The sequence below is a fragment of the Dyadobacter sp. BE31 genome (assembly GCF_031457695.1).
Lineage (GTDB): Bacteria > Bacteroidota > Bacteroidia > Cytophagales > Spirosomataceae > Dyadobacter.
The window spans coordinates 1,557,128-1,672,470 of the sequence record NZ_JAVDXA010000002.1 but is presented as its reverse complement, the minus strand read 5'-3'; the positions used below and the strand labels follow the sequence as shown (position 1 = coordinate 1,672,470).

Annotated in this window: 80 protein-coding genes (1 of these 80 cut by a window edge); 41 read left to right on the top strand and 39 right to left on the bottom strand. The window is 51.7% G+C overall.

Features of this window, described 5'->3' with window-relative positions; all coding sequences use genetic code 11:
• The 3 genes from J2Y43_RS15550 to J2Y43_RS15540 form a co-directional block, all read right to left on the bottom strand.
• Nucleotides 1-471, bottom strand: the start of a protein-coding gene (locus J2Y43_RS15550; protein ID WP_309984209.1) for an efflux RND transporter permease subunit. The gene continues 2,736 nt to the left of window position 1, outside the view; only the first 471 of its 3,207 coding nucleotides appear in the window; it begins with the start codon at nt 469-471; its stop codon lies off the left edge, out of view.
• Between the two features lie 21 nt (nt 472-492).
• Nucleotides 493-1,578, bottom strand: coding sequence for an efflux RND transporter periplasmic adaptor subunit (locus tag J2Y43_RS15545; protein WP_309984207.1), 1,086 nt, complete (start codon nt 1,576-1,578; stop codon nt 493-495).
• Nucleotides 1,579-1,734: 156 nt separating this feature from the next.
• Nucleotides 1,735-2,157, bottom strand: a complete 423-nt coding sequence (locus J2Y43_RS15540) for a hypothetical protein (RefSeq protein WP_309984205.1) — start codon at nt 2,155-2,157, stop codon at nt 1,735-1,737.
• A 484-nt stretch (nt 2,158-2,641) separates the two neighbouring features.
• Here J2Y43_RS15540 and J2Y43_RS15535 point away from each other — a divergent pair, with 484 nt between their 5' ends.
• Nucleotides 2,642-4,057 (top strand): DUF4932 domain-containing protein, encoded by a 1,416-nt coding sequence (locus J2Y43_RS15535; protein ID WP_309984202.1) that lies wholly within the window; start codon nt 2,642-2,644, stop codon nt 4,055-4,057.
• A gap of 134 nt (nt 4,058-4,191) precedes the next feature.
• Here the strand turns inward: J2Y43_RS15535 and J2Y43_RS15530 are convergent, their stop codons facing one another.
• From J2Y43_RS15530 to J2Y43_RS15510, 5 genes are all read right to left on the bottom strand, one after another.
• Nucleotides 4,192-4,986 carry a TspO/MBR family protein gene (locus J2Y43_RS15530; RefSeq protein WP_309984199.1) on the bottom strand — a complete coding sequence of 265 codons (795 nt, stop codon included), beginning with the start codon at nt 4,984-4,986 and terminating at the stop codon, nt 4,192-4,194.
• A gap of 162 nt (nt 4,987-5,148) precedes the next feature.
• Nucleotides 5,149-8,307: a carboxypeptidase regulatory-like domain-containing protein gene (locus tag J2Y43_RS15525; RefSeq protein WP_309984197.1), complete on the bottom strand. Its 3,159-nt coding sequence runs from the start codon at nt 8,305-8,307 to the stop codon at nt 5,149-5,151.
• 281 nt (nt 8,308-8,588) lie between these two features.
• Nucleotides 8,589-9,686, bottom strand: a complete 1,098-nt coding sequence (locus tag J2Y43_RS15520; protein ID WP_309984194.1) for a histidine kinase — start codon at nt 9,684-9,686, stop codon at nt 8,589-8,591.
• Between the two features lie 12 nt (nt 9,687-9,698).
• Entirely contained in the window at nt 9,699-11,819 is a 2,121-nt protein-coding gene (locus J2Y43_RS15515; protein WP_309984192.1) for a xanthine dehydrogenase family protein molybdopterin-binding subunit, read from the bottom strand.
• A 4-nt stretch (nt 11,820-11,823) separates the two neighbouring features.
• Complete coding sequence (locus J2Y43_RS15510; protein ID WP_309984190.1) at nt 11,824-12,033, bottom strand: hypothetical protein; 210 nt, start codon at nt 12,031-12,033, stop codon at nt 11,824-11,826.
• Here J2Y43_RS15510 and J2Y43_RS15505 point away from each other — a divergent pair.
• Complete coding sequence (locus J2Y43_RS15505; RefSeq protein WP_309984188.1) at nt 12,032-12,904, top strand: NmrA family NAD(P)-binding protein; 873 nt, start codon at nt 12,032-12,034, stop codon at nt 12,902-12,904. The genes J2Y43_RS15510 and J2Y43_RS15505 overlap by 2 nt on opposite strands.
• Before the next feature lie 6 nt (nt 12,905-12,910).
• On the opposite strand, the gene J2Y43_RS15500 is transcribed toward J2Y43_RS15505, so the two are convergent.
• The 3 genes from J2Y43_RS15500 to J2Y43_RS15490 are packed head-to-tail and all read right to left on the bottom strand — an operon-like array spanning nt 12,911 to nt 16,989.
• Nucleotides 12,911-14,761, bottom strand: coding sequence for a MutS-related protein (locus J2Y43_RS15500; RefSeq protein ID WP_309984186.1), 1,851 nt, complete (start codon nt 14,759-14,761; stop codon nt 12,911-12,913).
• A gap of 8 nt (nt 14,762-14,769) precedes the next feature.
• Nucleotides 14,770-15,243, bottom strand: a complete 474-nt coding sequence (locus tag J2Y43_RS15495; RefSeq protein ID WP_309984183.1) for a DUF1440 domain-containing protein — start codon at nt 15,241-15,243, stop codon at nt 14,770-14,772.
• Between the two features lie 30 nt (nt 15,244-15,273).
• Nucleotides 15,274-16,989, bottom strand: coding sequence for a hypothetical protein (locus J2Y43_RS15490; RefSeq protein ID WP_309984181.1), 1,716 nt, complete (start codon nt 16,987-16,989; stop codon nt 15,274-15,276).
• Between the two features lie 172 nt (nt 16,990-17,161).
• Here J2Y43_RS15490 and J2Y43_RS15485 point away from each other — a divergent pair, with 172 nt between their 5' ends.
• On the top strand, nt 17,162-19,822 hold the full coding sequence (locus tag J2Y43_RS15485) for a PAS domain-containing protein (protein ID WP_309984179.1): 2,661 nt from the start codon (nt 17,162-17,164) through the stop codon (nt 19,820-19,822).
• Here J2Y43_RS15485 and J2Y43_RS15480 read toward each other — a convergent pair.
• Nucleotides 19,819-20,415, bottom strand: coding sequence for a hypothetical protein (locus J2Y43_RS15480; RefSeq protein WP_309984177.1), 597 nt, complete (start codon nt 20,413-20,415; stop codon nt 19,819-19,821). The two genes, J2Y43_RS15485 and J2Y43_RS15480, sit on opposite strands and share 4 nt — an antisense overlap.
• A 5-nt stretch (nt 20,416-20,420) precedes the next feature.
• On the bottom strand, nt 20,421-21,230 hold the full coding sequence (locus J2Y43_RS15475) for a metallophosphoesterase (RefSeq protein ID WP_309984174.1): 810 nt from the start codon (nt 21,228-21,230) through the stop codon (nt 20,421-20,423).
• A gap of 181 nt (nt 21,231-21,411) precedes the next feature.
• Between J2Y43_RS15475 and J2Y43_RS15470 the strand changes: the two genes are divergently transcribed.
• The 4 genes from J2Y43_RS15470 to J2Y43_RS15455 all read left to right on the top strand — a co-directional run bounded on the left by J2Y43_RS15470 (nt 21,412) and on the right by J2Y43_RS15455 (nt 28,028).
• The gene (locus J2Y43_RS15470) at nt 21,412-21,870 is read left to right on the top strand and encodes a hypothetical protein (protein WP_309984172.1); all 459 of its coding nucleotides are present in this window, start codon (nt 21,412-21,414) and stop codon (nt 21,868-21,870) included.
• Between the two features lie 158 nt (nt 21,871-22,028).
• Nucleotides 22,029-22,406 (top strand): hypothetical protein, encoded by a 378-nt coding sequence (locus J2Y43_RS15465; RefSeq protein WP_309984170.1) that lies wholly within the window; start codon nt 22,029-22,031, stop codon nt 22,404-22,406.
• Between the two features lie 93 nt (nt 22,407-22,499).
• Complete coding sequence (locus J2Y43_RS15460) at nt 22,500-26,858, top strand: CusA/CzcA family heavy metal efflux RND transporter (protein WP_309984168.1); 4,359 nt, start codon at nt 22,500-22,502, stop codon at nt 26,856-26,858.
• A gap of 6 nt (nt 26,859-26,864) precedes the next feature.
• Nucleotides 26,865-28,028 (top strand): efflux RND transporter periplasmic adaptor subunit, encoded by a 1,164-nt coding sequence (locus J2Y43_RS15455; RefSeq protein WP_309984165.1) that lies wholly within the window; start codon nt 26,865-26,867, stop codon nt 28,026-28,028.
• A 148-nt stretch (nt 28,029-28,176) separates the two neighbouring features.
• On the opposite strand, the gene J2Y43_RS15450 is transcribed toward J2Y43_RS15455, so the two are convergent.
• A complete protein-coding gene (locus tag J2Y43_RS15450) occupies nt 28,177-29,742 on the bottom strand; it encodes a sulfatase (protein WP_309984163.1) in 1,566 nt (521 codons plus the stop codon).
• A 239-nt stretch (nt 29,743-29,981) separates the two neighbouring features.
• Between J2Y43_RS15450 and J2Y43_RS15445 the strand changes: the two genes are divergently transcribed.
• Both J2Y43_RS15445 and J2Y43_RS15440 read left to right on the top strand, forming a co-directional pair.
• Nucleotides 29,982-30,371: a hypothetical protein gene (locus tag J2Y43_RS15445; protein ID WP_309984161.1), complete on the top strand. Its 390-nt coding sequence runs from the start codon at nt 29,982-29,984 to the stop codon at nt 30,369-30,371.
• A gap of 101 nt (nt 30,372-30,472) precedes the next feature.
• Complete coding sequence (locus J2Y43_RS15440) at nt 30,473-30,706, top strand: hypothetical protein (RefSeq protein ID WP_309984159.1); 234 nt, start codon at nt 30,473-30,475, stop codon at nt 30,704-30,706.
• Nucleotides 30,707-30,801: 95 nt separating this feature from the next.
• Here J2Y43_RS15440 and J2Y43_RS15435 read toward each other — a convergent pair whose 3' ends face one another.
• The 4 genes from J2Y43_RS15435 to J2Y43_RS15420 form a co-directional block, all read right to left on the bottom strand.
• On the bottom strand, nt 30,802-31,302 hold the full coding sequence (locus J2Y43_RS15435) for a hypothetical protein (RefSeq protein WP_309984157.1): 501 nt from the start codon (nt 31,300-31,302) through the stop codon (nt 30,802-30,804).
• 40 nt (nt 31,303-31,342) lie between these two features.
• Nucleotides 31,343-31,678, bottom strand: a complete 336-nt coding sequence (locus J2Y43_RS15430; RefSeq protein WP_309984155.1) for a hypothetical protein — start codon at nt 31,676-31,678, stop codon at nt 31,343-31,345.
• A gap of 158 nt (nt 31,679-31,836) precedes the next feature.
• Nucleotides 31,837-32,637: a DUF4397 domain-containing protein gene (locus J2Y43_RS15425; RefSeq protein WP_309984153.1), complete on the bottom strand. Its 801-nt coding sequence runs from the start codon at nt 32,635-32,637 to the stop codon at nt 31,837-31,839.
• A gap of 13 nt (nt 32,638-32,650) precedes the next feature.
• Nucleotides 32,651-35,398, bottom strand: a complete 2,748-nt coding sequence (locus J2Y43_RS15420) for a TonB-dependent receptor (protein ID WP_309984151.1) — start codon at nt 35,396-35,398, stop codon at nt 32,651-32,653.
• Nucleotides 35,399-36,066: 668 nt separating this feature from the next.
• On the opposite strand from J2Y43_RS15420, the gene J2Y43_RS15415 reads away from it, so the two are divergent.
• The 9 genes from J2Y43_RS15415 (at nt 36,067) to J2Y43_RS15375 (ending at nt 47,553) form a co-directional block, all read left to right on the top strand.
• On the top strand, nt 36,067-37,380 hold the full coding sequence (locus tag J2Y43_RS15415; RefSeq protein ID WP_309984149.1) for a TlpA disulfide reductase family protein: 1,314 nt from the start codon (nt 36,067-36,069) through the stop codon (nt 37,378-37,380).
• 382 nt (nt 37,381-37,762) lie between these two features.
• Nucleotides 37,763-38,218, top strand: coding sequence for a protein-disulfide reductase DsbD domain-containing protein (locus tag J2Y43_RS15410; protein WP_309984147.1), 456 nt, complete (start codon nt 37,763-37,765; stop codon nt 38,216-38,218).
• 19 nt (nt 38,219-38,237) lie between these two features.
• Nucleotides 38,238-39,191: a cytochrome c peroxidase gene (locus tag J2Y43_RS15405; protein ID WP_309984145.1), complete on the top strand. Its 954-nt coding sequence runs from the start codon at nt 38,238-38,240 to the stop codon at nt 39,189-39,191.
• 120 nt (nt 39,192-39,311) lie between these two features.
• Nucleotides 39,312-39,926 carry a TetR/AcrR family transcriptional regulator gene (locus J2Y43_RS15400; RefSeq protein ID WP_309984143.1) on the top strand — a complete coding sequence of 205 codons (615 nt, stop codon included), beginning with the start codon at nt 39,312-39,314 and terminating at the stop codon, nt 39,924-39,926.
• 50 nt (nt 39,927-39,976) lie between these two features.
• Nucleotides 39,977-41,344 (top strand): TolC family protein, encoded by a 1,368-nt coding sequence (locus J2Y43_RS15395; RefSeq protein ID WP_309984140.1) that lies wholly within the window; start codon nt 39,977-39,979, stop codon nt 41,342-41,344.
• A gap of 7 nt (nt 41,345-41,351) precedes the next feature.
• Complete coding sequence (locus J2Y43_RS15390) at nt 41,352-42,395, top strand: efflux RND transporter periplasmic adaptor subunit (protein ID WP_309984138.1); 1,044 nt, start codon at nt 41,352-41,354, stop codon at nt 42,393-42,395.
• Nucleotides 42,396-42,417: 22 nt separating this feature from the next.
• Nucleotides 42,418-45,504, top strand: coding sequence for an efflux RND transporter permease subunit (locus J2Y43_RS15385; RefSeq protein WP_309984136.1), 3,087 nt, complete (start codon nt 42,418-42,420; stop codon nt 45,502-45,504).
• A gap of 64 nt (nt 45,505-45,568) precedes the next feature.
• Nucleotides 45,569-46,459 (top strand): AraC family transcriptional regulator, encoded by an 891-nt coding sequence (locus J2Y43_RS15380; protein WP_309984133.1) that lies wholly within the window; start codon nt 45,569-45,571, stop codon nt 46,457-46,459.
• Nucleotides 46,460-46,521: 62 nt separating this feature from the next.
• Nucleotides 46,522-47,553: a zinc-binding dehydrogenase gene (locus J2Y43_RS15375; protein WP_309984131.1), complete on the top strand. Its 1,032-nt coding sequence runs from the start codon at nt 46,522-46,524 to the stop codon at nt 47,551-47,553.
• Here the strand turns inward: J2Y43_RS15375 and J2Y43_RS15370 are convergent.
• From J2Y43_RS15370 to J2Y43_RS15360, 3 genes are all read right to left on the bottom strand, one after another.
• On the bottom strand, nt 47,543-47,923 hold the full coding sequence (locus J2Y43_RS15370) for a hypothetical protein (protein WP_309984129.1): 381 nt from the start codon (nt 47,921-47,923) through the stop codon (nt 47,543-47,545). The two genes, J2Y43_RS15375 and J2Y43_RS15370, sit on opposite strands and share 11 nt — an antisense overlap.
• Nucleotides 47,924-48,138: 215 nt before the next feature.
• The gene (locus J2Y43_RS15365; RefSeq protein ID WP_309984127.1) at nt 48,139-48,912 is read right to left on the bottom strand and encodes a LytTR family DNA-binding domain-containing protein; all 774 of its coding nucleotides are present in this window, start codon (nt 48,910-48,912) and stop codon (nt 48,139-48,141) included.
• A 162-nt stretch (nt 48,913-49,074) separates the two neighbouring features.
• On the bottom strand, nt 49,075-50,241 hold the full coding sequence (locus J2Y43_RS15360; RefSeq protein ID WP_309984125.1) for a histidine kinase: 1,167 nt from the start codon (nt 50,239-50,241) through the stop codon (nt 49,075-49,077).
• 663 nt (nt 50,242-50,904) lie between these two features.
• On the opposite strand from J2Y43_RS15360, the gene J2Y43_RS15355 reads away from it, so the two are divergent.
• From J2Y43_RS15355 to J2Y43_RS15295, 13 genes are all read left to right on the top strand, one after another.
• A complete protein-coding gene (locus J2Y43_RS15355) occupies nt 50,905-54,039 on the top strand; it encodes a SusC/RagA family TonB-linked outer membrane protein (RefSeq protein ID WP_309984123.1) in 3,135 nt (1,044 codons plus the stop codon).
• A gap of 11 nt (nt 54,040-54,050) precedes the next feature.
• Nucleotides 54,051-55,592: a SusD/RagB family nutrient-binding outer membrane lipoprotein gene (locus J2Y43_RS15350; RefSeq protein WP_309984120.1), complete on the top strand. Its 1,542-nt coding sequence runs from the start codon at nt 54,051-54,053 to the stop codon at nt 55,590-55,592.
• Between the two features lie 31 nt (nt 55,593-55,623).
• Entirely contained in the window at nt 55,624-56,991 is a 1,368-nt protein-coding gene (locus J2Y43_RS15345) for an enolase C-terminal domain-like protein (protein ID WP_309984117.1), read from the top strand.
• The gene (locus tag J2Y43_RS15340) at nt 56,988-58,025 is read left to right on the top strand and encodes a LacI family DNA-binding transcriptional regulator (protein ID WP_309984115.1); all 1,038 of its coding nucleotides are present in this window, start codon (nt 56,988-56,990) and stop codon (nt 58,023-58,025) included. Before J2Y43_RS15345 ends, J2Y43_RS15340 begins: the two co-directional genes overlap by 4 nt.
• 534 nt (nt 58,026-58,559) lie before the next feature.
• Nucleotides 58,560-59,801 carry a mandelate racemase/muconate lactonizing enzyme family protein gene (locus J2Y43_RS15335; RefSeq protein WP_309984113.1) on the top strand — a complete coding sequence of 414 codons (1,242 nt, stop codon included), beginning with the start codon at nt 58,560-58,562 and terminating at the stop codon, nt 59,799-59,801.
• Nucleotides 59,802-59,805: 4 nt separating this feature from the next.
• The gene (gene dgoD, locus J2Y43_RS15330; RefSeq protein ID WP_309984110.1) at nt 59,806-61,053 is read left to right on the top strand and encodes a galactonate dehydratase; all 1,248 of its coding nucleotides are present in this window, start codon (nt 59,806-59,808) and stop codon (nt 61,051-61,053) included.
• 335 nt (nt 61,054-61,388) lie between these two features.
• Complete coding sequence (locus tag J2Y43_RS15325; RefSeq protein ID WP_309984107.1) at nt 61,389-64,370, top strand: TonB-dependent receptor; 2,982 nt, start codon at nt 61,389-61,391, stop codon at nt 64,368-64,370.
• A gap of 156 nt (nt 64,371-64,526) precedes the next feature.
• Nucleotides 64,527-66,011, top strand: coding sequence for a RagB/SusD family nutrient uptake outer membrane protein (locus J2Y43_RS15320; RefSeq protein ID WP_309984104.1), 1,485 nt, complete (start codon nt 64,527-64,529; stop codon nt 66,009-66,011).
• 246 nt (nt 66,012-66,257) lie between these two features.
• On the top strand, nt 66,258-68,528 hold the full coding sequence (locus J2Y43_RS15315; RefSeq protein ID WP_309984102.1) for a PQQ-binding-like beta-propeller repeat protein: 2,271 nt from the start codon (nt 66,258-66,260) through the stop codon (nt 68,526-68,528).
• Nucleotides 68,529-68,639: 111 nt separating this feature from the next.
• On the top strand, nt 68,640-69,647 hold the full coding sequence (locus tag J2Y43_RS15310) for a 2-dehydro-3-deoxygalactonokinase (RefSeq protein ID WP_309984100.1): 1,008 nt from the start codon (nt 68,640-68,642) through the stop codon (nt 69,645-69,647).
• A complete protein-coding gene (locus tag J2Y43_RS15305) occupies nt 69,644-70,279 on the top strand; it encodes a bifunctional 4-hydroxy-2-oxoglutarate aldolase/2-dehydro-3-deoxy-phosphogluconate aldolase (protein ID WP_309984098.1) in 636 nt (211 codons plus the stop codon). The genes J2Y43_RS15310 and J2Y43_RS15305 overlap by 4 nt, the downstream gene beginning before the upstream one ends.
• A 3-nt stretch (nt 70,280-70,282) precedes the next feature.
• On the top strand, nt 70,283-71,578 hold the full coding sequence (locus J2Y43_RS15300; RefSeq protein ID WP_309984094.1) for an MFS transporter: 1,296 nt from the start codon (nt 70,283-70,285) through the stop codon (nt 71,576-71,578).
• Entirely contained in the window at nt 71,575-72,030 is a 456-nt protein-coding gene (locus J2Y43_RS15295) for a GNAT family N-acetyltransferase (protein WP_309984092.1), read from the top strand. Before J2Y43_RS15300 ends, J2Y43_RS15295 begins: the two co-directional genes overlap by 4 nt.
• Nucleotides 72,031-72,058: 28 nt before the next feature.
• On the opposite strand, the gene J2Y43_RS15290 is transcribed toward J2Y43_RS15295, so the two are convergent.
• Together J2Y43_RS15290 and J2Y43_RS15285 are read right to left on the bottom strand one after the other, a co-directional pair.
• Nucleotides 72,059-73,477 carry a DUF4932 domain-containing protein gene (locus J2Y43_RS15290; RefSeq protein ID WP_309984090.1) on the bottom strand — a complete coding sequence of 473 codons (1,419 nt, stop codon included), beginning with the start codon at nt 73,475-73,477 and terminating at the stop codon, nt 72,059-72,061.
• A 74-nt stretch (nt 73,478-73,551) separates the two neighbouring features.
• On the bottom strand, nt 73,552-75,498 hold the full coding sequence (locus tag J2Y43_RS15285; RefSeq protein WP_309984088.1) for an LTA synthase family protein: 1,947 nt from the start codon (nt 75,496-75,498) through the stop codon (nt 73,552-73,554).
• A gap of 167 nt (nt 75,499-75,665) precedes the next feature.
• On the opposite strand from J2Y43_RS15285, the gene J2Y43_RS15280 reads away from it, so the two are divergent.
• Both J2Y43_RS15280 and J2Y43_RS15275 read left to right on the top strand, forming a co-directional pair.
• Entirely contained in the window at nt 75,666-76,058 is a 393-nt protein-coding gene (locus J2Y43_RS15280; protein WP_309984087.1) for an NUDIX domain-containing protein, read from the top strand.
• Between the two features lie 103 nt (nt 76,059-76,161).
• Nucleotides 76,162-76,617 carry an STAS/SEC14 domain-containing protein gene (locus J2Y43_RS15275; RefSeq protein WP_309984084.1) on the top strand — a complete coding sequence of 152 codons (456 nt, stop codon included), beginning with the start codon at nt 76,162-76,164 and terminating at the stop codon, nt 76,615-76,617.
• Between the two features lie 47 nt (nt 76,618-76,664).
• Here the strand turns inward: J2Y43_RS15275 and J2Y43_RS15270 are convergent, their stop codons facing one another.
• Nucleotides 76,665-77,015, bottom strand: coding sequence for a helix-turn-helix domain-containing protein (locus J2Y43_RS15270; protein WP_309984081.1), 351 nt, complete (start codon nt 77,013-77,015; stop codon nt 76,665-76,667).
• Between the two features lie 89 nt (nt 77,016-77,104).
• Here J2Y43_RS15270 and J2Y43_RS15265 point away from each other — a divergent pair, with 89 nt between their 5' ends.
• Nucleotides 77,105-77,926: an SDR family oxidoreductase gene (locus J2Y43_RS15265; protein WP_309984079.1), complete on the top strand. Its 822-nt coding sequence runs from the start codon at nt 77,105-77,107 to the stop codon at nt 77,924-77,926.
• A gap of 16 nt (nt 77,927-77,942) precedes the next feature.
• Here J2Y43_RS15265 and J2Y43_RS15260 read toward each other — a convergent pair whose 3' ends face one another.
• Nucleotides 77,943-79,472, bottom strand: coding sequence for an arylsulfatase (locus J2Y43_RS15260; protein WP_309984076.1), 1,530 nt, complete (start codon nt 79,470-79,472; stop codon nt 77,943-77,945).
• A gap of 545 nt (nt 79,473-80,017) precedes the next feature.
• On the opposite strand from J2Y43_RS15260, the gene J2Y43_RS15255 reads away from it, so the two are divergent.
• The 3 genes from J2Y43_RS15255 (at nt 80,018) to J2Y43_RS15245 (ending at nt 83,503) form a co-directional block, all read left to right on the top strand.
• On the top strand, nt 80,018-82,255 hold the full coding sequence (locus J2Y43_RS15255; RefSeq protein ID WP_309984074.1) for a bifunctional alpha,alpha-trehalose-phosphate synthase (UDP-forming)/trehalose-phosphatase: 2,238 nt from the start codon (nt 80,018-80,020) through the stop codon (nt 82,253-82,255).
• A gap of 27 nt (nt 82,256-82,282) precedes the next feature.
• On the top strand, nt 82,283-82,867 hold the full coding sequence (locus tag J2Y43_RS15250) for a cyclic nucleotide-binding domain-containing protein (RefSeq protein ID WP_309984072.1): 585 nt from the start codon (nt 82,283-82,285) through the stop codon (nt 82,865-82,867).
• 72 nt (nt 82,868-82,939) lie between these two features.
• On the top strand, nt 82,940-83,503 hold the full coding sequence (locus J2Y43_RS15245) for a DinB family protein (RefSeq protein WP_309984070.1): 564 nt from the start codon (nt 82,940-82,942) through the stop codon (nt 83,501-83,503).
• 73 nt (nt 83,504-83,576) lie between these two features.
• Here the strand turns inward: J2Y43_RS15245 and J2Y43_RS15240 are convergent, their stop codons facing one another.
• The 5 genes from J2Y43_RS15240 to J2Y43_RS15220 all read right to left on the bottom strand — a co-directional run bounded on the left by J2Y43_RS15240 (nt 83,577) and on the right by J2Y43_RS15220 (nt 88,716).
• Nucleotides 83,577-83,840, bottom strand: a complete 264-nt coding sequence (locus tag J2Y43_RS15240; RefSeq protein ID WP_309984068.1) for a hypothetical protein — start codon at nt 83,838-83,840, stop codon at nt 83,577-83,579.
• 246 nt (nt 83,841-84,086) lie between these two features.
• Nucleotides 84,087-85,157, bottom strand: a complete 1,071-nt coding sequence (locus tag J2Y43_RS15235; RefSeq protein WP_309984066.1) for a membrane dipeptidase — start codon at nt 85,155-85,157, stop codon at nt 84,087-84,089.
• 165 nt (nt 85,158-85,322) lie between these two features.
• Nucleotides 85,323-86,435: a D-TA family PLP-dependent enzyme gene (locus tag J2Y43_RS15230; protein ID WP_309984064.1), complete on the bottom strand. Its 1,113-nt coding sequence runs from the start codon at nt 86,433-86,435 to the stop codon at nt 85,323-85,325.
• Nucleotides 86,436-86,589: 154 nt separating this feature from the next.
• Nucleotides 86,590-87,066, bottom strand: a complete 477-nt coding sequence (locus J2Y43_RS15225) for a RidA family protein (RefSeq protein WP_309984063.1) — start codon at nt 87,064-87,066, stop codon at nt 86,590-86,592.
• Nucleotides 87,067-87,411: 345 nt separating this feature from the next.
• Complete coding sequence (locus J2Y43_RS15220; protein ID WP_309984061.1) at nt 87,412-88,716, bottom strand: gluconate:H+ symporter; 1,305 nt, start codon at nt 88,714-88,716, stop codon at nt 87,412-87,414.
• Between the two features lie 284 nt (nt 88,717-89,000).
• Between J2Y43_RS15220 and gyrA the strand changes: the two genes are divergently transcribed.
• The 4 genes from gyrA (at nt 89,001) to J2Y43_RS15200 (ending at nt 95,365) form a co-directional block, all read left to right on the top strand.
• Nucleotides 89,001-91,628, top strand: a complete 2,628-nt coding sequence (gene gyrA / locus J2Y43_RS15215; RefSeq protein ID WP_309984059.1) for a DNA gyrase subunit A — start codon at nt 89,001-89,003, stop codon at nt 91,626-91,628.
• 72 nt (nt 91,629-91,700) lie between these two features.
• The gene (locus tag J2Y43_RS15210) at nt 91,701-93,158 is read left to right on the top strand and encodes a tetratricopeptide repeat protein (RefSeq protein WP_309984057.1); all 1,458 of its coding nucleotides are present in this window, start codon (nt 91,701-91,703) and stop codon (nt 93,156-93,158) included.
• 318 nt (nt 93,159-93,476) lie between these two features.
• The gene (locus J2Y43_RS15205; protein WP_309984055.1) at nt 93,477-94,826 is read left to right on the top strand and encodes a C10 family peptidase; all 1,350 of its coding nucleotides are present in this window, start codon (nt 93,477-93,479) and stop codon (nt 94,824-94,826) included.
• Nucleotides 94,827-94,861: 35 nt separating this feature from the next.
• A complete protein-coding gene (locus tag J2Y43_RS15200) occupies nt 94,862-95,365 on the top strand; it encodes a hypothetical protein (RefSeq protein ID WP_309984053.1) in 504 nt (167 codons plus the stop codon).
• 242 nt (nt 95,366-95,607) lie between these two features.
• Here J2Y43_RS15200 and J2Y43_RS15195 read toward each other — a convergent pair whose 3' ends face one another.
• From J2Y43_RS15195 to J2Y43_RS15155, 9 genes are all read right to left on the bottom strand, one after another.
• The gene (locus J2Y43_RS15195) at nt 95,608-96,492 is read right to left on the bottom strand and encodes a TIM barrel protein (RefSeq protein WP_309984051.1); all 885 of its coding nucleotides are present in this window, start codon (nt 96,490-96,492) and stop codon (nt 95,608-95,610) included.
• Nucleotides 96,493-96,516: 24 nt separating this feature from the next.
• The gene (locus J2Y43_RS15190) at nt 96,517-97,413 is read right to left on the bottom strand and encodes a TIM barrel protein (protein WP_309984048.1); all 897 of its coding nucleotides are present in this window, start codon (nt 97,411-97,413) and stop codon (nt 96,517-96,519) included.
• 244 nt (nt 97,414-97,657) lie between these two features.
• Entirely contained in the window at nt 97,658-100,354 is a 2,697-nt protein-coding gene (locus J2Y43_RS15185; protein WP_309984045.1) for a c-type cytochrome, read from the bottom strand.
• A gap of 265 nt (nt 100,355-100,619) precedes the next feature.
• Entirely contained in the window at nt 100,620-102,131 is a 1,512-nt protein-coding gene (locus J2Y43_RS15180) for a RagB/SusD family nutrient uptake outer membrane protein (protein ID WP_309984043.1), read from the bottom strand.
• A 39-nt stretch (nt 102,132-102,170) separates the two neighbouring features.
• A complete protein-coding gene (locus J2Y43_RS15175) occupies nt 102,171-105,416 on the bottom strand; it encodes a TonB-dependent receptor (protein WP_309984041.1) in 3,246 nt (1,081 codons plus the stop codon).
• A 544-nt stretch (nt 105,417-105,960) separates the two neighbouring features.
• The gene (locus tag J2Y43_RS15170) at nt 105,961-107,388 is read right to left on the bottom strand and encodes a DUF1501 domain-containing protein (RefSeq protein WP_223409656.1); all 1,428 of its coding nucleotides are present in this window, start codon (nt 107,386-107,388) and stop codon (nt 105,961-105,963) included.
• A gap of 187 nt (nt 107,389-107,575) precedes the next feature.
• The gene (locus tag J2Y43_RS15165; RefSeq protein ID WP_309984037.1) at nt 107,576-109,885 is read right to left on the bottom strand and encodes a DUF1549 domain-containing protein; all 2,310 of its coding nucleotides are present in this window, start codon (nt 109,883-109,885) and stop codon (nt 107,576-107,578) included.
• 318 nt (nt 109,886-110,203) lie between these two features.
• Complete coding sequence (locus tag J2Y43_RS15160; protein WP_309984034.1) at nt 110,204-111,709, bottom strand: RagB/SusD family nutrient uptake outer membrane protein; 1,506 nt, start codon at nt 111,707-111,709, stop codon at nt 110,204-110,206.
• A gap of 11 nt (nt 111,710-111,720) precedes the next feature.
• Nucleotides 111,721-114,954 (bottom strand): TonB-dependent receptor, encoded by a 3,234-nt coding sequence (locus J2Y43_RS15155; RefSeq protein WP_309984032.1) that lies wholly within the window; start codon nt 114,952-114,954, stop codon nt 111,721-111,723.
• Between the last annotated feature and the right edge of the window lie 389 nt (nt 114,955-115,343).

Here is a 115,343-nt window from a genome sequence, read left to right as displayed (position 1 = left end):
GTAGTTGAAGAGGAATTTCTCGTCGATGGTTTTCGATTTCGAGTACAGGTTGACGTACATCAACATACTCGGCTGGATAGGCGTGATAATTACCCCTTCACGCTGCACGAGTTCCGGGAGAAGCGGCATTACCTGGTCAACCCTTGTTTTTACCCTGATAACGGCATCGTTAGGGTCGGTACCGGGTTCGAAGATGATCCTTAGCGTGGCTTCACCGGCACTGGTGGCGTCGGTAGCGATGTAACGCATATCCTGAACACCGTTAATCGCCTGTTCCAGCGTAATGAGCGTGGATTTTACCAGTACGTCGGCACTTGACCCCGGGTAGGCGATAAAGATGTTAACAGTGGTAGGAGCAATGTCCGGGAACTGCGAGATAGGCAGTTTTTTGATAGCCAGTATACCAATAAAGACTATCATGACCGATATCACAATCGCGAATACAGGTCGTCGTATGAATTGATTAAACATATCTTTTGCTTTCGGACCTGATTATTCCGCGTACAGGCTTAGGTGAGAGATAACCGAATCGGGCTTCTGGAACTTGTAGCTGATCTTCTGGTTTTCGCGTACCTGGCGCAATCCTTCCAGCAATATTTTGTCGTCCTTTTGAAGACCGTGTGAAACCGCGAAAATGTGCGGCAATTCGGCAGCGATCGTGATCTCGCGTGACTGGACTTTGCCATCCTTGTCGATCACATAGCAGTATTTCTTTTCCAAAACCTCGAAAGTAGCTTTCTGCGGGATCAGCAGGGCGTCTTTCAATGGTACGCTGATCTGCACGTTACCCGTTTCGCCGTGGCGCAGCAAGCCTTTGGGGTTCGGGAACGTAGCCCGGAATGCGATGTTACCTGTTTCGTTATTGAAGTCGGCCTCGATGGTTTTCACCGCTCCGGTATGATCGAAGATTTTTTCGTTGGCCATTTTGAGTTTTACTTTCAGGAGGTTACCGTTGTCTTCACCCGATTTGTAATTCAGGTATTCGGCTTCCGGAACGTTGAAGTACACCCACATTTCGCTGTTGTCGGAGAGGGTTGTAAGCAGGTCGCCTTCATCCACGAGACTTCCCAACCGCACCTGAAAATGGTCCATGATGCCGTTGAACGGCGCGCGGATTTCAGTAAAGCCCAGGTGGGTTGCCGCCAGTCCCAGTTCCGCTTTCGCTTTATCGAGTTTCGCTTTGGCCAACGCGAGTTCGTTTTTGGAAACTACATTGCTGTCGGCGAGCGCCTTGGTGTTTTTGTATTCGATCTCGGCGAAGTTGGCTTCGGCTTGCGCTTTTTGTTGTTCAGCCTGGTACACCAGCGGCATGATCTGGAACATCAGTTGGCCTTTTTTCACGAACTGACCTTCATCCACATATATTTTTTGCAAATAACCTCTTTCCAATGCCCGCAGCTCGATGTGGCTGATAGCCCGGATCTGGCTCACGTACTCTTTGATGATGGTGGTGTCTTTCTGTAAGGGGCTTGTCACTGAATAGTTAACCGCTTCTTCTTTTTCTTCTTCGTGTTTGGATGTACAGCCTGTCTGATACAACAATGCACCCAAGCTCACGAGCATGAGAATTCTTTTCATGATGATTTTTGGAGTTAGCTAATTTGAATTTTTGATAGTTACTGTTCGTATGGGCGTGCCTGACGGCACAGTGTAAAGCAGCCGTGAGCTACCGGGGGAGATGGGCGCCACGACGACCGGATCGACAGGCCATAGGTAGCCTGCCGCTGAGCGGGATCAAATCCTGAGTACGCGAAGCCTCAGATATCGGCGGGAGGAATAAAGTGAGCCAAACCATCGAGTAGGTCGGGCCGTGGCGATGCTGTAAAAGGGAAAAAGCTGGCGCGAAGCAAATGCGGCTGCAAGAATGCCGCCGGCGCGGGGTGATTTTTTAAGGGAGAACGACTCGCTGGAATCTTCTTCTTTTTCTTCGGAAATGGTCCGTACAAATTCGGCAAACTTCCGCGCTGCGTCCGGGAGGCGGAACGCGGGGTCGTTATCGTCGAAAGCCTGTACAAAATTGGGATGTTCCGATTGGGCAAGAACCTGAATAGGAGACAGGCAAGCCTGCCGCTCCTGCGAGCCCGCATACATATTGCTGTATCCGTCCACCAGGAGAATGCACAGGGGCAGGAGGTATTTCAGCAATTCTTTGATCATCTTAACGGGTCGCTATTGAGTCTTTTGTATAATTTGAAGCCGCATGGGAGCGGCTTTAATCGGTAACTTTATTTCAAGTCTTTGAAAATGAGCATGCATTTGGGCGCTGTTCGTGCGGCGCGGGGTTTGTAAATTGTTCTTTTCGTAGGTGTGTGTCGCTTATACGCATACAAAAACCGCACTTCATCCTTAACTCTATGTTAAAAGGAGGTTAAAAAGGGATTAAAATCTTCGAATGGCTATTGCGCGTGATTCTGCGGTGCCGCAGCAGGAATGTTTTGGATAAAATATTCTTATAATTATTATATTATTGGTTACATTGGACGAGCTTGTGCAGAGCTCCTGCGTCGCATAAGCTATTTGCAGGCCTCCGGCCCGTCGATACATGGCGGTGTTTCATTCCTGAGCGGCCGGAGGCCTGCGAATGGTAGGCACGAAGCAAGAGCTTCGCGCCTTGGCTTTGAAACTCTAAATGTATTTCGATATGCTTTTCAGATGCATCTGCTTTGCGTGCTTCCTGCTGCCGGCAATGGTAGCAGCACAATCCAAAACATTTTTTCATAAGGATACGCTGAAAATTGCAGCGACTTCTGTCGGCGTGCGGTTCAACCATATGAAGGCGCCGTTGATGCTATCCGGCAAAAAATATGAGATCATTGACCTGGGGTCGGATGGAGCGCCAGGCAAGACTGTGACCGTTTACCTCGAAAATGACTCCATTCAAATACGGAACGATAACTTTCCTTATGAAGAAAAGCATTTCTTCCCGCTGCAACTGGCTGGGAAGAACTACAAATTGCGGCTGCGTTTCAACAACGTGACGGCCTCATTTCCATATGCCTATATTCGTGAAAACCGCGGACGAGCGCTGGTTGAGGTTCCGGAAACTTTTGAATTGGCCAATATCTTGCTAATGCTCTCCCCTTCGGCGAAAAAGATGGGCGGTATGGTAGATTCCGGTCAGTATCACGACGAAGTCATGGCGTATTTCAAACCGTATTTAGGGCACCCGGTTTTCAAGGCTTTGGATGTTCGCGAGGCAGAATATTCAAATAACTACTATGAGTTCAGGGATAACAGCATCTGTTACGAGTTTAATGGAGACCAATTGATGCCTACCCAGTATTTTCTTGTCTACGGATCGGACGATTCAACCTATTCCAATGCATTCCGCAGTAATGTCGGACTCGTTGCGGATTTTGCCAGGCAGTCGAATTTCAGGGCTTTTTATCAAAGCCATTTACCGTATTATCGTCAGCTTATAGCCCAGCAAGCGGAGTGGAGTGATGTGGCAGGAATGCAGCGATGGCTGGGTAAGCAATTCTCGCATCGTGGATTTGATACCTCCAGGCTGATTTTTTCACCCATCATCAATTCCCGGCACAGCACGCAGCAGTTCGGAGGATCCGATGAGAATGGCAGGTCATTCTACGAGATGGTCCTGTTTGTCAACGGGCCTAACTTATACAATATGGCGCCGGACCTGAATGAGCAACAATGTCGCGGCGTATTGGCAGGCATTATTTTCACGGAAGTAGATCATAATTACGTGAACCCGAGAACGGATAGTTTCAAAGGTGAGATAGACAGTATTTTTGCCAGCAGAGACTTTTGGGCTCCTGTTTCCAAGACTTCTTTTTATTCAAAGCCCGCGTACATTTTCAATGAGTACATGACCCACGCGCTGTTTTCGCTTTACGCGATCGATACCTTCGATGCATCGACGGCAAAATTTCTGATTGCCAGGCGTGAAGCCCTGAATGTCGAAGGGCGGGGCTTCGCGAAATTCAGAGAATTCAATGCGGCTTTGATGAAGATAAAAAAGGAAAACCCGGATACACCGGTAGCGGATTTATACCCAAAAATCATAGATTGGTGCCGGTCGTTTGCGGTGCGGTAACGCTGGTGCAAAGCTCCGACTTTGCACACCCTATTCGCAGGCCTCTGGCCGGTCAGGAATGCAACATCGTGATATATCGACTGGCCGGAGGCCTGCGAATAGTACGCACGAAGCAAGAGCTTCGCGCCGTGGTATCATCTTCGCGCCATTTTCGCTTCTTCCAGGAAATGCTTTCCGCGGTTGCGGTAGGCGTGGATTCCGTTGCTGATCAGGATAATTGCGGAAACAATGAGCGCCGTATTGACGACCGCCGGCGTGGTGCCCCAGTTGGCCACTGCAACGGCTATCAATGCCCAAACCCCAACCATCGCCGATTCGCGCAGGTTGCGTGCCCACGTGAGGCCCAGGTATACGATGCCCGCGACGCAGATCATGATCACAGTCCACGTTACGGGTGAGAGGCCGAAACCGTTCCAGCCGATTTTGGTAAACCAGGCCGCTATGTTGGCGATGAGCGCTACCGAGATCCAGCCAAGGTAAATGGCGAAAGGCCACCAGGTCAATGCTATTTTTTTAATGGGTATCACATCCATTTCCATGCGTGTGCGAACGATGATGAGCCACAGCGACGCCAGCAGTACGATCATGATCAGTACCGACAAGCCCGTGAAATCGTACAGCCACGCCATGACCCATGCCGAGTTGGCAACGCAGGAAATCACAAACAGCCAGCCGATCTTTTCCACTACTGCGGGAGTTTCGCGCCTGCCCGAAATACCGCGCGCCTGGTACACGACAAATGCAGCCAGCAACAGGTAAATCAAGCCCCAGATGGAGAATGCGTAGCCCGAGGGCGTGAAGAAGTTCTGGTACCGGGCCGAAACGCTGGCCATCGTGCTGTTGTTGAAAATGCCGGTATTCGACAGGTAGTTCACCACCATGGTGGCTATCAACGCGATGATGTTGGCTGCTTGCAACGTTCTCTTCATAGTTTTTGCGGATTCTTTTTGATGTAATGACCCAATGGCTTTACATCAAAAATTATGCCTCTTGCAAACAAAAAAGGACGCCGCATACCAGCGACGCCCTTTCCATTGATTCTTATCTATCTTACAAACCTAAATGCTACTCCTTGGTGAGCATGCCGGTGATCAGAATGAATAGCGCAGTCCTACCTGGATCTGGTAAGGATTGCCGTTCAGACTTGACACCCCTGCGCCCTTGTTCACATTGTAAACAAACTCTTTCTTCGTCTTATCGAAGCTCTTGATCGTGTAAAAGGTTTGCTTGCCCAGGTTGGTACCCACGCCCCAATCTTTGTTCAGGAGGTTGGCGAAGTTGAACACGTCGATGGATGCCTCAATACCGTGCGTTTTGTAGATTTTGAAACGCTTGCCCAAACGAACGTCGAACACGCCGTAGAAGCCATTTACGCCGCCGTTCCGCTCGGCGATTTTCCCCGTGTTGTCGCGGATGTAGGTCTTGATACTCTGCTCGGCATCCGGATTATCCATGATGGATTTGAGTGCAGTACGAATGTATTCCGGCGTTGCGGCGCTATTGTAGTCGTACACGTACGGCAGGTCATTGGAGGAAACGAAGTCGCCGTTCATGTTGCCGCTCACGGCCAGCGAGTAACGTGTACCGCCGATGCCCGAGTAGCGAACGCCGAGTGTAATACCCCAGAAGCTCGGTGCTGTACCGTACACCACTACCTTGTTGCGGAACTGGTTGTTGGCATAGCTCATGCGGCTCAGGTCGCGCGGGTCGTCGATCACCATCTGGTCGAGGGTGGCGGTGTTGGCCACGTTACCATTGTAGGAAGTATTGTCTTTCGAATCGTTCCAGGTGTAGGAAGCGGTGATCTGTCCATCGCGGAAATACTTGAATGTACCGTCGATCACCAATGCGTACTGGTTCTTCTTGCCATCGCTCACGAGTTCCAGCACCCGGCCGACCTGCTTGGTCCGGCGGCTGTTGAGCCAGTTGGTAGCACCGTTGGTGGCATTGATGGTTTCGGCAGGAACGTACACACCGCGGTTGGCTTCTGCACCGATGCGGAAGAACGGCTCATCCACCATGTTGCGGTCGATGTACATGTAGTTGTTACGCGCCCACGACGCATATCCGCTCACACCGATCCGCAGGCGGTCACTGAAAAAGTGGTTGTACGAGAAGTTGGTTTTATACACAACCGGAACCTTGGCATCCGGGCTGTTGGTGTTGATCGTGATCAGGCGCTCGATGCCGGGAATATTGAAAAGTTCCGCACCGGGAGCCTTGCTTGGGTCCTGGCGGTACAGTGGGAAATCAGGGGTTGGTACCAGTGCTCCCTGGATTTCCACCGAAGCCACTTTGGAACCGTCGAACAGCATATTGTTCACCATCGAATAAGGGTTCAATGCCGAACCGAAAACACCCGCTCCGAAACGGATCACATCTTTGCTCTGCTCGTTCACGTCCCAGGTGAATTGTACGCGCGGCTGCAATTGCAGGGTGTTAATGCGGTTGTTGGTTTTGATACCCAGCTCGTCAAACACCACCTGGCTGAAATTCGCCCGGTTGAGGTACACGGTATTGTCCAGGCGCAAACCGGCAGTCATATCCAGGCCGAGACCCAGTTTGGTATCCATTTGCGCATACAAGCCGGTGCTCAGCGATTTTACTTTGTTGCTCTGGTCTTCATTCAGGTAAATTTCGCGGGCGTAGCGGTAAGGTTTCAGGTTATTGAAATTATCCATTCCCGTGAAATAGAAACGACCGTTCATTTCGCTTCCATAGCGTGAATGCATCAGGTTGTACATCATGTCGATACCGAATGTGAAGTTAATCTTCCCGGTATTGTAGTACAGATTATCCACCGCCTGCACCACAGTTCCTTTGAACCATTCCGGCGAAAAGCGCTGACCACCGATCTGAATGGAGGTCAGGTAATTGGTTGTACCGACAACAGATTCAACGTTTTCGACAATCGCGCGCGGAATACCTGCGGCAGGAAGCTGGGAGCTTGGAAGCACCTGTACATCCTCGTAGAAATGCTGCACTTTCAGCTCATTTGTCACACGCGGATTCAAACTCGTACGGAGCGAGGCCATGAGGCTGTTATCGAATTTCTTACGGTCGATGTAAGACTCGTAGAAGTTGATATTGGAATTATCGCCTTCCGAAAGCGCGTCGTTTTCGATCACCATGTTATTGCGGATCGTCAGCAGGTTTCGGGAGTTCAGCTGCCAGTCTACGCGGGCGAAAATCGCGTCGGTACCTTTGGCTTTGTCAAATGCGCCGTATTGAGGGGCGCTTGAAACGCCGTACTTGTCGCGGGCAATGCCTACGAAACGTTCCAGGGTTGCATTGGTAACCTTGTTGGCTGCCTCGTCGGCAGGGCTGAGGATGTTGGCAATATAAAGCGGGCGCGAGTCGGCCTGGTGGTCCCATGCCACGAAGAAATGCACCTTGTCCTTTATGATGGGCCCACCGAGTGAAAATCCATACTGGTAAGTCGAAAACTCCTGCGTTCTTTTGTTTCCGCGGAGGTCGTATTTGCTCGAAAGCGCGTCGTTACGCACATACGTGAACGCGCTGCCTGAGAGCTGGTTGGTACCCGATTTGGTCACAGTGCTGATGGTACCGCCACCCGCGCGGCCCATGGTCACATCGTACTCGTTGGTAACCACCTTGAACTCCCGGATCGCTTCCATCGAAATCGAGTAAGCGCCCGAAGTAGCGCCTCCGGCGATGGTACCGCGGGAGGTCATCCCGTCGATGGTGTAGTTGGTCGACGAGGCCAGCTGACCGCCGAGGCTGCTGCCGTTGGTCAATGGCGACAGGTCCATGAGCGACGTAAAGTTACGGCCGTTTACGGGTAGCCGCGCAATGTCACGGGCGGTAACGGGCGTAGAGGCGCCTAATGTTACTACTGTGTTTTTCAGGGAGTTGGCGACAATGTCAATCGCTTTGAGCTCATTTGCAGAGGCTTCCAGTGAGAAGTTCAGGCGCAGCTGGTCGCCCTGGTTGAGCGAATATCCGGTCTTTTTTTGCTCACCATAACCGATAAACGACACCGTGATGGAATAGGGCGAACCAAGAGGTAACTGCTTAATAATGTAATCGCCGTTCGCGTCGGTAACCGTACCCGTACTGAAACCGGTCGATTCGTTTTTGACATAAACCGTAGCACCGATAACCGGCCCGGCCTGTCCTTCGCTGACCTTCCCGACAATGGACGCTTCATTCCCCTGTGCCCGCGTTTCGGGCCCCCAAAGCAGGAGGAATGCGCATAGTCCGAGACATGCAGTAATTAATTTCATCATTTTTTCTGTTCGTTTGGTTATTGGTACTTCGTTCAAATGCATTGCATAGGCGCTGCCTCCGAAGCTACGGCGTCGTAACCCGGAAATAGGATGTGTTTCGGTTCGCAGTTATAGTTACTGCCGCTTGATCGTATACGTATAGAGAGGGGAAGTGTGACCGCTAAATCCGTCACAAAAGTAGGTTGGCAATGTTATCAGTCCGTTAACGACACGTTACGCTTGGATTAACATTGCGAAAGGAAATGAAAGTATTTTTAATGAAAGTAAATTAAAATAAAGTACTATTGGAGAGCTGGCTGCCTGATCGGTACCGCTGGCAGCGGAGTCAGTTCTATGTGAAGGTTTACTTGAAATGCGCCGTCATGATGCCGGATAGCCAAGTCGTGACGGCCTGGGTAAATGAGGTCGAGGCGACGCTGTACATTTTTGAGTCCTATGCCGCCGTAATGCACGGCTTGCCTTGTCGCTAAGGGAGAGGAACTGTTTGAAACTTCAAATTCAAGCGTGCTTGTTTCTGCGTGCAGGCGAATTTCGATCCGGTTATCGCGGTCATTGTCTTTCGAAACGTGTTTGAAAGCATTTTCAACAAAAGTCATTAAAATGAATGGCGTAATGCCTGCGCCGGGAGGGAATTCATCCGTAATATCGGTAACGACCGTCACGCCGGTATTCTGGCGCAGTTTTTCGAGCGCGATAAAGTTGCGGAGGTAAGCGATTTCCTTATCGAGGGGCACGAGCTCGTCGTTGCATTCGTACAGATGGTGGCGCAGCAATTCGGAGAACTTGGCCAGCGATGACGAGGCGGCGTCGGGGTTTTTGTGGATGAGGAAAAAGATGGAGTTAATGCTGTTGAACAGGAAATGCGGGTTGAACTGGTATTTCAAAAAACGCAATTCAGTTTCGAGTTTCTCTTTTTCCAGCAGCTGTTTCCGCCGCTCGGTACGGACCCAGTTTTTGGTGAGTTTAATGCTCATTGCCAATGTGGTACTCGCCAATGTAGAGGGCATCGCTTCACCGAAAAAATAGAAGAAGCAATTGGTATCCCTCCCAAACAGCGTCTCCACCGACTGATGCGCCAGCCAAGCACTCACATAGTAGCCCGAAACAATCGCCAGTGCCGTAGCCAGCAAGGTTATGCCCAGGTAGCCAATGTAGGATTTGAGCCGCCCCTTTTCGAGGTATTTAGGAATGAGGTAATACAAATTGAAATACACCGCCACCGCCTGCAACACCACATAAAACACGAACTTGACGGCATAAGGCGAGAAAAGGATGCTGTGTGCAGCCTTCCATGGGTTGCCCATCGCGACCACCCACCACAAGTAGTGGTAAGCGAGCCAGAAAGGAATGTGGTACAGTTTGGAAAGCGCCTTTTGCATACCCTAAATTTATCAAATATTGGAAAGCAAAGGCAATTTCCTGACGCGCTTGCCGGTTGCTGCGAAGAATGCATTCGCCAGCGCCGGTGCGATGGGCGCTACACCGGGCTCGCCGGCTCCGCCCATTTTGCCGTCGTCTTCAACAATGTCTACCTCAATAGCCGGCGCCTCGTCCATACGCAGAATGCGGTAATCGTGGAAATTGCTTTGGCGGACTGCCCCGTTTTCAATTGCGATTTCACCGAATAATGCAGCAGTGAGCCCGTAAATAATGCCGCTTTCCATCTGGGCCTTCACGCCGTCCGGGTTTACCGCCAGCCCGCACGCGATGGCGCATACCACGCGGTGGACTTTCAGGTACCGGTTGGAATAGGATATTTCGACTACCTGCGCCACCACGCTGCCCATGGCTTCGTGCACTGCTACGCCCCGGAAATGGCCCGCGGGGAGCCCTTTGAACGATGTATGATCCCAGCCTGCTTTTTCGGCAGCGGTGGTTAATGCGGCGAGGTGCCTCGGATGGCCGGCCAGCAGCTTTTTACGGTATTCGACCACATCGGTACGCGCCAGGAAAGCCAGTTCGTCGATGACCGTTTCCATCACGAATGCCGTATGCGTATTACCCACAGACCGCCAGGCCAGTACCGCCACATTGTTGGCAGTAGTGTGCAGCCTAACGGAATGGTCGGGGCAGCGGGCAATGTAGGGCGAGCCGTTCACACCGTCGATCGTGCTGTAATCGAGGCCGTTGGGAGCAATGTCTTTTTCAAGGACCGTATTCACAAAAAGCGATTGGCCGACGACGTCGTGCTGCCAGGCCACAGGCAATCCGGCCGCATCCGTGCCCACTTTGACCTTGTGCCAATACACCGGCCGGTAATAGCCGCCGCGGATATCGTCCTCCCGCGTCCACATCAGTTTGACAGCCTCGCCGCTCGCCCGGGCAATATGCACAGCTTCCATCACCCAGTCGTTCCCGAAGGAGCCGCGCCGCCCGAAGCTGCCGCCCATGGCAGGCGCGTAGAGGGTTACCTGCTCGTCTTTGAAACCCAGAGACTTCGCCACTTCCTGCCGGTGCAGCGCATTGGATTGGGTAGCCGTCCATATTTCGCATTTGCCGGCCGACAGTTTTACCGTACAATTAAGGGTTTCCATCGGCGCATGGGCAAGGAATGGAAAACAAAACTCCTCCTCATAGAGCGACCGCGCTTGTTGCCAGGCATTGGCAACATTGCCCTTGGATTGTGCCACCTTACCCGGCTGGCCGGCGGCCTCACGGTATTGCGCGAATAGTTGCGCGGTATCGGGGTTACTCCTGCCTTGAGTATCCCATTCAACATGCAGCGCTTTTCGTCCCTGTATGGCCGCCCAGGAATGCTCGGCTACAATGGCGATGCCCTCCGGCACCTGCACCACTTTCCGTACGCCCGGAATCCGCAGCGCAGCCGACGCGTCGTAAGATTTGACCTTCCCCCCAAACACCGGGCAGCGTTCGAGCACGGCAGTTAACAGGCCGGGGAATTGAATATCGATACCATACCGGGCTTTCCCATTCACCTTATCGGGTACATCCAGCTTCTGCGGAGGGTTTCCACCGATCAGCTTCCATTCGTTGGGGCTGCGGAGTTTTACGTCCGGAACCGGTAGCCGGGCGGCGTCTGCGGCCAGGGAGCCGTAACTTAGTCGGGTTGTTCCTGCCTGTACGTAACCCCCGGCAGTTGTGCATTGGTCCGGCGCAATGCCCAGGCGCTGTGCGGCCGCCTGCACGAGCATCGTACGCGCGATGGCGCCCGTGGTGCGGTAGCAGTCGAACTCGGATTTGACGGTATCCGAGCCGCCGGTGGAAAGTACCCACATGCTTTCATCCAGGTGTGGGCCTTCGATTACCCGGTGCTCCACGCGGATACGCGCCCAGTCGCAATCCAGTTCCTCGGCGATGAGCATGGCGAGTGTCGTCCAGATGCCCTGGCCCATTTCCACTTTATTGAGAACAATGCGGATCGTATCGTCGGGGTCGATCCGGAGCAATGCATTCGGCGAAAAAGCGGATGCGGGCAATGCGGCCGCAGCGGATTTCGAAGGGACGAAAAAGGAAAGTAAGAGGCCGCCGGTTGCCAGCGCGGCTGTTTGCATAAAATCACGGCGGTCCATACAACATACCACAAAAGTTCTGCTGCAAAAGAATGGAGCAGAACTTTGGCAGGAAAATTGTTTTGACGAGACGCTGGTCGGACGGGATCAAATGCACTTTACCGGCGAAGTCTGCGAGCAACCGCGGCGGCAATGGCGGCTGGTTTGATTTTTGATGTAAACGACTTTTTTTATTCATCACAAACTCTGAAATCATGGCACACATCATTTTGGGCGCCTCGGGCCGGGTAGGTTCGGCAGTTGTCGACCGGCTTCTCGAATTGGGAGCACCGGTGAAGGGAGTAGTAAGAAACGAAGGGAAGGCCGAAGCGCTGAAATCGCGCGGAGTGGACACTTCCATAGCCGACGCGCATAATCTGCCCGCATTAAAAGCAGCCCTGCGCGACGGCGAGACGCTTTTTGCATTGACGCCCGAAACGGGCCGGGAAAAAAATGTCCTCGGTGATACGAACGACATCCTGACCAACTACCGCGCCGCTTTGGTTGCTGATGGTATTAAAAAAGTAGTGGGGCTGTCGTCGATGGGCGCGCAGCATCGCGAAGGGACGGGCAATCTGGTGATGTCCTACATGCTCGAACACGCATTCGACGGCATCGGCGTTTCGCGGGTATTCATCCGGCCGGCGTATTATTTCAGTAACTGGCTCAACTATCTCGAACCGGCGAAAAAAAACGGCGTGCTGCCCACGTTCTTCCCGATTGATCTCAAAATTCCGATGATATGTCCTTCGGACGTGGGCCATTTCGCCGCGGAAGTGCTGACCAACGGGGACCATGATATGACAATTTACGAGCTCTACGGGCCGCGTTCGTACAGCTCTGCCGATGTGGCAAAAGCATTCGGCGAGGTGCTGGGCAAGGAAGTCAAGGCGCAGCAAATACCGCGGAAGGACTGGGACAAAACATTGGATTCGATCGGTTTTTCGGCAGATGGCGTACGCAACTTCATCGAAATGACGGAGGCCGTCATCAGCGGCAAGTCGATGCCCGACAGTAAAGGAACGGTTCGCGCGCAGGCCGACACCACGTTGGAAGCCTACCTGGAAGAGGCCGTGAAAAGCGCCTGACGGTTTTCAGACCGAACCGATATCCGACAATATCCGTATCCCGCTGCGCTTCATCAACTCGCTTGCATTGAAATCGGTACAAATACCGGGTGTGAGCCGGTAGTCGAATGAAATTTGTCCGTCGCGGATCGTGCTGTTGAAGCTGAAATTTTCGATCGCCAAGTCCTTGGTAAGTTGGGCCAGATCCAGGTCGTGGGTAGAAATCATCCCAAATGCATTCAGCTCGCCCAACTGGCGGATCAGCGACACGCCTCCACGGAAGCGGTCTTGCGAGTTGGTACCCTTGAACATCTCGTCGAGCAGAAAGAAGATGGGCTCGCCCTCGCTCACGAGTTTCAGCAATTGCTCGATCCGTTGCAGCTCGGCGTAAAACGACGACACCGATTCTTCGAGGTTATCCTGCGTGCGCATACTCGTGAATATCCGCAGGGGCGATACCCGCGCGTGCGACGCGCAGCAAGGCGCGCCCATGAACGCGAGTACGAGGTTAATGCCCACCGTTCGCAGGAAAGTACTTTTGCCGGCCATGTTGGAGCCCGTGATCATCGTCGTAGCGCCGCGGGCGTACATGGTAAAGTCGTTGCTTACCCGGTTTTCCTGCTTTAACAAAGGGTGTCCAACTGTTTTGAAATCAATCAGATAAGGTTCGGTTGTGATTTCGGGAAAAGTGTAACGGGGATTGGAGTAGGCGAACCCGGCCATGCTGGCGAGCGCTTCCAGCTCGCTCACCGCCGTGATCCACGGGCCGACATGTGCGCCGTTTCGGGATTTCCATTCTTCGGTTTTCAGGATAAGGTGGACGTCGATCAGCCACAGGTTATTGATCATGCCGTAAAAGGCATTTTTACCAATGGTATTGCGGGTGCCTTTTTGCTGGAACATTTCCAATATCTTTTTCAACGCTCCGATTTCCTCCGAGGCTTTCGTGCCCGTTTGCGCAAATATGGCTTGCAGGTCGTTTAGTTGTTTAGTTTCAAATCGTTGTTTCTCAACGGTCTTAATCAGCGAGTGGTAGGTTCCGATAATGCCGATATTCCGCTGGGTGCTCATTATGATGTCCTCCGCGGCATGTCTGAACTTCCGAAGGTAGATTGCGTTAATGATCGCCATTCCAATGAGAGGCAGTAAATGAATGCCGTCAAGGTCGCGGAGATGGAAGAGAAAATGATAAAGGAACCATCCCAATGCGAGGGTGGAAATCGCTGCGAGCGAGAGGCTGACCGTTAACAGGCTCTTTCGGGATGATAAAAAGCGCGGCGTCTCGTCCACCCATTTCAGGAGCAGTTCGTAGTCACTGTCGGTGGAATGGAACGGCATACCGGAGGCCTGGAATTCCTGCCGCCAGTCGAGCTTATCCGCCAGCTCGCGTACGGCAGCTTGCCGGTCGGCAATCGTTTGGGGATCGGCGGGAGCGGACAGCCAGCTGGCCAGCAGCCGCGAGCCGGATTCGGTGGTGGTCCGGTTGAGCAGCTGAAACAGCGAATGATGCCCGAAAATATCCAAATCGGCCGCGTAGTCGTGGCGGCGGCCCAGGAATTGCTCCCCGGCAGGAAACGCGGAAAGCGCGTTATCCATCCGCAGGAGCTCCGCCTCGTTGATTTGTATTAAATACTCGACACGCTTTTTGTCGGCGGTAAGGCGGTTGTAGCGGCGTAATGTAAAAGCGAACCAGGTAGCACCGATAGCGGCGGTGAGAACAACGGGAATCACCCAGCCGTAAGCAGCAAACGACATGACGAGGATGCCGGTCATCAGGAACACGGCCAGCCGGGTATAGGACAGGCTGTTGAGCTCGGGTAAAATGCCTGCTGCCGATAACTTATATGCCTGTACTTTGTCTTGATAGATTTCTTTCATTGGACTAATCACCGCCGTGAGGCCGGCACAATGTACGCAATAGGGATACCCACGGCTACGATCAGGATCGCAATGCCGAGCAATGCCGCACCGGGGTCGGGGAGGGGCATGCCCTCGAACACGATCTGCAAAACGCCGAGGTTCATCACCAGCCAGATGAATATGCCATAAAGGATACCACTGACCAGCTTCCGGCGGCGCAGAAAGGACAGGCCGGGGTAAATGAGGTAATAAAAAATTGAAAAAATGAGGGCGATCAGGAAATGCAGCAGCAGACCGGTAATGATCATCGGTGTGCCGCCCGAATAAGCGGCCTTGCCGAAGACCCCGCTCGCGATGGACATGAGTATGCGCGCCGGACTGGTCTTTTCCAATATGACGGCATACACCAGAAATGCCGCCAAGATGTCGAGCGTGCCGGCAACCAAAGTGGCGGATAGGATGGCATTCCGGCCCGGCCGGCCGATTTTGAACACACTCATACGCGATTCCGGATAAGGTAAAAAAGCAAGTTACCTGATAAAGACAGAACCCGTCGGAATCTGCTCGGCTTTGGCGAATGCCCGTTCATATTTTGCCTTAATACCCGCCAACTGCCTGGTTTTCCGCTGTGCTTTCAGGCTTTGTGACAGGCCTACCAACGACCAGCCATTGGATGGGTTGAAGATCAGGTCCTCGCGGTAGACCTTTTCCGCCAGTGCCGGTTTCCCCGATTTCAACAAATAAGCACCCAGGAACTGGCGGGATGGTAGCGGCCAGTCTTTGGGTTCGGTGTAAATGAGCTGGTCTTCCAGCTTGACGGCGTCTTCCAAAGCGGCAATGCCTTTGGTACGCTCGTTCCGTGAAATGGCTGTTACGCCTTCCAGAATTTTTTCCGCGATGGCGGCAATTTCCACCGGCGAGTTGAACGGGATTCTTCGTTTGGTCAAAACCGGGTCCTGGATTCGGGCCTTCAATGAAGCCAGCCGGGCAGCAGCCGAATCGGGGCGGCCTGTGTTGGCGAATGCGATGCCCTTGGCAAAGTCGGATAGCAGGCTGGCGTAGGTCCATTTCGGATCAGGCGTCACCGAGTCGGAGAGGATTTGCTGCCATTTACCCATTCTAACCTGCGTCATGACCGGCAGCATAAAAAGGTATTGGTCGTAAGTGGTTTCAGGTTTCGGCGCTACGCTTCGACGGCAACGCTGCGCATAACGCATGGCGTCGCTGTACATGCCTGCGGAAAGCGCGCAATAGGTCTGCACCGCAAAGTAATGCGGGGAATGCTTGGTGAGCGAGAGGTTTTTAGCCAGCATATCATAATTCAGCAGGGCATCGTCGGCAAGGTTGTTCACTTCCACGCCTTCCGTAAAAAGGCCGTTGCGCTCGTACTCGTGGCTGGCCATATGCACCATGTGCGCTACGCCCGGGAGCAGGTCGCGCAGTGCCTCCGCGCTCGCGAGGGCTACCTCGGGGTGTTTGGAAGCCTCGGTGAGGTGAATGTGGTAATGCAGGGCTGCCGGATGTTTCGGATCGGCTTTCAGCGCCTTTTCGCACAATGCGACCAGCTCCGGCGTCCAGGGTTTGGCAGTACCGTCCTTTTTCCAGAAATCCCATGCGTGCATCAGCATCTGGGAGTCGATATAGAGTAACTTGAATTCATTTTCTTCGGGATGATCGGCCACCAGTTTTTTGAGCTTGTCGGAATAAGCCTGGTTCAGTTCAGCGCGTTTGGTGTCGGAGGGATCGTCGGAATACCGGGCGTTCATGGCGTCGATCAGCAACTTTTCCTTTTCGGTGGCGTGGGCGGTGAGGCTGTTCATTTTGGCCAGTGCCTGCGCTACTTCGGCCGGTTTGGTGTACAAATGGGCTGCATTATAATACGGGCCCATGGCCAGCGCCTGGCCCCAGAATGCCATGGCATTGGTAGAGTCGATGCGGCCGGCTTCCCGGAACGACGCCACCGCCTCCTTGAAATGATAACCATAATACATATTAAGCCCCTGATCGAAATAGAACTGGGAGCTGTCGGAGCTCGTCGAAACCTTGTAGGAAAACCCGCCCCAGCCCGGAAGGGCCACTACATACTTACCATTCAGCATGGGTGCCGGGAGATTCTGATACGAGGGGCCGCACACGGTTATTTCTGTGGGGGTATTCGGGTATGCCGCCGTTTCAGCAGATTGACGTTCAACTGCGACAAGGCCAGTGGCCAACGACAAGGCGGCGATAGGTAGAATCGTTTTCATAAATATATTTAAGGCTTCAATCCCAATATAGTGATTATATTACCTCTTTTCGTCGAAAATATCTTTAAATTGTACGAATAATAAGGTTTTTTGATCGGGAGAATTGAGGTTAACGTTTATTTGCCATCGTTAGGGAAACTGTGCATCAGGTCTTTCGGGGCCGACCAATGATATGATCAACCATTATCTGAGTCAGGTATTTAGATTTCTCCCGGCACCCAGCATGGTGGTGCTTCCGGATGGGCCCAAATTTACCATCACCGACGTGAACGATGCTTACCTGGAAATGGTGTGCATGGCCCGTAACGAATTGGTTGGTAAGGGTTTTTACGAAGCATTTCCCAATAATCCCTACAACCGCGTAGCCCCCTGGAACAACCTGCTCGAAAAGCTGGTCGCAGACGGGCTGCCTAATCAATCGCCTGCTACGAAGTACATTCTGCCGCCCGACAGCGAGGGGCGGCAGGATATTAAATACCTGTTGGCAACAAACACGCCGGTCAGAAACGAGGCCAATGAAATCGTGTGTATTCTCCGCACGGTGATGGACGTGACCGAAGTGACGATGGCCGAGCGGACGCACAGTCCTTTTACTTCCGAAAAATTTCTCAACGAAACGCTCCGTATTGCGAGGATAGGCAGCTGGGAGGCCGACCTGATCAACGAGGTCATCAACTGGTCGGATGTGGTGAAGGAAATTCACGAGGTACCCGCCGACTACCAGCCCGGTTTTTTGTCCGCCATGGAGTTTTACCGCCCCGGCGAGCACCGCGATGCTTTTATGCAGGCCGTGGATGAGACGATAGCAACCGGCAAGCTGCTGGACCTCGAACTGGTTATCGTCACTGGCAGTGGAACCGAAAAGTGGGTCCGGGTAACAGGGAAATCCGAAATCGTGGAAGGAGTTTGTACCCGGATCTACGGGGTTATCCATGATATCGATAAGCGTAAGAAAGTGGAGCAGGAACTTGTGGAATCACACCGGCAGTTCGAATCGCTCGTGCAGACAGTCGATGGCATTGTTTGGGAAGCCAATGCGGATACCTTCGAATTCAGTTTTATCAGCGACCAGGTGCAGCATATCCTGGGCTATACGCCGGAGGAATGGCTCGCAGATTCGTCTTTCTGGCAAAATCACATTCACCCAGACGACCGCGATCAGGCGGTCCGCTATTGCCACCGCGAAACACAGCAGCTTCGTAACCACACCTTCGACTACCGCATGTTGAAAGCCGACGGCAGCCTGGTGTGGATCAAGGATGTGGTTTCGGTGATCCTCGAAGGCGGCAGGGCTGTCGCATTAAGGGGCCTGATGGTCGACATTACCGAGGCGAAGCGGCTCGAAAACCTCGAACACCTCGAAAAGATGGTGCTCGAAATGAATTCGGTGAAAGGCACGCCGCTGGCGAGTGTGCTCGATAAATATGTACAGGGCGTGGAAGCGATGTTTCCGTATTCGAAATGTTCTTTGCTGGCTGTTAAAAACCGGAAGCTGTACACATTGGCATCGCCTTCGCTGCCACCCGAGTATGTGGATGCGATAAACGGCAGGGCAATTGGGCCGAACGAAGGTTCGTGTGGTACGGCCGCTTTTCTGAAACAGCAGGTGATCGTCAGTGATATCGATACCGACCCGCGCTGGGATACTTACCGGCACCTTGCATTACCGCACAACCTGCGCGCCTGCTGGTCGCATCCTGTCATCGTCGGCGATGAAGTGGTGGCGACCTTCGCTATCTATTATGACCGTATCTCAGTGCCTGGGGAAGATGAGCTGAAAGTGATCGAGCGCGTGGCGTCGATTCTGAAAGTGATTTTGGAGAACCGCCAGAATTTCGAGCTGGTGCAGGATGTAAACGAGCGGCACGAGTATGTGAATATGGCCACCAACGACGCGATTTACGATTGGGACCTCGCGCGCGATCATATTGAATGGGGTGATGGTTTTTACAGACTGTTCGGTAAAGAACCGGACAAAACGAATTATCCTCTGGCACGCTGGGCGGAACGGGTACATGCCTCCGACAGAGAGCAGGTGGAGGCAAGCCTCGAAAAGCAGCTCGCCGACCCCGAACAGCATAAATGGATCATCGACTACCGCTTCATGAAAGCCGACGGCCAGTATGCTTACGTCGAGGAGATCGGCTATATCCGCCGCGACCGGCTGGGAAAGGCCACCCGGATGATCGGCGTATTGAGGGATGTTACCAAGGCCCGTCAGGAAGAACATGAGCTGAAACTCCTCGTATCGGTGATTACCAACACCAACGACGCGGTGCTGATTGCTGAGTCTGACCCGCGTGACATTTCGGGGCTCAAAGTGTTGTATGTCAATGCTGCGTTCACGCGCATTACGGGCTATTCACCCGAGGAGATCGTGGGTAAGAGTCCGGCATTGCTGCGAGGTTTCAGTCCGGCCCGGAATGACTTCGATCGGCTGCAAGACGCTATTTACAGCCTCGAAGCCCTTAAAGGCGCCACGTTGCGCTACGTACGCGACGGCGAGGAGTTTTTCATTAACCTGTCGCTGTTGCCCGTCGCGGATGTGCGAGGTGTGCATACGCACTGGATTGCGATCGGCCACGACGTGACCGACCGCCTGCGTTACATCAGTGAAATCGAAGAACGCAACCATAAATTGCAGGAGATCGCCTGGATGCAGTCGCATGTAATACGCGCGCCGCTCGCGAGGCTGATGGGCCTGATAGACCTGATCCGCAACTACCAGCATTCGGATACCGAGAAAAACGAACTGCTCGACCATGTTCTGACCTCGGCTTACTCCCTCGATGAAATTATCCGTGATATTTCTTCGAAAACCGAACGCATTTAATCGAAACCGAACTTCACACCCAGTGAAAGACTCACGATGTCGTGCAGTTTCAGAAAGCTTTTGTTTTGTACATAGCTGATAATGAGCAGATCGTAGGTCCCTAGCTCGTAATATAGCTCGAAAGACCGCCGCCGGTTGTTCAGCACTACATTTCGCCCGGCCTTTCCACCAATGTAGGCGCCCGGCCGGATAGCCGTGGCCCACCAGTAGTAGCCCGCAGGGTAGTAGGAAGGCCATTTGGTATCAAACTGCGGCCCGAAAGTGTAGCTCAGGTAAGCCCCGATCGAAAACGGCCTGATATAATAGCTGTCACGCAGCCCTATGCGCCAGGGTGAATAGGTTGTTTTGAGTGTGGTCGTAACGAGTGCGTCTCCGCCGTATTTTTGAGGTAAAAACCCGAAAAGAAGGTCGGTTTCCAGCGTCTTGTTCCGCGAAACATAACCAGGCCCGCCGGAAAGGAAGCCGATGTTGCCGGCAAACTGCAATTTCAGATGATCGGGCAGGTACCAGGCTCGGCGCGACCTTAGGCCAACTTCCTGCGCCATGCCGTGGATACTGAGTAACAGGAGTAGTGATAGCAAATACTTTTTCATGACTTTCAGAAATTGACCCTTTCAACACTATAACCGCCTTTCCAGGTCGAAACCACCATGTAGCCACGCGCACCCATAGAGGTAGTCAGGTGGTAATTCACACCGTCGTCGTAAAACTGACCTTCATAAAACCTGTGCTGATGGCCGTAGAGCGTGAATTTTACGGTCGGGTCGTTCGCGAGGGCCTCGGTGTAAGGTTTTTCAAGATTTTTGTCAAAATCGGCATCGAATGGCGGCACGTGGCCGACCACGATCGTGTTCTGGTGAGCGGGATTGTCGGCGAGCTGGGCTTTCAGCCAGGCGATGTCGGGTACCGAACCGTCGAATGCGTATTCGCGGGAGTTGGTATTCACGAAAATAAACCGGTCGCGCCCGAAGCCGAATGAATAGTTGAGCGGGCCAAACATTTTGCGGTAAGTTGCCGAGCCGTTAGCCACAATATCGTGATTGCCGATCACGGTCACGTACGGATATTTAAGGCGCGTCATGATCTCATTCACCCATTTGAATTCCTGGGTAAGGCCAAAATCGGAAATGTCGCCGGCGTGCAGCACGAATGAAATGCTCTTTTGCTGGTTGGCGCTACGCACAAAGTCTTCGCATTCGTCGTACCATCGCTGGGTGTCGCCCATGAGGATAAACCGCGTGGTATCGGAAACGGGAAGCCGGCTGATTTTTGCAATGTTTTTGGCAGTAAGGTCTTTGTCCCGGTCGAGCAACGTTTCCTCATTGGGATTGTACTGAAACAGATCGTCGCAGGAGGTAAGCAGAAAAGCCAACCCGAGACTGAGCCCGAGACGGGACCAGCGTAGCATATTTTTCAATTTGTTGATGATTTGATGAACAATAAGCGTGATCCCGAACTCGCGGGAACGTTGTGGATTAACCCCGAAAATCATTGTTTGATTCCGGTGAGCGCATTATATTTAACCACGCGCTCAGGCACAGTTTTTGCGCGCAGTAGGTTACTATTGTTTATTTAAATTAAAAACCACTATGAAAATCAGGGACATAATTGCAGTAATGGGATTTTTGCTGATCACGATGTCAGTATCGGCCCAGGTGGTGTCCAAAGACTCTATCAACATGCTGAAAGACCAGAAACAAGTACTCGAGGTCAGCAAAAGGCTGAACGACCGGAAGCTTGAACTGGCCAAACTGGAAAATCAGGTTGCTCAGAAAACCGAAGATGTAGCGACTACCGCAGAGAAAGCCCGCAAATCCGCCGAAGAAAACAAGAAAGCGGCCGAAAAGCTGGGTGATAACCCGCAGGACAAAAAAGATGCACGGAGAGCGAGCAAGAGTGCAGGCTCGGCCCACCGCGACGCCAAGCGGGCACGCCGGGCAGTCCAGAACCTCGAAAAGCTGAACAAGAACATTGAATCGCTAAAAAAGAAAATTGCCGATGATGAATCAAAACTGGCTTCCTTGCAAGGATCGGGAGGCGGCCGCTAGTTAAATGGGTGTAAGCTTGAAGAAATTTGTACTTTTCAATTGCGTTACGTGCCGGCCGGTGGTCGGCACATTGTTTTTATGATGGGTTGAAAATCATGAGTGCCATTTAAAACGGCCAGCGGTTGACTTTAACGATCCCGTGAGTTACTTTTACCGCCGTGAGAAGGCTATTGCGAAATATCATTTTATTTATAGTTATCCTGGACACGACTTCGTTCTGCCAGGTGTACAAGATTCCTTTGCTTCTCAAACATTTCGCCGAGCACCAGTCGCTCAACCGGGAAATCACTTTCGCCGATTTCCTCTCCATGCATTATCTCGGAAAGGACCTGAACGACAACGACGACGACAAGGACATGCAATTACCTTTTAAAAAGGTAGAAGCGCATACGTCCAACTTCATCTTCGTTCCGAACACCCCCGTTTTTACATTCAAGCGGGTTTATCTCCCCATCAAAGCCGAATACGGCCCCGCTGTGCCGCAGGTCGATTACAGCACCGTGCTCGGCTCGCTCTTCCGCCCTCCGCGGGCCTAAATACACCAGATCCGGGGCTCATGCGCCCTGCCCTGTCCGTGCGTGCTACTCAGGTAGCGATGCGCGTATACGTGTATTTATTTTCCGACCAATATGCTGAACAGAATCATCAGGTTCTCCGTGGAGAACAAGCTGGTGATCGGGATATTCATGCTGCTGTGGGTTGCCTATGGTATCTTTGAGTTGACCCGGTTGCCCATCGATGCCGTTCCCGACATCACCAATAACCAGGTGCAGATTATCACTACTGCACCGTCGCTCGGTACCGAGGACGTAGAGCGGCTCATTACTTTCCCGATCGAACAGGCCACGGCCAACATTCCGGGCCTCAAAGAAAGCAGAAGCATGTCGCGCTTCGGGCTTTCGCTCGTTTCCATCGTTTTCGACGACGATTCCGATATCTACTGGGCACGCCAGCAGGTTACCGAACGCCTTTCACAGGTGGATATGCCCGAAACAGCCGGCAAACCCGAGCTGGCGCCCGTTACGACCGGGCTTGGAGAGATTTACCAATACGTTGTCAAGCCCAAAAAGGGTTTTGAAAAGAAATACTCGCTGGCCGACCTACGTACCACGCAGGACTGGCTCATCCGCAGGCAATTGCTCGGTACACCCGGCGTTGCGGACGTTTCCACATTTGGCGGGGAGCTGAAACAATATGAAGTGGCCGTGGACCCGTCGGGGCTGAAAGCGATGGGGCTCACTATCACGGACGTCCTTACCGCGCTCAGCCGCAACAACCAGAACACCGGCGGCGCATACATCGAAAAAGGGCCGACCGTGCTTTACATCCGAAGCCTGGGGCTGGCCGGATCCATCGAGGACATCAACCACATTGTAGTTGCCAACCGCGGCGGCGTGCCCGTGCTCGTGAGCCATGTGGCGCAGGTACGTTTTGCGCCCGCCATACGCTACGGCGCGCTCACGATGGCCGGTTACGGAGAAGTGGCCGGGGGGATCGTGATGATGCTTAAAGGTGGTAACTCTTCGGAAGTGATCGGGAATGTGAAGGCGCGGATCGCGGAGATCAGCAAGACACTGCCCGAAGGCCTCGAAATTGAGCCTTTTCTCGACCGTACCAAAATGGTGAACAACGCAATCGGTACCGTAGAGCATAACCTGCTCGAAGGTGCGGTGATCGTCGTGATCGTGCTGGTGTTGTTTTTGGGGAATCTGAGGGCCGGTTTTATCGTGGCCTCGGTGATCCCGCTGTCGATGCTTTTTGCAGTGGCGATGATGAACTTGTTCGGGGTGAGCGGTAACCTGATGAGCCTTGGTGCGCTGGACTTCGGGTTGATAGTCGATGGCGCGGTGATCATTGTCGAGGCAATCCTGAACCATTTGCATACCTCCCCCAAATATGCGGGGATAGGCAGCCTTAACCAGCGGCAGATGAACGACGAAGTGTCGGGCTCGGCGAGCCGGATGATGAATGCGGCTGTCTTCGGGCAGATCATCATTCTCATCGTGTATTTGCCGATTCTTTCGCTGTCAGGGATTGAAGGCAAGATGTTCAAGCCGATGGCGCAAACCGTCGCATTCGCGATCCTGGGTGCTTTTATTTTGTCGCTTACCTATGTACCGATGATCAGCTCGTTGCTGATCAGTAAGAAGATCAGCCGCACACCCAACTGGTCCGACAGGATTATGGAAAAGATCGAGCGCGCGTATGAGCGGGTGCTCGCGCGTGCATTGCGTTTCAAACGCGCGATGGTGGCGGGATCATTTGTGCTTTTTGGCGGCGCGGTGCTGATTTTCACCCAAATGGGAGGGGAGTTTATCCCGCAGCTGGAAGAGGGTGACTTCGCTACCGAAACGCGCCTTCTGGTGGGAACCAACCTCAGTACGACCATCGATGCGATCAACCGCATTTCCGACCGGTTGAAAAAGGATTATCCGGAGGTGATCAAAGTCGTGTCGCGCATTGGCAGCGCCGAAATCCCCACCGACCCGATGCCGATCGAGGGCGGGGATATGATCATCGTTTTGAAAGACAAATCGGAATGGACCAATGCCAGAACTTTCCCCGAACTGGCCTCCAAAATGGCCGCTACGGCGCAGGAAGTGGTTCCCGGCGTGACCACCGGTTTCCAGTATCCGGTTCAGATGCGTTTCAACGAGCTCATGACCGGCGCGAAGCAGGATGTGGTTTGCAAGATATTCGGGGAAGATCTTAATAAACTCGCGGCCTATGCCGACCAGCTCGGCCAGATCGCCCGGCGTGTGGACGGCACGGCCGACTGGTATGTGGAGGAAGTGACGGGTATGCCGCAGATCGTGATCGATTTCAATCGGGCCGAGATCGCCAAATATGGTTTGAACATCGACGACCTTAATAAAACCATCAATGCGGCATTCGCGGGCGCGGCAGCCGGGCAGATTTATGAAGGCGAGAAGCGCTTCGACCTCGTCGTGCGCGTGGGCGCGGAAGGCCGTAAGAGCATTGCCGATGTGCAGAACCTGCTCGTGTCTACGCCCGGAGGCTTGCAGATACCGCTCAGCCAGGTTGCAGCCGTGCGCGAGATCGAGGGCCCGAACCAGATCCAGCGCGAAGATACGCGCCGGCGCATTATTGTCGGGTTCAACGTACGGGGGCGTGACGTGCAGTCGATCGTGGAGGAGTTGCAGCAAAAGGTAGAAGCGAAAATCAAGTTCGAGAGCGGTTATTCCATTACCTACGGCGGTGCATTCGAAAACCTGCAACAGGCAAAGGCCCGGCTGGGAATCGCGGTGCCGGTAGCACTTCTGCTGATTTTCATGATGCTTTATTTCACGTTCTCGTCCGTGAAAGATGGCGCGCTCATTTACACGGCCATTCCGCTGTCGGCTATTGGCGGCGTGTTTGCGCTGGCCATGCGCGGCATGCCTTTCAGCATTTCGGCGGGCGTGGGCTTCATCGCATTGTTCGGCGTGGCGGTATTGAATGGGATCGTGTTGATCTCCGAATTTAACCGGATCAAAAAGGAAGGCCGCATTACCGATGCGTTGGAGCTGGTTATGACGGGCACCCGCAACCGGTTACGCCCGGTATTGATGACGGCCGCTGTTGCATCACTCGGTTTTCTGCCGATGGCCGTCAGTAATGGGGCCGGGGCCGAAGTGCAACGCCCGCTGGCTACGGTGGTGATAGGCGGGTTGGTGACGGCTACATTGCTCACATTGTTTGTTTTGCCGGCCTTGTATCTGTTGTTTAATTCAAAAAATAAACCGGAGATGAAGCCACGCAGTGTGGCCGCTGTAATGGGCCTCTTGCTGGTATTTACCAACATGGCGCAAGCTCAAAACAGCCCGGTGAGCCTCGATGAAGCGGTGCAGAAAGCATTGGCACATAACCGGAGCATCAAAGGAAGCCGGCTAGGGGAGCAGGCTGCGGATAAGCTGCGGGGTAGCGCGTTCGATATTGCCAAAACGGGCATTAGCGCCGATTACGGCAAATTCAACAGCCCGAATAACGACATGCGCATCGGCATTACGCAGACGATCGCGTTCCCTTCCGTGTATGGCAACCAGCGCAAAGCCCGCGAAGCCGATTACCTTGCGGCGCAGGCCCGGACGAGGCTCAGCGAGCAGGAAGTGCGGACAGGGGTGCGACAGGTGTTTTACGAATATGCCGTATTGAAAGAGCGTGAGAAACTGCTGCTCTATGCCGACAGTATTTTCACCGGTTTTGAAAGCAAATCCAATCTCCGTTTCGAGCGTGGGGCTTCCAATGTGCTTGAAAAAACAGCTGCCAGCTCTCAGAAACAGCAAATCGCCAATCAGCTCAACCTCGTGCGGAACGACCTTGTTATGGTGCTCGAACGCTTCAATTTCTGGTTGCAGGACTCATTGACTTACACGCCGCAATGGATCACGCCACGCATGGCCGCGCCAAATCTCCCAGGATTGGACGGCTTGCAGGATTTGCCGCAAATCGAGATTAGTCGGCAGCTTACACAGTCGGCGTACTTTCGTTACCGGACCGAAAAATCCAAAATGCTCCCGGAATTTTCCGCGGCCTACAACAACCAAAGCCTGCGCGGCACGCAGCTGCTGAATGGGCAGGAGGTGAACCTGACGGGGAAAGACCGCTTTGGCTACTATGGCCTGGGGATCAATATTCCGATCTTTTTCAAGGCCCATACCGCGCAGGTCGCCGCCGCACGCATCGAGTGGATGCGCGCGCAAAACGACGCCGAGCTTACCAGCCAGCGATTGCGCTCCGAATGGCGCAATGCACAGGAGCAGGTCCGGAAATTTGCCGAAAACCTGCGCTACTATGAACAGCAGGGCTTGCCCAATGCGGAAACGATCATCACCGTTGCCGACCGGCAGTTTATAGCCGGGGAAATCGACTACCTGCAATGGGTAATCCTCGCAGGGCAGTCCATTGCCATTAAAAGCGAATACGTAAATGCGCTCGGCAGCTACAATGAGGCTGTGATCCAGTTACTCCATTTGAATAATCAATAAGACATCATGAAAACATACATCTTAATATCCGTCGTGCTTTGGGCCAGCCTCTCTTGCAGCAGCCCTGGCGGAGAGCAGCGATCGGCCAGCGCGCCGTCGGCAGCGGATACCGCCGCAACGCCAGAAACCGTTATGCGACTGGTGTCATTCGATTCAAAGCAAATTCGCAATGTGGGGATCGAAGTGGGCAACCCGGTGTTGAAAAACATATCCGGCAAGCTCACGCTGCAAGGCAAGATCGACGTGCCGCCGCAAAGCACCATCAGTCTGAGTTTTCCCCTGGGTGGTTACCTTAAATCTACCAAAATGCTACCGGGAATGCGGGTCAGGAAGGGACAGGTACTCGCAGAATTGGAGGATATGCAATTCATCCAGCTCCAACAGGATTACCTCACGGCACGCGCCAAATTTGAGCTCGCCGAAAACGAATATGCACGGCAGAAAGACCTGAACCAAAGCAAAGCGGTCAGCGACAAGGTCTATCAGCAAGCGAAGGCTGAAATGGAAACCGAGCGCATTTTGATGAATGCGCTGGCCCGAAAACTGGAAGTGATCGGGATAGCACCTCAGAAGCTCAACCCGGACAATATTTCCAAAACCGTCCCCATTCTCTCGCCGATCAACGGCTTTGTTTCGAAGGTGAATGTCAATGTCGGTAAATACACTGCGCCTACGGATATGCTTTTCGAGCTCGTGGATCCCAAGGATATCCATCTGGCACTGAGTGTGTTTGAAAAAGACCTGAATGCGCTGTCTGTCGGCCAGCAGGTTAAAGCCTACACCAATGCCGACCCTTCAAAGAAATTCACCGCCGAAATAATCCTGATTGGAAAAAGCCTTACAGATGACAGAATGGCAGAAGTACATTGCCATTTCGACCAGTACAGCGCGGCGCTCGTGCCGGGGATGTTCATGAACGGCGAGGTATCGATTGAGCGAAAAAAAGCGTTGACAGTCCCCGAAGATGCGGTCGTTCGCTGGGCGAATAAGTCGTTCATTTTCGTGGAACGCGAATCGGGTAATTTCGAGATGGTGGAAATCGAGCCCGGGACGGTCAGGGACGGCTTTCAGCAAATTAATGGAGCGGGGATCGATGCCGGATCGAAGGTCGTGATCCGTAACGCGTACTCATTGCTGATGAAGATGAAAAATACCGACGGGGAGGGGTAGTCAGCCGTTTGCTCAGATTTTGTATGACATTAGTGAGCACAGGCACTATATTTTCACGTCCATTAGATGTACAATCTTTTGTACACGTTGAGTAAAGCGAAAACACCTCCCGAGGCTTCTTGGGAGGTGTTTTGTTTTTGGATCTGTGTTATTGTTTCGCTACCAGCTCGTCGGGAAAAGGCACCGGCTTGCCCGTCGTCTTGAAAGTAGGCCATTGCGCATTCCAGGCTTTGAGTTGCCGGGTAAGGAGCGTTGCCAGTTCTTTTACTTTCGAAGGATTGGAAGCGGCGAGATCATGTTCTTCACTGATATCGTCGCGCAGGTTATAAAGTTCCAGCTTTGCCTGCCGGTAATCGTAGATCAGCTTCCAGTCGCCTTGCCTGAATGCACTTGAGTAGTGGATATTCGGACCTTCCGCGGCGATCCAGCGATTGGGATGGTGCCACACGAGCCCCCGTTTATCATCTTTGAATGCTGGGTTTTTCAGGATCGGCAAAAATGTCTTTCCATCTATTTTCTGAACGGTTTTTGCATTTCTTATGCCTGCGATATCCAGGATAGTCGGGTAGAAATCCTCCACGATCACATACTGATCGGCCACCGTGCCGGCTTTAACCACCCCAGGCCATTTTACCAGCATCGGCTCGCGGATACCGCCTTCGTAGACCGACCCTTTCCCCGCTTTCAAGGGCAGGTTGTGCGTCCAGGCTTTTCCGCCGCGTGCCGGTGTAATGCTCAGGCCACCGTTGTCCGACATAAAAAGCACTACGGTATTGTCCGAGATCTTCTTCTCGTCCAGATAACGGAGCACGTCGCCGAGGCTCTTGTCCATGCCTTCGAGCAATGCGGCGTACTTGGCCTCGGTGCTGTCCAGGCCGGCTTGGAGGTATTTGTTCAAAAAGCGCGGGTCGGCGGTAAGCGGCACGTGCACCGCATAATGGGCCAGGTACAGAAAGAACGGCTTGTTGTCGGCTACCGGTTTCTCGATCGCTTTGAGGGCCTCGATGGTGATCGCGTCGCTCAGGAAGGTGTCGGTGCCGTGGTAGGCTTCCAAACCCGGCACGGCATTGCGGTTGGGTTTTCCGTTGGCTGGGCTATCGTAGTTAGCGCGGCCCGAGTAGCTTGCCGGATGCCCGATCGAACTTCCCGCGATATTGATATCGAACCCTGCATTGAGGGGATCGGCGCCTGGCGTTCCCTCTGAGCCAAAATGTGCCTTGCCGCTGTGTACGGTGTAATAGCCGTTCTGGCGCAACACTTCGGGCAGCGCAGTGGCATGAAAAGTATGTTCGACGCCGGCAACCGGGCTGAAACCGTTGATATTCCAGTCGACCGCATTAAGCGTGGCGTCGGTATAGTCGGTATTCTTGTTCTTGTCGGGCGATGTCCAGTGCGTTACGCGGGTGTGCGCCGCATTTACGCCCGTGATCAGGCTCACGCGGGTAGGCGTACATACGGGCATTGCGTAGGCGTTCGTGAACTTCATGCCTTCGCGTGCGAGCCTTTCCATGTTGGGTGTATGATAGCGGCGGTTGAAATCGGTAGCCTTGTTCCAGAACGGCACCGAGGTGTCCTGCCAGCCCATGTCGTCGACCAGGAAAACGATGATATTAGGCTTGTTTTTGGATGGAGATTGCCCCAGAGTGGGGTAGTTCGGGAGAAGCGCGGCCAGTATGATTACATAGTACTGCCACGCGGTAAAGCGGGTATTCATTGGATTAAACGGATCGGGGTAAGGAATTAAAAATGCGGGAAGATCGGGAAATTTGATGTACAAAACCAATTGTTTAATGTGCGGAATGAACTTTTGCGGCTAAGGCTTTGAAGAGTGACAATTTTAACCTTACTTTGTCTATAAAATAAGTAGACTAAATAATTTCGCAGCAAACCACCTGTTGCTGGAATGGAATTTGGAAGAAGAGGGCGTCAACTCCTATTAAACTGGAAACCATCATGGTATTAGAAAAGACATTTCATTTGAGCGTGGGCCGGGAGGCCAAGATCATCGTGAGAGGGCGGGTGGCCCGCAACCGCAGCGAAATCGTCATCGATTACGAATTCCTCATCCGCGAAAAACACGACACCGACTTCCGCGAGCCGATCGGGCCGAACCATCCGCAATACTGGAAACTCAAAAAATCCACTCCGGAACGTTCCCAGCTGCTCCAACTCGAATACAGCGGCATCTCACGCAAGCAAATCCGGGATGCCACCCGCGAGTTCAAACGCGCAGCCGGTCCGGGATACACTTTCCGTTATCAAAACGAAATCGAGGAACGCACGAAATATCTGAAAGGCATCCGCGTAAGCGCGCTTAGCAGGCGGATGCTTTCGGTGGCGTAGCCTTCTGATCATTTCCTATTTATCCATCGGACTATACGCCCGTTTGTGTTGCTTGGGCTTTATGGAATTGTTATTTTTGAGAAAAGCAATTCCATAAAGCTATGCAACACACTTTTCAATTAAGGGCATCAAATCTCACGCCGGGCTTTCTCGATAAGCTCAGAAAACTATTTGGTGACAAGGAGATCAAAGTCGTTGTAGAGGATGTAAAGCCCGACGGCACGTCTCAGCAGGACCTGTATCTATCTCTAATGGCGCTACGGGAGGAGTTCAAAGATTTAAAAGTCGATCCCAGCATTGATATTTCTAAGCTTGCAGACGAGGTGAATCTATGATTTATCTCGACACAGATGTGTTGATTCATTTCCTGAAGAAAATTGCGCCACTTTCGAAATTGAAGGTGGTCGTTTTGGGATAGTAAAAACAACTTTTACGCGCTTTTTGCATTAGCTGCAACTACCGCCGCCTTCTGCCAAATGTAGTAATAGAACATCGCCCTGACAGGTTGTGACATCGTGCGCGTGCCATTTACCCAGGCGCTTACGTTACTTTTATCGATACCTGTTTCATCCACAATGTCCTTTACCTTGATGTCGTAGCTGGTCATAGCTTCCCGGATATATTCCGGTGTGACTTTTTCGGTGGGATTTCCCTGATAGGGGACCGCAGTTACTACAATTTCATACTCGGGGAAGAAATGTAAAAACAACTCCTTCGTGCGAAGAATCAACTTGCTCTCGTCGGCATGGTTCTCATGAGGCGATTTGGTTTGAATAGTCTGAATTTCAAGAATACCGTCCCGGGCAGACAATACTTTAAAAGTTATCCTGGCGAACTTCCGATGTTGTAAAGCTCCAATTTCCAGTTTCTTGATATTTTCGGAAGTAGTCAGGTCCTTTATCAGATGTATGTTTTTAACAATAGTTTCCATAATCGAAGTTCTAGTAATATAATACGAGTGAACAGCCCAACTAAATTTCAATCAGTATCAGGTCGTCATTTTCAATGTGATATATCGCTATCTGCTCATTTACCTTGCCAAGTTCAATCGCCTGTTCGCGATCGTGAACGATGTATACAGCATCCCAGTAAAACAACCCGTCGTCGTTCCAGCCGCCCATAATTCCCGTCGTGTCTGACGCCAAACCGATCACCCTTCTCAATCCCTCGTCGCCAAAAGAATTCTGGGTTTCCAGCATGGCAATGACATAGCCCGATGTAACAAACTCGCAATCGGGGAGGGTAATTGTAAATCCTAATGCATTCTCAGCGGCGATGTCTTTGATTCTCCGAATAAGAGCTTCCATTATAGTGTGTGCCAATTAGCGTCTGGCTGACTTTCAAAGCCTGCATAAAACTAATCAAATGTTTGTAAATAACAAACATTTGATTAGTTTTATAGTCACTCAACACAAAAAGCCGCACCACCATCGGCAGTGCGGCTTTCATCTTGTCCAATCACCATTTACTTTACAGGATGTTCAATAACGCTGGTGCCGAAGGATGGCTTGGCGTTGGGGAGGCCTTGGGTGAAGACCGTATATATTTTTCCAGCTTCCAGTTGCAGGCTGGCGGTTCCTACTTTTGCGGCGGTGGCAGCATTGAGGTAATCGACGTTGAGCGTGCCGGCGTCGACGGTTTCAAATGGGCCGAGCGACCAGGCGCTCAATGCTTCGCCCGTCAGCGCCGAGTTCGCAGCACGACCGTAAGCGACCTGATTGAAGAGCGTTTTCCCGTTTTGGACCACATTCAATGTGCCGGCGCCAGGTGAAAGGTTGATGAACCGAAGCTTGGCCTTGCCGGCGACCGGGGCTTTAAGATCGTCGTAAAAGAGGATCAGAGAATCGGCCTTGTTATTGGCGGTGCGAGCGGCTACTACCGTGTGGTAGAAAGTCGCGATAGGCCCGTTAGGGCGGCCTGTTGCCGTGAATGTCGCCGAGTTGCCGAACTGGTAGGACGCTTTGTAGCTCGTGTTAGCGCCTTCGGTGAAGTTAATCTGCACGTTACCAAACACGGTTGGCACATACTCGGAAGCCTTGTTAATGGCCACGGGCGTGGGCGTTACTTTGTCGGTGAAAGTCCAGAAATACAGGCCGGTATCGACCGGGCGGGCATTTACAAAGCTGATGTAAGCGCTGAGCGGGGGCCGGTCGGTGGCATCGACGTCGAGGTAGCTGGTATCTTTGCAGCCCGAAGTGAGGAAAATGGCCGGGATAATGCCGAGGAGCTGAAATGCAGGGCGGGCCATCCGTTGGAATATTTTCATGATCTGGTTTGGATTAAAGTTTTGCGGTAACACGGACGAATGGCTGGATACCGGCACTGCCGTTCTGAATGCCGATGACCGATGGGTTGTTCAATGCACTCAATTTGGGGTCGGAGTAGTCGCCCAGCTCATTGAAGAGGTTGTTGACCCCTAGTGTAGCCTGAATCGACCTGGAAAGTGCGTAGGATACCGATACATCCGCCACCCAGATCGGTTTCAGTTTTTGGTAGAAGTAGTCGGGTTTAGGAAAAGTCGCATTCAATGCCGAGGCGTTGGTAACCGAGCCGAAATAGACAGCGCGCGCGAGGTAGGTTAGGCGGTTTTTCTTGAAAATACCTTGTAGCGTAATTTTCTGGCCGGGAATCTGCGAGGTCACGCGCGCTTTTTCGCCGTCGTTGAAGATAATGTAACGGTATGCTTCCAAGCCTTTCGGCGTGTTCACTTTGGTCACCTCGTTTTTAACAAAATTGGCTCCTAAAAGCAGGCTTAATGTACCGCTGCGGAATGGCGTACGGTAACTTCCGGTGATTTCGAGGCCCTTCGTGCGCGTGCTGAACGAGTTGTAAAAGAACTTGGCTTGGGTAGTGCCCGTCTGTACGAACAAAGTGCGTACCTCGCTCGGCAGGTTGACATCTGTGGCTGAGAAATTGCCTGTATTGCCCACGCGGTTGTTTACATCCACGAGATAAGCGTCCGCTGTGAGCTCGAAGTTGCGGAATGGCTGGGACGTAAACCCTGCCGTATAGCCTTTCGATTTCTCGGGTGTGAGCGTAGGAATGCCCAGCGCGCGCGTCGCGGCGCTCTGGTTGGAGGCGGTTACCTGGTCGATGGCACGGCCCTGCTGGAAACTGGTGGACGTTTCGGTGTAGTAATACTGTGCCAGGTCGGGAGCCCGAAAGCCCGTGTTGTGCGAAGCGCGGATGCCCAGCCAGTCGGTAATGCTGTACCGCGTTGCCACTTTATAGGTGGTCACATTTTGGAGCTGGGAGAAGCTTTCGAGCCGCAATGCGCCCGAAAGCAGCCATTTATTGGTAATGTTTGCTTCAATATCGGCATAACCCGCCAGGATCGAGCGGTTCACGCTCACCTCGTTTTCAGGACGGAAGCCTGCGTGGATCTGCGAACCGGGCGACAATCCGTTCAGGCCGATGCTGCCTTCTTTGGTTTGATAAATAATGCCCGTGGCCGTGGTGTCGAGGCCGTAAATAGTCCGGAGATCGGCTTTGGAATACGATGCTTCCTCCCCCGCGATGATCTGATAGGTTTCCACGCGGTACTGCGCCCCAAATGCGACGTTAATGCCTTTCAGCGCCTTTGGAAAATAGCGACTGATATCGATGCTGCCGGTATTCTGGCTCGCGTTGTAGCTGCCTGCATCGAAAGTAGTAGGTGTTTTCAGGCCCAGGCTTGCATTCAGCGAATTGGTAATCACATTCCCGAAATCGTTTTTACCATACACATTGGAAATATCGACGTCCCAGTCACGGATTTTGCCTTTAATGCCCACGGCAAGTGACTTGTCGGTGATAATGTTCTCCATCGCGGGCAGGAAGCCGTCGGGGTAGAGGAATGCGTTGTTGCGTTCGGTCCAGCCCGGGAGCCGGTATACGGCGGTGAACTGCGAGTTGCGGTGGCTGATGCCCCCGAACGCGTAAAGCTCAGCATTCTGGCGGATCGGTACGGCAGCGTTGAAGAACAGCAATGCATCCTTGGCTTTGTTGGAACCGCCCCCGCGACGGTCGAAATGGTGGCGGTCGATGCCGCGGGATGTTAAAATGGCCTCGTCGATCTCCTTCGTATAGATAGCATCGTAATTGCGGGTATTAGCGCCCCCGCCGTAGATAGGCCCGAGGTAAAGACCGGCATCGTCCCGGCCGGGCAATATGGAAATCGCCTGGGTGGCAAACTCCGCTGTGGTATTGAGGTAGCCGCCGCTTTTGCCCAATGCGAAGCCGTAATTGGCATTGGTACGGGTTGTCACGCCATCGCCGCGGCGGCGCGAGCTTGCCGTGGAGCTCAAAGTAAGCTGGTCGACGCTCTTGTTGAGTACAATGTTGATCACACCCGCAATGGCGTCGGAGCCGTATTGCGCCGCCGCACCGTCGCGCAGGATCTCTACGCGCTCGATGGCTGCTGTCGGGATGGCATTCAGGTCGTAACCCGTAGCCCCGTTACCCAGCCCGCCCCAGTTGATATTGGAACTCTTATGGCGGCGTTTGCCGTTGACCAGCACCAGCAACTGGTCCACGCCCAATCCACGCAGTTGGGAAAGGTTCAATGCGGAGCCTGCATCACCGGCATTGGTACCGTTTACCGAGTGGAAGGACGGCGAAACATATTGTAAAAGCTGCGTGATACTGACCTGCGGAGCTGATTCCTGCAAGGGTTTTAAGTCGATGATATCCACCGGCACCGGCGAATCGATCTTCGTGCGGTTAGCATTCCGCGAGCCTACCACCTGCACCTCGCCGAGCGTATGCGTGCTGGCGAGCAGCGTTACATCGTATTCGTTGGAACTGGTAATGGGCAATTCTTTCGCAGTGAAACCGATGAAGGAAAATACCAATGTTTCACCTTTGACGAGCGCCAGCGTGAAACGGCCGTCGGTATCGGTAATCGTTCCCTGGCGCGTGTTTTTGACGGCCACGTTCACGCCCGGGAGCGGTGCACCGTCTTCTGCGCGAACCACACCTGTGAGCGTGCGTTGCTGGGCCAGCAGGGGAGTGGATATTAAAAGTATAAAAAGTAATAAATGTTTCATAAGTATTTATAGGATCTTAAACCTGTTGAAAACCTGATCCGGCGATGGCAGGAATGGCTGGACGGAGAGCCTGCAGTCCCGTCGGTAGCCATTCCGCACACCGTCGGATGAAGTGTTATTATATTTAATCTACGGAGTTTATAGACTATATTGAATTTAAAAAAAACATACTTAACTCCGCCAGATATCCGCCGGACAACAACGATGGTGTGTACAAGTGCTTTTCGGCACGCAATGCTTGCAAGGGACTGATTTTGACATGATTTGTAAATTTATAGTTTCCGAAATACGGCGGCCGACCAGCAGAAGGCTTCACCTATAAATCCACATTTACTTTGCAGGTAGTAACTGTAAGACGCCACAAAGGTAACGGCACGTGACGCGGTTTATCAAAATTTTAAAAACACAAATCGGGCACATTGCCACCAGATGCGCGGGCTGCATTATAGGTACCTGCGTAGGAGTTTGGTGGTACGAAAAACGAGTTTATTCTACTTAGTCTACGAAAATTGTAGATAATTAAAATCGCCGTTTTATATTTGCTGCATGATTCAACGGCCGGTCACAAACCACCACCGACCCGCCGATGATCCGGGCCAATCCTGCAAAATGCCTCGGGTCGCAAACAGAGTACTTCATTTTTCAAAAACCTAAAAATTTCCAGTTGTATGAAAATCAACAACCAGATGAAAGCCGTGGCATTGGCAGGAGCCACATTGTTCGGCAGCGCAGCATTAGCGGGCGACGGTCCGGATGCCAAAGCACCCAGGCAAGGCGTATGGCGCGGCGAATTTGTGATCAGCGAGACGCACATTCCCTTCAATTTCGAATACAATGCCAAAGACAAGGATCACCCGATCCTGACTTTGCTCAACGGGTCACGCCGCGACGATTTCAAGGTGACAAAGCTCGCCGGGGACTCAATCTTCGTGAAAATGAATACCTACGATGCCGCGCTCGTGGCGAAAGTAGAAACAGATGGCAAAATTACGGGCGAGTACCGCAGCCTCGTGCCGGGCTTCCGGGGCAATGCGCTGCCATTCTCGGCTGAATATGGTAAAAATTACCGTTTCGTAGAGAAAGGCAAAGAGCAACCTACCAAACATAACCTCTCCGGCAAATGGGATTTGCAGGTTTTCAGCAAAGCCAAAATGCCCGATAACGTGGCGCTTCTGAAACAGGAGGGCAACAAACTCACCGGCGTGGTAATGTCGACGGTAGGGGATAGCCGCGAACTCGAAGGCGTGGTGGAAGGCGACGAATTTGTACTCTCGCACTTCTCGGGCCCGAACCCGCGTGTGTATAAAGGCAAAATCAACGAGGATGGCAGCATTACCGGCGTGATCAGCTCGGGGATTTATGACAATACCAAGTTCGAAGGCAGCAAGAACGACAAGGCGGAATTGCCCGATCCTTATAAACTGACATACTTGAAAGAGGGCTATAAAAAGCTCGATTTTACATTGCCTGACCTCGACGGCAAGCAGGTTTCGCTCAGTGACGACAAGTATAAGGGCAAGGTGGTGATCGTGGAGATCATCGGTACCTGGTGCCCTAACTGTACCGACCAAACGTCGTTCCTCGCGCCGTGGTACCGCGCCAACAAAGACCGTGGCGTGGAAGCGATCGCCATCGGTTTCGAGCAGAAAGACGACCTCGAATATGCCAAATACACGCTTGGCACGCTGAAAAAGAAATATGGCATCGAATATGACATTCTGTTCGGAGGCATTGCAGATAAGAAAGTGGCATCCGACAAGCTGCCCGCGCTCAACCGCATGATGGCATTCCCGACTACGATCCTGATCGACCGCAAAGGCGAAGTGCGCCAGATCCACACCGGCTATACCGGCGAGATCACCGGCAAATACTTCGAAGATTACGTAGCGAAATGGAACAAAGACCTCAACGAGCTCATTTCCGAGCCGGTGCCGTCGGGTGTTAGTTCGGCGGCGGTCGGTACGACCAAAAGCTCGAAATAGGGCTGTCGTCTCACGCGGGACGTTGTTGCATCCCTACGGGATTGTCGAAACGGATAGAATCCAATGTTTCCTACCAATGTTACGTGGCTGACGGCACTTGTGGTTAAGGCGCCAAATCGCGTTAGCGATGTAGTATTGGTAGCAATTCTGGAAACCGGCGTTCCCGAAAATGCCGTCAGGCATGTAACAACAATGCCATGGACTTGCGCATCGTAACATTATCGTGCAACGATCGTATCCATATGCAACTCAAAATACTTGAACTAAATCGTGAGTTCAACAAACTAGGTACGTGGTGATTTGAGACAACTGCAAGGCCGGGCCGGTAAGGCACAACATGCTTTGCAGTTGTTTAATATTTTATGCTCTAAATCTTATTCCCATGATTTACAGAATTTTAATGCTCGTACTGTGCTGTGCGGGCAGCGTTTTTGGTCAGGATCTGAAAGATATTTCACGCTGGAAAGTGAGCTTTTCGAAAGCCGGGGCCAAACCGGGCGAGCAGGTAGAAATAGTATTTTCCGCGGATATTAATAAAAACTGGAAGCTCTACTCGTCTGATTTCAAGGGCGATATCGGTCCGCTTCCCACTGAATTTGCATTCAACGCCAACAACGCCTACCAGCTCGTGGGCGAGATACGGGCGGTGAAGCCGCTCAAAGCCGTGGATCCGACCTGGGATAAGGCCTATACCTACTTCACAGACAAGGCCGAGTTCCGGCAGACGATCAGAGTGGCCAAGGCGGGAGGCAAGGTCTCAGGGACGATCAAGGGTCTCTTATGTTCCAATGAGGACGGCCTCTGCGTGCCTTTCAAGGAATCTTTTGAAGTGCATTGATTTAAATCCAACGTTTCAGATGGGTATTACAAAATGGCTGGCAGCCGTGCTTTGCTGCGGTTCGCTGGCATTCGTTTCGTTGCAAACCAACGAGGCATCAGTGGAGTTGAACACAAAGGAGGAACTGGGTGAAAAGCTGTTTTCGGACCCGATTCTCTCACGCGGGCGGGCGATCAGCTGTGCTTCCTGTCATATTCCGCAGTTCGCTTTCGCAGATACGGCGGCATTCAGTATCGGTGATAAAGGTACGCGGCTGACGCGCAACAGTCCGGCGTTGACGAACCTTTCGGGCCGTACCGACTTCTTTTGGGATGGCCGTGCGGCTTCGCTCGAAGAGCAGGCGCTCGGCCCGCTCGCCACACACGACGAAATGGACCTGCCCGTGGACCAGGCAGTAGAGCGCCTTCAAAAGGATGATTTTTACAGCGCCGCATTTCAAAAGGTATTTAAAACGGAGGTAAATACTAAAAACCTGCTCAGCGCCATTGCGGCATTTGAACGCACGCTCGAAACGACCGATACGCCCTATGACCGCTATCTGGACGGGGACGTCAATGCGATGTCGGCTGCTGCCGTGCGGGGCAGAATGCTGTTCATAGGCAAAGCCAACTGCGCCACCTGCCATTCCGGCGAAGATTTTACCGCCGACCGGTTCAAAAGCATCGGGCTGTTTAATGGCAAGGAGCTGAATGACCCCGGGCGTTTTAAGGTCACCGGGGACAGCTCGCATATTGGCTTGTTCAAAGTGCCCGGCCTGCGGAATGTAGCTGTTACAGCTCCTTATATGCACAATGCGATGTTTAAAACGCTGCGCGAGGTAGTTCAATACTATAACACGCCTGATAAATTCGTACGCAATCCCATTAATCGCGACCTGTCGCTCGGCAGCGCGCTGAACCTTTCCGACAACGAGGTCGACGACATCGTGGCTTTCCTCGAAGCCCTTACCGACGACCGTTTCAAACGGAAATAGCATTGCCCACATATTCTTCTCCCGTTCATGGGTAGAATTGCGCCATTCCTACCTTATTTTAATAAACAACTTGCATTTACTAAACAGTGTTTATTATATTCACATCGTAATTACAAAAGCATGGCGATTAAGGAGAGAAAAGAGCGGGAGAAGCAGGAAATGAGGAACCTGATTATCGAATCGGCGACTCAGCTGTTTTTGAAGCAAGGCTACGATAAGACGTCGATTCGCAGCATTGCCGATGATATTGAATATAGTCCGGCTACTATCTATCTGTATTTCAAGGATAAAGATGAGATTTTTTATGTAATTCATGAAAATGCATTCGATATTCTGGACAAGCATTTACGCCGGCACGACGGGATTGCCGACCCATTTGAAAGGCTGAGGGCGATCGGCAGAACGTACATCAAATTCGGCCTGGAAAACCCTGATTACTATGATCTGATGTTTATCATGCGCGCGCCGATGGAACAGATCAAGAATGAAGAAAAATGGAAGGCGGGGGAATGTGCGTTCGGATATTTGCTGACGACGCTTTCCGAATGTCTCGACCAAAAGAGGATCCGGCCGGCGGACCTGCATGTGACGGCGATTATGGTTTGGTCGTTCGTGCACGGATTGGTTTCGCTTTACGTACGCGAGCGCATGTGCATTCTCATGTTGCCCGATGACACGACCCGCGAGGTATTGTACAGCTCATTCGATCTTTTTATGGCTAATCTTAAAACGTAAAAAATTTTGCCATTCACTAAACACTGTTTATAAACTAAACATTACTTAAAATGATGCGATTATTGAAACCCATGCCCCGGCATTGGCAGTGCCTTCTTGTGCCTTTGCTGAGCCTTTTTGCACCCGTCCGAGGGCAGGATGCGCATTTGCAAGGTTATATCGATCACGCCCTGCATAACAACCAGGGGCTTAGACAACAGCGCTTTATCCTCGAAAGGAACCTGTTCGCGCTCAAAGAAGCCAGGACGTTCTTTTATCCTGAGGTCAATTTCAGTACTTCTTATCTCGACTCGCGCGGCGGACGGAAAATCAGCATCCCGATCGGTGATTTGCTGAACCCCGTATATAATTCACTGAACGAACTCACGAACTCATCGGCATTCCCGAAAGTGGAAAATGTGAGCCAGACCTTCAATCCACGAAACTATTACGATGCCAAATTCCGGACCTCCCTGCCGCTTTACAATGCGGAAATCACGTACAACACCAGGATCCGCAAGGAGCAGATTCATTTGCAGCAGGCTGAGGTTGACGTTTACAGGCGAGAGTTAGTGAAGGAGATCAAGCTGGCTTACTATGCCTGCCAGCAGGCCGACGAGGCTGTTCGTATCCTGGAAAGCGCCGTTTCGCTGGCACGAGAGAATTTGCGGTTCAACCAGGCATTGGTAAAGAACGATAAGGCGATCCGCACGGTGGTTACCCGTTCTGAAAATGAGGTGATAGGCCTGGAAGCGAGGCTGGTGGATGCGAGGAATCAATCGGTGAATGCGAAGGCTTATTTAAATTTTTTGCTGAATAATCCATTGGAAACCAGCCTCGAAATAGGTTCGCCGAGTGAGTCGGAGGTGCTCGCGGACACGGCTGCGGCAGGTAGGAGGGAAGAGCTGGCGAAGCTGGAATCGCTTTCCAGGATCAATGCATTATCCGGCCAGTTGGCGCGGGCAGGCGCATTGCCGAAGCTATCGACATTCATCGACCTGGGTTCGCAGGGTGATTTTGTGAATTTCAACCGGGATACCCGCTATTACCTCTTCGGTGTGACGCTCGATTGGCGTGTGTTTGCCAACAACCGCACGCAATACAAAGTGAAACAAGCCGAATTGGAGCAGAAGGCTACCGGCGAGCAGATCAGTCAGGTAGAACAGCAGCTTCAATTACAAAACAAAACAGCCGCTAATACTTTTCAGTCGGCAGTGCTTACTTACCGTGCTACCAAAAGCCAGACTGCATTATCACAGCAATATTATCAGGATCAGCAGAAACTCTACCGGGAGGGCCAGCTGCTCTACATCGAATTGCTTGACGCCCAGAACCGGCTGATCAACGACCAGCTTCAACAAAGTATTTCCTATTTGAATGTCCAGACCCGTGCTGCCGAATTGGAGCGGGCCCGGGCGAGCTACTTATTCTCAAACTAAAAATGACATGAAAGCTACAACACATCCCATCATATACGCCTACGTGCTCGCAGCCGCGCTCCTGACCGCCGCTTGCAAGGAAGAAAAGAAGCCGGAGCAAACCGACGATACCATTCCTGTGAAAATCATCAGCTCCGCCGCATTGACCCAGGCGCAGGCCGTGGAAACATCCGGCTTGCTGGGTTCCGAAAATGAAGCCCGGTTATCGTTCAAGATAGGAGGGATTATCAAGGATATTATGGTGAAAGAAGGCGACAAGGTGCGCAGAGGGCAGCTTTTGGCGACACTTAACACGACCGAAATTGCCGCGCAAATGGGTCAGGCCGAGGAAAACTTCCTGAAAGCCCAGCGAGACGCCCGCCGCGTACAGAACCTCTACCGCGACAGCGTGGCGACGAAGGAACAGTTGGAAAACACCCAAACTGCGTTGGTACTGGCCGAGAAACAGCTCGACATCGTCAAATTTAACTTGTCCCAAACCAAAATTTTCTCCATTGCCGACGGCGTAGTGATGCAGAAATTACAGAACGCCGGTGAGCAGGTGCAAGGCGGTACGCCCGTGCTGCATATCAGCAGCACCAGCAGCAGCGACTGGGTCGTGAAATGCGGGCTCACCGACAAGGATTGGGCGCGGCTGAAAGGCGGCGAGAAAGCGGAAATCAATTTCGATGCCTATTCCCAGACCTTCACGGGCCATGTGAAGACCCTCGCGCAGGTGAGCGACCCGGTTTCGGGGCTTTACCAGGCTGAAATCACGCTTGATAAGGCGGCTACCAAGCTTGCCAGCGGCCTTTTTGCCAAAGTCCACATCTATCCGAAAGAAAAAACCAGCATGGTGTCTGTCCCCGTGGACGCGTTGATCGAAGGGGAAAATGACAGCGCATTCGTGTTTGTGGCCGAAGGCAATAAGGCGCAGAAGAAGCGCGTGAAAATCGCATTCCTCGATGGCGATAAGGCATTTATCCTCGCAGGTATAGACGCGGGTGCGCGGGTAATCCGCGAAGGATCGGCCTATCTGGCCGAAGGATCGGTGATTAAAGTAGTTCAGTAACCCGTTTTCAACCGCAAAGACCATGAAATTACCTGAATTTGCAGTCAAGAATTACCAGTTTACGCTGGTAGTATTCCTGGGTGTGCTGGCGTTGGGGCTCTACTCGCTCTTCACCATGCCCCGAAGCGAGGACCCCGATATTCATCCGCCGCAATTTACCGTGGTGGTGGTGTACCCCGGCGCTAATCCGAAAGATATGGAGCAGCTGGTGGTGGATCCGATGGAGAAGAAGATCAACGAACTCGATGATATGAAGCACATTATCACCGACATCCGCGACGGCCTGGCCGTGATGCAGGTGATTTACAAATACAGCTCCAATCCCGACGATAAATACCAGGAAGTAGTGCGCGAGATCAATGCATTGCGCTCGCAGCTCCCGGCCGACATTGCCGACATCCGCATCAACAAACAGATACCATCCGACGTCAGCATTTACCAGTACGCGCTCATCAGCGAGAACGCGACCTACGCGCAAATGAAGAAGTATTCGAAGGACTTCAAGGAGCGCCTGGAAAAGATCAAAACGCTTAAAAAAGTGGAGTACTCGGGCATTCCCGAACCACAGGTGAAAGTGAGCCTGAACTTGCAGAAGATCGCCCAGCAGCGGCTGACCCAGGACCAGATTGTGGGTGCATTGCAGAGCGAGGGCGTGAACATTCCCGGCGGGAGCATCAGCATGGCCACCAAAAAGCTGAATATCAAGACAAGCGGCAGTTACCGCACGCTCGATGAAGTGGCCAATACGGTGGTGTCGCGTTCGGATGGCAAGATCGTGTACCTCAAAGACGTGGCCGACGTGAAAATGGGCTACGAAGACGAAACGCACATTACCCGCCTGAACGGCTTCCGGTGCAGCTTTGTGAACGTGAGCCAGAAGGAGGGCGAGAACATCATATCCGTGCGCGATCAGGTGGAGCCGGTGGTAGCGGAGTTTCAGAAAGACCTACCTTCGAACATTGAGATGATCAAGGTTTTTGACCAGGCTAGTAGTGTAGATACCCGGCTGTCGCATTTTGCCCGCGATTTTGGAATAGCCATATTGCTGGTATTGCTCACATTGCTGCCGCTCGGCACAAGGGCGTCGCTGGTGGTGATGATCTCGATCCCGCTTTCGCTGGCGATCGGCCTTACGATGATGAATCTGCTCGGGTACAATATCAACCAGCTCAGCATTGTGGGGATGATCGTGGCTTTGGGTATCCTGGTGGACGACAGCATTGTGGTCGTCGAAAACATCGAGCGGTACTTGCGGATGGGCTATGGCAAGGTGCAGGCAGCCATTCAGGCGTCGTCGCAAATAGGTCTCGCCGTGGTGGGTTGTACGATCCTGCTGATCTTCGCATTCCTCCCGCTGGTGTTCCTGCCCGAGGGTGCGGGCGATTTTATCCGCAGTCTGCCGATGTCGGTGATCACGACCGTATTTGCCTCGATGCTCGTATCGCTTACCGTGGTGCCGTTCCTGTCGAGCGTGATATTGAAACCCCATGCTTCGGAAGATGGCAACTGGCTCCTACGTGGCATGAAAAAAGGCATTCACAAAACTTACGGCAGCGTGCTCGACCGCGCATTGCATTGGCCTAAAACGACATTGGCCATTGCCGGTTTGATATTCGCCGGCTCGCTGGCACTGGTGCCGCTCATTGGCAACAGCCTTTTCCCGAAATCGGAGAAGCCTATGTTCCTGATCGATATTGAAACGCCACAAGGGACTAATTTAAAGAAAACCAACGAGATAGCCCGCTACGTAGAAGGTGTTCTCAAACAGGAACCGCTCATTACTTCCTTCTCGACCAACGTGGGCAAGGGAAATCCACGGGTGTATTATAATGTAGTGCAGCGGAATGAGAGCGAGAATTTTGCCGAGATTTTTGTGCAGGTAGAAGGATTGGAAACCGAGGAAAAGGTGGAGGTGATTGAAAAGCTGCGCAAAAAGCTGGAACGCTATCCCGGCGCTGAAATCAAGGTCAAAGACTTTGAACAAGGCCCGTTGATCGAGGCGCCGCTGGCCTATCGTATTTATGGTGAAAACCTGGAAGACTTGCGCAAAACCGCCTTCCGCGTCGCCGACCTGCTTACTAAAACCGAAGGTACCATTTACGTCAACAACCCGTTGCTGGTACAACCGACCGACCTACGCATCAACATCAACAAACAGAAAGCCGGAACGCTGGGCATTTCCTCGGCCGACATCGATCGTACGGTGCGGCTGGGGGCTGCCGGGCTGAACGTGGCCACTTTCCGCGAAGATGTAGGCAAGGCGGATAGTTACAATATCAATGTGTCGGTGCCGCGTAATGCAGCCATTCAAGATTACAGTGTTTTTGATAAACTGTATGTTACCTCGGCATCGGGTGCGAGTATTCCTTTGAAAAACATTGCGACCATCGAAATGGAAAGCTCACCGAACCAGATCCGGCATTACGATAAGGACCGCTACGTGACTGTTTCGGCATTTACCAAACCGGGGTACAATGTCCAGAAAATGAACGACGACATTACGGCGAAGCTCAACCAGTTTAAATTCGAAAAAGGCCAGCATTTTAAAGTGGCCGGTGAGAAAGAGAGCCAGGAGGAGAGTTTCGGCGGATTGGGATTGATCATACTCATCACCGTTTTCGGTTTCCTGGGTGTATTGATATTGGAATTCAAAACTTTCAAAAGCATCCTGATCGTCTTGTCGGTGATCCCGCTGGGTATTGTGGGCGGGCTTGCAATGCTCTTCCTGACAGGCGAAACGCTGTCATTTACGGCAACTATTGGTTTTATTGCATTGGTTGGTATTGAAGTGAAGAACTCATTGCTGGTCGTCGACTTCACCAACCAGCTCCGTGAGCAGGGCAAGAGCATAGAAGAAGCGATTATCGAGGCCGGTGAAATCCGTTTCGTACCGATATTGCTCACTTCCATGACGGCGATCGGCGGGTTGCTGCCGCTCGTGATCGAATACAGCGCCTTGTATTCACCGCTGGCATTGGTACTGATCGGCGGGTTGATCAGCTCTACGTTGCTGTCGCGTCTGGTGACGCCGGTGATGTACAAGCTGTTGCCGCCTAAGGTTGAGTCAAAGGCTATCGTGGAAGAAGCCGAGCTGGAAGCAGCCTATTAATAACTCGCGGGGCGGGTTTTTCGGGAGCGTTTTTTATTTTGCAGGAATCGAAATGTGAGTGATCATGAGGATTTCCTATCAGAATGAACCGCTTTTTCCCGGGAAACCCGCCCCGGTTATTATAGGCCGGCCGCTTTACAGCCATTACGAGCAGTCCGAAGGTACTTCAATGCAAGGTGTGCATTGGTTTGATTTTCAGACCAATGCGGCTCATACGTTAAATGTCAGCTATGCAGCTAGTTTTTACAAAATGGTGCTTTGCATTGCTGGTGAATCGAGATCCGTGCCGAAGCACTCGCAGGAATACGGTTTCCGGACGGGGCAGGCGCTGTTTTACCGCACCGAGCGGGAGCCGTATCAGGCCGTATTACCAGCCAACACGGCTTTTAAAGTGATTCACATGCATCTCTCCGACACGCATGTGGCGATGCTGCAACGCGATGCGCCTGCTGTGTTCGAGAGAGCATTACAGGTTATGAGTTTGTCTGCCGAAGTCACCCGGGCATTTTTGCAGCTCAAAAACATCTCGCGTGAAAATCAGGGATTACTCAACCTGTTCCAGGAAAAGCTCATGAGCGAGCAGCTTTTTAACCTCGCGTCGCTCTCGCTTTCGCGCCTTCCGCACGCCCGCGGGGAAGCCATTCTGGAAGAGGCCGTCTGGCATATTCACCAGGCCGAACGTTATCTGACGATCGCTGAGCTTTCGAAGCTGGCAGGTACCAACAGTTTTCGTCTTAAACAGCTTTTCCGTGAGCAACTGCGCACTTCTGTTTTCCAATATCAATGTGACCTTCGTCTCGAACGCGGCGCAAAATTACTTTTGGATACAAGTCTGGATGTTTCGGCCATCGCCTTGCAGTGCGGATACGAAAGCGCCGCCGCCTTTTCAAATGCTTTTTTGAGAAAATACAAGGTTAGGCCCATGATATTCAAAAACTCCCGTTCGCGCAAATAGCGCTCCCTTCCGCGCAAGTACGCCCGGTTTGTTGTCCCGACATTTGCTCAAAAGTCAGATCTATGAAAGCAAATGTAATTACCGCCCACGGGCCGGCGGCTAAGGTGTTCGAGATGCAGCAGGTGGCCGATCCGGTGCCGACGGAGTACGACCTTATTGTAAAAGTATTGACAACCAGTATTAACCCGCTCGATTGCCGGATTCGGAACAAGGCATCCGTTCCCCGGAATTTCCCGCTTACGCTCGGCTTTGATGTTTGCGGCGTGGTCGTCGAAAAAGGACGGGATGTGACGGGTTTTGAAATCGGCGATCGGGTAATCGGTTCGCCGACACCCTTTCGCAACGGTGCCAATGCAGAATATGTGGCGATCGATCATCGCTCGTGCACATGGGCGGGCACGCTTGCAGATGCGACAGCAGCAGCCATCCCGTTGGTGGGGATTACCGCATACGAGGCGTTGTTCGATCGGTTGCGGATCAGGTCGGGCGACTGGGTCGTGATACACGCCGGTGCGGGCGGGGTAGGGCACCTGGCCATTCAGCTTGCTAAAAACACAGGGTGCAGGATCATTACCACCGCCAGCCGCCCCGAATCCCTCGCCTATTGCGCCAATGAACTGGGCGCCGACCATGTGCTCAACTACCGTGAAGCCGACATCGCCGGTGCCGTGATGGATATTACCAAAGGCCGGGGAGCGGGTTTGATCATGGATAATGCCGGAGGAGAATGCTTTTCCCGCAGCCTCGATTACGTTTCGCCCAACGGCCATATCTGCACCATACTGCCGGTTGCAGTGGACGAGCAGCAAGGGTACCAGCTGCTGTTGAAGAACATCACATTAAGCTACCAGTTTATGGGCGACCGGCGATCCGGCGACCGGCGATCCGGCGGCCGGATCGCCGGCCGCCAGAATGCAGCCCACGAGGAGAACCGCCAGGGGCAAGTATTGCAAAAGCTGGTAGAAATGGTGGAATGCGGGCAGTTGCGGCCGCACGTTTCAAAGATTTATGATTGGCATGACCTCGCTCAGGCACACGAAAAAATGGAGCGAGGGCATGTGTCGGGTAAGCTCGTGGTGCGGGTCACAAATTAACCAGCACCCGCTTGCCGGAATTCTGGCGGGCAACACCTTGCCGGGTAACCTTGTTGAGGGCCCGGCCAATTCCTTTTGTGAACCCTTCGCCGATTTCAGTATAGGCCAGGTCGGTGTTTTCGATGATGAGCTTGTGGGCCAGTTCATCGTAGCTCCATTTCATACCGGCCATTTTCTGGTCGCTGGTGGAGGTCTCGGCAGTAGAGGTACATGCATCCGCGTGGTTGGCAGCGGCAAGGCCCGTAAACAATTTCCAGAGAATGAGCGCCGCTACAAACGCGACGATGAAAATGGCCTGGCGTTGCCCCTTATTATTATGAAGCGCGGCCGATACCGCTGAGGTTAGGTTGGTAGAAGATTTGAAGAGCATGGCTAACGGATTTAATTACGGTTGAATGTCGGGGATAGCTGCCGCCCGAGGCTGTCCGCCCGAAGCTGTCTGCCCGAAGCTGTCCGCCCAAAGCTGCAAGCTATCTTGTCTGACAAATTTGTACTCTAAATCGTTGAAATGGGTACGAAAAATGTCTGATCTGGACTTTTTACTATGTAAAGCGTGCATTTCAAATCGTGAACCGTATCGGCTGGCTAACCCATTTTGGTGATGAAAGCTTTGATATTATCGCGATAACCACGAGTCCATTTCACTTTTTCACCGGTGGATAAATGGATGATATACTCGCCGTTGAAGTAGGTTTCGAGCTCTGAAATGAAATTCATATTCACGATGTTCGAACGTCCCACCCGGATCATAACCGCCGGATCGAGGCGGTTTTCGAGGCTGCCCAGGCTTTCGTAAACTGTGTAAACCTTCTTTTGAGCCGTGTAAACGGATATGTAATTGCCGTCGGCGGAGAAGTGCGTGATATCGTCCGTTTTGACCAGGTACATTTTGCCGGCCTCTTTCACCAGCAGCCGTTGCAGGAAGTTTTCCTCTTTTTCCTTCTGGTCGCGCAGGAGGCTGTTTACCAGTTCTTCGATCCGCGGCTGGGATTTTTGGCTAAGCCGCTCTTTCAGCCGCCCGAGCGACTGGTGGAAGCGGATCTCGTCGAAGGGTTTGAGCAGGTAATCGATCGCATTCACCTCGAATGCGCGCAATGCATACTGATCGAATGCTGTGGTGAACACGACGAATGGCTGGTGATGCGGCCATACTTCGCGCAGCACTTCAAAACCGTCGAGCTCGGGCATTTGGATGTCCAGAAAAATGACGTCGGGCCTGTGTTGCAATATTTTCACCACCGCTTCCGGACCATTGGCGGCCTCGTCGGTGATTTCAATGGAATGATCATGCTGTACAAATGTCCTGATTACGTCCCTGGCCAGCATTTCATCGTCGATGATCAGGCAGCGGTATTTCATAGTTTCTTTTGGGGTGTTTGTTATTGGTTGACCGCCGACCACGGACGACGGACCGCCGATTAGATTTTGAATGTCAAGGCGAAAACTAAAACAGCCCGACGAGCCCCGGGGGGCAACCTGGCTTCATCGCCTCTTCCGACAAGAAGAGATTTCTAATTCCCATCAGCCATCCGCCGTCGGCGGTCGGCGGTCAAAGAAGAGCGTTACCGATGTCCCTCCACCCACCGGCTGGTCAAATTCCAGCCGGGCGTTTGCGCCGTAGGCTTGTTGCAGCCGTAGTCGTGTGTTTTTTAAGCCCAGTCCCATGCCTTTTGACGGTTTCTTTGACGCGCCGCCGATGCCGTTGTCGTAAACCGTCACCTGCATGCCCGAAGCGTTTACGGTGCTGGCAATGCGGATGAGCGCGTTGGTGGTCACATCGGAAATACCGTGGGTAATGGAGTTTTCTACGATCGGTTGCAGGATGAGCTGGGGCACCGGGTAAAGTTCCGACGCCGGATCGATGTGGTATTCGACTTTCAGACGGTCCTGAAAGCGGATTTGCTGGATGTCGAGGTATTGCCGGGTGAGTTTGAGTTCCTCCTGCAAGGGAATGAAATCGGCCGACTGGTTCACGAGCACGGCGCGCAGCAGGTCGCTCAGTGTGGTGATCATGAGCGTGGCTTTGCGGATATCGTTTTTAACCATCAGACTCACCACACTATGCAATGTATTGAAAAGGAAATGCGGATTGAGCTGCATTTTGAGCGATTGCAGCTGCGCATTCGCCAGTTGGCCACGGAGCTGCTCGTTGTGCAGCTCGGTTTCGAAATTCTGCTGTTTTAGTTCCTGGTAGCGGTAAATGTAGGACACCTTATTGAAACCCACCACCAGCAGCAGGTATTGACCAAAACTCGCGGTGTAGCCGATAAAGAACGAGAACAGATAGTTTTCCAGCGGCACCGATTTCCCGACAGCGCGGTACATGAGCGGATTGGTAATATAATAGTGCAGGATGTTGATGAAAATATTGAGAAATGTAACGATCGCCAGATGGAGAAGGATCGGTTTGAAAATCGAAGAACTTTCGCGGACCTTGAATGCGATCGGTACTTTGATGGCGGCGTACAGCACAAGCGGGCTGGTGGACCACCAGAACAGGCCGTCGAGCAGCCATATAAACATTTCGTGAGGCTGCATCACCACCCCTTCCTTCAAAAGCCACAGCATCATAAGCTGACCGAACGTTATTACCGCGAAAATGCCCCAATAGCAGAAGGAGTACCACCAGAACTGCCCGACAGACAGCGGGAGCCTGGATTGTTCCAACATACGTTTCAAAAAAGTCATGACAGGATGGATGATCGGAAAACCATAAGGAGGATTTCGGGGTAAATCTAACGGTCTGCGGCCCGGAAGCAACCCGCATTTACGCAAAGCGGGCGAATCATTATCTGAAATACATCGTGGCTGTGCAATGCGTTGGAGGTAATGAAAACAGGTTATGTGCTTATTTTTAGAAAAAATGTTAAAATATTTGCTTTGAAATTTTGTTGTTTAATCGATTAAATCTACATTTGGACACATTATTTCCTTATTGGTAGATTGATATCAGATATTAAAGACAGACGTATTTAATATTTCCTCTTGCGACCCGACACAGTTCCGGTTAGCCGTTTAAGTACCCGATACCATCACAGAACAACCTGACTAAGACAGTACCATTCGAGATTTTGTTTGACAATTTGCTTAATCGTTTAAACAAGAAAATTGTAGTTCAGCATAGCTTGTATTCGGTGCCGTGGAGGCATGAGCTGCGTCGACGGCGTTATGTCAGCCGCAGAACGGACTCTTTTTGATTACGTATATATATTAACGTTCGGACTTTCTGGCCGTGCCCGTTATTTTTTTTGCCTGTACTATTCCTGGCCCTCGTGTCCGTAAGCAATTACGGTTTTCGCGTACGTTTTGCATAGTTCCTATTCACCCTGAATTTTGACCCTATTAGATGTGATGAAGAAATGTTTTACGATGATCGTGCTGCTCGCGACACTGTGTAGCAGCCCGGTTTTTGCCCAGGCAGGCCGGGTTGCCGGCACCGTCACCGGCGAGAATAAGGAGCCTTTACCCGGTGTGAATATCCTGATCGGAGGCACTTCGCAAGGTACTGTTACCGATGCCGACGGCAAATATGCCCTGGATGCCCCAGCCAATGCGACGCTCGTTTTCTCTTTTATAGGTTATGTAAGTCAAACCATCGCAGTTGGTGCGCGGTCGGTGATCGATGTGCAACTAATGCAGGAATCGAGGAACCTCGATGAGTTCGTGGTAACCGCGCTGGGTATTAAACGGGAGGCCAAAACACTCGGTTATGCTACGGCGACAGTCAATTCGGATCAGATTTCGACGAACCGTACCCCCAACGTAATGAGCTCGTTACAGGGTAAAATGGCAGGTGTGAATATCACTTCATTATCGACGGGGCCGGGTGGGACAGCCAAGATCCGTATCCGCGGGCAATCGTCGTTCAGCGGGCAGAACAACCCGCTCATTGTCGTGAACGGCGTGCCGATCGATAACTCCAACTTCGCCGGTGGCGGGGATTACGGCTCTCGCGCTGCGAATAGTTCCGACGGCGGCGACGGTCTTTCGAGCATTAACCCGGACGATATCGAGTCGATGACCGTGCTCAAAGGCGCCACTGCCGCAGCGCTTTACGGCTCGCGGGCAAAGGATGGTGTGGTGATGATTACGACCAAAAACCGGGGCACGGGAAAAGGCATCGGCCTCGATTACAATATCAACTTCACGACCGATACGCCGCTGGATTTTACTGATTTTCAATACGAATACGGCCAGGGTGAAGGAGGAAAACGTCCCACGACGGCTAATCCGACGTCGGGTGTATGGAGCTTCGGGGAGAAGTTCGAGCCGGGCATGACGCAAATACTTTTCGATAATGAGACCTGGCCTTACGAGCCCGTACGCGGCCGTGTGAAGCAATTTTACCGCACCGGGACGAATATGACCAACACAATCACCGTTTCCAACAATGGCCCGAACGGCGGTTTCAGTTTGTCGCTGGCCAATAGCGATAACCGGGGTATTGTCGAGAACAACAAGTTCAACCGGAAAGTGGTAAACCTGGGTTTTACGCAAAACATCTCGAAAAGGCTCACGGCTTTTGGCAACATCAATTATTCCAAAGAAAAGAATACCAATCCGCCGCAGATCGATACCCAGGACTTTGCTACTTCGACGGTCATTTTCACCCTGGCCAACTCCATGCCTTTCGACGCATTGAAGCAAAATCAGACCTTGCCGAATGGCGACGAATTTGTGTTTTCACGGTTTCTCGTGCGCAATAACCCTTATTACTCGCTCAGTCATCATTTCGAGAACATTTCCCGTGACCGCCTTTTCGGCAATGTGGCCTTGAAATACCAGTTTACCGACTGGCTTTACCTGCAACTTCGCGGCGCCCAGGACTTTTACGTTCGCAACCAGGACTACAACATTCCCAATGGCTACGCACCGATCGCCAAAGCGCCGGTGGGTTACGTAAACGGTTCATTTACACAGGATGTGCGCCGTAATACCGAGCGTAACTTCGACTTTATCCTTGGCGGCAATCGTACCTTCGGCAACCTCGGGCTGGATGTGACCCTCGGCGGCAACCAGCGTTATGCTCGGATGGACTACAACAGCGTTACCGTGCAGGATTTCGTTCAGCCCGGCTTGTACACGGTCATGAATGGTCGGGTTAAAAACCCGCTTTACCAGCTTTCGGAGAAGAAGATCAACTCACTTTACGGTGCTGCCACCATTTCCTGGAAAGAGTTTATCTACTTGAACGTAACAGCCCGAAATGACTGGTTCTCAACACTCGCGCCTCAGAACCGCAGCATCCTTTACCCGTCGGTGACCGGTAGTTTTATCTTCTCGCAGGCCTTCCCGAACCTGCCGGCCTGGATTTCGTTCGGCAAGCTGCGTGCGGCTTACGCGCAGGTGGGTTCCGACAACGTGAACCCGTATTCCAATGCATTGTATTATGCGGTGGATAACAACTCGTTCCCGAACCCGTCGGGCCAGGCTGTGCCGGTGGGCGGCGTCAACGCGTCTATCGTTCCGAACAAAAACCTGCGCCCGCTCCGCATTAAGGAAGCCGAGGCAGGTCTGGAAATGAAGTTGTTCAACAACCTGCTCGGGTTTGATTTAACATACTACCACAAAACCACTGATGATCAGATTCTTGCGGCGCAGATTTCCGACGCTTCTTCCTACACCGCGCAGCTGATCAATGTCGGCCGGAGCATGAACAAGGGTATCGAGCTATTACTGACGGGCTCTCCGGTGAAAACCAAGGACTTTACCTGGGACGTGAGTTTCAATGTGTCCTATAACACCTCCAAAGTGCTGAAACTGGGCCTGGCCGAGAAAGATACCGTGATTACCGTCGGCGGTGGCGGCGGGCGGACCCTCAACATGGTGGTAGGCAAGCCGCTCGGCCAGCTCTACACGTTCACGTACCTGCGCGATGCGCAAGGCAGGCAGGTGTTCGACAAAAACAGCGGTATGCCTTTGAGAAACAATACATTGATGAACGTTGGCAATGCATTGCCCAGGTATTTCGGCGGTATCACAAACACTTTTAATTACAAAGGCATTATGCTTTCGGCACTGGTGGATTTCAAACTGGGCCATAAAATGATCGCCGGGCGGAACATCAATTACATGCGCCACGGGCTGTCGAAACGCACATTACCAGGCCGCGCAGAAGGCTATGTGATCGGGAACGGCGTGAACCCGGACGGTGAGGTGAACCAGACCAAGGCTGCCGTGCAGCCGTTCTACGAATCGATTAACCCGCTCGGGATCAATGAGGATTTTGTACAGAATGCGGGCTTCTGGAAACTGCGTCAGCTCACATTGGGATATGACCTGGGCAAACTGCTGCCGGAAAAAGCATTTGTGAAGGGCCTGCGATTAAGCGCCGTCGCTAACAATGTGCTGGTGATCAAGAAATGGACGGAGAATATGGACCCGGAAGAGGTGCTGAACTCGTCGGATAATGCTACCGGCCTTGATTTCTGGCCCGGCTTGCCGCCGACCCGCAGCATTGGTTTCAACCTCAATGTAAAATTCTAACCGCCGAACCCATGAAAGCTACATTCAAATATATGCTGGCGCTCGCCCTGTCGCTGACGTTCATCACCGGTTGCGATGAAGGATTTGACGAGATCAATACCAACAAGGTCGACCCGACTTCCCTGGCTCCTTCGCTGATCCTGAACAAGGCGATCATTGCCACCACTTACCTCGACGGCGTGTCGACGCTCGGCATGCTCTGCTACAACTTTGGTATTGTGCAGCAGGTGATTACCCCCTATGGAAGCTCATTGTCGGGAGGCAATTACAACCAGCTCAACAACTCCAATTCGCCGCTGGTTTGGGTTAATTTTTACAGGAACGTGATCAAGCAGCTGGTAGCCGTTACCGAGCAAACGAAGGGAGATCCGTTGAATGCAAATATCTACCACGCCGCCAGGATTTGGAAGGCCTACGCATTCATGATCCTGACGGACACCTACGGCGACGTACCGTATTTCGATGCGGGGAAAGGTTACATCAGCGAGGAAATCCGCCCGAAATATGATCCGCAGGAGGCTATTTACAAGGATATTCTCAAAGAGCTGGAAGAAGCTGCCGGTGCGCTCGACGCGTCGCAGGCTCCTGTAACGACCGATATTCTCTATGGCGGCAATGTGGCGCGCTGGAAAAAGCTGGGGTATTCGCTCATGCTCCGTGCAGGGATGCGCCTCTCGAAAGTAGATCCGACGACCGCCAAAGCCTATGTGGCAAAAGCGGTAGCAGGTGGCCTTTTTGAAAACAACACCGATAACTCGGTCATCCGGCACACTTCGCTTTATAATAACTTCATTGCCAACCACCTGGCGGCGCGCGAAAAGACCAATTTCTACCTCGCAGCGCCATTTGTGAATTATCTCAAAGAAAACAATGATCCCCGCTTGCCCGTGTTCGCGGTCAGGTACGTAGGCGCGAAAGGCGGTCCGGAACAGACTCCGGCACGCGCTTCATCCGATCCGAAAGTGCAAATCGGAATGCCAATGGGGTATAACGACGTGACGATCAGCGGCGTACTGGCGGAAAATGGCGTAGTAAGCCTGTGGGATTTTACCCAGATTAACCTGACGACCGTTTTGAAGCTCGATGCGCCGGAATTTCACATTACCTACGCGCAAGTGCAGCTCCTGCTCGCGGAAGCGGCCGTGCGCGGGTGGGTGACGGGCGAAGCAGCCGATTATTATGCCAAAGGAATCCGAGCCAACCTGGAACAAATGGCGCTCTACGACCCGAGCGCGGCGATCAAGGAGGATGCTATTCTGGCGTACCTGAAAGCGCATCCGCTGGATGCCGCCAAGGCTTTGGAGCAGATTAACACGCAATACTGGGTGGCGACCTTCCTGGACGGCAACGAATCCTGGGCCAATTTCCGCAGAAGCGGCTTCCCGGCGCTGAAAAAGAACCCGTATCCCGGTTCCGAGATCAAGGAGGACTTTATCCGCCGCATGCCGTACCCCGATAGTGAGATCGTCGTGAACTTGCAGAATGTGAATGATGCCAACACTCGGCAGGGGCCTAATGATTTGAATACCAGGGTATGGTGGGATAAAAAGTAATAGCAATTCTTAAACCTTTAACCTGATACAAATGAAAGAGAACGGAATGAATCGGCGGGAAACGATGAAAGCGCTGGGGCTGAGCGGTTCCGCGGGGATACTGGGACTGTTCGGAGGCATTTCGAATGCCCAAGGCGCTGCTCGCCGGATGGACGAAGCGGAAACGCCGCAGTATGCCAAAGCGATGAAACCCCTCACGATCAGGAGCGTTCGCGCGATTGCCACGGCGCCGCAGGGTTCCAACCTCATCGTGGTGAAGGTCGAAACTTCCGAGCCGGGATTGTACGGGCTGGGGTGTGCCACCTTCACGCAGCGCGCCGAGGTGGTGCTGGTGGCGATTAATACCTATCTCAATGAATTTTGTGTCGGAAGGGACGTCGACAACATCGAAGACATGTGGCATGCTGCCTATGTGAGTTCCTACTGGCGGAATGGCCCGGTGCTGAACAATGCATTGAGCGGCCTGGATCAGGCACTTTGGGATATCAAAGGCAAACGCGCCGGAATGCCGTTGTACCAGTTGCTGGGCGGCAAGGTGCGCTTCGCGGTGCCGTGCTACACGCATGCAAACGGGCGCACACCCGAGGAGACGGTGGAGAGCGTGAAGAAGATCCAGGAGCAGGGTTACCGCTACATCCGCATTCAGCAGGGAGGTTACGGGGCGGTGGGCAGCACCACCAAAAAACCGGATTTCAAGGAAGCGGGTTTCGGCGGGGCTACCGACAATTATATGGATGAAAATGCCTACCTGAAAGCCATTCCCATTCTCTTTGAAACCGTGCGAAAGCAATGCGGTGAGGAAGTGGAACTGTTGCATGATATCCACGAGCGCGTGCAGCCGATGAATGCGATCAACATGATCAAAAAGCTCGAAGAATTCCGGCCGTTCTTCATCGAAGACCCGTTTTCTCCCGAAAACATGAAGTGGTTCAAACTGCTGCGCCAGAGTACCACGGTGCCGCTGGCGATGGGCGAGCTTTTCAATAATATCAATGAGTTCCTGGAACCGATGGCTAACCAGTGGTTTGACTACATCCGCATTCACGTGTCGCAGATAGGCGGGGTTACGCCGGCTATGAAAGTGGCGCGGCTCGGGGAATGGTTCAATGTGAAAACGGCCTGGCACGGTCCGGGGGATGTGTCGCCGGTAGGGCACTCGGCGCACGCGCATATCGACCTCGCTGTCTGGAACTTCGGAATTCAGGAGGCGGTGCAGTTCAACGACAAAACGTTGGAGGTATTTTCTGGTTGCCCGACAATGAAGAACGGCTATATGTCGGTGAACGAGGTGCCGGGCATTGGCGTGGACATCGATGAAAAGGCGGCTGCCAAATTCCCGATCACCACAAAATCGAACTGGCAAGTAAGAAAATTCGACGGTACGCTTATACGTCCATGAAAAAAGCATCGCTCAAAGATATTGCACAGCAGGCGGGCGTCTCCACGGCCCTGGTTTCGTACGTCCTCAATGGGAAGGAGAAAGAGACCCGGGTAGGAGAGGTGATAGCCGAGAAAATCAGGCAGATAGCCAAGGAATTGAACTATCAGCCCAACCACCTGGCCAAAAGCCTCCGGAGTGGCAAGACGTACACGATCGGGCTCATTATCGCCGACATTTCCAACCCGTTCTTCGCCAACATCGCACGTGTGGTGGAGGATGAGGCCAAAAAGAACGGCTACACGGTGATCATCGGCTCCTGCGACGAGCATGCCGAGAAATCGTGGGATTTGCTCAATGTGCTGATCAACCGGCAGGTCGATGGCTTCATCATCGTCTCCTGCGAAGGTTCCGAAAGCCAGGTGCATTATCTCAAAGAGCGGAATATCCCATTCGTGTTGCTGGACCGCCATTTTCCGGAAATACAAACCGATTTCGTCGCTACCAACAACTATAAGGCTTCTTACGATGCCGGGGTTCACCTCATTCAAAGCGGTTATTCGAAGATCGGGATCATGGCCTACAAATCAAATATGTACCACATGGAAGAGCGTGTGCGCGGCTACAAGCATGCATTGCGCGATAACCACATCGAGTTTCACGACTCCTGGTTGAAAGAGGTGCATTTCGAAACGATGGACAGCGAAGTGCGGACGGCAATCGACGAAATACTGGCCTCCGGGCAGCGTGTGGATGCGATGATTTTTGCGACTTACGGTTTGGCGATCAATGCATTGAAATATATCAATGAGCTGCGCCTCAAAGTGCCGTCCGACCTGGCGATCGTCAGCTACGGCCAGGCGGAGGTTTTCGACCTGTACTATTGCCCGATTACCTATGTACAACAGCCCTTGGAAATGCTCGGCAAAACGGCCGTCGAGTATTTATTGATGAAACTGAAAAACCCGGAGGAAGGTGTGAAGCAGATATTAATGGAAGCCAGGCTGATCGCCCGCGAATCGTCGAAGGCTAAACCGACGGCGGTGGGTGGGTAGGGGTGTCAGGTGTAGTCATGTGTGGTCAGGTGTAGTCAAGAGTAGGCGTGGGTGGTAGTAGTGTTGGTTGGGAAATCGGGGCTTTTGGGGCTTGGAGAGAGGGGATCGGAGGGCTGTGACTTGACGGGATGTTTGACGGTGGGCGCAGGAGACTCCTCCGGAGTCGTAGAATTGTGAGCCTTGCTTGATTTGCTATAAACAGGAAGCCCCTCCGGGGCAATGTGGTAACCTAATCCGGCGCGGTAGCGGCTCCGGAGGAGCCCCCTATTTGTAGCATGGCAATACCTATCGAAAACGCGGCTCCGTAGTAGCCTCCTGTTTTCTAGCAACGGTTAAAAATATCGAATAACGCGGCTCTCGTAGCCCCGGTTTATTGCAACGGAATAGAAAAACATGAAAGCAACGAATTCAGCAACACACAATTCCTGACAAACAACTGACAACTCCTCACAACAAATGACCACAAATGACAACTCCCGACTCCCCTGACAACAAATGACCACAAATGACAATTCCTGACCAAACGAATCACCAATGAGAAGAAGAAATTTTATAAAAACCGCCTTCCTGGGTACTACCGCCGTCGCGGCGGGTTTCCCATTCGCGAAGACCGAGGCGGCTTCCAAAATGAAGATTACCAAGATCCGCTATTACGCCGCGCCGGGCTATAACAAACCGCTTTTCAACCAGGCCCGGGGCATTGTTGAGATCGAAACCGACGGCGGCATTATCGGTATCGGCGAGGGTGGTTCGAAAGATATGATCGAGCAATGCGCGCAGATGATGATCGGGGAGGACCCGTTCCGCATTGAGCATATCTGGCAGAACGTCTACCGCGGGATGTTTTACCCGCCGGGCCGCGAGAAGCTGCATGCATTGGGGGCATTGGAAATGGCGCTTTGGGATATTAAAGGCAAGGCGCTGAATGTGCCGGTGTACGAATTGCTCGGCGGCGCCACACGCGATTATGTGGAATGCTATGCCACCGGTTTCCGTGCCTCAAAAGCCAAAACCGAAGAGGAAAGGGCCAGGGATTGTATCGAAGCAGGTCTGCGGGCCTACCGTATCGGCCCGACGGGCGGTAATGGCGACCAGCCATTCGATTTTTATGAAAATGTGAAAAAGACGATCGAGTTCTGCAAAAGAATCGACGAGGCCGTGGGCGGAGGAGGCAAATGGGCCATCGACCTGCATACCCGTTTTGATATGACCGATGGCTTGAAGATCTGCACCGCCCTGGAATCGCTCGAACCGTATTTCGTGGAGGACATTATCCGCTCGGAGAATCCTTCGGTGTATAAAACTGTGCGCTCGATGACCAAGGTGCCCATTGCCGTGGGTGAGCAGTTCGGCGATCGCTGGGATTGCAACGAATTTATCGAAAACCGCTGGATCGACTATACCCGGTTTACATTACCGAACACGGGCGGCATCAGCGAGTTCAAGAAACTGGCGTCCATGTGCGAAACGCATTATGTAGGTATGATACCGCATTTCACCGGCCCGCTGGCGACGGCGACATTGGTGCATGTACTGGGTTCGAGCAGCCCGGCGCGGGCGTTGATGGAGCTCGGCGGAGGTGAACCGGAGCGGCCGCCGTATTTCAACGAGGATTTTATCAATTTCAAAAATGGTAAGCTGTATCTCAACGACGCGCCCGGACTGGGGGTAAAATTTGATCCGAAAAAGGCGACTTTCATCATGGAGGTCAAAGAGAAAACCAAATTCCCGCATCCGATCCTGAAAAGTCCGGACGGTTCTATCCACAACTGGTAATCCCATGAAACCTAACCCGAAATCTACCACATTGTCGCGCCGGGCGGCTATTCAATCCGTCCTGGGTGTTGCGGCGACGGGCACAATGCTGCTGCCTAAAACTTCGTATGCAGCCAATCCGGCGCCATTTCAGGCGTATGGAAAGGTCAAGATTACCAAGCTGGAAACCTTTTTGGTGAAGCCGCGCTGGATTTTCCTTAAAATTCACACCGACGCCGGCATTGTGGGCCTCGGGGAGCCATTGCTGGAAGGACGCGCGCTGACGATCCAAACGGCGATCAAGGAAGTGGAGCCGTACCTTGTTGGCAAGGACCCGCGGGCGGTGGTGCATCACTGGCAGGCGATTTACCGCCACGCATTCTACCGGGGTGGGCCGATCCTCACGAGCGCATTGAGCGGCATCGATCAGGCATTGTGGGACATTAAAGGCAAGCTCCTGGGCGTACCGGTGCACGAGCTTCTGGGCGGGCCTACCCGCGACCGCGTGCGTATATATGGGCGCGCATCGAACGCGGAGGATATGAAGAAACGGAAAGCCGAGGGGTATACGATCATCAAAACGGGCGTCGCTAAGAAGAACCCGGCGAACATTGTTGAGAATCCGGCATTCATCAAATATGCGTCCGACAATTTTGCCTCACTGCGCGAAGCCGGTGGCCCGGAAATGGATATCGCTATCGATTTTCACGGGGCGGTCCCGCAGCAGACTTCCAAGGTATTGATCAAGGAATTGGAGCAGTATCAGCCGTTTTTCGTGGAAGAACCCTGCCAGGCGCAGAATGTGGACACACTCGTAGACATTGCCAGAGGCACGCATATTCCGATCGCGACGGGCGAGCGGATCTTTACCAAATGGGGTTTCCGCGAAATCCTCGAAAAAGGTGCAGCCAGCATTATCCAGCCCGATTTATGCCACGCAGGAGGCATTACCGAAGGCAGGATCATCGCCGGAATGGCCGAGGCCTACTACATTCCCATTGCCCCGCACAACCCGATGGGCCCGATTTCGCTCGCTACGGGCCTCCAACTGGCTGCCAGTGTGCCCAATTTCCTCGTGCAGGAGCAAGTTACGCTGGGTGAAGGCTATCTCAAAGAACCATTCAAACTACAAAAAGACGGAACCGTGATGGTGCCTACCAAACCCGGCCTCGGTGTAGAACTTGACGAGGACGCATTAAAAGACAAAATCGGCCACGACTGGAAGAATCCAGAGAGTTATAATGCGTTGGACGGCTCGGTGGTGGATTGGTAGGGCTGACCGCCGACCGCCGACGATAGACCGCCGACCATAGACCGTCGATCGCTTGCTTGTAGCGGTGAGGGGGGGTCTGGCGGTTGACTTGAGTTGTGAAAAGGGCTGATGCCTGACCGCCGACCATGGACCTTAACCGGATGCTGCCCCGGAGGGGCATACCGTTTCTAGCAAAAGCATTGCAGGAGGCATCATCCCGGATGCGGTGTCCACATCTCATTCGGCGGTCGGTCGTCGGCGGTCGGCGGTCCATTGTCCCTTGCAGGATCGCTACACCCATACCTCAACAAAAATAGTATTTAATAACGTTTAACTATAAATAATCCATGAAAAAAATGCTGAGTTTATGCTTGGTTTTGCTTGGCCTGGGCGGCGGAAGTTTGCTTGCCCAGAATGCCAGGGTGACCGGAAAAGTGACGGATCAGGACAATGCGGCGCTGCCTGGCGTGAGCATCCTGATTAGCGGTACCTCGCAGGGTACCGTGACAGACGGGGAGGGGAATTACGTAATCCAGGCGCCGGGGAGCGGCACGCTGGTATTTTCGTTTATCGGCTATGAAAGTCAAACGGTAGAGATCGGCAACCGATCGGTAATTGATATTAAACTGGCGCAGGGCTCGCGCAGCCTCGATGAGCTGGTAGTAGTAGGATATGGTACCCAAAAGAAAACCGATGTTACCGGTGCATTGTCGGTGGTTTCGACGCGGGAGTTTTCGCAGCAGCCCGTTACCCGCCTCGATCAGGTGTTGCAGGGGCGTGCGGCAGGTGTGCAGGTGACGCAATCCAACGGTGCGCCGGGCGGAGATTCGAAAGTGCGCGTTCGTGGGGCGAACTCGGTACTGGGTAATAACGATCCGCTTTATGTGATCGATGGTTTTGTCGGTGCTAACTACAATTTGTTGAACCCCAATGATATCGAATCCCTGCAAGTGCTGAAAGATGCGGCTTCGACCTCCATTTACGGTAGCCGCGGTGCCAACGGGGTGATTATCATCACGACCAAAAAGGGCAGCAAGGGTATCAAAGTGAGCTATGAAGGACAGGGAAGCGTTTCGAATGTGATCAAGAAGTTCGATATCCTGCCTGCGGGAGAATTTGCGGAGATCGTGAACGCACGCGCCGCTGCTACGGGCTCCAATGCGCCATTTACGCAGGCGCAGATCGATGATTTCAAGAAGAACGGCGGTACTGACTGGCAGGACCTCGTTTACCGCAAGGGAAGCGGCCAGCAGCACCAGGTGACGGTTTCGGGCGGGAACGAGAAGACCTCCTTCCTGATCTCGGGTAACTATGTGAACCAGAAAGGGATTGTGAACAACAGCGGTTTCAAACGGTATGTTTTGAGAACCAACCTGCGTACGCAAATCAACAAGAATCTGGCATTGCGGCTTAATTTGTCGGGTGCCAAAACCGCCAACCACAATACCGACGGCGGCGGTGCGCTGATAGAAGCACTGCAATGGGCACCAACCACGCCGGCTTATGGCTCAGATGGTCAACCGACATTCGCGGACCCGACCGGTTCCGTTTCGAGAAGCCCGCTGGATCATTTGTACGACAAGTCCATCGACACTGAGCGCATGAATATCAATGCCATTGGCGGATTAACCTATCAACTGCCGATTAATGGTCTTTCGCTCGACTTGCAATACGCGATCAACTACCTCGACGCGCAGAACAAAAGCTTCAATGGCAAACGCCTTTCAAACAACAACCCGAATGCAACGCGCTACTCGGCCGACCAGGTGACTTTGCAGAATACCAATGCGTTGAACTACACCCGTACATTCGGAAATCACTCGATTACGGCCGTGGCGGTATTGGAAACCCAGCAGTTTACCGACAAGAACTTTACTGCAACGGCCAACGGCCTTCGTTTTCCGCAGCTGGGTTATGATAACATCGGCGGCAACTCGGCCGCGACTGTCAGCTCGGGCTTTTCGAAATGGACGCTGCTTTCATTGCTGGGACGCGTGAATTATGCATTCAAAGACAAGTACCTGGTAACCGCGGCGATCCGTCGAGACGGTTCCTCGAAGTTCAGCGAAGATAACCGGAACAGTATTTTCCCGTCGGTTGCATTGGGCTGGCGGCTTTCGGAGGAGGAGTTTATCAAGAATCTCAATGTGTTTTCGAACCTGAAATTGCGAGGAAGCTGGGGTAAAACCGGTAGCCAGGCCATTAACCCTTACGCGACATTGTCACCGTACAACTCCACGCAGGTTGGTTTCAACAATACCGGCGTAACGGCCGGGGTGATCCAGGGTAACCAGGGCAACAAGAACCTGAAATGGGAAACGACCACACAAACCGACGTGGGTATTGAAATGGAAATCCTGAACGGACGGCTGCATTTCGAGGCGGATTATTTCAACAAGAGCACGACCGATTTGCTGCTGAACGTGCAGCTGCCCAACTACGCGGGCGGTGGTACGCAGCCGCGCAACGTGGGAGAGATCAGGAACCGCGGATTCGAGTTTGCGATCGGTGGTACGCCTATTGAAAAGGGAAAATTCAGCTGGGAAACGAACCTGAATTTTTCAACTCTGAAAAACGAGGTGGTGAGCCTCGGCGGATTGCCACGGCTTGGAACCGGAACCGGTGCGGGTGGCGGGATGTCTATCACCAACGAGTTCATGCTCATGCCAGGCCAGCCGCTGGGCTCTTACTGGGGCCTGAAATACCTGGGTACTTTCAAACCGAATGAGGCCGATATCGCTGCCAAGCAAGGCCGTGTTCCCGGCGACCCGCATTATGAGGACGTAAACGGCGATAATGCCATTACCACCGACGATTTTCAGATTGTGGGCCATGCGTTTCCGAAACTGACCGGCGGTTGGAATAACACCTTCACTTATGGCGGTCTCACGCTGAATGTGTTCTTCCAGGGAGCATTTGGGGTCGATAAACTGAACTATACCCGTGCCGGCGCGATGTCGGGCTCGGGCGAGGCGCGCCAGTTCCTGCTCACGGAGATCCGCGATTACTACCGCGAAGGCAATACCGATTCGGATATCCCGGCATTTACCAAAACCTACCAGCCATTTACACAATCGAGCCGGTTTGTGGAGAACGGCAGTTTTGTAAGGCTGAAAAACGTGAGCCTGGCCTATAATGTGCCGTCGTCGGTTTTCAAGGATAAGGCCAATGTCCGCGTTTTCGCGAGCGCTACCAACCTGTTCACAATCACGAAATACTCCGGTCCGGACCCGGAAACCAGCAACGTAGGTTCCAGCACGGATACAGCCATCGGTATCGACCGCGGTTCGTACCCGAATGCGAAAGTGTATACGGTTGGGTTGACGGTGGGATTTTGATGGTACATCGGCTGTCGGCAATCGGCAGTCGAACTTAGTCCGGAAAAATTGAGCAAAGTTTAAATCAAAAAAAAGAGCCGAAAGCCGAGAACTGACGGCTGATGTATAAACGAAACTGGCCGACGGCCGAAAGCCGACAGCCGAAGTAATAAAATCATGAAAAAACTAACCATACTTCTTTTAAGCGGCCTGCTTCTGACGGGAGCCGGTTGCAGTGATTACCTGGATGAGGATACGACCGGGCTTTTGTACGGGCCTAATGTGCTTTCGACGCAGGACGGCCTCGAATCGGCGTTGACCGGGGCTTACAAGGGCCTCGCCAACCAGTGGACGTACGGCTTTTTGCACCCCTCGGCCAATGCGGCTGTGCTGGGTGCGGATGATGTTACCACGCACCCGGCCAGTAACAAGGCCGACTGGCGGGAGTTCGACCAGTTCAATGTGTCGACTACCAATCAGCGCTCCAATGCAGTTTATAACGGTTGCTACAAGGCCATTCAGGGGGCCAATAATGTGATTAACAACTACCAGAAAACAGTGGGCACCAAAGCGACGATCGATATCATCGTGGGCGAGGCGCATTTCATCCGTGCGTTTTCGTACTACTGGCTGACGCGCTTCTGGGGAAATATTCCGTTGATCATGGCTGGTGAATATTCCGATGATTTGCTGACTGTCAAAAAATCGACGCCGCAGGAAGTCTATGACCTCATCGTAGCGGATTTAAAAGTAGCGGAAACCAATTTGCCGAATGCGAAACGCGATCCGGGACGGCCTAACAAGGGTTCTGCCAAAGCATTCCTCGCAGACGTATACCTGACCATGGCAGGCTGGCCTTTGAAGCAGACGGATAAATATGACCTGGCTGCCGCCAAAGCCAAAGAGGTGATCGACAATGCGGCTGCCTACGGCTTTGAACTGCTGCCGACTTTCGCGGCGGTTTTTGAGAATGATCCTGCGTCGCCGGGTACAAAAGAGGCGGTGTTCCAGATCAGCGGTTATCTTGGCGGCAGCGGCACGGCAAATGCGACTTATGGCAACACCACCATGCCGGGCGAGGAAGGTGGCTGGGACGATATGTTTGCCGAGCTGAATTTCTTCCGTGATTTCCCCGCAGGGCCGCGTAAGGATGCCACTTTCCGCACGGAATTCGGGTTAGGAGCTACAAAAATCCCCTGGCAGAACAGTTTGACCAAACATCCCTACTACCAAAAGTGGTATATCAAAGGCAATATCGTCACATCAAGCATTTCGCTGCCTTCGGTGATGATGCGTTACCCGCACGTGCTGACGATCTACGCCGAAGCCAAGGCCCGCGGAACCGGCGGCCCCGACCAGGCGGCTTATGATGCCCTGAACAAGGTACGTTTGCGCGGACGTGCAGCAGGTACCAAAGCACTGACGCCCGGTGATGGCCTTACCGCCGCGCAATTCGCGGACGAGGTCGTGCAGGAGCGCGCGTGGGAGTTCGCGTGCGAGCGTACACGCTGGTTCGATCTTGTACGCCTGGAAAAGGTGGAGGAAGCAAACGCCAGGAAAAGCGCCGACGATTTGCAGCCGATTAAGCCGATCGTGAAGGCGAATTATTGGTTCCCGCTGCCTTATACGGATACTTCGATTAACCCGAATCTGAATCAGTAGGGGATAATGGTTATTGTTGTTACATCCCTCCGGGATTGAAATCGGGTTGAACCGGTTTTGCTACCGATGTTACGTCGCTAACGCGACTCGGTTTTGCCAAACAGTGCCGTTAGGCACGTAACATTGGTAGCAATGCAATTTTACCAAACAGTCAATACCGTAGGTATGTAACTACAATTAACCGGCAGCCTGAATAGCTCCAAAAACGAGATGTTGATTTTTAAATACAAATATTAACCAGACCCTATGACGATTCGCTTTCCGCTCATATCGGTATTGTTTGCAACGGCTATCCTTTGTTCACTTTCAACGCCGGACCAACACGGCCGCTTCCCGGAAGGCCGCTTCCCAGAAGACGGCAAGGACGCCGACTGGCCGGTCTATGGCGGCAATAATGCCGGTAATCGCTATTCTTCATTGACTCAGATCAACAAGGACAACGTGAAAGACCTCCAACCGGCCTGGACGTACGACACCGGCGAAAACAATAAACCTGGCGAGCGGGGCATGGATATACAATGCCAGCCGATCGTGATCGACGGGGTCATGTATGGTACCACGCCTAAGTTGAAGGTATTTGCGATTGAAGCGGCCACAGGAAAGGAACTTTGGAAGTTTGATCCTTTCGAAGGAAAGCGGCCCCGGTTTCATCCGATGCGCGGCGTGGTATATTGGTCGGAGGGGAACGATCAACGCATTCTGTTTACGGCCGGCGCTTCATTGTTTGCGTTGAATGCCCAAACCGGCAAACTGGTTGAGAGCTTTGGCAAAAACGGTGAAGTGGATTTTCACGATGGCCTCGGCGACGCCGCTACTTACGGTTACGACCCTTACCAGTTCAACATCCGGAACACGACTCCCGGGGTGATCTTCAAGAATCTGCTCATTTCCGGTTCATCGGTGTCCGAGGGCGGCGACGCATTGCCGGGGCACATCCGTGCATTCGATGTGCGGACGGGCAAAGTCGCCTGGGTGTTCCGTACGATTCCGCTGCCGGGAGAGTACGGCTACGAAACCTGGTCGAAAGACTCATACAAGAAACTGGGCGGCGCCAATTGCTGGGCGGGCATGGTGATCGATGAAAAACGGGGAATGGTGTTTCTTGGAACGGGATCGCCTTCGGTGGATTTTTACGGCGGGGCCAGAAAAGGCAGCAACCTTTTTGCCAATTGTGTGATTGCCCTCAATGCAGCCACCGGCAAGCGGATATGGCATTTTCAAACGGTTCATCACGATCTTTGGGACAGGGATATTCCTTGCCCGCCGAACCTGATCAGGGTCAAAAGAAATGGCAGAATGCTAGATGCCGTGGCCCAGGCGACGAAGGACGGTTATGTTTTCCTGTTCGATCGCGATACGGGCAAGCCGCTTTTCCCGGTGAAGGAGGTGCCCGTACCTAATGCAAAGCCACTATCTGGCGACCAGCCCTGGCCTACGCAGCCGGTACCGGTCAAGCCCGCGCCATTCGCCAATCAGACATTGACCGAAGCGGATATCACCACACGCACACCCGAGGCGCACGCATACGTGCTCGACCGCTTCGGTATCAGCAACAAAGGCCCGAAAAACCAGCCCCCCGATTTGTCCGGCGGATTGCTCTATGGCATTGGCGGAGGGGCGGAGTGGGGCGGTACCGCTGCCGATCCGGATGGAATTGTGTATGTGAATGGCAATAACATGCTCTGGTGGCTCAAAATGAGGGATGCCAGGGACGCGCAGCGCGGTGAGAAAAGTCAGGTATTGTCAAGAGGTCAGGTATTGTTTAATACAAATTGTGCGGTTTGCCATGCTACTGATTCCCAAACAGCGACAGCTTCGGCAACCACCCAGGCTTACCCTGTTTTAAAGGACATTGGCCAACGCATGAACCGCGAGCAGATCGGCGCGTTGCTCGAAACCGGGCGCGGGAGAATGCCGTCTTTCCAGCATATTTCGAAGGAGGACCGCACAGCGATTTTGGATTTCCTTTTAAAAACAGAACCCAAACCCGCAGCGAACGACATTCACGCGCAAACAGCTACCGCCGGGTCAAAAAGCAATGCCCATTTCCCGTACCAGCCGCCTTATGTCAACAACGGAAATGTTCAGTTCCGGGATCAGGACAATTACCCGGCCATTAAGCCGCCATGGGGCACGCTGAACGCCATTAACATGAATACCGGCGAGTACCTCTGGAGAGTGACGCTCGGCGAATACCCTGAGCTGACGAAACAGGGGATTCCGCCAACCGGCACGGAAAACCACGGGGGGCCGCTGGTAACCGCGGGAGGCCTGCTTTTCATTGCAGCCACCTACGACGAGAAACTGAGGGCATTCGATGCCAAAACCGGCAAAGTTGTTTGGGAATACCAACTCCCGGCAGGCGGTTTTGCGACGCCCGTTACCTATATGGTCGATGGAAAGCAATATATTGCAATCGCAGCCGGAGGCACAAGATATGGTCTGAAACCAGGCGGCAATTACATCGCATTCGCATTGCCCCAGCGATCTTTTCCCGTCCCCGTGCCCGTCGACTGAAGTCGACGGCTCAGAACGGTTGAGGATACTCAGATATCAACAAAAACAAGTGCCGGAGGCACGCACATTTCATAACCCGGGATTTCAATCCCGGTACCTAACAAAGAAACCATGAGTAAACACCTGCTAAGTTGTGATTGGGGAACGTCCTCGTTTCGGTTGAGGCTGGTCAATGTGACGGATCACGATGTGGTAGGCGAGGTGACGTCCCCGAATGGGATCGGTACGGTTTACAATGCCTGGCTGGAAGCAAATGCGGATGGCTCGGTTGCGCGCGACGATTATTACCGTTCGATGATTGCAACGCAGATCACCGCGTTGCAAAAGCAAACGGGTATAGACCTGGCGGGAGTGCCGATCGTGGTGTCGGGCATGGCCTCGTCGTCGATCGGGATGGAGGAATTACCGTATGCCCGGCTGCCGTTTGCATTGGAAGGGACTCATCTGGGCATGAAGCACTACGAAGGTTATCCGGGTTTTCCGCATGAGGTCACATTGATATCAGGCGTGCGCAGCGATCACGACGTAATGCGCGGCGAGGAAACGCAGCTGATAGGCCTGGGCGCGGCAATGGACCTTTCCGGCCGGGATGCGATATTCATTTTCCCCGGCACGCATTCCAAACATATGTTCGTGCGCGATGGCCGGTTGATTGACTTTAAGACCTTTATGACCGGTGAAGTGTTCAATCTGATGGCCAATCAAAGTATTCTGAAAGACTCCATCGACCAATACCTTCAATCCGATTTCAACGAGGAGGCCGCAGCTGCATTCCGCTCGGGTATACGTGAATCGGGGTCCGGAAATATTTTAAATGCGTTATTTACAGTAAGAACCAACCAGCTTTTTGGTTTATTAAATAAGCGGGAAAACGGAATGTTCCTGAGCGGGCTGCTGATCGGTTATGAAATCCGCGACCTGACAAAGGAGACAAGTGCGCACCTGGTGCTCTGCGGCGGAAACAACCTGTACCAATTGTACAAGGCGGCCATTGAAACACTGGGACTGGCCGGCAGGGCGACCATCATTCCCTCGGAAATTGTGGATCGCGCGGCTACAACCGGACATATCCGGATTTTTGAGAACCAACATTTAACATTGAATAAAACAAATTTATGAGTGAGCGTACATTTTCGTGGGAGTTGTTCAACAAAGCACCGCTGGTCGGTATTATCCGTAACGTGTCGCCGGAGGACGTCAAGCGCATTCTGCCCATTTACCGCGAAGCGGGCCTGACGACCGTCGAAATCACCATGAACACGCCCGGGGCTACGGATATGATCCGTTATGCGCTGGAAAACGAACATTACGGGCTGAACATCGGTGCCGGGACAGTGTGTACCAAAGACGACCTGGATGCGGCGCTGGATGCCGGTGCGCAATTTATCGTGACGCCGGTTTTGAGTAAAAAGGTGATTAAATCCTGTGTTAAAAAAGGCGTTCCGGTATTTCCGGGGGCTTACACACCCACTGAGATCTTCCAGGCGTGGTCATGGGGCGCATCGATGGTGAAAATTTATCCCGCTACGGCCCTGGGCCCGGGCTATATCAAGGACGTGAAAGCCCCGATGAACCAATTGAAACTCCTGCCTACCGGCGGCGTGAGCCTCGAAAACATGGAGGCATTTCTGAAAGCAGGTGCCAACGGACTGGGCATCGGCGGGCAGCTGTTTGATAAGAAACTGATACAGGATAAAGACTGGGACGGACTGAAAACACATTTCCTTCAATTTGCACAAAAACTCGCTTAACAAATGGGTAAAATCAGGAATTACCGCTGGATCATCGTGGTCCTGCTGTTTCTCGCCACGACCATTAATTACCTCGACAGGCAGATCATCGGTCTCCTGAAACCCATTCTGGAAAAGGAGTTCGTTTGGACAGAAACCGATTTTGCGCGCATTGTAATGGCATTTACAGCCGCTTATGCAATCGGTTTGCTCGTTTTCGGCTGGCTGATCGACAAGATTGGCACCAAAGCCGGGTATTCGTTTACGATCATTTTTTGGAGCATCGCGGGTATGCTGCACGCAGTCGCGCGGAGCGCATTCGGGTTCGGGGTCGCACGTGTGGGGTTGGGGTTAGGCGAGGCCGGTAATTATCCTGCGGCAGTGAAGACGGTAGCGGAGTGGTTTCCAAAAAAGGAGCGGGCTCTGGCGACCGGCCTTTTCAATGCGGGTACGAGCGTCGGTGTGGTGGTTGCTTTGATACTCGTGCCGTGGATCCTGAGCCATTATGGCTGGCAGGAGGTATTCTGGATCACCGGCGCGCTGGGTTTCGTATGGCTGATTTTCTGGCTTGTATTCTATGATATTCCTGTAAGACAAAAGCGATTGAGTTCGGAAGAACTACATTACATCCTGAGCGGGCAGGAGCAGGACGAAAACGAAGCTGAAAAACAGCCTGTTAAGTGGATCAAACTCTTCACTTTCCCGCAAACCTGGGCCTACATTACCGGCAAAGGGCTCATTGATCCGATTTACTGGTTTTTCCTGTTCTGGCTACCTTCCTATTTTGCTTCCACATTCAATCTGGATCTCAAAAAGCCGAGTTTTGAACTCATGCTGATCTACACCGCAACGACCGTCGGGAGCATAGGAGGAGGTTACCTGTCGTCCTGGCTTATCAAACGGGGCTGGCCTACGCTTAAAGCCCGCAAGACGGTACTGCTCGGTCTGGCATGCTGTGAATTATCGGTGATACTGATCCAGTTTTCCAGCGGCGTATGGATGGCCGTCGGGCTGATCAGCCTCGCTGTGGCATTGCACCAGGCCTGGGCAACGAACGTATTTACCTTGCCGTCCGATCTGTTTCCCAAGCAGGCCGTTAGCTCGGTCGTAGGCATCGGTGGTATGGCCGGGGCAGTGGGCGGGATCCTTTTCCCGATCCTGATCGGCAGTCTGCTCGATAGCTACAAAGCGGCGGGCAACATCCAGGCGGGATACAACATCATTTTCACAATCTGCGGATTTACCTATCTTGTGGCGTGGTTGATTATCCATTGGCTCACCAAAACGCCCAAAGTAGTAGAACTCGAAGAATTGCAATGATCATTTTAAGAAGAACCGATTCCGACGACCTTGATTTCAAAGCATTAGTAAAACTGCTCGACGCCGAACTCGCCGAACGCGACGGCGCCGACCACGGATTTTACGCTCAATTCAACAAAATCGATAAAATCCGTCACGCCGTCGTGTGCTACGAAAACGACCGGCCCATCGGCTGCGGTGCGATCAAAGCATTCAATGACGAGGCTATGGAAGTGAAACGCATGTACGTTTCGCCGGATGGTCGTAACAAAGGCATTGCAACCCGCGTGCTCACGGAGCTGGAAAACTGGGCGAATGAACTAGGTTATGCCCAATGCGTCCTCGAAACCGGTAAACGCCAACCCGAAGCGATCGCGCTCTATGAGAAGAATGGCTACCAGCGCACCGAAAATTACGGGCAGTATGTAGGGGTAGAGAATAGTGTTTGTTTCGCGAAGAGTTTGCGGAACTAGTCCTTCTTAATCGCGGTGACTTTGATGCTTATCTATTTTCTTCAAACCACCCAATAATCACCGGATACAAATCCGCAACCGTTTGCCCCTTTTTCCGCGCTTTGTAGGTTTTGATCAAAAACTGATCGAATTCTTTGAAGCGCCGGAAGCCACGGTCGTTTACCATCATATCCTCAATGCCCGCGATGAGTTTGTCCTGCTCGGCTGGCGGGGCGTAGTCGAGGTAGCGGAGGCTGACGAGCGCCCAATTCATGTATTCGTCGAAAGAGGCTTGCGGGGTGTCGTAGCCCCGTGCCGGTTTGGATGGATCGTTCCAAATGGTGAGATCGGAGAATGCTTTTTGAATGCGGGTGAGGTAAGCCGGTTTCTCACCTTCGGGGCCGATGAAGGCGTGGTTTAGTTCGGTGAAAACAATGTTGCCGTCCTTTACAAATATCGCCTCGGGCGACCAACCGGCGGTGCTTCCCGGCTTATGGAATGGGAAATTTACGTGCGCTTGTGCCTCTCGGAAACCATTAAACTCGAAGAAACTGGCGGATTGGTTATTGCCTACGAGGGGCGACAGGATGATTTTGAATGCATCGTAACGGGTCGACGGAAAATTTCTGCCAAGCCAGCGCTGCATTTCCGGTACGCCGATTGAATCGCGGTAAGCGGTGATAAGCTGGTTGTAGAATGGTTGATGGGCCTTGTAAAACTCCTGAAACCGGCTGGATCGGGCAAACTGTTGCAGATCGGCAATATAGGTGCGTAAGCTGTTACTGTTTGAGCGCCCGATGCGGTCGTAAACGGGACTTTGAACGATGATGCCGTCCGCATTCAGCTCGAATGCATATGCGTCCATTTTTAATGCATGGTAAACGCCGTCAACTGCCAGTTCGGTGTTGATTTTTTTTACGGCAGGTTGGTCACGATAGGGAGTGAACCACTCCATCACCTGACTATAATAATCGGTGTTGCGGGGAATAAGGCCATTGCTCGTCCGCCCTTTGTCGGTCAACGCGAATATGACGTTGAGCAGCTCGTACATTTGCGGAATTTCAACCAATGTTTTGCCACGGTTGGCCTGCTGATACGCTTTGGAAAACTGCGCCCGGGGCATCAATTTGATCCCCCTGATTTCAGTAAATGCACTATCCTTCCCGTTGAGGACGAAGGCAAAAGGATAAGTTTTGCCCGGCATAACGTCGAAAGTAATGGAATCGCGGTCGGTGATAAAGCTGACTTTTTTACTTTCGCCTTCAATGTATGTTTCGTACACGTCCGGCCGGACCGAGGGGTCAATACCCCAGCCGCCTTTTCGAAACCCGGTACCGTCGCGTACGTCCATGCTGGTACTGCCCGTGTGTACAACACGCACGTGCTGAGCCTGCGCATTGTTGTATGCGTATAGGCATAGGAGTGTCGATAAGGAGCATTTCGCAACGAGATGGGCAGAGGTTTTCAAAGCAAGGCATTTATGTTGATGAAAATATCAATATAAACGCCTATGTAACCTTTAAATACTTTCGATACACCAAACTATTTTTTCATCAAGCCATTTCTGAACTGAAAACTCGCACTCTGGTACCACGCAATGGCTTCGTCGAGCAAATGCGTGTTTTGTGAGGCCGGCGTGGCAGAGCCATCTGTGAAGTTTGGCGTGAAGGTTGCGGCAAGTCGCTGCGGTTTTAATACGATCAGCGAATCGTGCTTGATGTATCCCAGGCTCTGGTAGGTGCTCACAAATGCCCGCTCGCGGCCGGGTTCGAGTTTGAAAATATCATATCCGAAAAATTTGCTGCGGTAGGAGAAATTGAGCAAGCCCAGCACGGTCGGCCCGATATCGATCTGGCTCATAAGCCTCGGCATCACGCCCGGTTCGATAAATCCCGGAGCGTACATCATCAACGGTATTTTGTATTTGTTCACCGGCAGATCGGTTTTGCCGGCGCTGGACGCGCAATGGTCGGCCACGATGATAAACAGCGTGTTTTTGAACCACGGCTGGTTTCGCGCATTGCGGATGAACTGGCCGATCGCGAAGTCGGTGTATTTCACGGCACCTTCGCGGCTGGTGTGCGAGGGGATATCGATCCGTCCCTCGGGATAGGTGTAAGGACGGTGATTGGAAGTGGTCATAATGTGGGCGAAAACGGGTTTGCCGGTCTTCGACGCGGAGCCGATTTCCCGCGTGGCCAGTTCGAAAAGGTTTTCGTCGGCAACACCCCAGATGTTTTCATAGTCGATCTCCTTTTTGGAAAGGGCAGTCCGGTCGACGACGCCGTAACTGTTATGGCCGAAGAAGTAGCCCATATTATCGAAGTACCCATAGCCGCCGTAGATGAAGCGGGTCTGATAACCTTTGCTTTGCAACACGCTGCCCATGGAGAAAAGGCCTTCATTGTGCGGCCGGCGTACGATGGACTGACCGGGTGTGGGCGGCGTGCATATCGACAGCGCTTCCAGCCCACGGACCGTGCGTGTACCGGTCGCGTAAAGGTTGGTAAATAGAAGGCTCTGACGGGCCAGCGAATCGAGCGCGGGTGTAATACCTTGCGTGTTTCCGAAACTTCCGAGGAAATCGGCGCTGAGGCTTTCAACGCTGATCAGGATAATGTTTTTGTGCAGCTCGGCACCGGTATTGACAATATCCCTTTCAATGGAGAACTGTTTGTTGTCGATAAAACGGCTTTCCGGCGTTTTTACCAGTGACCTGATGGTCGAGGACGCCTGCGGTTCATCGAGTTTGATATAAAACTGGTTGTAATCCAGCTCGTTGTTGAGGTATGCGGCAAAGAGCTCGTACATCCCGTTACCCGCCAGCTCGTTGACATAGACATTGCGGCTAAATTGCCGGACTTTGTTGTCGATCGTGAGGAAAACCGTGGTAACGATCAGGAAGTATACGCCAACAACCAGCGACCGCTTTCCGAAACGCATTTGCCCGAAAGCGAACCGGCGGGATAGCCGCGATACCAGCACCGTCAGCAGCACTGCGAGCACGAGCAATATGCCGATGATCGCTTCCACCGGGTACGACTGGCGGATATTGCCCACCACTTCCTGCGTGTAAACGAGGTAGTCGACGGCGATGAAATTGAACCGCGAGCCGAATTCGTCCCAGAATACCCATTCGGAGACGGCATTCAGCAAAAGCAGGAACACGAGGATGAACAGCAAAATACCGGCCGCTATTTTGAAACCTATTTTGCCGGCGTACCTGGTGGGCGTGAGCCAGCCAAGCAGCATGACCGGGATAAGGAAATACAAAGAATTGAGAAAATCATAAAACAGGCCGATGCCGAAAATGCCGAGCACGTTGGTAATGCTATAATCGACGCCGCTGCCGGCTTTGAGCATGAGGGTAATACGCGTCAGCATCGAGATGCCGATCAAGAGCAGGGTAATTGTTAGAGGGCGTGATAGAAATTCTGATTTTGAGCGCATTACGCTCGGTGTTCCAACTCCCTGAGTGGCAGTGTCCATTTAGTTAGGTTTTGTTAGGTCGTGTCAGTCGGGCTAATGTACCGTATCGGGCGTTGAACGTACCACTGAATTCTGAATTCTTTTTGAATTTCTGAGCGTAAGGCGGCGGAGGTATTTGTAGTTTTGGTCCGGTGAGTTATCAAACCTTCATTTCAAGCATTAAAACTATGATCGACAAGCTGGCCCTGATTTATATGGAGAATAAAAAAATACTGGCCGCCAGAAGCCGCGGACGGGATACCTACTACATCCCCGGCGGCAAGCGCGAGCCCGGAGAATCGGATGAGGAGGCATTGGTACGGGAGATTTCCGAGGAGATTAGCATGTCGTTGGCCCCTTCGTCATTGGAGTTTTACGGGGAGTTTCATGCACAAGCGCACGGGCAGCCCGAGGGGGTACTGGTGAGGCTCAGGTGCTACACAACCAGCGAAAGGGCAGAAGTGAAAGCTGCGGCGGAGATCGACGAGGCGTCCTGGCTTGGCTATGCCGATCGTCCCAGGGTTTCGCTGGCCGCGCAGCTGCTTTTTGACGACCTGCATGCAAAGGGATTGCTGGCCTGAGATACGCTTTGTCGATAAATGCATGCTGTCGGTCGACGGTGCGGAACAAATGCATGGGCTTGCGGTTTATGCCGTCAGTTTAGTATTCGTTAGCCACATGCAAATGTCAGATTTAAAAATAGCAAAGACCGACTGGGAGCCCGAAAACAGGCTCATTATCACGCATATCAGCGGCGATTTGGAGAAAGAGGACGTGATCCGCTGGGAGAATTCACTTCACGAAGCGCTGGACCGCATCGAAGACGGAGGGACGTTCAGGATATTCGTGAACCTGCATGGCTTCACCGCCCTGAACCTGGATGCGCACAAGCATTTTCGGACCATCGTACCGCTGACGCTGGCGGATTACGGGTGGAAGGTAGGTTACGTCGCAATGTTTGCGGAGGAAGCCGACAAGTTCGTGATTTCCAGCAAGCGCGACATCCGGTGCGTGGCAGCGGTGCATTGCCACCAGGACGCGACGAAAATCGAAAAGTATGAATCGCTTTACAGCAGCCCCAACGAACGGTTTTTTACCGACCCAGACCAAGCCGAAGCCTGGATACGGAGCATTGCCTGATCTTGCCAAGCCCATCGCCAAACGGTGGGCTTTATTTTTGCCGGCTTTCAGGCCTCTTCCTGGATGTACTTTTTATGCTCCTTACCCCATTCGATCATCGCGAGAATGATGTTTCCGAAGGTTTTGCAGTAGGGCGTCGATTCGTATTCCACGAGCACCGGAGAGTCGGGGTAGACGGTGCGCTTGATGAGCTTGTTCATTTCCATTTCTTTGAGCTCTCTGGAAAGCATTCGCGTGGTAATGCCCGGAATACTCCTCTCTATTTCCCTGAAACGCTTGTTCCCATTGCATATCGAATTGATAATGGGCAGTTTCCATTTGCCGCCGATGACGTAGATCGTGTCTTGGAGGGCCTTCACTTCTTCTGCCTGATTCCTGACTAATGTTGCTTTTACCATAACCGCAGTTGGTATACTCTGTGATACTGATTACAAAGTTATACCAATTGGCGGTAATTTTGTCTCATTCAAATCAAATTTTAATTCAAATGAAAGAGCAAAAGAGCATATTCATAACAGGTACCAGCAGCGGGCTGGGCAAATTAACGGCCAAGTATTTCGCTGAAAACGGCTGGAACGTCGCCGCTACCATGCGCACGCCGGAAAAGGAGACGGAACTGACCGAATACGAAAACATCCGGATCTTTAAGCTGGACGTGACGGACCCCGCACAAGTGAAGGCGGCCACGGAACAGGCGATCGAAGCCTTTGGAAAGATCGACGTCGTGGTCAACAATGCGGGCATGGGCACTTATGGCGCGCTCGAACTGGCGAACGAGGCGGATATCGACTGGCAGTTTGCAGTCAACACCCGCGGGCCGATCAACGTCATCCGTGCATTCCTGCCGCATTTCCGTGCATGGGGCGAAGGGATGTTTATCAATATCAGCTCGTTTATGGGCATTACCACGGCGGTGCCTTTGGGCTCGCTGTATAACATGTCGAAATTCGCGCTGGAAGGACTGATCGAAGGGCTGTATTATGAATTGAAACCTCTCAATATAGATTTGCGACTTATCGAACAAGGCGGTTCGAAAGGGAATAATTTCAAAGAAAGCATTGTCTGGAATACCCACCCGGAGATTACCGCTTACGATGAGCTCACCAACAAGCTCCAATCCATTATGGAAAGTGCCGACGAGAGCCAACTCGACGATCCGATGGAAATCGTGAACGTCATTCATAGCCTCGCCACGCGCAAGACCAACCGGTTCAGGAATGTGATCGGCGCGACGGGTAATCAGCTCATGCAAATGCGGCATTCGCTGCCTATTGAAGAGTACATGGAGGCAATGCGGAGCTATTTTTAAATTATAGCCCTGTTTTTTACAATGTCCTGGTAAAGCCCTGCGCTTTCTGTTTTTCCAAAAGTGCCCGAAGCTCTTTCACAATTTCAGGTTGCGTTTCAAACTGATTGGTGGTTTCGGAAGGATCATTTTCGATATCATAAAGTTGTCCTTCCGGCTCCGAGGCATCGCCCTTCGACGACCAGCCGCCGCTTCCTTTACCGTCTATATACTTCCATTTGCCGCGGCGGATCGCAAACATGCCGTCGATAGAATGGTGGATAATGCTGGGCCTCACGGGCGTAGGATCGCCTGCGCTACGCAACAGGGACGCGAAGCTGAAACTATCCTGACCGGCGTTCTTGTCGAGTTTTTGTCCTGTAATAGATGCGAGCGTTGCCATCAGGTCGGTGAGGCAAATGGTCTGGGTGGTTTTGCCGCCTTTCTTCACAACGGCTGGCCATTGCAGAATGAACGGGACCCGGTGACCGCCTTCCCATATGTCGGATTTTTCGCCCCGGTAAAGGTAATTGGCCCGGTGTGCAGGGTAGAGCTCCTTGTCGCCGGGTTTCCAGTCGGCGCCATTGTCGGATGTGAAAATGACGAGCGTGTTTTCGGCAATCCCGAGGCTGTCGAGCGTATGCAGCACGGCGCCTACAACGGCATCCGTATGGTGTACGAAATCGCCGTAAATCCCGGCCTTGGAGCTACCCTTGTGTGCTTCCGACGGCAGCCATGGCGTGTGCGGGCTGGACAATGGCAGGTACAAAAAGAATGGTTTTGACCGGTTTTGGGCAGCGCCGGCAATAAAGTTCTTCGCTTCCTGACCGAAAACATCCAGCGTTTTCTGCAAATCAAAACTCTGCGAACCTTTGCCGTCGCGCCAGAAAACACCGCGGGGCGTTTTGTTTCCGGCAATGTCGGTCAAATGCGGATCTGCGGGCTTGCCGTTTCGCAGGTAAATGTAGGGAGGAATGTCCAGCGAGGCCGGAATGATGAAGCTATGGTCGAAACCGAGGTCGTTGGGCCCGGCGGTAATGCCTTTTTCAAGAGCCAGGTTCTCATTTTTAGTCCAGTCGACGTCGTACTCCGCATGATTGATGGCTTTGGAAGCATCGGTTTTGGCCCAATCGAGGCCCAGGTGCCATTTCCCGACCACGCCCGTGCGGTAGCCCGCCTTTTTCATCAGGTCGGCTACGGTAAACCGGTTGCTTTCAATCAGCATAGGCGAGTAGCCGCCCAATACCCCCTTTTTGAGCCGTGATCGGAACGCATACCGGCCGGTGAGGATCCCGTAGCGCGTAGGCGTGCATACGGCCGAGCCCGAATGCGCATCCGTGAAGACAAGTCCATCAGAGGCAAGCTTGTCCAGATGGGGTGTATTGATCTGCGAATCAGGGTTAAGGCAGGAGAGATCGCCTGAGCCCAGATCGTCGGCGAGTATATAGATCACGTTCGGCTGCTGTGCGGTACCTTGGGCGAGGCCTTTTTTGCGGAATACCAGCAAAGCCGATGATGCCAGCAAAAGCATCAGGACCGTGTAACTCAGATTAGGATTATGTCGGAACATAACGAAGCGCTTCTCCCGTTCGGAACGGGGCGGGGGTTAAGGAGTATTCTACTAACTTACTAGACAAATAAAGAGAAAGGCCGACAGATTTGCAAAAGTGCCGGGCAAAAAAAATGGCGGCCATTTACAGGCCGCCTGCAACCCACAACAAAGAGTGGCACAGCATTAATCTGCGATTACATAATTGTAGTCCTTGACTAATCTTGGGCTTTTACAAGCCTGTATTTGTGGTCAGCTATCACATTAACTCATGGAAAACAGCAACTGGGTTGCTTGCCGAGGATTTGTGTGCTTTCGCGCCGCGGCCCGGAAATCCGTATGACGGACCACCGGTTCCTGTAATGTGATAGAAGAGGTTGCAATAGCGAAATTAACACATTCATTTCTTCCTGCAAAACCTTATCGGATTGATAGGCCCGCTCATTTTTTGATAGAGTAGGGCAAATCTGCCAAATGGCAGTATATGCCGCATTTGTTGTACCCACAGAGGGAAATGCCCTCAAAAGCCGTTTTTGGCATGGCTTTTGAGGGCTTTCGGGCATATTATGGAAAGTTTATCTCAGTCAGTTAATGCGGGAAGGCTCATCATAGTCGCATACCGGCTACCGTTTAAGGTGGTTCGGGACGGCGGTGGTTCCCGACTATTTCAAAATTCCGGCGGCCTGGTTTCAGCGGTACTCTCGCTGGTGAAGGATCAGCAAAACGAAGCTTTCGACGCACATCAGAAGATCCAGTGGATCGGCTTTTCCGAGAATACACCGGAGGAGCTCGAAGGGCAGTCGATGGAGAATGAAAATTTCCGGGCGCACCCGGTTTTCATTCCCGACGAGCTCAATGAAAATTACTATGAAGGCTTCTGTAACAACCTGATATGGCCGCTTTGCCATTATTTCCCTTCGCTGGCCCGGTTTCACGATGTGTATTTCGATGCCTACCGTGAGGCGCATGAATTGTTCTTCGAAAAGGTGAAAGAAGTGATCCGTCCCGGCGATGTGGTGTGGGTGCAGGATTATCAGCTGATGCTGCTTCCGCAAATGATCCGGAATGCTTTTCCTGAGAACAAAATCGGCTTCTTTTTTCACATTCCTTTTCCTTCTTTTGAGATATTCAGGCTGCTGCCGGTAACTTGGAGAAAGGCAATCGTGGACGGCATTCTGGGCGCCGATGTGGTGGGGTTCCATACCAACGATTATGTGGAATATTTTTTGAAAGCGGCGAGACTTGTCTCCGAATTGGGGAATAAATTGCATTACATCAACCTGGGTAACCGCATTGTCAAGGTCGATTCATTTCCGATCAGCATTGATTTTGATAAGTTCAACGACGCCTACGACGACCCGGACGTAACAGCCGCCCGTTCCGACGCCCGGCAGTCGCTTAAAGAGAAGATTATTTTCTCGGTCGACCGTCTCGATTATTCCAAAGGTATTATCCACCGCCTGCATGGTTACCAGCGTTTTCTTGAACAAAACTCCGATTGGCACGAAAAAGTATCGTTTGTGATGGTAGTCGTGCCGTCGCGTGACACCATTGAACAATACCAGCAAATGAAGTCGGATATTGACCAGACGGTAGGGAAGATCAATGCCGATTTTGGAATCATATCCTGGCAACCCATCATATACCAGTACCGTTCGATGCCTTATCACGAAATGGTGGGCATGTACACGGCCAGCGATGTGGCGCTGATCACGCCCGTACGCGACGGTATGAACCTCGTTTGCAAGGAGTATGTCGCCAGCCGGAAGGATGGCCACGGAGTGTTGATTTTAAGTGAAATGGCCGGTGCCGCGGCCGAGCTGGGCGAAGCCCTGATCATTAACCCACTTGACAGGCAGGACATTGCGGATGCGATCAAAACCGCTTTCGAAATGCCGGAAGAGGAACAAAACAAACGAATGAACGCTATGCGCGAAAGGATCCGCGATTACGATGTGTTCGCATGGACCAGTGATTTTTTTACCCAAATGACAATGTTAGAATTAGAACACGACCGCTTGCGCCAGGTTTTCCTGAACAACAAGGGCATCGACGCAATCCGGCACGCTTACCAATTATCCAATAACAGAATTCTCTTCTTTGATTACGATGGTACCCTGGCGCCAATCGTTCCCGATCCGGCAAAGGCGATTATGAGCGAGGATGTAAAAAAATTGTTGGCCGAAATTGCCAAACGGGATACCGTGGTGATCGTCAGCGGGCGCGACCGCTATTTTCTCGATAAGCTTTTCAGCGACCTGCCCGTGCATATGATTGCGGAGCATGGTGCGTTGATCAAAGCAAAAGATTCCGGTGAGTGGCAGCTGAATGAGGGTTATGAAGAAAACTGGAAGGATGGTATCCGTCCGATGATGCAGATCTACGCCAAACGTTGCCCCGGCGCATTTGTGGAGGAAAAGGAGACCGCATTGGCATGGCATTATCGCACCGCAGACGACAAGGAATATGCAAGCCGCCGCGCACAGGAGCTGCTCTGGCAACTCAAAAATTACATCCAGCCGGAACTGAACTTGCAGGTGATTGATGGCAACAAGGTGGTGGAAGTCAAGAAAACTGCATTCAATAAAGGGACTGCCACCCGGACATTCGTAGAAAGCGGCGATTTTGATTTCATTCTGGCCATCGGCGACGATACGACCGACGAAGACATGTTCGAGGCATTGCCGGATACTTCTTTTACCATCAAAATAGGGGATGACCTTTCGGCCGCGCGCAATCATATCCGCAGCCAGGACGAAGTGTTCCATTTCCTGCATTTTATGGTTTCGCCCGTAGGCGAGTAGGAAGGGCTTTTGTATTTTAGCGGTTCTATGGAGGAACCGCTAAAATTGCTTCATTCGGTCGTTCAGGCCATTCATCCGCTCGATCAAGCCGATTGGGAGGCACTCTCGCACATCTGGAGGCCTTTCAGCGCCCGGAGGAAAGAGATTATCACTTCCGCGGGCGAAACCGAGCGGTATGTTTACTTCGTTACTGACGGCGTTCAGCGCATTTACTACCTCGATGACCAGAGCCGCGAGGCGACCATCGCATTTACCTACCGGCCATCGTTCGGGGGCATTATCGATTCGGTGATGATGGACGTGCCATCGCGGTATTATTACGAAACACTTACGCCGTCGAGCTTTATCCGTGCGCCTTACACTGAGTTTAAGGAGGTGGCTTATGAGCGTCCGGCGATCGAGCGTATGCTCCGGGCAGGCATAACGAATACGCTTTCCGGTATTCTGGAGCGTCTCGTGGAGGTGCAATGCTTTTCTTCGGAGGATAAATTTCGCAACCTGCTCAAACGCAGCCCGCATATCCTGCAACTGGTGCCGCATAAGTACCTCGCCAATTACCTGGGCATCGATCCAACCAATTTCAGCAAGCTTGTGAATAAGGTCCGGATTTGAAAATGTTGGTTTTTACCAAATATTTCAAGGAAACGGAAGCGCAACTTTGCGACATCAAAGTATCGAACGCCCATGGAAACCATCAATAAGAAGGACTTACTGCAAAAGCTTGACGATGTAGTCGAGCAACACATTTCGGATGCTGTTGCATTGTTTCAAAACAGGAACGATGAATTTCTGAACAAACCATCGGCCACGGGTGGTTGGAGCATCGCACAATGCCTGGACCATCTCAACAGCTACGGACATTACTATTTGCCCCGCATGCGTGATAAGCTCCGGGCTGCCCCACCTGCCGATGCGGAGGGTTTTACCAGCACCTGGATAGGCGCTTATTTCACCAAAATGATGGACCCGGAAACAGGAAAGCGTAAGTATAAGGCGTTCAAAGGGCATATTCCGCAATCCCGACTGGATTCGGCGAGTGTGGTGAGGGAGTTTATCAGGCAGCAGGAAGAGCTGCTATACCTCCTGCGCGACGGGATGGGCAAGGACCTCGACGCCATCCGTATCCCCATATCCATCTTGCCATTTATCCGCATGAAAATCGGGGATGTTTTCCAGTTTATCATCGCACACAACGAACGCCATATGCAACAGGCAAAACGCAACCTGGTGCCCGAAAGCATTTGTTAGCTATAAAAAAGCAGCCACCGGAAACCGATGACTGCCCAAGGAAAGGAATGGATAGCCGTTAAACGTCAGTAGTTTATGCAATTGCTAGGCCGTTGGTGTCCAAATGGCTCTCATTCATGTTTTCGAGCTTGATAAAGTGGCAAACGTAACCGGCAGATCGCAAGGCAAGCTGGATACGGGTGAAATCCGGTAGTTCGGAGGTCAGGGTCAGGAGGAAGTCCTGAAAGTCATAGGCCCAGTGTTTTACATTCAATTGTTTCAGGCAGTCGTGCAGCTTTTGCAGCGATTTGCTGGCCTGGATATGCGTCCGGAAGAAAATTTTATATGTATTAGCCATTGGTCGTTACGTGAAATTTAGGGGCCGGATGTTACCGACCTGATTTAGATTGTTGATTTATTCATTCAAAACTACTACTTATTTAAAATGATTCCAAATAAGTATAGGCGTTTATTTTTGCATCAAAACAAAAAAGCTCCGCAACCATGATACCAAGTTGCGAAGCTTTTCTGAAAACTTCTTTTATTGCTATATTAAGAATTTATTAGATTTTATAAATTCTTGCGAAATAGTAGGCTAATGCCGTCAGGCCCAGTTCCTTTCCAGAAAGTTGACCCAGTTGCGCCACATGATATGCTCGATGTCGCTTGCAGAGTAGCCCCGCGCGGCCAATAGTCCGGGAATCGTTTGCAGGTCGGCGATGGAATCGAGGTCGCCCGGCGATTGCTCCTTGCCATAAGCACCGTCCAGGTCGGATCCTATGCCGACGTGCATGGCATTGCCGGCAATCTGGCAAATATGGTCGATATGCTGCACAACGTGCTCGATTTTCAGTCCGGTACTTTCGGGAGTCGACTTGCCGCGTATCCAGCCTGGAATCATCATCCAGGCATCAAACGCCATGCCGATTACCGCGTCGCGTTCCAGCAGGGCCTTGATCATCTCGTCGGAAAACTGCCGGTTGTGAGGCGTAATAGCGCGAACGAGGTTATGACTCGCCCAAACCGGGCCTTTGTATAAATCCATCGCTTCCCAGAATGCCGTGTCGCACAAATGCGTCGCGTCGAGGATCATATCGAGCAGGTCCATTTCGCGGAGCAGGTCTTTGCCTTTCTCGCTCAGCGGCGCGTCCGAGTCAGTCCCGTACGCATACACGCCCGGGCCGTAATGCGCGGGCCCGATCGCCCGCAGGCCATAGCCGTAAGCAGTTTCGAGGTTTTTGAGGCTTACGAATGAATCGGCGCCTTCGAGGCTGAGGATGTAGCCGATAGGCAAGCCCTCGGTCGATTCGGCATTCTGCCACAATTCCAGATGGCTGCGGAGGCCCGCCAATCCGGTGATCTGCACCATTTCGCCAGCTTCCTCCATGGCTTTGTACCATGCCACCTGCGCTTGCGTGATCGCCCATGCCTGTGCTTGTGAATGCCAGCCGGGGATTTTGCTGTCGGGTTTAATGTAGCGGCCAATTTGCGTAGCTACGCAAAGCCCGATATTGCCTTTACGCATTTCCGGAAAACTCACTACGCCTTTGCCGCGGTCGGGCTTGTCGGTGAGGTTCTTTTCCCGGTCGCGGATCGAATACAGATCCTGGGTAAGGTCCCGGTTCCATTCCACGGCATTCATGGAAAGGTCGAGATGTGCGTCGAAGAGGAACATTGGGGTAATGGTTGAATGAGTGATTGTATGATTGTCATTTATTACCAGGCATTGTCAGGAGTAGTCAGGTATGGTCATTTATAGTCAGAAGGTTATGCAATAGGTCATTTATAGCCACAATTCTTTACTACACTTGACAATACCTGACTACACGTGACGGTTCACCTAAATCGTTATCCTCCTGCTCCTCGCCGTAATTTTCCATTCTCCAACGATATTGCCGTCCTCGATCACCGTTGCAAAGTCGTGCAGCGCTACGGTCGGGCAAATGTGGTGGGGGAGTGCGTAAAAGACGTCGCCGATCTGGATCGCTTCCCATGCATCGGTGCCTACTTGCAGCACGCCGTGCTCTTCGCTTTGGCCTAGTAATGTGTATTCGGGCAGGTTGAGCAGACGAAGGCGGTTTTCGATTGGATTTTCGGCGGAAATGGCTTTGTGGCCAAGATCTATCGTGACGATGCCCGGAGTGGGTTTGGAGACAACGCGCGTCAGGATCAGCGCTGCGTGTTCGAAGGGCTGGCCGTCGAAACGATCGCCATAGCCCCAGTCCCAGAGTACATTCGTGCCTGGGCTGAGGTAAACATCCGGCCGGAGCGTGTGCACCGTGAAAGATGGTGACCCGCCGACGATGATCATCGGTTCGTAGCCGCATTCGGTTTCAATACGGTCGAGCAACGGAAGTACTTTTTCATAGGCTTCGTCGGCAGCGGCTTTGCGTTCCGAAAACTCCGGATTGCGGATATGCCCGTCGTAAATGTGTACACCGCCGAATACGAGTCCTTCGAGGCTGCTCACATAGCGATAAAGTGATAGCAGGCTCTCGTCCGTAGCATGGCCGGTTCGGTTCATGCCGTTGTTGACGTCGAGGAACACGGTCGACCGGAGTTCCCGGGAAGTGGATGCCTCATTCAGTAATGCTGCGGTCTGCTCATTGTCAATGAGCGACGCAAAGGTCGTATTCGGGAACTTCGCGCGTAATGCGAAGAGCCGGTCGATATTCGGGCCGACGAGTTGGTAGGCGATCAACACCCACGGGGCCCCGGCGCCGGCCACCATTTCGGCTTCGGCAATGGTGGCACATTTAAACTTGGAAATGCCCGCAGAAAGTTGCTTTTCAACGATCTCCGGGCATTTGTGGGTCTTGACATGCGGCACAAGTCTTTCCGGAGAGCCGGCGATGCTGACCATACTCCGAATGTTGCTTTCGATGCGATCTTTATAGAATAGGAGCGACGGGGAAATTACTTTCTCCGGATTGTTGAGCAGGTACCAGGACATGTGATGCAGGTTTGCGTGACGAATTGGTCAAGTTTTGTCATGTATTGTCATATACTGTCATGTATAGTCATTTGTGGCCAAGTGTAGGTGTGAACACAATAAATGGCTTTCCAACAATACCTGACTACTCCTGACTATTTCGTCCTCAGGTTCATTACTTTTCTTCCAATTCAAACATCGCCTCGATCTCCACAGGAATGTTATCAGGCAGCGTGCCCATACCTACGGCGCTTCTTACGCCGATACCGTTTTCTTCCCCCCAAACCTTCGCGAAGAGCTCGCTGCATCCGTTGATGATGAATGGGTGTTTTTCGAAATCGTCGGTACAGTTTACCATACCGAGAACCTTGATCACTCTTTTGACGCGGTTAAGGCTGCCTAGATTGGCTTTCAGCGTGGACAAGATAGCCAGACCAACCTGACGCGCAGCGAGTTTGCCTTGATCTGGATTGAGGTCCTTTCCGATGCGTCCGATGATCAGCGTGCCGTCGTCCTGTACCGTGCCATGTCCGGAAACATAAACCCAGCGTTTGTCGACAATCAATAACGGTTTATAAACGCCCAGCGGTTTTGGAGCGGGAGGGAGGTTAAGGCCAAGGGCTGCGAAGTTTGACTCTGGTGTATTATCCATATTTAATGAGTGGATTATTGAATTTGAAATTCTTGATTATTCGAATTTTGAGTCTGGAATTGTTGTAAAGTGCTCTTTTAATCTATACTTAATTCTCAAATTATAGATCTGATTCTAATCTATAAATTTGATTATCAATCTATAAATCTAATCCCCAATCTATCTTTGACTAGCAATCTATATATCAATCTGAAACCGTTCGTTGAAACGAACGGCAAGGGGAAAGTATAAGGATTGATTAACGGGGCCGGAATACTCTTCAGCTGTTATAAAAATCTATTTCCGTCCGTTTTTACGGACGGAGGCGGCTTAGCTTCGCTCGCCTGGCTTTCATTCGGCTTCGGCTCAGACGAACAAATTTAGTACTAAAACGCCCAGCAAACCCATTATTGACACAATAGTTTCCATCACCGACCAGGTGAGGATCGTGTCTTTGATGCTCAGATTGAAGTATTCTTTGAAGAGCCAGAAGCCGCCGTCGTTGAGGTGGGAGAACATTAAACTGCCTGAACCTATGGCGAGTACGAGCAGCTCCGCGGGTACGCCCGCATTTGCGAGCAGGGGTGCGAGAATGCCGACGGTCGTAAGTCCGGCAACAGTAGCGGAGCCCACGCAAACGCGGATCACAGCCGCAATGGCCCAACTGAGCAGGAGCGGGGAAATGTCCATTCCCTTGAGGCTTTCGGCAATGAAGGTGCTCACGCCGCTGGCCGTCATGATTTCCTTGAATACACCTGCGCCGGCGATGATCAGCAAAATTGAGGAAACGCCTTTGAAGGCTTCTTCCATGGATTTACCCACCTTTTTCATGCTCATACCACGCTTTACACCTAATGCATATGCTGCGAAAAGCACCGAAACCAGCATTCCGAAATAGGGCTCTGCCAACAATGCAATCAGTTTATTGTCGGGATAAATGCGTTTCACGCCCGACATGGTCGTAAGCAGAAACACAGGAAGTAACGCGGTAACGACGCTGATCCCCAATCCGGGAAGTTCGGAAGCGGGGCGGGGTTTTACGTCGAACAGGTCGGCGTCGGGCTTGGGCTGGAACCGTTTCAATGTCTTTCCGAAAATAGGACCGGCCACCGCGATGGCCGGCAGCGAGACGATCATGCCATAGAATAGGGTCTTGCCCAGGTCGGCATGTAGCTGGCTCGCGATCGCCGCCGGGGAAGGGTGGGGTGGGAGGTACCCGTGCGCTACCGATAATGCGGATAACATTGGTATACCTATATATAATAATGGTAAACGGGCGGTTGCACTGATCATAAAAATCAATGGAATCACAATCACGAACCCTGCATTATAGAACAATGGAATGCCTATCACAAATCCCGCGAGCGCCATACCCCATTGGATATATTTCTGGCCGAAAAGGCTGATCAGCGCGTCGGTAATGCGCTGGGCTGCGCCACTGTCTGCCACCATCTTCCCTAGCATCGCCCCGAACCCGACAATGAGCACCAGGTCGCCCAGGGTCCCTCCCACACCTTTCTGGATGGCTTTGCTTACCGTGTCTACTTCCAGCCCGCTCGCGAGCCCGAGCGCGATCGAAACCAGCAGGAAGGAAATGAATGTGTCGATTTTAAGCCAGGCAATGAGAAGGATTAGGGCGAGGATCGCGATAAAGGTTAATAGTAAAGGCATAGGTGAAATTGTCGAAAATTAAGCTATTCCTAATAAGCAGGAAGAACGGGATTTTTAATGATAGATGCCAATTTAGTTTTCCCCTGGATATTTCTGGAAGGTAATGTACGGATAGTCACCGATATACGCCCAAGGGGCGGAAATAGCACAAAAGATAGTTTGTTAGAATGCTTAAAAATGGCGAAATTTGACTTTTTAGTACCAACAAGATTGTATTAATCCGCTGGGCGATTGAATCTATCGGTTTAGCCCAACTTAAAATTTTGATTCTTTTCTAATCGTTTATGGCAGAATCTTCTGGTGAAAACATTATCCCGATTAATATCGAGGATGAAATGCGTGGAGCCTACATCGATTACTCGATGTCCGTTATCATCTCCCGCGCTTTGCCCGACGTTCGCGATGGTCTGAAACCCGTTCACAGGCGGGTCCTTTATGGAATGGACGATCTGGGCGTAAGTTACAACCGGTCCCATAAAAAATCGGCTCGTATTGTTGGGGAGGTTTTGGGTAAATACCACCCGCACGGTGACTCATCGGTTTATAACACGATGGTGCGTATGGCCCAGCCATGGTCGCTGCGCTATCCGCTCGTCGATGGTCAGGGTAACTTTGGGTCTGTCGACGGCGACAACCCCGCGGCGATGCGTTATACGGAGGCAAGGCTGAAAAGAATTGCTGACGAGCTGCTCGCCGACCTGAACAAGGATACGGTTGACTTTCAACCTAACTTCGATGACTCGCTGAGCGAGCCTTCGGTGCTTCCCGCCAAATTCCCCAACCTGCTCGTCAACGGATCTTCCGGTATCGCGGTAGGTATGGCCACCAACATGGCGCCGCACAACCTGGGTGAGGTCGTGGACGGCGTACTCGCTTACATCGACAACAACGACATTACGATCCCCGAACTGATGGAGCATGTAAAGGCTCCTGACTTCCCGACGGGTGGTATCATTTACGGTTACAACGGCGTCCGTTCGGCGATGGAAACCGGCCGCGGAAGCATTATCATGCGTTCGAAGGCACAGTTCGAGGTTTCCAAAACCGGTCGCGAGCAGATTATCGTAACCGAAATTCCTTATATGATCAACAAAGCGGCGATGATCGAACGGATCGCGTCGCTAATCAACGACAAGAAACTCGAAGGTATTTCCGACATCCGCGATGAGTCGGACCGCGAAGGTATGCGCATTGTTTTCGACCTGAAAAAGGATGCTATACCTAATATTGTATTGAACCACCTGTTCAAATACACACCGCTGCAAACTTCGTTCGGGGTGAATAACGTGGCGCTTGTAAAAGGCCGCCCGGTGTTGCTCAACCTGAAAGACCTGATCAAGCATTATGTAGACCACCGGATTGTGGTAATTACCCGCCGGACGGAGTACGAACTGCGCGAAGCTGAAAAACGTGCACACATTCTCCAAGGTTTGTTGATCGCGCTCGATAATCTCGACGCCGTAATTGCATTGATCCGTGCAGCCCGTGACCCGGAAACTGCAAAGACCGGATTGATGGAGCAATTCGCCCTGTCGGAGATTCAGGCGCGTGCGATCCTCGATATGCGCTTGCAACGCTTGACGGGTCTGGAAAGAGAGAAGATCGTGAAGGAGTATGAAGAAATCATGCTCCTGATTGCCGACTTGAAGGACATCCTGGCTAACGAGTACCGCAAATACGAAATCATCAAAACCGAGCTGACCGAAATTAAAGAACGCTACGGAGATGAGCGCAGAACGCAAATCGAGTTTTCGGCCGAGGAGTTCAGCGACGAAGACATGATCGCCGATGAGGAAATGCTCATTACCATTTCCAAAGAAGGTTACATCAAACGTACACCGCTTTCGGAATACCGTACCCAAACAAGGGGAGGGGTTGGTTCCCGTGGTGTGAAGACCAAGGATACCGATTTCACTGAGCACTTGTTTTCCGCGACAATGCTCAACTACCTGTTGATCTTTACCGAATACGGTAAGTTGTTCTGGATGAAGGTTTACGAGGTGCCTGAGGGAAGCAAGACTTCCAAAGGACGCCCGATCCAAAACCTGATCAGTCTCGAATCCGGTGATTCGATCCGCTCCGTCATCAATGTGAAAACATTGTCGGATGAGGATTATATCAACAATAATTACCTCATTATGTGTACCGAGCAGGGCACTATCAAGAAGACTTTGCTCGAAGCATATTCACGTCCGCGTACCAACGGTATCATCGCTATTTCAATTAATGAAGGCGATCGCCTGCTGAATGTAGCATTGACTAACGGTGACAACGACATTGTGATCGCTTCAGCGGCTGGTCGCGCGGTGCGTTTCAATGAAAAAGGCGTGCGACCAATGGGCCGTACCGCTGCCGGTGTGCGTGGTATTAACCTGAACGATCCTGAGAACAAGGTAATCGGAATGGTTTGTATCAGCCGCGAGGATGCGCAGCTGCTTGTGGTTTCGGAACACGGTTACGGAAAGCGCTCAGCAATTGACAGTTACCGCGTTACTAACCGTGGCGGTAAAGGGGTTTCTACCATGAATGCAACCGACAAGGTAGGCAAGCTGGTGGCTATCCGCGAGGTAACCGAGGAAGACGACCTGATGATCATCACGCGCAATGGTATCGCTATCCGTATGAGCGTGCAGGACATCCGTCAGGCTGGACGTAACACCCAGGGTGTGAAACTGATCCGCCTGAGCAACACGGATGAAATTACGTCGGTCACCCGCATTCTGAAGGACCCGGATGAGAAAGCCGAGGAACTGGATGAAGAAGGCAACGTAGTTCCTAAACCGGTAGCGCAGGTTGAAGGTGCTTCGGCGGAGGATATAATTGTTACGGATGATGAATTGGACGAGGATGAAGATGTCGCTGGTGACGAGGAGGAGGACGATGAAGAGCCTTCCGACGACGCAGAGGCATGATTTTTGTAAAAATTATATTAATTGATTTATATTTAGAACTCGAACAATCAATCACAACCAAAGTTAATATTTATGAAAAAACTGTTTTTTGTTTCTGCACTTAGCCTGTTCGGCTGTGCTGCGATGGCGCAGGACGCTGTGAACAAGGCTTTGGTAGATGGATTTCGTAAGGACAAAGAGAAAAGCGATAAAGATGCCACTGATCCCAAAGCAAGTGCAAAGGCTTCATTCTGGCTCGAACGCGCTAAACTTTATGAAAACATAGCCCTACAAGGTTCAGAAGTAGATTCTAGTGCAGCAAAAACGGCTTTGGAAGCCTACAAAAAGGTTGTTGAGCTGGATGTTACGAAGAAAGGGGAGCCAGGTAAATCTTCCAAAGAAGCCGCGAACGTAATCGCCGGCGGTGAAGGAACCCAGCTTTTCAATGCATTCGTAAAGCAAGGTGCTGAAAAGTACCAGGCTAAAAATCTGGGCGGCGCACTGGAAATGTTCCAGGCTGCTCAGGAGATCAACAAAAAGGATACATTGGCATCCCTTTATGGTGGTATCGCAGCACAACAGCTTGACAAAAAGGATATTGCAAAATCTTCTTTCGAGAAATACGCTGCCAACGGCGGTAAAGATCCCAGTGTTTTCTACGGTCTGGCTCAGCTGTACCGTTCGGAAAACAACTTCGACAAGGCTATCGAAACCTTGAACAACGGTTTGAAACAATCACCGGGCAACAAAGATCTGAAAGCGGAAGTTGTGAACATTTTGCTGGCTTCGGGTAAGGAAGATCAGGCGATCCAAGAGCTCGAAGCTTTGGCAGCTGCTGATCCTAAAAACACCCAGAATGTGGTAAACCTGGCTATTTTGTACGATAACATGTACAGAACTTCTACCGACAAGGTGAAGCAGTTAAGCGCCAAAGTAGGTTCAGGTAACAATGCAGCAACCAATGCAGCAAAGGCACTCGAGTCTGAAAAAGGCAAAATCGAAGTTTACGACGGCGAAGTAAAGCGTATCGGCGCGTTGATCAAGAAGCAGCCTAAAAATGCTGACTTGAAACGTCAGCTTGCGGATGTGAACGCAAAGAAAAAAGAAAGCGTAGAGGCGATCGCTAAACTTGAAGCAGAAGCGAAAGCTGCTCAGGAAGCTGCAAAAGGACAAGATGTAGCTGCATTGCAAAAGGAGCTTGCTGACGCGAAAGCGAAACAAAAAGAAGCGAGCGACAAAGCAGTGGCTAACTACAAAAAAGCTTTGGAAATCGATGCTACGAACTACGACGCACTTTACAACCTGGGTGTTTTCTACTTCAACGAAGCTGTACAGCTGAAAGGCGAAGTGGATAACATGAACATGACGGAATATCAGCAGCGTGGTAAAGAAGTTGAAGGCCGTGTTTGCGGTAAATTCAAAAAAGCGAAACCATATTTCGAAAAGGCAATCCAGGCTAAGGACGAAGCTGAGGCTAAGGACAACCTGACAAACCTGAACGGCGTTTTGGAACAATTCGCTGCAAAAGGAGTTGCTTGTATCGAAGAGTAAGAGACGACAAGGCGGTAGCTTCGCGTAGTCGATAAGATAGAAGAGAGCATCGGGTAAATCGGTGCTCTCTTCATTTAGGAATATCTATTTAACATAATATAAATTATACAACAAATGAGTGTCAAAATCAATTACCGGAGGTTTTTGTAAAAAACCTTTTGCTGGTTCATGTCGGTCAGCTGCATTGTAGCCGCCCCCGGCAGCTCATTGGCCATTTTTTGGGAAAATGCAATCGCTACGTTTGCCAAAGCTGCGCGTCATTTCGACGTGCGTCATGTATTAGTTAAATAAATGTTTGAGCAACTAACTATAAAAACTATGGCTATGAGAGATTGTTTGTTTACCTCACACACGAGCCGTTTGGCAAAAAGTATCAGTTGTTTGTCATTGGCTATTTCTATTTTATTAGCTGCTTGCGAAAAGCGTCCGAACATCACAAGTGTTGAGACCGCTGAAACAAGATCCTTTCATGTATCGGCATCCGAGGTAGCTGATCTGGTCGCCAGCCACTTTGAATTAAATGCGTACATGAAAGTTACCGGTAACGACGGTCACCGAAATGCACGTACATCGGCAGTTACGGACACCGATCTTTTCAGTGCCGTCAACGAAATTGTGCGGATTGATACTTTGGTAGATACGGATGGTGCTGATTTACTGTATATTATAAATTTCAGATCGAAAGCACGATCTGATCGGAAAGGATTTGTCGTCATGTCGGCAGACAAAAGAACAATTCCGGTACTGGCCTGGTCCGAGGAAGGTCCCATGGAATTGGATACGCAAATGCCTGATCCTGTGGAGATATGGCTGGATTATGCGAAGGAAGTGGTCAGGCGGGGAAAAAGGAACAAAGAGCAAAGCCGGCAAGCTTTTGTCTCCTGGAAAAAACTTGAAGAGTACCTCGCCAGAAAGGCGGGCAGAATTACCGATTGCCCCCATCCTAATCCGCAGATATGCAGTCCTTGTAATCCGGATTGGAACATTCTGGTCGGCCCGGTGACTACTCCGAACTCTTTGTGGGGGCAAACTTACGGGTTCAACAACTCGATGTGGTCCCGGGGCTGCGGCAAATGCGGAAAGGCCGCTACCGGGTGTGCGGCAGTGGCCCTGGGGATGATTATGCGATTTGATCACAAGCCGTCGGCCGGATACAATTTTGGTATAATGCCCCAATCAATACCCGACCTGCAATGTAGCGGTTTTAATCCCGGCCAGCTTGAAATCGCTAAACTTTTATACAATCTTTCAGCGACGATGAATTCCAGTAATGCTCCCGGAGACTGCGGTACTTTCACGTTACCGGGAAATATCGCAAATGGATTTAGTTGGGCAGGTTATTCCCAAAACGGTTCTTCATCCTCAAATATTGGCATGATGGAAGCAGAAACTCAGTTCGGGCGCCCGGTGCTAATGAGTGGTACTAAGGCAGGTATGGATTTAAACGATGCACACTACTGGGTTTGCGATGGATATAACTCAACGAATTATTGCTATTCGAGCACAGGACTTCCCGAGGATTGCTACTGTATCATAAACACTTATCATCATATTAACTGGGGTTGGCGTGGGAACGATAACGGCTGGTTTACCTTGGGAAATTTGAATCCGGGTGGGAAGGGTAAATACGACAGCTGGTTGAGGGCACGCTTGGGTGTAAAGCCGTAGGTGGACGCATTTGCAACGACAAAATTTGGAAAGAAATGAAAAACCTGTTAAAGTATCTCGCACTAATTTTCACCTCCTTGCTAATGTTAAATTGTTGGGATCAGCATTCTAATGAGCCATTGACTTTGGAAATTGGCGGAATCTGGCATTGGACTAAGACGATGGACCGCCACTATAATGTTCTCGAATTTTCTTCTCCAACCAAGACCGCGCACATTAACGTGAAATCGTTGGCTGAACTCCCTTATGGATCTGAGTTCTTCGAAATACTGGAATTTTATGTAGACAGCGTAAAAGTAGATTCGCTCTTTATGCCGTCAACTGACAATTATAATAGTTCATCGGAGAAAGGAAATCAAGTCATCGTGCATTATCTGGATGGAAACAGAAAGCCAGTAACGGCCCGGTTCAAATTCTTCTTCCCGAGAAATAAAAGCGCCGCGAGCCGGATGGAACTAACCATTCAAAGAAATACAAAAGTATTTAATCCCAATGCTGACACGCTCCTGATAACTGAATATTTCCGTGATATCATGTAGCTACAATGGTAAATATCGCCCTTAGAATTAATCATACAAGCCAATTGTCGGGATAATTGACTTTTATTCAAATGTCAGGGCGATTGTTTTGCAAAGTCTTGTATATATCGCTTTGATAAATAGCGTATATACGGGTGTTTTTGGCGACTTCGTAATTGGTGCAAGGAAATTCATTTTTACATAAAAACGGCTCGATTTGATCAAATCGAGCCGTTTTTATGTAAAAATTTCAAGGAAACTGCTCAGGCTACATCACAAATCTTCACACATTCGGCCAGAGAAACCAGCGGCTCACGCTTGGGAATGAATTCTTGCGCGACGAATCCTTTGTACCCGGTTTCGACAATCGCTTTCATGATCGCCGGGTAATACAGCTCCTGGCCTTCGTCGATTTCGTTGCGGCCCGGAACGCCGCCGGTGTGATAATGGCCGATGTATTTGTGGTACTGCTTAATGGTCGCGATCACGTCACCTTCCATGATCGACATATGGTAAATGTCGTAAAGCAGTTTGAAGTTTTCCGAACCGACCATCTCGCAAAGTCCGGCACCCCAGGCGGTATGGTCGCACATGTAGTCGCGGTGGTTGACCTTGCTGTTGAGCAATTCCATGATCATGGTAATGCCGTGCTTTTCGGCGGATGGCATCAGACGGCGCAGACCGATTGCACAGTTGCGCATGCCGTCATAGTCGGACATTCCGCGGCGGTTACCTGAAAAGCAGATGACTGTTTTATAACCAGCTTCTTTCAGTTTGGGAAAGAGGTCCTCGTAACTCTTGACAAGCTCGTCGTGCAGGGCCAGATCGTTGAAACCTTTTTCGATGCCCATTCCCGCGCCGTTAGGTAGCGCGCACGTGAGTCCGTACTTTTTCAATGTCGGCCAGTCCTCCGGTCCGAGAAGTTCAATGGAAGTGATGCCGATCTTCTTGCATTCCTGTGCGAACGTGTCCAGCGGAATTTTGCCGTAACACCATTTGCAAACCGAGTGATTGATCTTACCATTCAGTTTAGTACCCAGTACGGATTCGGTTTTGGCGAAAACTTCCGATATGGACATCACTCCGGCTGCGGCACCTGCGGCTGTTCCCGCGGCTATATTTTTTAAGGCGTTTCTTCTGGTTGACATAATCTAAAATATGGAATATCAGTACTAAGCGATATCGCAAATAGTGACTCCCTGCTTCAAAGAAGCCAGATCGTCGCCGCGGCTGGGGACAAACTCCTGCCCTACGAATCCTTTGTAACCGGTTTCTACAATGGCTTTCATAATCGACGGATAATAAAGCTCCTGCGTTTCGTCGATCTCGTGACGCCCCGGCACGCCGCCGGTATGATAATGCGCAATGTACTTATGGTACTTTTTGATCGTCGCGATTACGTCACCTTCCTGGATTTGCATGTGGTAGATGTCGTATAGCAACTTAAACTTTTCAGAACCAACGGCTTCGCAAAGTGCTGCACCCCACTCCGTCCGGTCGCACATGTAGTCTTTATGGTTGACCTTGCTGTTCAGCAGCTCCATCACCAGTGTCACATTATGCTTTTCGCAAGTCGGGATCAGTTTGCGGATGCCTTCGGCGCAGTTACGGATGCCGTCATAATCCGACATGCCACGACGGTTACCGGAAAAACAAATGATCTTGTCGTAGCCCGCTGCACGCACTTTCGGGATCACATCTTCAAATCCTTTGATCAGCTCTTCGTGGTTTTTCGGATCGTTGAAACCCTTATCAATGCTCCGGGTTAGCCCTTCGCCCCAGGGCAATGCACAAGTAAGTCCGTACTTTTTGATCACCGGCCATTCTTCCGGGCCAAGTAGTTCGATCGACGTCAGCCCGATTTTCTTGCATTCCTGCGCGAAGGTCTCGAGTGGAATCTTACTATAACACCATTTGCATACGGAGTGATTAATCTTGCCGTTCAGTTGCGGCCCAAGCGCCTTTTCAGAAGCGGCAAATGCATGGGCGAGCGAGCTCGAAAACGTACCCAGCCCGGCCACCGCAGCCATGTTTTTGAGCGCTTTTCTTCGATTTGAAAGTGACTTCATTTAATAGTTAACTATCTGTAATAATGTAAGTTAATGATCGTTCGGGCGGTAAGCCCCCACCCTTTTTCAAGTTCGAACGCATTGCTACATACGTTGTTCTAAGCCTGTGCTTTCTTTTCTTGTACCCACAAAAAAAAGTAGTGATGCTACCGGACCCGTTTCTGCTTTGAAAGCATCAGGATCAACACGCAGCACCACTATCTTAAGCCTAATTAATTATAATCTACTCAAAAAATCGTGTGATCTATTTTCCGCTTTTCGGCGCGCCGGATTCGGAGTAGATCGGGTTATTTTTATTGCCGCCAGCCATCAGGTAGGCTACGAGATCTCTCAATTCATTAGGGTTCAAACCGTTGATCAGACCCGGAAGCATGATAGAAACCGGTGAAATTTTGCTTGATACTACATCCTTCTTAGCCACTTTCCGGATCGTTTTCGGATCAAACGGGTTTTGCGAAACATAATAGAAGTTAGCATCCTGGTTCACCTCACGGCCAACGATCGACTGTCCATCTTTCATCTGGAATGAGATCGAAGCATATTGGTCAGACACCGCTTTGTCCGGTTCGATGATCGCTTCAAGCATGTCTTTTACCGAGAAGCGGGTTCCCAGTTGGGTCAGCTCGGGACCCACGTCGGCGCCTTCGCCCTGGATTGTGTGGCAGCGGCTGCAAAGCACGGCTGAGAAAATCTGCTTGCCGCGTTCGAAGTCGCGGTTGCTGAGACTGTCTTTTACGAGTTCGACAGCCTGGTCTACTTTCCATCCGCGCCCCGGTCCTTTCGGTGTGTAGAGCTTCACGAGGTCGTTGCCTGTGCCTGTAAGCAGGTCGGAACCAGACAGCTTGTTGTAGTAGGCCACTTTGTCGCTTGGTACGTGTTTCAATGCCAGCTGACGAGCCTTGTCGATAAAGCCGATGTAGCTGCGTCCCCCCTGGTAGCTGAATGCCTTGTGGAACCATTTGAAATACTCTTCACGCGAGGCGGGTGTCCAACCGGTTTTAGCACTGCTCAGCATAATCGCGTAGAAAGTCTGCTGCTGTGGCGGCATTTTTTCCAACAACCCGGCCAGGTCAAGACCGTATTGTGGGTTGCGCAGGATCAGGTCGGCCGAAGCGGTTACCATTTCATTGTCCTTGTCATCGAACTTCTCGTTTTTCGCGATCAGCGCGAGCGTTTTTTCGACCACTTTCGGCGCTTCGACGGTTATCAGGATTTTAGCTAAAAATCTGTTTTGCAATGCATTAGCTGACGGGTATTTCGGGTTCAGGTAAGCGATCAATGCAGCTTTTGTGGCGGCATCGGGCTGACCTGTGCGGTACAGGATCACTTCCACCGCACGCAAGAGCGCCTGTTTGTTCAGGTCGTCGAGCTTCGCGTAATCGATGGTAGTCAGTTTTTTCAAAAGAGGCCCTCCTACTTTTGTGGAGTCGCCCTGGCGGCCCAATGCAATGGCTGCGTAAATGATCGACTGAGGATCTTTCTCCGCGTAAACTTTACTTTCCCATTGGCTAACCGGCTGGTGTTCGATAGCCAGACGGCCGGCATAGCGAAGGAAGCGATCCGGGCTTTTCAGCAATGGCCAAGCCTGATCGATCGCTTTCGGATCTTTCTTGACATGGTACTCTTCGATAGCTGTACGCTGCTTGTGCTCGGGGGTAATCACCGGTGTAGCTGCGTTCGACCCTGGCGCAATGTTCTTATAATCACCATAATACACGCGGTAGAGATCCGATTCGAGGCGACGGCCGCCGGTCAGAAAGTACAATGCGCCGTCGGGGCCGATTGCACCGTCCGTCAATGGAAGCGGTGCGCCAGAGAGGAATTCCTCATGATCGGCAGTATAACTAGAGCCGTTTGGTTTCAGGTGCAAGCCGTGAACGATACCAAAGCTCCAGTCGAATGCGAGCAATGTGTTTTTGTACTTCGCAGGGAAGCGCGCGTCTTTCAGGTAAATGAGGTTGGTCGGCGAGCCTTGTCCGATATTCATCACCGGTGAAAGGAAATCTGCAAATGCTGGCGAAGTGTTGGCGGAACCTGTTCTCCAACCGAATTCACCGCCGCTTACCGCATGGCAAACGCGTGTAGGACGATACCAGGGTGTTCCGAAATCCCATTCCATATCCGAGTCATAAGCAAAAAGATCGCCTGCTTCATTGAATGCAATGTCGTATGGATTACGGAAACCGGCCGTGTACAATTCCCAGTTTTTGCCTTCCGGATCGGTATGGGCAATCCATCCGCCCGGTGCATGACGATCGGTCGCGTGGCCGCGCGGGTCTTTAATGAACGGGAAAAGGTTATCGTTCTTCCAGTTTGGCATCAAACGGTAGATATCCATTTTGGGCAGGTCGGTGAAGTTACCGGCCACTACGAAAAGCGACTTTTGATCCGGTGCCATCACAATGCTGTGGGGGCCGTGCTCACCTTCACCGGTCAACGGTTTAATGAGCGTGATCTTGTCATACTGATCGTTATTATCGGTATCCTGCAAACGGTACAAGCCGCTGCCTTTGGGGAAGCGTGCGTTCGACCGGTTGTTGATCATCACGTAAAGGCTATTGAATGCGTAGAGTAAACCATGGGCATAACCCATCGCCACTTTCGCAGTATCTCCTTCTATTTTAAGCACTTCAACCTGAGGCTTGTCGGTAGAGCCGATCGCCGGCAACACCAGGCGGTAAAGTCCGCCGTACTGATCGGAAGTAATCATCCTTCCCTTGTTATCGAATGTCATGGATACCCACGAGCCATTCTTCTCTTCCGACACACTGTATAAATGATCGGCCTTGAAGCCATCGGGAAGTTTCAGTTTATCGACCTTTGAGCCGGGAGGACGGTGTTTGGCAGTTCGGTTACTTAGCATCACTCCACAGAAGACCCCTACGGCGAGCAGTACCGCGAGCGTCATCGGAAGTTTTAACCATTGTTTTTTTGTGTACATTTTACAGCTCAGAGTTTAAGTAAATATGATTGATAAAAAAGGATGAAGCGACCTGATGCGCCCTGACCGGGTGCTCCGTTTGACAGGATTTGTTTCGTCTTAAATAAAGCAAACTAAAACTTTAAATAATCTGATATTACAATATTAGATTGAAACATCCATGCGACTATCCTGTTCTGTGGGGTTTCCGACAGATAAGTATGCTTATCATGCAAAAAGTGCAGCGAGCTCTCGCTTGCTGCACTTTTTTATTCTTTTGCATCCATCAGAAATGCGGCGTCAATGCAGCTTCAACAGCAGGAAGACCGTAGTAGTCGTCCAGGACGGTGAATGCATTTGGTGGAGGCACCGCTCCCGCCGGGAAATAGTATGCGGCTGGGTTAGCCTTCACCTTGGCGCCGTAGGCAGTGATAATTTCCTTCACACGTCCAGTACGCGTAAGATCGAACCAGCGCTTGTTTTCGAATGCGAGCTCTACCCTTCTTTCTTTGAAGATGGCTTCGCGCATATCCGCCTGCGAGGCTGCCTTGGTCGCTGCGAGTCCCGCGCGGGTGCGAACCTGGTTGATGTAAGTAGCGGCGTCGCCGGTTTTGCCCTGCTCGTTCAATGATTCGGCCAGGAACAGCAGCACTTCCGAGTAGCGGTATACAGGCCAGTTCTGACCGGTGTTGTTATGCAACGAGTGTGGCCGAGCGTACTTCTTGATGTAAGGATAAAGCTTGTTGTCTACCAGTGAGGTGCTCAGCGTCACCCAGCCGATCGAAATATCCTTTCTCTTGTCGCCGGTTTCGTATGCCGCAATCAGGTCCGGCGTCGGAATGTTGTTACTTTCCTGCGAAGTCGGCTGCGGGTTGGACGTGCCGGTAATCGGCGCGATTTCGGCAGCGGTGATAGGCGACGGAATGAAGCGATAAATCTGGTTACCGTTGTAGCCCGACGACCCCTCCATGTACTGGATCTCGAAAAGCGACTCCTTGTTGTTTTTGTTGCCCGTTGTGGTCGAGAATGCATCGTTGTAGTCAGGCATCAATGCGTATTGACCGCTGGCTACGATTTCTTTCAGTAATGGCTCGGCCAGCGCCCATTTTTTCTGGGTAATGTAGAGGTTCGCCAGCAACATTCTAGCTGTGCCCGAAGTAACACGTCCAGCCTCTTGTTTGGATTTATCCAGAAGACCAGTGATCGCTTCTTTCGCATCCTTCTCGATCTGTGCATAAATTTCTTCGGTGGTTGACAATGGGACAGGCGCATCGTCACGACCTGTTGCTGGTACCAGGTGAAGCGGTACCTTACCAAACAGGCGCACGAGGTCGAAGTACGCAAATGCACGGAGGAACAGCGCTTGGCCTTTCAGGTTCCCCTTGGACGTCGCGTCGAAATTCACCCCGTCAATTAGTGCGATGATCTGGTTCGCGCGGGCGATGATCCGGTAGTTCAGGCGGTACTGCACCAGTACGTTGTCGTTGGCAGTAATGCCGTTAGCCGTCGGAATCGCGAAATCCGCAACGTTTTCCGTAGGGTCCACCGCACCGTACAGTTTGTTACGGGCGTAGTAGGTATTGTCGGAATGCATTTCCTCCAAAATCCAGGCACGCTCGTTGAACATTTGACGGAACGGTTCGTAAGCCGCGTTTACCGCCTGCTTGAAATCGTTCTCAGAAGTAAAGAAGTTGTTGGAACTCAATGCGGTTTCCGGGTTAACAGTCAGGAACTTGTCCCCGCAACTGCTCGTCAGCCCCACTGCCAGAAACCACGCTGCTATATATTTAGTTTTCATTTCTATCGGAATTAAGATGAGACGTTTTACGAGTCGGGTTTAGAAGTTGAGGTTCAAACCGAGTGTCCATGTACGTGGTACCGGATAGTTGGAAAGATCAACACCCTGGCTAAGGTTACCGCCATCTCCCTGTCCGTCGCCCTGGGCGCTTGTTTCAGGGTTAGGTCCACCCCAATATTTGGTGAAGACATACACCTGCTGAACGCTTGCGTACAGACGGGCCGACTTGAAAAACTTGTTGATACCGCCCAGATTGTAGCCCAGTGTAATGTTTTTGAGCGTAAAGTAAGAAGCATTGGCAAGGAAGTGCGAGCTATTCCAGTCGCGTTCCACACCGGTGTAGTTACCACCGTTGTTGGTAGCACCGTACATTCCTTTACCCGGGGTAATTACCGTCTGAGCTTCCACAACGCCGGTTACAGGGTTCACGCCGTTCTTCACGCGGAAGCGATCCTTGGCGCCGGCCACCATATTGAAAACACCGTCGAGGTTTGCCGTGCTGTAAAGGTGACGTACCCAAAGCTGGTTACCCTGCGAGCCGGATCCGGTGATCGATAGATCCCATCCACCGTAGCTCAATGTATTGGTCAGACCGTAAGTGAATTTCGGGAATGGATTTCCTATGATCGTCCGGTCGTCGGCATCGCCACCGTTGGTGATCACGCCATCGCCGTTCACGTCCTTGAACTTGATGGTACCAATAGCCGAACGGCCCGGGATGATCGCGCTGCTGGCCAACTCCTCCTTGTTCATATAGAAGCCTTCTTTTACCAAACCATAAAATTGGCCGAATGGGCGGCCTACCTGTGTAATGTGGAAAGAACCATACACGCGGTCGATGCCGGGTGCGAGTTCCATCACCTTGTTGCGGTTGATCGAAATGTTGGCATTGGTAGTCCATTTCAATTTGCCCACCAGGTTACGGGTGGTCAACGATACTTCGTGTCCCCAAAATTTGATCTCGCCGATATTGTCATTGTAGTTGGAGAAACCCGATTCCTGAGGAACCTGAACCGCGTAAAGCAGGTTGGTGGTCCGCTTGGTGTAGAAATCGTAGATCAGCTGAATGCGGTCATTCAAAAGACCCAGGTCCAGACCGGCATCAAACTGTTTGGTGGTTTCCCAGCCCAGGTTGCTGTTGGACAATGACGTTACCTGCGCGCCGGTAGCTACCGTGCTTCCGAAAACCGCGTTGGTTGTGTTGTTAACCAGTGCATACTGAGTATAGTTACCGATGTTGTTGTTACCGATCACCCCGTAGCTGGCGCGTGCTTTGGCAAATGACACTTTCGGGATCGACTGCATGAAGTTCTCATCCGAAATGACCCAGCCGACAGACGCCGAAGGGAATGTACCCCAGCGGTTGTCCGAACCGAAACGGGAAGAACCATCCGCACGAACAGCGGCGGTGAAGAGGTATTTGCCTTTGTAGTTATAGGTCAGACGTGAAATGTAAGACATCAGTGCCCATTCGTTAGCACCATTGAAAGTGTTGGAGCCTGAGATACCATTCACGTTAAATGAACCACCACGGTCGATGTTGATTGCTCCCTGGATTGTCGGAAGGCGGTCGTCGGTATAGGTGTTGGCCGTAATACGGTCGAACTCCTGGCGGAAACGCTGTTGTGTAAAACCAGCCAATAACTCAAAGTTGTGTTTTTCGTTGAAGCTGTGGCTGTAAGTTGCCAGGTTTTCGTTCAGCCATGAGAAGTTCTGATAGTTCTGGCGGATGGAAACGGCAGTGGTCGGAATCGGAACGTTGATCGAGCTGGTAGCTGTCGACGGGTTGAAGAAGAAGAACTTGTTGCTCTCCATTTCCACGTTCAATGTCGATTTCAAAGTAAGACCTTTAATCGGATTGTACTGAATGTAGGTGTTACCCAGTAACTTGTTGATCTTCGTCTCGTTCGTTAGCTCATTGGCAGCACGCACCCAGTTAGGATAGTTGAAGATGTTACCTGTGCTGCTCGGGAACGTGTTGAATTTGGTAAGCTCCCCGTTCGCATCGTAGATCGGCATGATCGGCCAGGTGTGCAATGCATTGAAAAGCACGCCCGTGCCGCGGTCACCATCGGTTCTCGGGGTATTGTCATAGACAAATTGCGGCGCCACATTGAATCCGATTTTCACTTTGTTCGAAATATCGTACTCGGTGTTCATACGCAATGAATAGCGCTTGTAATTGTTGTTCAGCACTACCCCTTTCTGGTTGAATACCCCCGCTACGAGCGATGTACGCATATTCTCCTTGTTGGAGCTGACGGTCAGGTTGTAGCTCTGGATCGGCGCAGTACGAAGCAATGCATCGTACCAGTCGTTGTTTTTGCCCCGATACTTTGATGGATCTTGAAATTCTTCGGGTACCGCTTTATTTTCATCTTCATACATCTCCTTTTTGAACTGCGCGAACTCTTCGGCGTTCAGCATTTTCACACGGCCTCTCATTGGTACTTTCTGAATACCCGCGTAAGCATTGAAGCTTACAGCCATTTTGCCCGGCGTACCCCGTTTGGTGGTGATCAGCACAACGCCGTTGGCCGCGCGTGACCCGTAAAGGGACGTCGACGCAGCATCTTTCAGAATAGTAATGTCCTCGATTTCATCCGGGTTCATCTGGCCGATGGTACCGGTAATCGGGAACCCGTCGATTACATAAAGCGGGTCGCTACCGGCTGTAACCGATACCTGGCCGCGAATACGAACGGACATCCCCTGCCCCGGCTTACCGGTGGTCTGGTTGATCTGCACGCCGGCAAGACGTCCTTGTAGTTTTTGAGTGACCTGAGATACCGGAATATCTTTCAGCTCCTCACTTTTAACGGTTTGTACCGCGCCTGTAATTTCTTTTTTCAACTGGCTACCATAACCCACTACAACCACTTCGGTAAGCGCTTTGGCATCGGTGGCGAGTTTAATATCCACGGTTGAGGCAGCTCCGAGAGGAACTTCCTGCGTAAGGAATCCTACGGAAGAGAAAATGAGGACACCGCCTCTATCGGGGACGTTGATGGAGTATACCCCGTCCGCATCGGATACCGTTCCGATGGTAGTGCCTTTGAGTACCACACTCACACCCGGCAGTTTTTCGCCGGTGTCGTCGGTTACCTTTCCTTTGATCGTCCGGTCGGCGATGATGTTGGTGCTTACAACCAGCGGGTTAAGATGGAAACTATTGCCGGCAACTGCACTGAGCCCGCAAGCTGCACCGATAAGCGCCTGGCCCACGGACAGTTTTAGGATCGAATTCAATCGGCCGTAATACGGGGATTGTCGAAATTGATTCATAAGCTTCATTTTTAGATTTAGTAATTAGCAGAGGTCCCAGAGCATCGTCTAAAATGCGCGGGTGACGGGGTTAATCGGTTAAGCTTTTTATTCTCATAGTCATCGGTTTAAGTGAATAATTGTCGGGATTGGGGAAAACTGTGTTTAGGTATGTAAAAAAACGGTGTCGTCTGATCGCGAAACGGATGGCTTCCCTGCGTGTAAACAGGCCTGGAAGCTGACAGATCTATCGTTGATGAAGATTTTGGAATACTCTAAGAAATAAATGTCTTTATGACGTATAAAAGACAATTATTCATGTTTAAAGTAACATTTATGCAATAGTAGAATGATTGAAAGAACTGACTGTCCTGCTCTGTCTGGTTTTGATTAATATTTAATTAACATGAGTTTTTTGGATATATCTTATATCTGGCATAGAAAAGCCGTCCGTTCAGAGCAAAGCGACGGTCTGCAATATAGGATACGAAGTAGGTGAGATAGCAAGAAATATGTCCGCCGGAAAGCTGGTTATCAGTACGTTCCGGCGGATCAAATGGTAAAATCAAACGAGCAGTTCTTTCACTGCGAGCCCCTTGCCGTCGGGTGTTGTATAGAACGGCCGCTTCTCGATTTCATATTGGGTATCCGGTGGAATGCCCAATGCATGATAGATGGTTTGGTGAATGCCATCCACCTTCACCGGATTTTCGATGGTCTTGCAGGGACGTTCGTCGGCGGTTTTGCCATAAACGAAGCCTTTTTTAATGCCGCCACCGAACATCAGCATTGAACAGCCGTCGGTGAAATGGCGGTGCATGCCGTAGAATTTGAGGTCGGAAAGAATGTCGGGTTGGGCAACCTGCTCCTTCACTTTGGCATCCGGGCGGCCTTCCACCATCATATCCCGACTAAATTCGCTCGCGAGTACGACCATCGTACGGTCGAGCAGGCCTTTCTCATCGAGGTCTTTAATGAGCTGGGCAATCGGGCCGTCGATCTGTTTCTTCATGTCCTGCAAGCGGGTGTGCCCGTTTTCATGCGTGTCCCAACCCTTGAACGGTTCGTATTCCGTGGTCACGCTGATGAAGCGCGCGCCTTGCTCCGTCAACCGCCGGGCGAGCAGGCAGCCGAGACCGAAGCGTCCGGTATTGTAAATGTCGTAGCTCTTTTTAGGCTCGGTACTCAAATCGAATGCTTTCGACTCCGGCGAGTTGAGCAATGCGTAGGCCTGTTCCATCGACCGTTTCAGCGACTCGCGCTGGTAATCGCTGCCGAACTCTCCTACCGGACTATTATTGATCAACTCATTGTACAATTGGTTCCGGCGTTCGAATCGTTTCGCGTCCATACCTACGGGCGGGCGTACGCTTTCGAGGCCCTGGCTGGGGTCGGGAATGAAGAATGGCCCGAACTCGTTGCCGAGGAAACCGGCCGTGTGAAATGCCTTCAGCTCTTCGGCTTCTCCTACCGTGAACCGCTGGCCAATGTCAATGAATGCCGGGATCACCGGGTTTTTCGGCCCGAGCTCCTTGGCGATCCATGAGCCGATGTGCGGCGCAGCGACCGTTTGCGGCGGCTCGTAACAGGTGTGCCAGTGGTACTGGTGACGTGAGTGCAGGATGTGGCCCATGTCGGCTGCAACGTACGAGCGGATGAGGGTTCCCTTGTCCATCACCTGCCCTATCGACTGCAAGCCATCCGAGAAATGGATGCCGTCGAGCTTCGTGGGGAACGATTTGAATGTGCTCAAAACGCGGTTGCCCTCCATGTCTTTTTCGAACGGCGTGTAGGCTTTCGGATCGAAAGTTTCGGTGTGCGCCATACCGCCGGCCATCCATAAAAGTATCACTGTGTCCGCCGAAGAATTGGCTCCCGCCTTGCCCCGGCATGAGGTAAGCAGGTTTGATATAGGCGCTCCCGCTGCCAAAGCTGCCATCGTAGCGGCGCTGGCACGTTGCAGAAACTCCCTCCTATTCCATTGGATATTCATTGCTTTGTTTATTTTAAATGATTGTATTTCAATAATTTAAATCTACATGCTTTTTATACTTTAAGTACTTTTAATATTTATAAATAATACTAAAAATTTAATTCTTTATATACATTATAAATATTCCGTCTGTATTGAAAGTCTTATTCGTTTGATATTATAAATACGTTTTATCTGTATTCTACATTTAATATATTAACTGAAACTCGGGTACCAGGGCAATTGCCCAAACCAGGTCCTGAATGCCTTCCTCGCTTGGCGTCGGACCGAGGATTTTCTTCGCGGCTGCGAGCTCCTTTGGTACCGGCGAACGCCCCAATGCCTTCCGGTAAAGTGCCGTCACGAGCGAGTCGGATGTTGGGTATTGCGACTTCCAAACCTTCGATCCGGCTTTGAGCGTTTCGGTGAATTTCGAGCCGTTCGTAAGTTCCAATGCTTGGAGCAGGTTGGCCTGCGAGGTACGACTGGTACTTACCGTCTCGCGGTTCGGGCGGCCGAGCGAAGTAAGGAATGGATCGTTCTTCACAAACGCCGCGCGCGGGAATGGCAGCCGCGACCGGATATCCTCTGGAAGCTTCTTCAATGCAAGCGATGTGTCTGCATACATCGGTGTGAAGCTCGTGCTGATCGCGTCGGCGAACTGCTCGGCGGTAAGTCTTCTGCGCACCATGCCGGTAAACTTGAAATCGTTCGCCATAATATCCCCGGCTTCTTTCACCGATGTCGACGGTAACTGGTAGGTCTTCGAAGTGACGATCGTATAGATGAGCTTTTTGATATCGTAGCCATTCGTCACAAAGTCGGATGCCAGCCAGTCGAGCAGGTCCTGGCTCCAAGGTAAATTGTCCATCGCGTCCACCGGCTCCACAATGCCGCGCCCCATCAGCTGTGCCCACACACGGTTCACGAGCGTACGGTATAATCTTCCGTCTTTCGGCTGCACGAGGAAATCGGCCAACTGGCGTAGGCGTTTTTCAGTGCTCGCGTTTACTTCGATTTCGCCCAACTCCGGATAAAGAATGCGCGTTCCGGCAATTTTGCCCGTAGGCTTGTCGCAGCGGTTGATTTCGAGCAGGGTGTCTGCGAAAATGTTGGCGAATGCGTAAGCGTCGGCCAGTTTCCAGTCGCTGATGAAACTGTCGTGGCAGGAAGCGCATTTAAGGTTCAGACCCAAAAACACCTGGGCCACATTCTGGGCTGCCTGCATTTCGGTACGCTGGCTGGAATTGATCGTTCCGCGCCATTTGATACCTTTGATAAAGCCTTCGGATTCCTTATTGGGGCTGATCAGCTCTTTCACGAACCAATTGTAGGGCTTGTTGTCCAGCAAACTCGCGTAAAGCCATTTGGAAATACCGAACCGTCCGCCGGTAATGTAGCCCGTCCCGTCGTAATCGTTCCGGAGCGCATCGTTCCAGAACGTCATCCAATGCTGCGCGTACGCGTCGTTCTGGGAAAGAAGCTCTTTCGCAAGTAACTCACGCTTGTCGGGGCGGGTATCCGCCACAAATGCATCGACCTTTTCCGGAGGTGGAAGCAGCCCGATAATGTCGAGGTAAACACGACGAATATAAGTGCGGTCGTCCACAACAGGTTTCCAACTGCCTTTGTTCTTTTGGAAATACGCATTCACAAACAGGTCGACAGGCTTGTTGAGGTCGGCCGTGGCAGCGGGTACCTGAGGCGTACGCGGGGCCAGCTCGGCCACGCGATAAATGCTTTTTTCTTTGCCATCGGGCCACGGAGCGCCTTTTTCGATCCAGAATTGAAGCAATTTTACCTCCTTCTCGGTCAGGCGCTTGCCTTTGGTGGGCATCGCTTCCTTGTGTCCTTTGGGCAGTGAAATCCGGCGGATCAGCTCACTTTTGTCGGGATGGCTCGGCACTACCACCACGCCGTGCTCGCCGCCTTTCATAATGGCTTCCTTGCTGTCGAGCCGTAGCTCGCCTTTCATTTTGGTTTCACTGTGGCAACTGTAACAGTTGTGCGCCAGGATCGTTCTGACTTCCACATTAAGGTTTTGTATTTGTTCAGGGGTTAATGCGCCGTTGTTAGTCAGCACAAAATCGGCCTCGGTCTCGCCCTCAGGCTCCACGGTTTTATCAGCACCGGGTAGCACGCTCGTGAGGTAATCTTCGCCGTGCGTCAGCATGGCGCCATAATGGCCTGCAAAAGAAACACCGAAAACGGTGGTAAGAAGCAGCCCGCGGAAGAGGCTCCTGCTACCGGAACGCAATGTAAATGCCGTGACGAGTGAAAGTACCATCGTGGCAATTCCTGCCCAGCGGTGAATTTCGAGATTGGTACCGCTGGAATCTTCGGAGCTGGCGAGAAGCAGACCGAATGCAACGGCTAGCACTGCGCTTCCCGCGCTCACCCACGTGATAATGCGCGTACCGTCGCGCAGGACGGTCGATTTATGCTTCCAGTCGATGAGTTCAAAAAGCAATGCAATGCAGAGAAGTCCAATGGGAAAATGGACCAGTAAAGGGTGCAATCGTCCTAAAAATTGCCAAAGCCAGAAAGTTTCGGTTGTTTGGAGTAACACAAGTTCAAGGGGTTAGTGGTTCAGGAATACCGGCGGGGATATTCCGCAATCATACAATACTAAAATGCAGCGAAGTAAATAGTATCCTGTGCTGTCTTGCTATAAATGAAAAATATTCATGATTTTCTAAAAAGGTTTATATAAAGAACATTCGATATACCGAATTGATTATTAAGGTTATAACGATCTATTTCTCGGATTAGTTATAAAATTTAATAGGAGAGACATATCTGATGCCTCTCCTGTGCATTGAAAGCATTCAGCCGATCAGTAACCCGGATTCTGGGTTAGTTTGGGGTTGATCAGGATCTGCGGTGCCGGTAAAGGCAGGAAGTACTCATTCTCGGTATAGACGTAGTCCGTCGAGTTGAATGGCACATTGCCTCTGTCAACCGTCGGTTTTGCACGTTCCTGCGCCCCGTGCGCATTCATAAACGCGGCCCATTCGGCCGGTGTTTTGGTCCTTTTAAGATCAAACCACCGGTGGTTTTCGAATGCGAGTTCCAATCTGCGCTCTTTCAAAACCGCCGCTCTGAATGCCGCCTTGTCGGCGATAGCTAGGTCGGCAAGGCCGGCACGTTTGCGGACCTGGTTCACATATCCCAATGCTTCCGCAGTAGGCCCGGATTGCTCGTTGATAGCTTCGGAAAGCATTAACAATACATCCGCATAGCGCAGTACAGGCCAGTTGGTGTTAGTCCGGTTCACGATGGTATGCGGGTAATTGTATTTGGCCACATAAGGCACGGGATATACCTTGCCATCGAGGGTGAAATCCGGTTTCAACGACAGGTCTTTCCGCAAGTCGCCTTTTTCATAGGCGGCCATGATGTCGTTGGTAGGGACATTTCGACCACCGTTCGAACCTGCTGCATAGCCAGTTACTGCACCTTTGGAAACTCTTGGCGCAAATACATATTCGAAGTTGCTCCATTCTCCGAGGTCGTTATCACCCTGGTATTGGATTTCGAAAATGGATTCGACACCGTTTTTCTTGGCTGGCGACGGATCGAAGTTGTCGGCATAGTTTGCATTTAATGCGTAACCAAGCGCGGTAACTTCTTGCAGCGTCGTGACGGCTTCGGCGTACTTTTTCTGCGTCAGGTACGACTTGCCCAGCAAGCTTAATGCGGCGCCTTTGGTGGCACGGCCTTTGTCTGCGGCGGCGGTGTACTTGGCCGGCAATGCAGCGGCCGCATCTTTTAGGTCCTTTTCAATCTGAGCCCAAACGTCGGCCTGCGGTGAACGCACCAGGTCGAATGCGGGGTCGGGTGTGGCGAGCGTAGAGGTGACGATCACTACATCTCCGAAGTATTGCACCAAATTGAAATACAGGTAACCCCGCAAGAATTTGAGCTGTCCTTCCACCTCTTTCCGGCCGTTGTCGCTCATTGTAGCGTCGGCCATCTTTTGCAGCGTCAGGTTGCAGTTGTACATGGTGGCATAATAGTTATTCCAAAGCGTGGCGATTTCACCGTTTCCTGAGTTCACCGTGCCGAATTCAAATGCTTCCCAGCCGCCTGCCCCACCGCGGTCGGACGGGTTCAGGTCAATGGTGGTATTGTCTGTCTGAAATTCCCCAAATATATACCCCGTGTTGGTAAGGGTCTGCACCTGGCTGTAAACGCCGCTCAGTGCCTGTTTTACCTGTTCTTCATTTTTATAGAACACATCCACACCCACTTTGGTCGGGTCCGTCTGATTAAGGAAATCTTCGCTGCATGACGACAGAAACAGTGCAAGCGCAATTCCGAGTATCGTTACTTTTTTCATCTTCGCCAATTTTAGAAGTTAACTTTAATACCCGCGGAGAATGTTCTAGGAACCGGATACGACTCATCGTCGTTGTTCAGTTCCGTTCCGCCGCGCACACCTGCATCGGGGTTGTTGCCCGGATACTTCGTGATCAGCAACAGGTTAGCCGCATTGATGAAAATGCGCGCATCCGACAGGATACCGTCCACTTTGGGAAGTGTATAGCCGATCGTTACATTCTTGATCCACGTATGGGTGCCGTCGTACACGTAGCGCTCGCTGCTCTCGCGTGACCATTTGAAATAATCGGTACCTCCCTGTGAGTTCTTCGCATTCGGATTCGATCCGGGGTTTTCAGGGGAACGCCAGCGGTCTTTGGCCTTTTCGAGCACGTTGAAAACGCCGTCCATGTTCATGGTTGAGGCCTCGATGTTCCGGTAAATGTCGAATTTGTAGGCACCCATCAGCAATATGCTCACGTCGAAACGTTTGTATTCCGCGCCGACGGTCCATCCCCAGTTGAATTTCGGGTTCGGATTACCGATTTCGGTCATATCCTTGGTGTCGTAAGATACGATCCCGTCCGGACCTCCGTCAGGTGCACCATGCAAGTCGGCAAACTTCATGGCGCCCGGTACGGCTCCTTCCTGCAACGGAGCGGCGTCGATTTCTGCCTGTGTATTGAAGATACCCAGCTTTTTATAACCGAAGATCATACCGATAGGCCGGCCAACCTGCTGGATATTGTAACCGCCATACTGGCTTCCTTGCAAAATGAAGTCGTTCTGACCCCGGATTGCCAGGATTTTGCTGCGATTGAATGTAATGTTTGCATTAGTCCGGAAATTCACCTGGCCGAGTTTCACGCGATAACTACCGGCGATCTCCACGCCCTGGTTCTGTACTTTTCCGAGGTTTTTCAAGGTCGAAGTAAAGCCTGATACGGCAGGTATGTTATAACCCAGTAACATATCATCCGTGATCTTTTTGTAATACTCCACCGTGAAAACCAGTCGGTTATTGAATGTCGAGAGATCGAGACCGATGTTCAGCTGGTTGGACTTTTCCCAGGTGAGCTCAGAATTTGCAAACCGCGTAACCGTCTTACCCGGCGACAATGTGTTGTTAAAAACATAATTGTTCAGACCCAGGAATGCAAGGCTCGCATAATTACCGTCATCACCCGCATTTTGTCCGGTACCGAAATTGTTGTTGGCAGTTACCTGATAGGTGTTGTTTCCGGTCATCCCCCAGCTACCCCGGAGTTTCAGGTCGGTTAGCCAGGCTGCTTTTGGAATAAATGATTCCTCCGAAAGCCTCCAACCCACGGATACCGCAGGGAAGTTGCCGAATTGGTGTCCTTCACTGAAACGTGAGCTTCCTTCGCGACGGAAGGATGCCGAAAGAAGGTAACGATCTTTAAATGAGTAGTTCAAACGTGCCAGGTAAGCAAGCATGGTCCATTTACGTTCCATGGAGTTGGACGAACGGATCGTGGCATTGCCTAGGAACGGCGCAAGGTCGTCCGGGAAGGTATTGCCCGAGCCATACAAACCTTTTACGACCTCCTGCTGGGCAGTGTAGCCGAGCATGGCGTCGAGGTGGTGGTTTGCCCCAAAATTTACGTTGTAGGTAAGCAGCTGATCGGCAGTATAGTTGCGCAGCTCTTCCACGTCGTCACGCTCGCTCGCAATGCGTGGAGGGGCGCCATTCGTACCGGTTGCAATCGCGAGACCGATCGTTGAAGGAACATATTCTTTGTACTTGTTATAATTGATTTTCGCGTTCACCGAGGTTCTGAATTTCAGGCCTTTGGCGATGTTGAAATCAATGTAACCATTACTAAGCACGTCGGCGATATTCCTGTCGCGATTGATCGCTTTGAGCAGATACAGCGGGTTAGGAAAGCCGAAAATGTCTCCGACCCCATTGTAATACGGGATCAGTTCTCCCTTTTCATCGTACGCGGGATAACGCGGGTCGCTGATGAGCGTCAGACCCACGAGCGCGCTGCGGCCGTCCGTAGCCGCGAGGCTCGACCGGGAGTAGCTTCCGGCGATATTTACGCCCATGGAAATGAATTTGTTAATGGCTCCCGAAAGGTTGGTGCGCACTGATGCACGGTCGTAATCAGTGTATTTCAATGCGCCGTCTTCCTTATAGTACCCGATGGAAACCATCGATTTGATCGGCCCTTTTCCGGACGATAACGACACGTTAATGTCCTTGTAAGCTGCATTGTTGTGTAGTATCAGGTCAAACCAGTTCGTCGAGTACTTGGTATCTGCCGGGTTACGAAAGTCAAGAGGGATTTCCTCGTTCGTAGGCTGGCGTTTGTTGGCGAGCACAAATCGTCCGATGAAAACTTCCTTCTTGAACTGAGCGAAATCCTGCCCATTCAATACCTTGGTTTTGCGACCGTCGGGGACGTTTTGAATACCGTAGTCAATGGATACATTCAGGCTGGTCTTTCCTTCCTTCGCCGATTTTGTGGTGATTTGAACTACCCCATTCGAACCCCGGGCACCGTAAATGGCTGTCGAAGCTGCGTCTTTCAGAATTGTGACGTCTTCAATGTCGTTCGGGTTCAGGTTTTGGCCAACGGAAGTTCCCACGGGAAAGCCGTCGATCACATACAATGGGTCGCTACCGGCACCGAGCGAGCTGATACCGCGGACCTTTACTTCGAACTGCTGGCCCGGCGTGCCGCTTTTCTGTTTGATGATCACCCCTGGCGCCTGTCCTTGGAGCATCCGGGTGACATTTGATTTAGGGACTTCACCAATGTCATTCATGTTAATGTTGGATACGGCAGAGGTAATGTCGCGCTTGCGCTGGCTACCATAACCCACCACTACCACTTCCTCCAATGCTTTGTTATCCACGGCTAGTTGAACGTCCAAAGACGTTTGATTTCCCACTGTAATCTCTTTTGGTACGTACCCGACAAAAGAGAAAACTAAAACGGGGCTGCCTGATTCAGGTACATTGATGGTGTATTGGCCTTCGGCATCGCTCACAGTTCCGGTGCTGGAACCTTTCACAATAACACTTACACCCGGAAGCCCGGCGCCATTTTCATCGGTAACTTTCCCGGCCAGCGACCGGTCGGCGGTCACCATGATCGGGTCCTTCTTAAAGGCTGCTGTTGCCGGGGCTTGATAAAAGCCAGCAAGCGCAACACCGAACAATACCTGGCCAAGCATCAGCTTTCGCAGCGGACGCAGCCCGGTATTGAATCTTACTTGTCGAGATTGATTCATACGTTCAGGATTGGAATAGTTAATGATTGATTAAGTAAAATGGGTTTCATGCTTGTTTTTTTCCATAGGCAGCTGTTTGGGGTGGAACATCATGGCCGGGATGGCCGGAACAGAACAATAAAATTCAAACATATTGCCGGGAGACAAAATGTCTGGCTTTGAAGTACATACCAACGATCATGCTTGATATGTACAATTAATGATTTGAATTATATCATTTTCACAATAGTATCGGTATTTGAATTCCATACTATCCTGTGCTGTCCGGTATGCTATCAAAATTGTGAGTAAGACACAATTAAATTATCGTTGACCTGGCAGCGAGAGATTTAACAGCACCTTAAAGTGGTAGCTACATTGAGGGGAGTTGGTGCCCCGCATTTGCGCTG

Coding starts and splice junctions, on each gene's coding strand:
- J2Y43_RS15545 (WP_309984207.1), bottom strand. CDS start 1,578: ATGAAAAGAATTCTCATGCTCGTGAGCTTGGGTGCATTGTTGTATCAG.
- J2Y43_RS15540 (WP_309984205.1), bottom strand. CDS start 2,157: ATGATCAAAGAATTGCTGAAATACCTCCTGCCCCTGTGCATTCTCCTG.
- J2Y43_RS15535 (WP_309984202.1), top strand. CDS start 2,642: ATGCTTTTCAGATGCATCTGCTTTGCGTGCTTCCTGCTGCCGGCAATG.
- J2Y43_RS15530 (WP_309984199.1), bottom strand. CDS start 4,986: ATGAAGAGAACGTTGCAAGCAGCCAACATCATCGCGTTGATAGCCACC.
- J2Y43_RS15525 (WP_309984197.1), bottom strand. CDS start 8,307: ATGATGAAATTAATTACTGCATGTCTCGGACTATGCGCATTCCTCCTG.
- J2Y43_RS15520 (WP_309984194.1), bottom strand. CDS start 9,686: ATGCAAAAGGCGCTTTCCAAACTGTACCACATTCCTTTCTGGCTCGCT.
- J2Y43_RS15515 (WP_309984192.1), bottom strand. CDS start 11,819: ATGCAAACAGCCGCGCTGGCAACCGGCGGCCTCTTACTTTCCTTTTTC.
- J2Y43_RS15505 (WP_309984188.1), top strand. CDS start 12,032: ATGGCACACATCATTTTGGGCGCCTCGGGCCGGGTAGGTTCGGCAGTT.
- J2Y43_RS15510 (WP_309984190.1), bottom strand. CDS start 12,033: ATGATTTCAGAGTTTGTGATGAATAAAAAAAGTCGTTTACATCAAAAA.
- J2Y43_RS15500 (WP_309984186.1), bottom strand. CDS start 14,761: ATGAAAGAAATCTATCAAGACAAAGTACAGGCATATAAGTTATCGGCA.
- J2Y43_RS15495 (WP_309984183.1), bottom strand. CDS start 15,243: ATGAGTGTGTTCAAAATCGGCCGGCCGGGCCGGAATGCCATCCTATCC.
- J2Y43_RS15490 (WP_309984181.1), bottom strand. CDS start 16,989: ATGAAAACGATTCTACCTATCGCCGCCTTGTCGTTGGCCACTGGCCTT.
- J2Y43_RS15485 (WP_309984179.1), top strand. CDS start 17,162: ATGATCAACCATTATCTGAGTCAGGTATTTAGATTTCTCCCGGCACCC.
- J2Y43_RS15480 (WP_309984177.1), bottom strand. CDS start 20,415: ATGAAAAAGTATTTGCTATCACTACTCCTGTTACTCAGTATCCACGGC.
- J2Y43_RS15475 (WP_309984174.1), bottom strand. CDS start 21,230: ATGCTACGCTGGTCCCGTCTCGGGCTCAGTCTCGGGTTGGCTTTTCTG.
- J2Y43_RS15470 (WP_309984172.1), top strand. CDS start 21,412: ATGAAAATCAGGGACATAATTGCAGTAATGGGATTTTTGCTGATCACG.
- J2Y43_RS15460 (WP_309984168.1), top strand. CDS start 22,500: ATGCTGAACAGAATCATCAGGTTCTCCGTGGAGAACAAGCTGGTGATC.
- J2Y43_RS15455 (WP_309984165.1), top strand. CDS start 26,865: ATGAAAACATACATCTTAATATCCGTCGTGCTTTGGGCCAGCCTCTCT.
- J2Y43_RS15450 (WP_309984163.1), bottom strand. CDS start 29,742: ATGAATACCCGCTTTACCGCGTGGCAGTACTATGTAATCATACTGGCC.
- J2Y43_RS15445 (WP_309984161.1), top strand. CDS start 29,982: ATGGTATTAGAAAAGACATTTCATTTGAGCGTGGGCCGGGAGGCCAAG.
- J2Y43_RS15440 (WP_309984159.1), top strand. CDS start 30,473: ATGCAACACACTTTTCAATTAAGGGCATCAAATCTCACGCCGGGCTTT.
- J2Y43_RS15435 (WP_309984157.1), bottom strand. CDS start 31,302: ATGGAAACTATTGTTAAAAACATACATCTGATAAAGGACCTGACTACT.
- J2Y43_RS15430 (WP_309984155.1), bottom strand. CDS start 31,678: ATGGAAGCTCTTATTCGGAGAATCAAAGACATCGCCGCTGAGAATGCA.
- J2Y43_RS15425 (WP_309984153.1), bottom strand. CDS start 32,637: ATGAAAATATTCCAACGGATGGCCCGCCCTGCATTTCAGCTCCTCGGC.
- J2Y43_RS15420 (WP_309984151.1), bottom strand. CDS start 35,398: ATGAAACATTTATTACTTTTTATACTTTTAATATCCACTCCCCTGCTG.
- J2Y43_RS15415 (WP_309984149.1), top strand. CDS start 36,067: ATGAAAATCAACAACCAGATGAAAGCCGTGGCATTGGCAGGAGCCACA.
- J2Y43_RS15410 (WP_309984147.1), top strand. CDS start 37,763: ATGATTTACAGAATTTTAATGCTCGTACTGTGCTGTGCGGGCAGCGTT.
- J2Y43_RS15405 (WP_309984145.1), top strand. CDS start 38,238: ATGGGTATTACAAAATGGCTGGCAGCCGTGCTTTGCTGCGGTTCGCTG.
- J2Y43_RS15400 (WP_309984143.1), top strand. CDS start 39,312: ATGGCGATTAAGGAGAGAAAAGAGCGGGAGAAGCAGGAAATGAGGAAC.
- J2Y43_RS15395 (WP_309984140.1), top strand. CDS start 39,977: ATGATGCGATTATTGAAACCCATGCCCCGGCATTGGCAGTGCCTTCTT.
- J2Y43_RS15390 (WP_309984138.1), top strand. CDS start 41,352: ATGAAAGCTACAACACATCCCATCATATACGCCTACGTGCTCGCAGCC.
- J2Y43_RS15385 (WP_309984136.1), top strand. CDS start 42,418: ATGAAATTACCTGAATTTGCAGTCAAGAATTACCAGTTTACGCTGGTA.
- J2Y43_RS15380 (WP_309984133.1), top strand. CDS start 45,569: ATGAGGATTTCCTATCAGAATGAACCGCTTTTTCCCGGGAAACCCGCC.
- J2Y43_RS15375 (WP_309984131.1), top strand. CDS start 46,522: ATGAAAGCAAATGTAATTACCGCCCACGGGCCGGCGGCTAAGGTGTTC.
- J2Y43_RS15370 (WP_309984129.1), bottom strand. CDS start 47,923: ATGCTCTTCAAATCTTCTACCAACCTAACCTCAGCGGTATCGGCCGCG.
- J2Y43_RS15365 (WP_309984127.1), bottom strand. CDS start 48,912: ATGAAATACCGCTGCCTGATCATCGACGATGAAATGCTGGCCAGGGAC.
- J2Y43_RS15360 (WP_309984125.1), bottom strand. CDS start 50,241: ATGACTTTTTTGAAACGTATGTTGGAACAATCCAGGCTCCCGCTGTCT.
- J2Y43_RS15355 (WP_309984123.1), top strand. CDS start 50,905: ATGAAGAAATGTTTTACGATGATCGTGCTGCTCGCGACACTGTGTAGC.
- J2Y43_RS15350 (WP_309984120.1), top strand. CDS start 54,051: ATGAAAGCTACATTCAAATATATGCTGGCGCTCGCCCTGTCGCTGACG.
- J2Y43_RS15345 (WP_309984117.1), top strand. CDS start 55,624: ATGAAAGAGAACGGAATGAATCGGCGGGAAACGATGAAAGCGCTGGGG.
- J2Y43_RS15340 (WP_309984115.1), top strand. CDS start 56,988: ATGAAAAAAGCATCGCTCAAAGATATTGCACAGCAGGCGGGCGTCTCC.
- J2Y43_RS15335 (WP_309984113.1), top strand. CDS start 58,560: ATGAGAAGAAGAAATTTTATAAAAACCGCCTTCCTGGGTACTACCGCC.
- dgoD (WP_309984110.1), top strand. CDS start 59,806: ATGAAACCTAACCCGAAATCTACCACATTGTCGCGCCGGGCGGCTATT.
- J2Y43_RS15325 (WP_309984107.1), top strand. CDS start 61,389: ATGCTGAGTTTATGCTTGGTTTTGCTTGGCCTGGGCGGCGGAAGTTTG.
- J2Y43_RS15320 (WP_309984104.1), top strand. CDS start 64,527: ATGAAAAAACTAACCATACTTCTTTTAAGCGGCCTGCTTCTGACGGGA.
- J2Y43_RS15315 (WP_309984102.1), top strand. CDS start 66,258: ATGACGATTCGCTTTCCGCTCATATCGGTATTGTTTGCAACGGCTATC.
- J2Y43_RS15310 (WP_309984100.1), top strand. CDS start 68,640: ATGAGTAAACACCTGCTAAGTTGTGATTGGGGAACGTCCTCGTTTCGG.
- J2Y43_RS15305 (WP_309984098.1), top strand. CDS start 69,644: ATGAGTGAGCGTACATTTTCGTGGGAGTTGTTCAACAAAGCACCGCTG.
- J2Y43_RS15300 (WP_309984094.1), top strand. CDS start 70,283: ATGGGTAAAATCAGGAATTACCGCTGGATCATCGTGGTCCTGCTGTTT.
- J2Y43_RS15295 (WP_309984092.1), top strand. CDS start 71,575: ATGATCATTTTAAGAAGAACCGATTCCGACGACCTTGATTTCAAAGCA.
- J2Y43_RS15285 (WP_309984088.1), bottom strand. CDS start 75,498: ATGGACACTGCCACTCAGGGAGTTGGAACACCGAGCGTAATGCGCTCA.
- J2Y43_RS15280 (WP_309984087.1), top strand. CDS start 75,666: ATGATCGACAAGCTGGCCCTGATTTATATGGAGAATAAAAAAATACTG.
- J2Y43_RS15275 (WP_309984084.1), top strand. CDS start 76,162: ATGTCAGATTTAAAAATAGCAAAGACCGACTGGGAGCCCGAAAACAGG.
- J2Y43_RS15270 (WP_309984081.1), bottom strand. CDS start 77,015: ATGGTAAAAGCAACATTAGTCAGGAATCAGGCAGAAGAAGTGAAGGCC.
- J2Y43_RS15265 (WP_309984079.1), top strand. CDS start 77,105: ATGAAAGAGCAAAAGAGCATATTCATAACAGGTACCAGCAGCGGGCTG.
- J2Y43_RS15260 (WP_309984076.1), bottom strand. CDS start 79,472: ATGTTCCGACATAATCCTAATCTGAGTTACACGGTCCTGATGCTTTTG.
- J2Y43_RS15255 (WP_309984074.1), top strand. CDS start 80,018: ATGGAAAGTTTATCTCAGTCAGTTAATGCGGGAAGGCTCATCATAGTC.
- J2Y43_RS15250 (WP_309984072.1), top strand. CDS start 82,283: ATGGAGGAACCGCTAAAATTGCTTCATTCGGTCGTTCAGGCCATTCAT.
- J2Y43_RS15245 (WP_309984070.1), top strand. CDS start 82,940: ATGGAAACCATCAATAAGAAGGACTTACTGCAAAAGCTTGACGATGTA.
- J2Y43_RS15240 (WP_309984068.1), bottom strand. CDS start 83,840: ATGGCTAATACATATAAAATTTTCTTCCGGACGCATATCCAGGCCAGC.
- J2Y43_RS15235 (WP_309984066.1), bottom strand. CDS start 85,157: ATGTTCCTCTTCGACGCACATCTCGACCTTTCCATGAATGCCGTGGAA.
- J2Y43_RS15230 (WP_309984064.1), bottom strand. CDS start 86,435: ATGTCCTGGTACCTGCTCAACAATCCGGAGAAAGTAATTTCCCCGTCG.
- J2Y43_RS15225 (WP_309984063.1), bottom strand. CDS start 87,066: ATGGATAATACACCAGAGTCAAACTTCGCAGCCCTTGGCCTTAACCTC.
- J2Y43_RS15220 (WP_309984061.1), bottom strand. CDS start 88,716: ATGCCTTTACTATTAACCTTTATCGCGATCCTCGCCCTAATCCTTCTC.
- gyrA (WP_309984059.1), top strand. CDS start 89,001: ATGGCAGAATCTTCTGGTGAAAACATTATCCCGATTAATATCGAGGAT.
- J2Y43_RS15210 (WP_309984057.1), top strand. CDS start 91,701: ATGAAAAAACTGTTTTTTGTTTCTGCACTTAGCCTGTTCGGCTGTGCT.
- J2Y43_RS15205 (WP_309984055.1), top strand. CDS start 93,477: ATGGCTATGAGAGATTGTTTGTTTACCTCACACACGAGCCGTTTGGCA.
- J2Y43_RS15200 (WP_309984053.1), top strand. CDS start 94,862: ATGAAAAACCTGTTAAAGTATCTCGCACTAATTTTCACCTCCTTGCTA.
- J2Y43_RS15195 (WP_309984051.1), bottom strand. CDS start 96,492: ATGTCAACCAGAAGAAACGCCTTAAAAAATATAGCCGCGGGAACAGCC.
- J2Y43_RS15190 (WP_309984048.1), bottom strand. CDS start 97,413: ATGAAGTCACTTTCAAATCGAAGAAAAGCGCTCAAAAACATGGCTGCG.
- J2Y43_RS15185 (WP_309984045.1), bottom strand. CDS start 100,354: ATGTACACAAAAAAACAATGGTTAAAACTTCCGATGACGCTCGCGGTA.
- J2Y43_RS15180 (WP_309984043.1), bottom strand. CDS start 102,131: ATGAAAACTAAATATATAGCAGCGTGGTTTCTGGCAGTGGGGCTGACG.
- J2Y43_RS15175 (WP_309984041.1), bottom strand. CDS start 105,416: ATGAATCAATTTCGACAATCCCCGTATTACGGCCGATTGAATTCGATC.
- J2Y43_RS15170 (WP_223409656.1), bottom strand. CDS start 107,388: ATGAATATCCAATGGAATAGGAGGGAGTTTCTGCAACGTGCCAGCGCC.
- J2Y43_RS15160 (WP_309984034.1), bottom strand. CDS start 111,709: ATGAAAAAAGTAACGATACTCGGAATTGCGCTTGCACTGTTTCTGTCG.
- J2Y43_RS15155 (WP_309984032.1), bottom strand. CDS start 114,954: ATGAATCAATCTCGACAAGTAAGATTCAATACCGGGCTGCGTCCGCTG.